The organism is Acidimangrovimonas pyrenivorans, assembly GCF_042643245.1.
GTDB lineage: Bacteria > Pseudomonadota > Alphaproteobacteria > Rhodobacterales > Rhodobacteraceae > Acidimangrovimonas > Acidimangrovimonas pyrenivorans.
Genome location: NZ_JBHRSK010000001.1, coordinates 53,847 through 163,269, shown reverse-complemented (window position 1 = coordinate 163,269; position 109,423 = coordinate 53,847). Strand labels below are relative to the sequence as shown.

Sequence of the window (109,423 nt, the reverse complement as noted above, 5' to 3'; positions counted from 1 at the left end):
GCGACTCGATGTGGGGCTCGGACATCAAGAAGATGGATGTCGGCCTGCCGCAGGGCATGTCCGGGGTGATCGACAATTTCACCTACAACCTCTTCGGCTACGGCTTCTACATCGACCGGCTCGACATCGTGGCGACGGTGATCGCGGCGCTGCTGGTGATCTCGCTGACGCTGTTCAGCCAGTATTCCAAGCAGGGCCGGGCGCTGCGGGCGGTGGCCGACGACCACCAGGCGGCGCTGTCGGTCGGCATCTCGCTGCGCTTCATCTGGGTGCTGGTCTGGTCGATCGCCGGCTTCGTCGCGCTGGTCGCGGGCATCATGTGGGGCGCCAAGTCGGGCGTCCAGTTCTCGCTGTCGCTGATCGCGCTCAAGGCACTGCCGGTGCTGATGCTGGGCGGCTTCACCTCGATCCCCGGCGCCATCGTCGGCGGGCTGATCATCGGTGTCGGCGAGAAGCTGTTCGAGTTCTGGGTCGGCCCGCTGGTCGGCGGCGCGACCGAGAACTGGTTCGCCTATGTGCTGGCTTTGGTCTTCCTCGTCTTCCGGCCCCAGGGGCTGTTCGGCGAGAAAATTATTGAACGGGTGTAAGACATGGGGTTTGATCGTATGCGTCGTCATGTCGCGGGGAAGGGAGGCCGCGTGACATTGGATGCAACGCAGGTCCGGCCCGGCTTCGGGCGCGGATCAGGATCAGGGAGGGATCCTGCCCATGAAGACTTGCTCGATCATGTTCACCATCGGCTGGCTGGCCGCGCTCACCTTCGGCTGGATCGCCGTCGCGGCGCCGGCGGACGAACCGCAGATGATGTTGGCGCTGGAAGTGCTGTTCGCAGCCATCGGTGCCGCCATCGGCATGTGGTCTTGGTTGAGGATACGCAGGGGCTGCTGAGCCGTAGGGCGACGATCAGCGCATCCCCTGAACAAGAGGGGATGCGCTGAATGTTCTATCGCGAGGCAGGCGACTTCAAGACGTCCTATGTGGACGATAGCCAGACCTTTCCGATCAAGTTCGACCGGATGCGGTACTACGCGGTTCTGGTGATCGCTTTCGGGATCGTTCCGTTCTTCATCAACGACTACTGGGCGAACGCGGTCTTCGTCCCGTTCCTGATCTACGCGATCGCGGCGATCGGGCTGAACATCCTGACCGGCTATTGTGGCCAGGTCAGCCTCGGCACCGGCGGTTTCATGGCTGTGGGCGCCTATGCCTGCTACAAGCTGATGACCGCCTTCCCCGATGTCAGCATCTTCATCCACGTCCTGCTCGCCGGCGGCGTGACGGCGCTGGTCGGCATGCTGTTCGGCCTGCCCAGCCTGCGGATCAAGGGCTTCTACCTCGCCGTGGCGACGCTGGCGGCGCAGTTCTTCCTGGTCTGGCTGTTCAACAAGGTGCCGTGGTTCTACAACTACTCGGCCTCGGGCCAGATCTCGGCGCCCGAGCGCACCATCTTCGGCGTTCCGGTTACCGGCGCGGCGACGACGCCGATGGCGAAATACCTGTTCTGCCTGGTGATCCTGTTCGGCCTGTCCTGGCTGGCGCGCAACCTGACGCGCGGCACGGTGGGGCGCAAATGGATGGCGATCCGCGACATGGACATCGCGGCCGAGATCATCGGGGTCAACCCGCTGACCACCAAGCTCTCCGCCTTTGCCGTCAGCTCGTTCTTCATCGGTGTCGCCGGGGCGCTGTTCTTCTCGGTCTATCTCGGCGCGGTCGAGGTCGGCGAGGCCTTCGGCATCCAGAAGAGCTTCCTGGTGCTGTTCATGGTCATCATCGGCGGCCTGGGCTCGATCTTCGGCTCCTTTGCCGGGGCGGCCTTCCTGGTGCTGCTGCCGGTGCTGGTGAAGAACACGCTGGTGGTCGGGCTGGGCTGGCCCACCGACCTGGCCGCCCATGTCGAGCTGATGATCGTCGGCGCGCTGATCATCGTCTTCCTGATCGCCGAGCCGCACGGCATGGCGCAGCTTTGGCGCACCGCCAAGGAGAAGCTGAGGCTCTGGCCCTTCCCGCACTAGGCGGGCCGCCCAATCACAAGACCGGATAACCGGCATCCCGTAACCAACGTTCTCTGGGAGGAGATCAAGACATGAAGAAGACTCTCGCAGCCATTGCCATCGCGGCGATCGCCGGAGCGAGCCCGGCGCTGGCCGACCTCGTGTTCCCGTCGACCAGCTACCGCACCGGCCCCTATGCCGCCAACGGCATTCCCTTCGCCGACGGCTATGCCGACTACTTCACCCTGCTCAACGAGCGCGACGGCGGCATCGGCGGCGTCAAGGTGGACGTGCCGGAATGCGAAACCGCCTATAACACCGAGAAGGGTGTCGAGTGCTACGAGTCGACCAAGGGTCTCGGCTCGCTGCTCTACCAGCCGCTCTCGACCGGCATCACCTACCAGCTGATCCCGAAGGTCACGCAGGACGGTATCCCGATGCTGACCTCGGGCCTGGGCCGCACCTCGGCCGCCAACGGCAAGGTGTTCAAGTGGGTCTTCAACTTCCCGGTCAACTACTGGGACGGCGCCTCGATCATGGTCAAGTATCTCCTGTCGGAGAACAACAACGACCTGAAGGGCAAGAAGATCGCGCTGCTCTACCACAACTCGGCCTACGGCAAGGAGCCGATCCGCACCCTGCAGGAACTGTCGAAGAAATACGGCTTCGAGCTGAGCCTGCTGCCGGTCGACCATCCCGGTCAGGAACAGAAGAGCCAGTGGCTGCAGATCCGCCGCGATCGTCCGGACTATGTCCTGATGTGGGGCTGGGGCGTGATGAACCCGGTCGCGATCCAGGAAGCCGCCAACGTCCGCTTCCCGATGGACCACTTCATCGGCATCTGGTGGTCGGGTTCGGAGAACGACGTGAAGCCCGCCGGCGCGGCCGCCAATGGCTACAAGGCGCTGACCTTCAGCGGCGTCGGCAGCGACTTCCCGATCTACAGCGACCTGAAGAAATACGTCTATGATGCCGGCAAGGCGGCGGGCGCGGGCGACCAGACCGGGACCATCCTCTACAACCGCGGTCTCTATGCCGCCTTCCTGGCTGCCGAGGCGGCGAAGAAGGCGCAGGAACTGTCGGGCCACAAGCAGATCACGCCGGCCGAGATGCGTGACGGGATGGAGAACCTGAACGTCACCGACGAGCTGATGGCGGCGGATGGGATGCCGAAATTCGGCCCCGACTTCAAGGTCAGCTGCGCCAACCACGGTGGCTCGGGCAAGGCCCAGGTCATGCAGTGGGACGCCAAGGCCGAGAAGTGGAACGTGATCACCGACTGGATCGAAAGCGACCACTCGGTCATCGACCCGCTGATCGCCGAGGATTCCGGCGCCTTCGCCAAGGAAAACAACATCACCCCGCGCGACTGCAACTGAGCGGGCTGAGCTGACACCGGGTGCGGCGGCGGGCGTCGCCGCACCCTCCCCCAAGCCCCGGGAAACCGGGCAGAGATTTCAACGAACGGGATCGCCAGATGCTGGACGCAGCCAAGACAGACGCCGCCGCCACGCAGGAGACGCTGCTGGAGGTCAACAATATCGAGGTGATCTACAACAGCGTGATCCTCGTGCTCAAAGGCGTCAGCCTGAAGGTGCCCAAGGGCGGCATTACCGCCCTTCTGGGCGGCAACGGCGCCGGCAAGACGACGACGCTGAAGGCGATCTCGAACCTGCTGCGCTCGGAGCGCGGCGAGGTCACCAAGGGCGCGATCACTTATCGCGGCGAGCGGGTGCAGGACATGGCCCCGGCCGACCTGGTGAAGAAGGGCGTGATCCAGGTGATGGAGGGGCGCCACTGTTTCGAGCACCTCACCGTCGAGGAGAACCTGCTGACCGGCGCCTATACCCGGACCGACGGCAAGGCCGCGATCGCCGCCGATCTCGAGATGGTCTACAACTACTTCCCGCGGCTGCGCGAACGGCGGAAAAGCCAGGCTGGCTATACCTCGGGCGGCGAGCAGCAGATGGTGGCGATCGGCCGCGCGCTGATGAGCCGGCCCGAGACGATCCTGCTCGACGAGCCCTCGATGGGCCTGGCGCCGCAGCTGGTCGAGCAGATCTTCGAGATCGTCAAGTCGGTCAACGAGCATGAGGGCGTGACCTTCCTGCTGGCCGAGCAGAACACCAATGTCGCGCTGCGCTTTGCCCATTACGGCTACATCCTCGAAAGCGGCCGGGTGGTGATGGACGGCCCGGCGGCCGAGCTGCGCGAGAACCCGGATGTGAAGGAATTCTACCTCGGCGTCTCGGACGAGGGCCGCAAGTCGTTCCGCGACGTGCGCTCCTACCGCCGCCGCAAACGCTGGCTGGCCTGAGCCCCGGCGCCATTGGTTCAACAGTGATTTCCCGCCGGCAATCCGCGCGGGGCAAGGAGGGGGGCGACCCCATTGCAGCGATGACAGAGTATTTCGACGATCTCGAAACCCGCAGCGCCGACCAGCGTGCCGCCGATCTGGCCCGCGCCCTGCCGGCGCAGATCGCCCGGGCCAAGACGGCGCCGGGACTGGCCGCGCTGCTGGGCGATGTCGACCCGGACGCCTTCACCACGGCCGAGGCGCTGGCCGCCCTGCCGGTGATCCGCAAGTCCGAGCTGAGCGCGGCGCAGAAGGGGGCGCCGCCGCTGGGCGGGCTGATCCCCGCCGGCGGCGGTTACGAGCATATCTTCCAGTCGCCCGGTCCGATTTACGAGATCGGCCGCACCAGCCATGACTGGTGGCGCATGGGCCGCTTCCTGCATGCCTGCGGCATCGGCAAGGGCGATATCGTCCAGAACTGCTTCGGTTATCACCTGACGCCGGCCGGCATGATCTTCGAGAACGGCGCCCGGGCGGTCGGCGCGGCGGTGCTGCCCGCCGGCACCGGCCAGACCGAACTGCAGGTGCGAGCCGCGGCCGATATCGGCTGCACCGCCTATGCCGGCACGCCCGACTACCTCAAGGTGATCCTCGACAAGGCCGAGGCGATGGGCGAGGCGCTCAAGTTCACCCGCGCGGCGGTCGGCGGCGGGGCGCTGTTCCCGTCGCTGCGCAAGGAATACGCCGAGCGCGGCATCGCCTGCCTGCAAAGCTATGCCACCGCCGACCTGGGCAACATCGCCTATGAGAGCCCGGCGATGGAAGGCATGATCGTCGACGAGGGCGTGATCGTCGAGATCGTCACCCCCGGCACCGGCACCCCGGTGATGCCGGGCCAGGTGGGCGAGGTGGTGGTCACCACGCTCAACCCCGATTACCCGCTGATCCGCTTCGCCACCGGCGATCTGTCCGCCGTTCTGCCGGGGCAGAGCCCCTGCGGTCGCACCAACATGCGGATCAAGGGCTGGATGGGCCGCGCCGACCAGACCGCCAAGATCAAGGGCATGTTCGTCCGGCCCGAGCAGGTCGCCGCGCTGGTCGCCCGGCATGACGAGGTCGCCCGCGCGCGGGTGATCGCCGACCGCGAGGGGGAAATGGACGTGATGACCGTCCAGATCGAGACCCGCGCCGCCAACCCGGCATTGTATGAGGGCTCGGTGCTGGATACGCTCAAGCTGCGGGGCAAGGTCGAGCTGGTGCCGCCGGGATCGCTGCCGAATGACGGCAAGGTCATCGAGGATCGGCGCAACTACGACTGAGGCAGGCCCCGGTTACCGGAGGGTCTGTTTGTGAAAGCCGTCGTTCTTGCCGCCTTTGCCCTGTCCATCCCCGCCGCCGCGCTTGCCGAGGGGCGGGCGCTGATCGTCGGCAACTCCACCTATGCCCGGACCATCGACGCCGCCGGCGCCGGCCGCGCGGTTCAGGCGGCCGAGACGCTGCGCCGGCTCGGTTTCTCCGTCGTCTCGTCGCGCGACCTCGACACCGCGGGGCTGCGCCAGGCGCTGTCGCGGCTCAGTGCCTCGGCCGAGGGGGCAGGGCGGCTGGCGATCCTGCTCGAGGGACATTTCGTCCATTCCGGCCGGGCCAGCTGGTTCCTCGGCACCGAGGCCACGGGCCCCGACCTTGCCACGGTCGGCGCCATGGGCGTGAACCTCGATACCGTGCTCGAGATCGCCGGCCAGGCGCCGGGCGGGGCGCTGGTGCTGCTGGGCGGCGATGACAGTCCGCTGGCGCTGGGTGCCGGGCTGGCCGGCGGGCTCGGCCCGCTCGACATCCCGCAGGGCGTCACCGTGATCAGCGGCCCGATCGGGCCAGTGGCGGATTTCGCTTCGGGCGATCTCGGCCAGCCGGGGCAGAGCCTCGCCGCCCTCGCCGCTGCCCATCCCGAGCTCTCCGCCGAGGGCTTCCTCGCCCCGATGGTGCCCTTCGTGCCGGCGCCGGGCACGGGCGAGGCAGTGGCCGCCGACACGGCGGCCGAGGCCGCGGCCTGGCAGGCGGCGCAGGCCTCCGACACGGCCGAGGCCGTCCAGGCCTTCCTGTCCGATTACCCCGCCGGCGCCCATGCCGAGGACGCCCGCAAGCTGCTGGCGCAGATGCTCTCGGACCCGCACCGGGCCGAGCGCAAGACCGAGGAGGGGCTGAACCTCAGCCGCGACCAGCGCGCCCAGATCCAGCGCGCGCTGTCGATCCTCGACCATGACCCGAACGGCATCGACGGCATCTTCGGCCCCGGCACCCGGGCGGCGATTCGCGACTGGCAACTGGCGCAGGGGACGACTGCCACGGGCTATCTCGACGCCGGCCAGATCGCCCGGCTGAACGCCCAGGCCACCCGTCGCGCCAAGCAGCTTCAGGCCGAGGCCGAGGCCCGCCGCGCCGCCGAGGAGCGCCAGGACAAGGCCTATTGGGCCCAGACCGGCGCCAAGGGCGACGAGGCCGGGCTGCGCAGCTATCTCGACCGTTATCCCGACGGCACCTATGCCGACGTCGCCCAGGCGCGGCTGGACAAGATCGAGGCCGGCAAGCACGCCGCCGCCGCGCGCCAGGACCGGGCCGCCTGGGACCGGGCCGCGTCAAAGGACACCGTCGCCGCCTATCGCACTTATCTGCGCGCCTTCCCCAAGGGCGCCTTCGCCGATGCCGCCCATGCCCGCATCCGCCGCCTGACGCAACAGCAGCAGAACGATGCGGCCGAGCGCAAGGCACAGGCGGCCGAGGCGGCGCTGGGCCTGACCCCCTTCTCCCGGCGGCTGGTGGAAAGCCGGCTGGCGGCGCTCAATCTCGATCCGGGCAAGGTCGACGGCGTGTTCAACCTCAAGACCCGCCGCGCCATCCGCCGCTTCCAGCGCGCCAACGACCTGCCGGTGACCGGCTACCTGACCCAGGTGGCGCTGGTGCGGCTGCTGGCCTCGGCGGGGAACTGAGGCCCGGCGAGGGGCCCGGCGAGGGGCGAAACGGAGAGGGCCGCCGCGATCTCTCGCGACGGCCCCTGAAGTCCGGCTCTGGCAGCTTCGGATCAGCCCTGGCGGGCCTTGAAGCGCTTCTGCGTCTTGTTGATCACGTAGACGCGGCCGTTACGGCGCACGATCTGGCAATCGCGATGACGCTGCTTGAGCGAGCGGAGCGAGTTCTTGACCTTCATCGGTCTTCTCCCATTCGCGGCGCGCGTGCGCCTGAAAACACAAATGCCCCCGAAGGGGCGGATGGTGGGCGCGACAGGGATCGAACCTGTGGCCACTACGATGTCAACGTAGTGCTCTACCGCTGAGCTACGCGCCCGTCACCGTCATCGACCCTGCCCGTTTCAAACAAAGGACGCGGGCAGGTCCGCGTCGGTTCGCAGGTCTATAAAAGGAGTCGGAGCGGTGTTCAAGGGGTTTTGGCATCTTCTGAAAAGCGTCTATATTTTTTCGGTGAAGGAGACCGGATGACCGCCGAAACCGTTGCCTATGATCTGTTCCTGCCCGAGATCCGCCGCTCCGGCGTGATCTTCGCCTCGCCCCATAGCGGGCGGGACTATCCGCAGGCATTTCTGCAGGCGACGGTGCTGGACCGGCACGCGATCCGCTCGTCCGAGGACGCCTTCGTCGACCGGCTCTATTCCGCCGCGCCGCGGCTGGGGGCGCCGCTGCTCTGCGCCCGGGTGCCGCGCGCCTATGTCGATCTCAACCGCGGCGCCGACGAGTTCGATCCGGCGCTGATCGCCAATGCCCGGCCCGGCGGCCACAACCCGCGGGTCTCGTCGGGGCTGGGGGTGATTCCCCGCGTCGTCTCGAATGCCCGGCCGATCTATCGCGGCAAGATCCCGGCGGCCGAGGCGGCGGCGCGGATCACCGACTACTGGGAGCCCTATCACGCCCGGCTGCGCGCCCTGCTGGACGAGAGCCGGGCCCGCTTCGGCGAGGCGATCCTGATCGACTGCCACTCGATGCCGCATGAGGCGATCGCCCATCACGGCGGCGGCCGGGGCAGCCCGCCCGACGTCGTGCTGGGCGATCGTTTCGGCGCCTCGGCCGGGGCGGCGGTGGTCGAGCGGATCGAGGCCGCCTTCGCCGCCGCCGGGCTGCGGGTGGCGCGCAACGCCCCCTTCGCCGGCGCCTATATCGCCCAGACCTACGGCTGGCCCTCGCGCCGCCAGCATGTCGTGCAGGTCGAGATCGACCGGGCGCTCTACATGGACGAGGCGACGATTCGCCCCAGCGCCGATTTCGCCGCCGTCCAGGCCCTGATCGAAGGGGTGATGGCCGAGATCGTCGCCGCCCATGCCACCGACCTGCCACTGGCGGCCGAGTAGCGCCGCCTGTCATATTGCGCGCCTGCGGCGCATGCCTGTTCATTTGCGCTGCGCGCGTCGGGGCGCTGCCCCGCCGCCCTTCGGGCGCCTCCCCGGGATATTTCCACTCAGGTGAAAGGGGGGCGCGCGCTTCTGCTTTCACCTGAGCCGAAATATCCCGGGGGTCTGGGGGCAGAGCCCCCAGCCTCGCCGGTGTCACTGCAGGTCGGCGAAGGCCTTCTGCAACCGTTCGACGGCTTCCACGACCACGCTGCGCGGGGTGGCAAGGTTGAAGCGCAGGAAGTTCTCGCCGCCGCTGCCGAAGGTGTCGCCGTGATTGACCGCGATCCGGGCCTGCTTCTCGACCCGGGCGGTGAATTCCTCGGCCGTCATGCCGGTGCCGGAGAAATCGACCCAGGCCAGGTAGGTGGCTTCGAGCGGCATCGAACTGAGGCCGGGGATCGCATCGACGGCGGCGTCGAAGATCTGGCGGTTGCCGTCGAGATAGGCGAGGAGCGCGTCGAGCCAGGCGGCGCCCTCGGGCGAATAGGCCGCCGTCGCCATCACCAGGCCGAAGGAGTTGGGCGACATGCCCAGACCGGCCATGCGGGCGGCGAAGCGGGCGCGCAGGGTCTCGTCGGGGATGATGACATTGCCCGAATGGCTGCCGGCGATGTTGAAGGTCTTGGTGGTCGCCGACATGTGCACCAGCCGGTCGAGGATGTCGGGCGCCGCCTTGGCCATCACGTGGTGGGTATGGCCGGGCATCACCAGGTCGTGGTGGATCTCGTCCGAGACCAGGATCAGGTCGTGGCGCTTGGCGAAATCGGCGACGCCGCGCAGCTCGGCCTCGGTCCAGACCCGGCCGCCGGGATTGTGCGGCGAGCACAGGATGACCATGCGCTCCTTGCCGGTCATCCGGGCGTCATAGGAGTCGAAATCCATCTCGTAGCGGCCGGCATTGTTGACCAGCGGGCATTCGACCACCTCGCGCCCGGCGGCTTTGATGACGCGGGCGAAGGCGTGATAGACCGGGGTGAACAGCACCACGCCGTCGCCGGGCCGGGTATAGGCGTCGACGCACATCGCGGTGCCGTTGACGAGGCCGTGGGTGGTGAAGATCCACTCGGGCCGCACCTCCCAGCCGTGGCGGTTCGACATCCACCAGCGGATCGATTCGAGATAGGCGCTGTCGTCGCCGAAATAGCCGTAGATGCCGAAATCGGTCATCTCCTTCAGGGCGCGGGTGACGCAGTCGGGGGCGCGGAAATCCATGTCGGCGACCCACATCGCGATGCCCTTGTCGGCCGGCACGCCGTAGACCGCCTCCATCTTGTCCCATTTCGCCGAATGGGTGCCGCGACGGTCGATGACCTCGTCGAAATTCATCGGATGCTGTCCCCTTTCACATGCGGGCCCCGCCCGACGGGGCGCCTGTTCCGGATTTGAGAAATAGCAGGGAATATCGGACCATTGAAGATGGTGATTTTGGGAAATTGTCCCAAATTTTCCTCGCAACTTAGAACGGTGATCCGGAAACCTGTTCACGTCTGGAACATACGTCCCGCGATTGCCGCGCCGCCGTGGTCCTGTCTTGCGGTCGGGCGTCGCGCTTGGCATAGCAGAGGCGGAACAAAAAGGGAATACGGCGATGGAATTCGTGACGGTCGGCCCGCGGGGCGCGCGCATGGGCTATGTCGAGTTTCCCGGGCCGGGGCCGGCGCGGCTGTTCCTGCACGGGCTTGGCGCCAGCGCGCCGGCCTATTTCGCGCCGATCGCGGCCGACCCGGTGCTGGGGCGGCGCCGGGCGGTTATGCTCGACTTCCTCGGCTTCGGCCTCAGCGACCGTCCGCACGACTTCGGCTACACGCTCGAAGACCATGCCGGGACCGTGGCGCGGGCGATCGAGGCGCTGGCGCTCGGGCCGGCGGAGATCGTCGCCCACAGCATGGGCGGCAGCGTCGCGCTGGTGCTGGCGGCGCGGCGGCCCGAGCTTGTCCGTCGTCTGGTGCTGGCCGAGCCGAACCTGTTGCCGACGCCGCGGCCGCATCTTGAGGGCCATGACGAGGACAGCTTCGCCCGCAGCGGCTTTGCCGACCGGCTGGCGGCGGCGGGCCCGGACTGGGCGGCGACGATGCGGCTGGCCGATCCGGTCGCGCTGTTCCGCAGCGAGGCGGCGCTCGGCGGCGGCAGCGACCCGATGATGCGCGACCTGCTGCTGTCGCTGGAGATGCCGTGCCACCTGATCGAGGGCGAATTGAGCGCCGAGGTCGGCGAAGATCCGGAGGTCGCGGCGGCGGGGATCGCCGTCACCACCCTTCCCGGGGCCGGGCATTGCATGATGCTGGACGACCCTGCCGCCTTCGCCCGGGCGCTGGCGCGGTTCCTGGACTAGGGGCTGCCATTGCGCGCCGCCCCGGCATCCCCTAAATGCAATGCCATGAGCATCAAACCGATCCTGATCCATCCCGATCCGCGCCTCAAGAAGGTGGCCGATCCCGTCTCCGCGATCACGCCGGAGCTGGGCAGGCTGGCCGAGGACATGCTCGAGACGATGTATGACGCCCCCGGCATCGGCCTGGCGGCGCCGCAGGTCGGTGTGCTCTCGCGCCTCTTGGTGATGGATTGCGTCAAGGACCCGGAGGCGGCGCCGCGGCCGATGGTGCTGTTCAACCCGCAAGTGACCTGGAGTTCCGAGGAGCGCAGCGTCTACGAGGAAGGCTGCCTGTCGATCCCCGAGCAATATGCCGAGGTCGAGCGCCCGGCGGTGGTGCGCGTCAAGTGGCTGGCGCTGGACGGGACCGAGCAGGAAGAGGAGTTCTCGGACCTCTGGGCGACCTGCGTCCAGCACGAGATCGACCACCTGAACGGCAAGCTGTTCATCGATTATCTCAAGCCGATGCGGCGCCAGATGATCACCCGCAAGATGCAGAAGCTGAAGCGCGAGAAGGCGCGGGTCTGATGGCGGACCGGCCGATCCTGCTGTGGCCCGATGCCCGCCTGCGCCAGCAGGCGGCGCCGGTCGAGGCCGTGACCGACGATCTGCGCGAGCTCGCCGACGAGATGCTGCGCATCATGTATGCCGCGCCGGGCCGGGGCCTTTCCGGGCCGCAGATCGGGGTGATGCGGCGGATCTTCGTCATGGATGCCGGCTGGAAAGAAGGCGCGCCGGAGCCGCGGGTGATGCTCAATCCCGAGATCGTGCATGCCAGCGCCGAAACCGCGATGCGGGCCGAGGGCTGCCTGTCGCTGCCCGGCCTGACCGCCGAGGTCGCGCGCCCGGCCGAGGTGACGCTGCGTTTCACCGGGCTCGACGGCGCGGTGCACGAGGAAACCTTCACCGGTTTCGCCGCCACCTGCGTCCAGCACGAGCGCGACCATCTCGATGGCATCCTCTGCATCGACCACCTGGCGCCCGAGGACCGCGAGGCGGTCGAGCCGGCCTTGCAGGCGCTCGAACGCGCATGACCGTCCGGCCCTTCGTTCCCTGGCCGGACAAGCGGCTGAAGACCCCCGCCACACCGGTCGAGGAAATCACCGACGAGATCCGCGACATCTGGGCCGACATGGTCGAGACCATGGATGCGATGCCGGGCTACGGCCTCGGTGCGCCGCAGATCGGGGTGATGCAGCGGCTCGCCGTCGTCGATTGCTCCGACAAGCGCGGCCAGGCGGTGCTGATGGCCAATCCGGAGGTGCTCCACGCCTCGGTGCAGCTGCGCGAGCACGAGGAGGCCAGCCCGAACCTGCCCGGCGTCTCGGCGGTGATCGCACGGCCGCGGGCGGTGACGGTGCGCTTCCTCAACGCCGAGGGCGAGACGGAGGAGCGCGATTTCGTCGGCCTCTGGGCGACCTCGGTCCAGCACCAGATCGACCACCTGAACGGCAGGATGTATTTCGACCATCTCAAGCCGGTGAAACGCAAGATGTTCTTGACGCGGGCGCAGAAGCTGCGCCGCCGCTAGGGGAGGCCGCGATGAAGATTGTCTTCATGGGAACGCCGGAGTTCTCGGTGCCGGTGCTGGAGGCGCTGGCCGCCGAGCACGAGGTGATCTGCGTCTATTGCCAGCCGCCCCGCCCCGCCGGCCGCGGCAAGAAGGAGCGGCCGAGCCCGGTTCAGGCCAGGGCCGAGGCGCTGGGCCTCCCGGTGCGCCACCCCAGAAGCCTGCGCAACGACGAGGCCCAGGCCGAGTTTGCGGCGCTGGGGGCCGATGTCGGCGTCGTCGTCGCCTACGGGCTGATCCTGCCGCAGCCGATCCTGGACGCGCCGGGGCACGGCTGCCTGAATATCCATGCCTCGCTGCTGCCGCGCTGGCGCGGCGCGGCGCCGATCCACCGGGCGATCATGGCCGGCGATGCCGAAACCGGGGTCTGCATCATGCAGATGGAGGCGGGCCTAGATACCGGGCCGGTGCTGCTGCGCCGGGCGACGCCGATCGGCGACGAGGAAACGACGGCCGACCTGCACGACAGGCTGTCACGGATCGGCGCCGAGGCGATCCTCGAGGCGCTGGCGCGGCTGGACGAGCTGGAGCCCGCACCGCAGCCCGAGGACGGCGTCACCTATGCCGAGAAGATCGACAAGGCCGAGGCGCGGGTCGATTTCGCCCGCCCGGCGGTCGAGGTCTGCCGCCTGATCCGCGGCCTGTCGCCTTTTCCCGGCGCCTGGGTCGAGATCGAGGGCGAGCGGCTCAAGCTGCTGCGCTGCCGGTTGGCCGAGGGATCGGGCGCGCCGGGGCAGGTTCTGGACGGGCTCACCGTCGCCTGCGGCGACGGCGCGGTCGAGATCACCCTGGCCCAACGCCAGGGCAAGCGGCCGATGACGGCCGGGGAGTTGCTGCGCGGCTGGCAACTGCCCGCGCGGATCGGCTGATCGGCCGGCCGCCCCGGCTTCACAGCGCCTGCGATTCCGGCGATAGTCGGGGCGATAGCGCGAGGGGAGAGACCATGCCGATCGTTCTGCTCATCATCATCGGCGCTGCCGCCGGCTTTCTGGCGACGCGGCTGATGGATCTCGATGCCGATGTCCCGACGACCATCGCCATCGGCATCTTCGGCGCCCTGATCGGCGGGCTGGTCCTGCGCTTCCTGCTGATGCTCACCGGTCTCTTCGCCGGCCTCGTCGGCGCCGTGCTGGGCGCGATGCTGCTGATCTGGCTCTGGCGCACCTATTTCGGGCGCTGAGCCGCCGCTGCCATTTCTTCTTTGCCGAAATACTCCCGCCGGAGGCGTCCCGCCCGTGCCGTCGGCGCCCCCCCGGCAGACGCCTAGTCCACCACCAGCCGCAGCGCCAGCCCGCCGAAGATCAGTGCCGCCAGCTTGTTCAACCCCGCCATTCTCCGTCCCAGCGCGTGGCGGACGATGCCGGCGGTCAGGCCGTAGCCCATCGTCACCAGCGTCCCGGTAAAGGCGAAGATGCCGCCCAGCAGCACGATTTGCTGCCAGACCGGCCCCAGCGCCGGGTCGGTGAACTGCGGCAGGAAGGCGAGGATGAACAGCACCGGCTTGGGGTTGAGGACGTTGGTCAGGAAGCCGCGCCGCAGCGCGCGCCAGCCGCTCTCGGCCCCGCGCCCCGGCCCCGGCGCGCCGGCGTGCCAGCTCTTCCAGGCCAGCGCCAGCAGGTAGCCGGCGCCGGCCCAGCGGATCGCGGTCAGGGCTGCGGGCCAGGCGGCCAGCGCGGCAGAGATGCCGAGGGCGGCGAGGCTGACATGCCAGACGGCGCCGAAGCCGACGCCGAGCCCGGCCAGCGCGCCGACCCGCGGTCCGCCGCGAATGCCGCTGGCGGTGGCGAAGAGCACGTCGGCCCCGGGCGTCAGGTTCAGCGCCAGCCCGGCGGCGACGAAGGTGGCGAGGCGGTCGAGGGGGAACTGCAGCAGCAGGTCGAGCATTCGTGTCTCCGATCCGTTGCCGCCATCTGGACGCCGGCGGCCACGATGGTCAAGATGCCGCAGTCAGGGAGGGGGCGATGGATTACGAAACGGTGGACGCCCGGGATTTCGGCCACGCGCTGACCGGGCTGACGGTGAACCTGCTGGTCCGCGACGTGCGGGCCGAGGCGGCGTTCCTGGCCGGTGTGCTGGGGCTGGCGGCGCATCGGCTGAGTGCCGATTTCGCGATCATGGAATATGGTGGCCAGGTCTTCCAGCTTCATGCCGACCGCACCTATGCCGCCCATCCGCTGCCCGGGCTGCTGCCCGAGGCCGGCCCGCGTGGCGCCGGGATCGAGCTGCGGCTGCACGAGACCGACCCGGACGCGGCGGCGGCGCGGGCTGCGGCCCATGACGGCGCGATGGTGTTGCAGGCCCCGGTCGACAAGCCGCCGCACGGGCTGCGCGAGGCGGTGATCCTGTCGCCCTCGGGCTATGCCTGGGTGCCGAGCCGGCGGATGGAGAACAGGCCCTGAGCCTCAGTCCTTCGGCGGCGGCAGCAGGTCGTCGCCGATCTCGTAGTAATCGCCCTTGTCCTCGGTGAAGATGTGCAGGACCAGCCGGCCGCCGGTCGGCCCCCGGATCGCCCCGGCCTCGACGGCGAAGGCGCCGTCGCCGGCGCGGTACCACAGGCTCGAGCCGCATTGGCGGCAGAAGCCGCGCCGGGCGAAGCCCGGGGTCTCGTATTCGGCCAGCGTCTCGCGCGATTCGTAGACCACGCTGGCCTCGTCGACATCGAAGGAGGCGGCGAAATGGCCCGAGCTGCGGCGGCATTGCGAGCAGTGGCAGGCGGTGACGGCCCCGGCCGGGCCGGGCAGGGTGAAGCGGACCGAGCCGCAGAGGCATTCGGCGGTCAGCCGGTCGGGCGCTTCCGGCCGCGCGGTCTCGTGGCCGGGGATGCGGTAGTAGTCGCCGGCCTCCTCGACGCAGAGATCCTTTTCCAGCCGGGTGCCCGTGGGGCCGTCGAAAGCGCCGGCGGCGACGGCGATCCGGTCTTCGCGGTCGTCCTGCCAGAACAGGCTCGAGCCGCAATGGCGGCAGAAGCCGCGCTTGACATGTTCGGAGGAGACCACCCAGTCCAGCCCCTCGTCCCGCGTCAGCCGGAAGGCGGTGTGCGGCACCGGGCTGGCGGCCCAGACATGGCCGCTCCAGCTGCGGCACCTGTCGCAATGACAGGCGGCGACCCGCGGCAGCGCCCCGGTCACTTCGAAGCGCACGGCGCCGCACAGGCAGCCGCCTTCATGGTGTTCGGAATCAGGTCCGGACATGGGCGCCTCCGCTGCTGCCGACCAGAATACCATAAAGGACGAAGGCCAGGGCCATCGCCCGGCGGAACCACAGGTTCAACACCGCCCCCAGCGCCGCCCGGCCCAGGAGCGCGCCAAGCGCGGTATAGCCGGAATAGGACAGCGCGGTGATGGTCAGCGCGGTGGGGTAGATGTAGATCATCTGGTGCCCCAGCGGCACGTCGGGCTGAACGAACTGGGTGAAGGCGGCGAGATAGCCGGCCAGGCTCTTGGCGTTGATCGTGGCGATCATCAGGGCGCGGGAATAGATCGTCCCGCCCGAGGCCCTGTCGGTGGTGACGATCTTGCCGGCATTCATCCAGCCGCGGATGCCGAGCCAGACCAGCACCGCCGCGCCGGCGAGCTTCAAGCCGTGCAAGAGATCGGGCGAGGCGGCGATCAAGGCGGCGACGCCGAGGGCGGAGAGGGTCAGGAACAGGCTCGCCTGGGTCAGGATCGCGGCGACACCCCAAAGTGACCGGCGAAAGCCATGGGCCATGCCGTTGCCCATGCAGTTCACCGCATTGGGGCCGGGGGTGGTGACGAAGACCACCCAGAACAGGGCGAAGACGCTCCAGCCGTGAAATGACATGCCGATTTCCCTTTCCTGTCAGATGGCGGGAAACCGGCGCCGGGGGCAAGAGCGGATCGCCATTCGGCGCTGGTTTCGGCCGTGGCCGACCTTCTGCGCGCCGCTGGACCGGACGAAGCCGGGGGGCACATTCCCGGCCCCCCGGACTCCCGTGGAGTATTTCAGCAAAGAAGAAGCGATCAGGGGCGTTCGATGGCGATCGCCGTGCCTTCGCCGCCGCCGATGCAGATCGCCGCGATGCCGCGCCTGAGGTCGTGCTTTTCCAGCGCGTTGAGCAGGGTGACGATGATCCGGGTGCCCGAGGCGCCGATCGGGTGGCCGAGGGCGCAGGCGCCGCCGTTGATGTTCATGATGTCGCGCGGCACGCCCATCTCCTTCATGAAGGCCATCGGCACGACGGCGAAGGCCTCGTTCACCTCCCACAGGTCGACATCGCCGACCGACCAGCCGAGACGCTCCATCAGCTTGCGCGCGGCCGGGATCGGCGCGGTCGGGAACAGGCCCGGCGCCTGGGCGTGGCTGGCATGGCCGAGGACGCGGGCGCGGATCGGCAGGCCGGCGGCCTCGGCGGCGCTGGCGCTGGCCATGACCAGGGCGGCGGCGCCGTCGGAGATCGACGAGGAATTGGCCGCCGTGACCGTGCCGTCCTTGCGGAAGGCGGGCTTGAGCGTCGGGATCTTGTCGGGCCGGGCAAGGCCGGGCTGTTCGTCTTCGCCCACCTCGACGCTGCCCTTGCGGGTGGTCACCGTCACCGGCGTGATCTCGTCGGCGAAGGCGCCGGATTTCTGGGCGTTGAGCGCGTTGGTCAGCGAGCCGAGCGCATAGGCGTCCTGGTCCTCGCGGGTGAACTGGAACGCCTCGGCGCAATCCTCGGCGAAGGTGCCCATCAGGCGGCCCTTGTCATAGGCGTCCTCGAGCCCGTCGAGGAACATGTGGTCGATGACCTGGCCGTGGCCGAGCCGGGCGCCGCCGCGCATCTTGGGCAGCAGGTAGGGGGCGTTGGTCATGCTCTCCATACCGCCGGCGACCATGATGCCGGTCTGGCCGAGGGCAAGCTGGTCATGGGCGATCATCGCCGTCTTCATGCCCGAGCCGCACATCTTGTTCAGCGTCGTCGCCGGCACCTCTTCGCCCAGCCCGGCCTTGAAGCCGGCCTGGCGTGCCGGCGCCTGGCCGATGCCGGCGGGCAGGACGCAGCCCATGACGACTTCCTCGATCCGCTCGGCTGCCACGCCCGCGCCGGCCATTGCCGCCGCGATCGCCGCCCCGCCAAGGGTCGGCGCGTCGGTGGCGGCGAACGCCCCCTGGAACCCGCCCATCGCCGTGCGCGCGGCGCCCGAGATCACCACTTCCGTCATCATGCCCTCCTGAAAAACTGATGGCTCTGCATACCGAATGGTAAGGTTCGCCGTCTAGTCTGCTCGTGCCGGGGGGCAATGGAGGATGGGATGGAGCTTAAGGTGGAACGGCGCGAAGAGGCGCTGGTGGTGCGAGTCGAGGCGCCGCGGATCACCGCAGCGGTGTCGGTGCAGTTCAAGGACAGGATGCGTGCGGTGCTGGCCAACCCGGCGTCCCGGGTGACCCTCGACATGTCGCGGGTCGGTTTCGTCGACAGCAGCGGCCTGAGCGCGGTGCTGTCGATCATGAAGATGCTGGGCCCGGGGCAGAGGCTGGATCTGGCCGGATTGCGGCCGGATGTCGAGGCGGTGTTCCGGCTGACCAAGCTCGACCGCGTGCTGGCGATCCATGGCGGTTCGCCGCCCGTCGGCGCAGAGGTTGCGCCGGCAGGCGGGGGCGGTCGGCGGCAAGCGGGATAGCCGGGTCCGGCAGGCGGCGCAGGCGGGATCGATTCGGCGTGCCGGCTGCGCCCGGGGCGGGGCCGACCCGCGGGGCGGGATCGGGCCGGGGCGCAGGGCCGGAAATGGGCAGGCGATCCGCCGGCGGACAGGTGGAGTCTGTCAAGAAACGGGCGCCATCGGCGACAGATGTCGCATCCTGTGCTGATTGTCCGCCCTTCGGAAAAAACGCCACAAAGAAGCCGCGCTTTGCCCACATCGGGGCCATCGGCGCTGGCGACACAGGCAGGGTAGCTGCATAGGCTTCCCTCGGCGTCGTGGTAACAGCCCCCACCCAGTTCGCGACGTCGAGGTTCCTATGCCGCTGCAAAGAGCCGCGCGGCCCGGCCGTGACGGCGCGGCATCCTCCTAGACTTTCCCTCGTGCTTCGAGACTGTGCGCCGCAGGCGGGCCGCCGGCTCTGCCCCCTGCTGCCGCTGCGGCACCTTGACGATCACCCGCCCCTTCCCTTCCCCCCGGCCGGGCCCTAGTGTCGCCGCCGAAGAGGGGAGAGATCTATGCGCGATTTTCAGACACCCGGCCGCTCGGCCGTTTTCGCTTCCAACGGCATGTGCGCCACCTCGCATCCGCTGGCGGCCAAGGTCGCCGTCGAGACGCTCGAGGCCGGCGGCAACGCGGTGGACGCGGCGATCGCGGGCGCGGTGCTGCTGGGCATCTGCGAGCCGCAGATGACCGGGATCGGCGGCGATTGCTTCGTGCTGCTCAAGCCGGCGGGCGAGGAGCGGATCGTGGCGCTGAACGGCTCGGGCCGGGCGCCGAAGGGGCTGAGCGCGGCCGAGATGCGCGGCCGCGGGCTGACCACGGTGCCGCTGAACACCGCCGACGCGGTGACGGTGCCCGGTGCCGTCGATGCCTTCTGCAAGCTGTCGGCCGACTGGGGCAAGCTGGGGCTGGCCCGCAGCCTCGCCCCCGCCATCCGCTATGCCGACGAGGGCGTGCCGGTGGCGCCGCGCACCGCCTTCGACTGGGCGGCTTCGGCCGACAACCTGCAGGAGGCGGCACGCGCGTTCTACCTGCTGGACGGCAAGGCGCCGCAGCCGGGGCAACTGTTCCGCGCTCCCGGCCAGGCCGAGGTGCTGCGCCGCATCGCCCGCGACGGCCGCGCCGGCTTCTACGAGGGCGAGGTGGCCGAGGACATGGTGGCCTCGCTCAACGCGCTGGGCGGGACCCATACGCTGGAGGATTTCGCCGCCACCGCCTGCGATTACGTCGAGCCGGTCCGCGGCGGCTACAAGGATGTCGAGCTGGTCGAGCATCCGCCGAACGGCCAGGGCGCGACCGCGATCCTGATGCTCAACATCCTGTCGCATTTCGACCTGCCGTCGCTCGACCCGTTCGGGGCGCAGCGCGCCCATCTCGAGGCCGAGGCGGCCAAGCTGGCCTACGACGCGCGCAACCGCTTCATCGCCGATCCGGCCCACACCACGCGCCTCGACCACATGCTGGCGCCGGAGACGGCCGAGAAGCTGGCCGGCCTGATCGACCCGAAACGGGCGATGGAGAGCCCGGCGAAACTGTCCGAGGCAGTGCATCGCGAGACGATCTACATCACCGTGGTCGATGCCGAGCGCAACGCGGTGTCGCTGATCTACTCGATCTTCCACAGCTTCGGCTCCTGCCTCGCCTCGTCGAAATTCGGCATCAACTTCCAGAACCGCGGCGCCGGCTTCGTGCTGACCGAGGGCCATGCCAACGAGGCGGCGGGCGGCAAGCGGCCGATGCACACGATCATCCCCGGCATGCTGCGCAAGGGCGGCAAGCTCTTGATGCCCTTCGGGGTGATGGGTGGCGCCTACCAGCCCAACGGCCATGCGCGGCTGATCACCAACATGGTCGATTACGGGCTGCATCCGCAGGCGGCGATCGACGCGCCGCGCAGCTTCTCGGGGGCCGAGGGCATGGAGGTCGAGCGCGGCTATTCCGACGCGGTGCGGGCCGAACTGGCGGCGATGGGCCACAAGGTCAGTATCCCGCGAGGCCCGATCGGCGGCGCCCAGGCGATCCTGATCGATCCCGAGACCGGGGTGCTGCAGGGCGGCTCGGACCCGCGCAAGGACGGCTGCGCGCTGGGGTATTGAGCCGGCCAGAAGGGCCGGGGGCGCCGCCGATCGCGCCCCCGGGATACTTCCGTGAAGATGAAGGCGGGGCTCAGCGGCCGCCGTTCTGCCGCCAATGGCCATGTGCCGTTGGTGGCGGCTTTCACGATTGGGGCGACAGGTCGGAGCGGCGCACCTGACGGCGTTCAGTTCAGCTGGAACTGAAGCTCGTAATGGCCGTTCTCGAAATTGCCGAACAAGTCGGCGAGGTCGGGATGGTCGACCGGTTCGCCGGTGTCGTCGGGCACCAGGTTCTGCTCCGAGACATAGGCGACGTAATAGCTCTGATCGTTCTCGGCCAGCAGGTGATAGAACGGCTGGTCCTTCGCCGGGCGGTTTTCCTCGGGAATCGCCTGGTACCAGTCCTCGGTATTGGCGAACATCGCGTCGACATCGAAGACGACACCACGAAACGGATGCTTGCGATGACGCAGCACCTGTCCAATGGAATATTTCGCCCGTGTCTTCAGCATTCTTGCAACCCCCACCTATAGTTACTACTGCTTCCGAGCCGCGGATGTCTATCGCCGCGGTCAATTTTACGAGAAACAGTCTGTGAACCTTGTTTTGACAGTGCTGCAGGTGGTGGCGCCGGTCTTCATCCTCGCGGCCGGCGGATTCACCTGGGTGAAGCTGGGCCACGAGTTCCGGGTCCAGTTCGTCACGCGGCTGGCGATGACCGTCGCCGTGCCCTGCCTGATCTTCACCGCGCTGATGAAGACCGAGGTCGATCCCAAGGCGCTGGCGACGATCTCGCTGGCGGCGCTGGCGGCCTATGGCGCGCTGATCGTGCTGTTCTGGGCGGGCACGTCCCTGGCCGGGCTCGACCGCCGCACCTGGCTGGCGCCGTTGATCTTCGGCAATACCGGCAACCTGGGCCTGCCGCTGGCGCTGTTCGCCTTCGGTCAGACCGGGCTGGGCTATGCCGTGGTGATCTTTGCCGTGATGGCGGTGCTGTCCTTCACCTTTGGGGTCTGGGTCGTCGCCGGTGGCGGCAAGCCCTGGCTGGTGCTGAAGGAACCGATCGTCGCCGCGACCCTGCTGGGCGGGCTGTTCCTGTGGCAGGGCTGGCAGACGCCCGTCTGGCTGACCCACACGCTCGAGCTGACCGGGCAGATGGCGATCCCGCTGATGCTGATCACGCTGGGCGTCGCGGTGGCGCGGCTCAGCCCCGGGCGGCTGGGGCGCTCGGGGCTCTTGGCGCTGGTCAAGCTGGGCGTCTGCATCGCCGCGGGCGTCGGCGCCGGGCTGCTGTTCCGTCTCGACCGCGTCGCTTTCGCGGTGCTGGTGCTGCAGGTCTCGACCCCGGTCGCCGTCACCTCCTACATGCTGGCCGAGAAATACGGCGCCGATGCCGAGGCGGTGGCGGGGCTGGTCGTGGTCTCGACCGTGCTGTCGGTCGCTGCCATCCCGCTGACGCTGGGCTTTCTGATGTAATTTCTACCCTAGCCCGGTTTCCAGCCGGAGCGAATTCCCCTATCCTGTCGCCAAACAAAACGAAAAAAGATGGCGAGAGGCAATGAGCAGGTTTCTCCGCGCGTTCTTTCTGTTGCTGCTGCTGGCCTCCTGTGGCGGTCGGCACTATGCGCCGCCCAGCGACCTGAACGATGCCTGCAGCATCGTGCAGGAGCGGCCGCGCTATCTGTTCGCCATGCGCGCGGCCGAGCGGCGTTGGGGCGTGCCGGTCCATGTCCAGATGGCGATCATCCACCAGGAATCGAAATTCGTCGGCAATGCCCGCACCCCCTATCGCTGGGCGCTGGGGGTGATCCCGATGGGCCGGGCCTCGTCGGCCTACGGCTATGCCCAGGTGCTGGACGGGACCTGGGACGACTACCGCCAGGAGGCGCGCCGCTATGGCGCCCGTCGCAACCGGATCAACGACGCCACCGATTTCATGGGCTGGTATATCGACAAGGCGAACCGCAAGCTGGGCATTCCCAAGTCCGACGCCCGGCGCCAGTACCTGGCCTATCACGAAGGCTTCAGCGGCTATGCCCGCGGCAGCTATCGCCGCAAGAGCTGGCTGCTGGCCGTCGCCAACCGGGTCGAGCGGCGCTCGGAAACCTATCACCGCCAGCTGGTGGCCTGCGGCCGCGAACGCCGATAGGCCGCCGGCTCAGCGGCCGCTGTCGACGCCGCGCTTGTTGGCTGCCAGGGTGATGCTGAACAGGCTGTCGGCAAAGCCGTCGCTGCGGCTCAGCTTGCCCAGGACCACCGTGGTTTGGCCGCCGCTCTCGTCGGTGATCACCCATTGCCGCAGCTCGACCGGATCGGCGGTGAAGACCAGCTGGATGGTGCCGTAATCGGGATGCTCGGGATCCTGCGCGATGACCACCGTCGACGGTCCCTCCTCGTGGCTGCCGATCACCATGTTGGCCCGGCCGAGATCGATATGCGGCGCCAGGATCAGGTTCAGCGGGGTCCGTGCCAGGGGATACTGCTCGGGCGGCTGGTTCGATTTCGCGTCGAACACCGCGACGGTCCCGGCATTGGCCAGAACCAGGTTGTCGTCCGGCGGATCGTATTCGAAGCGCATCCGCCCGGGGCGCTGGAGATAGAGCGTTCCGGTCGAGACCGAGCCGTCGGCATTGACCTGGGTGAAGGTCGTCTTGGCGGCGGTCAGCCCGTTGAGATAGCGCGACAACTCCGACAGCGGAATCGGCGCGGCCGCGGCGGTCAGGGCGGTCGTGGCCGCCAGCAGCGCGGCAACAAGCGGGGCGAGGAGGCGATGCGCAAGGGTCATGGAGTTGATTTAGTGGCTGCGCGCGCGGCGTTCCATCCCCTGCGGCGGGGCCCCGGTCGCGTCGGCGGGAAGCGGCCGGAAAATTGCTTCGGATTTCTGTCGATTTCGCTCTTGCAATGCCCGGCCGCGGGGGCTAAATCCCACTCCCACGCACCCGTAGCTCAGCTGGATAGAGCACCAGACTACGAATCTGGGGGTCGGGCGTTCGAATCGTCCCGGGTGCGCCATTTCCCTTTCGATCGCTGTCTCAGTGTCCGGTGCGCGGCTTGCGCGCGCCTGCTGCCTTCGATTGACCGTTCTCGGTCTTTTCCCGGTTTTTCCGCGCGTCCTCGGCAACGATCTGCTGCGCCCATGCGACCTGTTCTGGAGTGTAGTGGAGGGGATAGCGAAGGATGTCCTTCGCCTTGCGATACGCCGCGTCGCGACGCCATTTCTCGCGTAGCCTCGCGAGGATCATCATTCGTCCCACCCTGAAGACGGTCGAGCCTTCACTCCATCGTGAGTCCAGCTTCTCACGATTCCGTGTCCGTGCAACCTCCCATCCGGGGATGGCACGATTCTGGCGCCGCGGCCCCCTTGCCCCTGCCGCGTCGATGAGGCTTGCTACACCGGGGCACAGGAGGCGGCATGGCCGAGCGGTTCGATTTCGTGGTGGTGGGCGGCGGCATCGTCGGGCTGGCCACCGCGCGGCGGTTGCAGGCCGCCGTGCCCGGGGCCTCGGTCGCGCTGTTCGAGAAGGAGGACGCCGTCGCCCTGCACCAATCCGGGCGCAATTCCGGGGTCATCCATGCCGGGGTCTATTACGCTCCGGGCAGCCACAAGGCCCGGTTCTGCCGGGCCGGGGTGGCGGCGACGAAAGCCTATTGCGACGAACACGGGCTGGCCTACGAGATCTGCGGCAAGCTGATCGTGGCGACGGAGGCGAGCGAGGTGGCGCGGCTGGACGCCCTGCGCCAGCGCGCCGAGGCCAACGGTATTGCCATCGACAAGCTGACCGGCGCCGAGGCGCGGCGGCTGGAGCCGAATATCGCCGCCGAGGCGGCGCTGCTGTCGCCGAGCACCGGGATCACCGATTTCGCCGTCCTCGCCCGCGACATGGCGGCGCGGTTCATGGCCGCGGGCGGGGGGCTGCGGCTGGGCGCACGGGTGACGGGCGGGGCCGAAACGGCGGCCGGCGTCACCCTGACCACCGACGCGGGCGAGATCTCGGCCGGCAAGGCGGTGTTCTGCGCCGGGCTGATGGCCGACCGGATGGCGCGCGCCTTCGGGGCCCGGGTCGATTTCCGCATCGTGCCCTTCCGCGGCGAGTATTACCGCATCGCCAACCAGCCCGCCGATCTGGTCCGCCACCTGATCTACCCGGTGCCCGACCCGGCGCGGCCGTTCCTCGGCGTCCACCTGACCCGCAAGATGGATGGCGGTTTCACTGTCGGCCCCAACGCGGTGCTGGCTGGCGCGCGCGAGGGCTATGGCAAGCTCTCGCTCTCGCCCCGCGACCTGGCCGACAGCCTGGCCTATCCCGGCTTCTGGCGCCTGCTGGCCCGCAATGCCGGCCCGGCGCTGGGCGAGCTTTCCGCCTCGGCGCTCAAGCGGCTCTACCTGAAGAAGGTGCAACGCTACTGCGCCCGGGTGCGGCTGGCCGACCTCACCCCCTACCGCCCCGGCATCCGCGCCCAGGCGGTGGCGCGCGACGGCCGGCTGATCGACGATTTCCTCTTCGTCGATACTCGCCACACGCTCCATGTCTGCAACGCGCCCTCGCCGGCGGCCACCTCGGCGCTGCCGATCGCGGAGCATATCGTCGAGCGGCTGATCGGGGCCTGAGGCAGGCGAGGTCGGGGGCGCTGCCCCCGGACCCCCGGGATACTTGCGTGAAGATGAAAGCGGGACGCGCAGCCCGCGCGGTGTCAGGTCAGGGCCCGGACCATGCGGGTCGAACTGCGGAAGCCGAACAGCAGGGCGAGCGGGCCGATGCGGTCGGTGCCGGCCTCGGCATAGCCGTGGCGGCGGTAGAGGGCGCGGGCGCGCGGATTGCTGTCGACCACGTCGAGGCGGATCTCGTCATAGCCGCGGCTGCGGGCGAGGTCGGACAGGGCGTCGAGCAGGGCGCTGCCGATGCCCCGGCCGCGGCAATCGGCGCGCACGCAGATGCCGTCGATCAGGAAGCGGCGGTTGTCGACATCGCTGGTCAGCAGCCGCAGCGCGCCGGCGCGCCAGGCCGCGCCGGCGCGGCCGTAGACCGCGGCGAGGTCGCCGGCCGTGCCGCTGGCGAAGCCGCCGGCCCAGCTACGGAAGCCGGCCAGGCCCGCCAGCCGGCCGTCGGCCTCCCAGGCGGTCAGCACGTGATCGGCGCGGATCACCCGGTCGAGATAGCGCAGCGCGCGCTCCTCGGGCCCCAGCACGCGGCCGAGCTTGCCGCCGAAGGCCTGCCAGTAGAGCCGGGCGGCGGCGCCGCGTTGCGAGGGCGGCAAGCCGGGGTGGATCTCGATATCCGCCGGCGCCCTTGCCGGTCGTTGGCCCTGTTCTGCCGCGTGCCTGGTCATGGCTCCTCCAACCCACCGGGGCCGTTGCATCCCCTTGCCGGATTGCCTAAGCCCTCGGGGAGAGCCCGTCCAGTGGCCGCTCCCGCACGGTACGGTTCCGAAGTTCCGCCCGGCGCATCCCCGAGGTTCCCGATGTCCGAAAACACACGTTCGCACTACTGGCGCGGTTTCCGCAACGGCGCGCCCTTCGTCTTCGTCGTCGCTCCGTTCGGCATGCTGTTCGGCGTCGTGGCGACCGAGGCCGGGATGCGGCTGCTCGACGTCATGAGCTTTTCGGTGCTGGTGATCGCCGGGGCGGCGCAATTCGCCGCGCTGCAGCTGATGAAGGACAACGCGCCGGTGCTGATCGTGCTGGCCACGGCGCTGGCGGTGAACATGCGCATGGCGATGTATTCGGCCTCGATCACGCCGCATCTGGGGGCGCAGCCGCTGTGGAAACGGGCGATCATGGCCTATTTCCTGGTCGACCAGACCTATGCCGCGTCGATCATGGAATTCGAGCGCCGGCCCGAGATGACATTGGCGCAGAAGACGGCCTATTTCTTCGGCGTGATGAGCCCGGTCTGCCTGCCCTGGTACGGCGCGACATGGGTGGGCGCGGCGCTGGGCACCAAGATCCCGCCCGAATTCGCGCTCGATTTCGCGGTGCCGATCACCTTTCTCGCCATCATCACGCCGATGCTGCGCACCGCCGCCCATGTCGCGGCGGCCGTGGTTTCGATCGTGGTCGCGCTGGCCTTCGCCTTCCTGCCCTATAACCTGGGCCTGCTGATCGCCTCGGTGGCGGCGATGGTGACCGGGGCGCAGGTCGAGCAATGGGTGGCCCGGCGGGCGGCGCGGAGGGAATTCGCATGACGATGTCGGAAACCCATATCTGGCTGATCATCATCGGCATGGGCATCGGGACCTTCCTGATCCGCTTCTCCTTCCTCGGCATCATCGGCGACCGCAAGCTGCCCGAATGGGTGCTGCGCCACCTGCGCTACACCCCGGTGGCGGTGATGCCCGGTCTGGTGGCGCCGCTGGTGATCTGGCCGCAGGCGACCGGCGGTGACCCCGACCCGGCGCGAATGGCGGCGGCGGTGGCGACGGTGGCGATCGGCGTCGCCACCCGCAACGTGATGGCGGCGATCTTCGGCGGGGCCGGGGTGCTCTACCTGGTGATGTGGCTGGTGGGCTAGCAGCTCTCGCGCCGAAACCGGGCGCCTACAGCGCCTTCTGCGCCTTGACCGGCGCGTCGAGCTTGGTGGTGTTCAGGTCGGGATCGGTGTCGTAGTAGATCCGCGTCTTGACCCCGGGCAGTGCGGCGAAACCCTGCATCAGCTTGACCGGGAACCAGGTCTTGGGCAGGTGCTCGAAGCCCGGCAGCCGGGTCAGGATCGCCGAGACCGTGTCGGCGCACATCGCCTTGCGCACCGCGCCGTTGCGCTCGACCAGCAGGATCGCCTGGGCCGCGACCTCTTGCGGCACGACGACGGTCTGCTCGACCGTGTGCCAGGTGATCCGGGTGTGGTAGTCGAGGTAATTGTCCAGCACCGCCGGCGACATGCCGAAATGGACGTCGTTGCGCTCGGGCGCCAGGCTGCTGACCCAGGTGCCGGCGGGATCGAAGACCACCCGCTGCGCGCCGTTGATCAGCAGCGCCGAGTGGCCGCCGCTGCCGCTGCGGTTGTTGACCACCGTGATCAGCGTGATCGAGGCCGGGCCGGGGAAGGCATAGCGGGCGCGGGCGACGGCGTCGTCAGGCGCCCAGACAGGCTCGGCCGCGCAGGCGGCCAGGGCCAGAAGCAGAACGAGGCTTGCGACGAGGCGGCGCATCGGCCCTCCTGCCGGTTGTCGGGGCCGTCAAGCGGCTCAGCCGTTCACCAGCGCCAGGAAGATCAGGAAGACGATGATCAGGCCAGCGCCCCAGGTCACCATGCTGACGAAGCCGTGAAAGGTCTTCTCGTGGTCACGGATATCCATGCTGCCGTGCTTGTGTTCTTCGGCCATTCCTGCGCTCCCTTGTGTATCTCCCTGACTAGCCGAATACCCGATTCATCCTGCCCTGTCACGTATTTGCGAGCCTCGGCGCGAGGATCGACCAGGCGCTGGCCGTCACCTGCGGCGCCGTGTCGCAGCTATCGCCCGCGGTCGAGATCGGCGGCGAGGCGGAAGCCGATGCGCCGGGCGCTGCCGCTGGCCTCGGCCTTGGGCACGGCACGCAGGATCACCGAGAGCTGGCTGACATGCTGGACCAGCTGGGTCTTCGCGCCGCTGTCGTCGCGACCGTAGAAGGTGACGAGGTCGGGGGCGAAATAGCCCAGCCCCTCGATCCGCAGCACCCCGGCATGGCCGCCGGCGAAGCCCAGAGCCACTTCCTCGGCCGGATCGAGCTGGTCCTCGAAGTTGCGGATGTAGAGGATCAGCCGCTGATAGGCCCATTCGGCCGGGCTCTTGTCCTCTGGCGGGATACGGGCGATGGCCGCGGGCAAGGGCAGCTGTTCCGGCGTCGCCGGCGCGTCCGGATCGGCATGGACGGCGCGTCCACCCGAAGGGGGGCGGTTCAGCTCTCGCTCCGCTGCCACAGCCAGGCCCCCTGATGCGCCTCGCGCTCGCTGCGCCAGCGCCGGACCTTGCCCAGCCGGTGCAGGTGATTGAGATGGCCGATGGTCTCGACCAGCGCCAGCCCGTATTCGCCCGGCCCGATCGCGCGCTTGAACAGCGGCGGGAAGCAGTCGCCGCCGACCCGCGGCTCGGCCAGGTGGTCGAGCAGCCGGTCGAGCGCCCCGTGGTGGTTGTCGATCATCTGGCGCAGGCGCAGCGGCAAGCCGGTGAAGGGCAGCTTGTGGCCGGGCAGGACCAGCTGGTCGTCCTCGGCATGGGCGGACAGCCGGGTGCAGCTTTCGATCCAGTCGCCGACCGGGTCGGCCTCGGGCTCGGTGGCATAGACGCCGAGATTGGGCGAAATCGACGGCAGCAGCTGGTCGCCGCCGATCACCAGGTTGTCGTCGCGGCTCCAGAAGGTGGCGTGCTCGGGCGCGTGGCCGTTGCCGATGCGGATATCCCAGCTCCGGCCGCCCATCTCGATCACATCGCCCTCGGCGATCCGGGTGAAGCCCAGGGGCAGCGGCGCGACGATGTCGGCGAAGTTGAACGGCCGTTCGGCCGCGCGCTGGGCGTAGGTTTCCGGGTCCATGCCGGCATCGCGCCAGAAGGTCAGCGTCTCGGCGACCGGTTCCTCCTGCACGTCCAGCGTCAGCATGCGGGCGAACAGCCAGGCGGTGCGGGTCGTCACCAGCTCGGTGCCGTGGTCGGACTGGAGCCAGCCGGCCATGCCGATATGGTCGGGATGGTGATGGGTGACGACGACGCGACGGACCGGGTTGCCGGCCAGCGGCCCGGCCATCAGCGCCTGCCAGATCGCCCGGCCCTTGCGGCTGTCGAAGCCGGTATCGACAACCGTCCAGCTGTCGCCGTCATCCAGGGCGAAGACGTTGACGTGATCGAGCTTCATCGGCAGCGGCAGCCGCATCCACAGCACCCCCGGCGCGACCTCTGTCGCCGCGCCCTGTTCCGGGGCGATTTCCCAGGGATAGCGGATCTGGCCCGTGCCGCCGTCCATCATGCCGAAAGGTCCTCCGGGCTGAGGGCGTAGAGATCCGCCGCCCCTTCGCGGGCATGGGCCAGCAGCGCGGCATGTTCGGGCAGCAGCCGCTTGATGAAGAAGGCGGCCAGCCGGGTGCGCGGCCCGCCCTGCGTCCCTTCGGCGACGGCGGCACGCAGGTGGTAATGGGCGCCCAGCACCAGGGCGAAGGCACGCAGAAAGGGCACGGCGCCGGCGAAGCGGTCGTTGAGCCCTTGCGCCACCAGCGCCTCGGTGCCCTCGCGCATCGCCTCGGCGGCGTTCCAGACATCCTCGGCCAGCGCCGGCAGCGAGGCGCGCGCCGCCTCGGCCCCGGTCTGGATTTCCTCGATCTGGCGGCAGGCGGCCTCGCCGTTATCCATCATCTTGCGACCGACGAGGTCCATCGCCTGGATGCCGTTGGTGCCCTCGTAGATCGCCGTCACCCGGACGTCGCGCAGGTATTGCGCCGCGCCGGTCTCCTCGATGAAGCCCATGCCGCCATGGACCTGCATCCCCAGGCTGGCGACGTTGATCCCGGTATCGGTGCCATAGGCCTTGGCGATCGGCGTCAGCAGCGCGGCGCGGGCGGCCCAGTCGGCCTCTCCCGTCGCCCGGGCCATGTCGAGCGCCACGGCGAGGTTGAGCGCGATGGCGCGGGCGGCGAAGGTCTCGGCCTTCATCGTCGCCAGCATCCGGCGGACGTCGGCATGGTCGACGATGGTGCCGCTGCCCCCCTCGACCGGGGTATTGCCCTGCTTGCGGTCCAGCGCATAGGCCAGCGCGTGCTGATAGGCGCCCTCGGCCACGCCGATGCCCTGCACGCCGACGCCGAGACGGGCGTTGTTCATCATCGTGAACATCGCCTTCATGCCGCCATGCGGCGCACCCACCATCCAGCCGGTGGCGCCATCGTACTGCATCACCGCGGTCGGGCTGCCATGCAGGCCCATCTTGTGTTCGAGGCTGACGACGCCGAGGCTGTTGCGCCGGCCCGGATTGCCGTTTTCGTCGGGGATGAACTTGGGCACCAGGAACAGGCTGATGCCCTTGGTCCCCGGCGCCCCGTCGGGCAGCCGCGCCAGCACCAGGTGGCAGACGTTTTCGGAAAAGTCGTTATCGCCCCAGGAGATGAAAACCTTCTGCCCGGTGATGGCGTAGGTCCCGTTGCCGTTCGGCTCGGCCTTGCTCCGCAGCGCGCCGACGTCCGAGCCCGCCTGCGGCTCGGTCAGGTTCATCGTTCCGCACCATTCGCCCGAGACCAGCTTGGGCAGGTAGAGCGCCTTCAGCTCCTCGCTGGCATGATGCTCCAGCGCCTCGATCTGGCCCTGGGTCATCAGCGGATTGAGCTGCAGCGACAGGCAGGCCGCGCTCATCATGTCGTTGACGGCGGTGGCGACGGTCAGCGGCAGCCCCATGCCGCCATGCTCGGGATCGGCCGAGATCGCCACCCAGCCGCCCTCGGCGATCTGGCGGTAGGCCTCGGCGAAGCCCGGCGTCGTCCGCACCACGCCGTTTTCCAGCGTGGCCGGCTTGAGGTCGCCCTCGCGCTGCAACGGCGCCAGCACGTTCTCGCACAGCTTGCCGGCCTCGCCCAGGATCGCCTCGACCGTCTCGGGCGTCGCCTCGGCGAACAGCTCGGTCGCGGCGACGGCGTCGAAGCCGGCGACATGGTCGAGGATGAAACGGAAGTCGGCAAGCGGGGCGCGGTAGGGCATGGCTGTCTCCGGGGCGGGCGGCTTGGCAAAGGGCCGGCGCGCGCGTATGTGGGCGGGTAACGACGCCCAACCTACCCGACGGGCCGTATCCATCAAGTCCAACGCAGCGTCACGACCGTGCCCCAGCCCGCGATCTCCACCGAAACCCTGCCCGCCACGCCCGAGGGGCTGGCGCAGGCGGCGGCGGTGCTGTGTGCCGGCGGGCTGGTGGCCTTTCCGACCGAGACGGTCTACGGCCTCGGCGCCGACGCGTGCAACGACCGGGCGGTGGCGCGGATCTTCGAGGCCAAGGGGCGGCCGCGCTTCAACCCGTTGATCATTCACCTGGCCGACATCGCCGCCGCCCGCCGCTTCGCCGTCTTCGATGACCGCGCCGAGCGGCTGGCCGATGCCTTCTGGCCCGGGCCGCTGACCCTGGTGCTGCCGCTGAAACCGGAGGCCGGGCTGTCGCCCTTGGTGACGGCCGGGCTCGACACCGTGGCGATCCGGGTGCCGGAACACCCCGTCGCCCGCGCCCTACTGGCGGCCTTCGGCGGTCCGGTCGCCGCGCCCTCGGCCAACCCGTCCGGCAGGATCAGCCCGACCCGCGCCTCCCACGTCCTCGACGGGCTCTCGGGCCGGATCGAGGCGGTGGTCGATGGCGGCGACTGCCCGGTCGGCGTCGAATCCACCATCCTCGGCCTTCAGGGTGGCGCCCGGCTCTTGCGCCCCGGCGGGTTGCCGGCCGAGGCGATCGAGGCCTGCCTCGGCGCGCCGCTCGAGATGGGGCCGCCGCCCGAGGCCGTGGGCGAAAGCCCCATCGCCCCGGGCCAGCTCGCCTCGCATTATGCCCCCGGCGCGCCGGTGCGGCTCGAGGTCTCCGACCCGACCCCGGCCGAGTTCTGGATCGGCTTCGGTCCCGGCACCGAGGCGGCGCCGCTCAACCTCTCGCCCACCGGCGATCTGGTCGAGGCCGCCGCCAACCTGTTCCAGATGCTGCACGAGGCCGACGCAAGCGCCGCGCCGGGCCAGGCCATCGCCGTCGCCCCGATCCCCGATCACGGCCTCGGCCGCGCCATCAACGACCGCCTGCGCCGCGCCGCCGCCCCGCGCTCCTGAACCGCGGCCCTGATCCGCGCCCTCTTTCACCTGAGTGAAAATATCCCGGGGGAGTCGCCCCTGGGCGACGGGGGCAGCGCCCCCGGCGGCACGCAGTGCCAGAAGGCTTGCGGCGCAGCCGCGCAACCGGATCGCCGTCCCTGCGGCGCCCCGCCCCTTGCGCCAAGGCCCCTTCGCACCGCATAACCGCTGAAAGCCAAGGAGACCTGCCCATGATCGGCCGCCTGAACCACGTCGCCATCGCCGTCCCCGACCTCGAAGCCGCCGCCGAGCAATACCGCTCGACGCTGGGCGCCAGGGTCGGCGCGCCGCAGGACGAGCCCGATCACGGCGTCACCGTGGTCTTCATCGAGTTGCCGAACACCAAGATCGAGCTGCTCTACCCGCTGGGCGAGGACAGCCCGATCGCCGGCTTCCTGGCAAAGAACCCGGCCGGCGGCATCCACCATATCTGCTACGAGGTCGATGACATCCTCACCGCCCGCGACAAGCTGAAGGACAGCGGCGCCCGGGTACTGGGCTCGGGCGAGCCGAAGATCGGCGCCCATGGCAAGCCGGTGCTGTTCCTGCACCCCAAGGACTTCAACGGCTGCCTGATCGAGCTGGAACAGGTCTGAGCCATGAACGTCGTCGAAGCCATCGTCGTCTTCGCCGTCACCTGGTTCATGGTGTTCTTCATCGTGCTCCAGGTCCGCAACGAGACCCAGGGCGACAAGGGCGAGATCGTGCCCGGCACCCCGGCCTCGGCGCCGTCGGATTTCAACCTCAAGCGCAAGGTCAAGATCACCACGCTGATCGCGCTGGTGGTCTGGGCCGGCATCGCCTGGGTGGTGACCTCGGGCGTGATCACCATCCGCGACCTCGACATCTTCAACCGGATGGGGCCGCCCTCGTTCCGGACAGACGGTGGAACAGGTGGGTGAAGGTGGCGACGCCGAGGATCGGCACCACGAGGTTGACCAGCGGCAGCGATAGCGGCGCGGCCATCAGCACGCCGGCCAGCCAGATCTGCAGCGGGTAGCGCCGGCGCAGTTGCTTGGCGCCTTGGCGGCCGACCCGGCGCATGGCGACGAGCTGGAAATACTCGCGCCCGAGCAGAAAGCCGTTGATCGCCCAGAACAGCACCGGCACCAGCGGTCCGGCGAAGATATAGACCGCCAGCGCGACCACGTTGACCGCGATCAGCAGCACGAAGAAGCGCGCATTGTCGACCAGCGCCTCGGCCAGCGGCACCGCCGGCGCCGGCGGCAGGCTGGGGTAATAGCGGTCCTCGACCGCCTGGGCGACGTCTTCGAGGAAGAAGCCGGTGAAGGCCGAGGCGACGGGCACCATCAGGAAGACCGACAGCCCCAGCATCAGGAACAGAGAGGCCCAGGACAGCAGGGTCGACAGCCCGCCGACAGCGCCGATCCAGGGCAGGGTGATCGTGTCCGGGGTGAAGATGTCGATCACCGCGATGAAACCGGCATAGACCGCCGCCAGCAGCGCCAGCGTCAGGGCGAGGCCGATCCACAGCACTCGGCGGAAGCGCGGGTCGCCGATCTGGGCCAGGGCCCGGCTGAAATCGGTCAGGATCATCCGCCCGGCCGCCTCATGAGGCCCAGCTGACGATCTTGTCCATGTCCGGGCGCGGACGCTCCGGCGGCACCCTGGTCTCGGTGCCGATATGGACGAAGCCGGCGACGAATTCGTGATTGGCCAGGCCCAGCCCCTCTTCGACGAAGCCGCGGTCATGCGCCGCCCAGCTGGTCAGCCAGGCCGCGCCCCAGCCCGAGGCCAGCGCGGCGTTGAGCAGCCCGAGGCAGACCGCCCCGGCCGACAGCACCTGCTCGACCTGCGGGATCTTCTCGGACGCGACCGGCGCCGCGATCACCGCGACGGCGAGCGGCGAATCGGCGAACTGGCTGACCGCCTTGGCCGTCTTCTCGCCCTCGAGCCCGAGCTCGGCGCCGCGGCGTTCGGCCAGTTTCGCCAGCCGCTCCAGCGCCGGCCGTTCCAGCACGATGAAGCGCCAGGGCTCGAGCTTGCCGTGATCTGGGCTGCGGGCGGCGGCGGTCAGCAGCGGCAGCAGCGCCGCGGCATCGGGCGCCGGGGCGGTCAGCGTCTTGGCCGGGCGCGAGCGGCGGCTGAGCAGGAAGTCCATCGCGGCGGGATTGGGATCGGGCATGCAGTCCTCCAGGCTTTTGGCTCATATCAGCGCTTGCCCCGGCGATTGCAACCGCGGGCTGGGCGTGCGGCGCCGAAGCTTCTATACCGGGGCCAGCCACAGGAGACCCCTATGAGCAAGACCGACCTCAGCCATCTTTCCGACCCGGGCACAGAGATCGCGGTGCGCGTCACCCCGCGCGCCTCGCGCAACGCGGTGGTGGCCGAGGACGGGGCGATCAGGGTCTACGTCACCACGGTGCCCGAGGACGGCAAGGCGACGGCGGCGGTGGTCAAGCTGCTGTCCAAGGCGGTCGGCGTGCCGAAATCGCGCCTCGAGCTGATCCGCGGCGCCACCGCGCGCGACAAGGTGTTTCGCGTCCTCTGACCCGATTGCGCGGCTGCGCCGCACGCCTTCTGGCACTGCGTGCGGAAGGGGGGCGCTGCCCCCCGTCGCCCAAGGGCGACTCCCCCCGGGATATTTCCGCTCAGGGGAAGGCAGGCGGCGCAGCCTTGGAACGGTCGGGCGGGGCGGATAGAGAGCGAGGGGAAGGCTGCGCCGGGAGGGGAGATGACGCGACATCCGATGTTCGGGATATTCCTTGCACTGTTCGGCGCGCTGGCGATCACGCCGGACACGCTGCTGATGCGCCTGTCCGGGCTGGGCGGCGGCCAGATGGTGGCTTGGCGCGGGCTGCTGGCCGGGACCAGCCTGACCCTGGCCTGGGCGCTGTTCCGGCACCGCCACTGGCGCGGCGACCTGCGCGGGCTGGCCAGCGGGGGCGGCGCGCTGGTGGTGCTGTGCCAGTTCCTCAGCGCGGCGCTGTTCAGCCTCGGCATCGCGGCAGCGCCGGTGGCGGTGGTGCTGTTCGCGATCTCCTCGGTGCCGGTCTTCTCGGCGTTGCTGTCGCGGCTGGTGCTGGGCGAGGCGACCCACTGGTCGACCTGGGCGGCGATCGCGGCGGTGCTGACCGGCATCGGCATCGCGGTCTTCGGCAAGAGTGCCGGGCCGGTGGTCGGCACCCCGCTGCTCGGGGCGGCGGCCGGGCTGGGCGTGGCGATGAGCCTGGCGGTCAATTTCGTCACCATCCGGCGCAACCCGCAAATCCCGATCCCGCTGGCCGTCGGCTGCGGCGCCCTCGTCTCGGGTCTCGTCGGGCTGGGCCTGGTCGGGCCGGCGACCATGCTGGACGGACGGATCTGGGCCATCGTCCTGGCCGGCGGGGTCGTTTTGCCGGCCTCGTTCTTCTCGCTCTCGCTGGCCTCGCGCCATACCCAGGCGTCGACGGTCAGCCTGCTGATGCTGCTCGAGACCATCCTCGGCCCGGTCTGGGTCTGGGCCGGGACCGGCGAGGCGCTGACGCGGGGAATGGTGACCGGTGGGGCGCTGGTGATCGGCAGCCTCGCAGTCTACCTGTGGTATGCCGGCCGGCGCCAGGCGCTGGCCCGCCGCGCCGCGGTGGCGGCGGGGGCGCTGGGGCCGGTCGAGGGCGGCTAGCCGCGGTCCTTGCCGCTGCCACCGCCGCTGCCGCTGCCGCCGCCGAGGCTGAGCAGGAAGCCGGCGAGCATCGCCAGGCCGATCGTCAGGGTCGGGTTGCTGCGCAAGAGCGGCAGCGTGACCTGCAGCGCCTCGCGCATCAGCCGGGTCTCCTCGGCCTGGCGTTCGGCCTGGGCGCGCTGACGCGCGGCGCGCAGCATCAGCCAGGCGACCAGGCAGCCCAGCAGGCTGAGGCCGAGGCCGACGGCCAGCGCGCCGACCATCCCGATCCACAGGGCCAGGGCATGCACGCCCAGGGCGACGGCGAAGATCAGCGCCAGCAACGCGAAGATCGCGATCGCCAGGCCAAAACCGGCATTGGTCGCGGCCGCGCGCTTGAGGTTTTCGACCTGCGACCGGGCCGCGCGGCCGAGCAGGGACAGCAACGCGTTCATGTCAGCGGCGCAGCAGCAGGCCCAGCACCATGCCGGCCAGCGCGGCAAGGCCGAGCGTGCGCCAGGGATGGGCGCGGGTCTCGTCCATCACCCGCGATTCGAGCTCCTGCCAGTCGTCGCGAACCTCGCCGGCCACCTTGCGGGCTGTCGCCTCGCCCTGCGCTAGCCCCTCGGCAAGCCGCGCCTTGGCCTCGCTTTGGGCCGCTTCCAGCCCGTCGGCGCCGATCTTGCGGATCAGAGCGGCGACGCTTTCCAGCTCGCGCCGCAGCTCGGCCACCTCGGCGGCGAGATCGGGGGATTCGGTTTCGGTCTTGTCGGCTGTCGTGGATCGGGTCGCCATGGCAATGCTCCTTCTCGCAATGCCCCAAGGCTAGCCGGGCGGCGCGGGAATGCAATCGTCATGGTCGCCTTTCGCCATCGCGATCGCGCGACGGAACGGCGAGGGCGACCGCGCTACTTGGTTTCGCGGCGGCGGTAGATGCCTTCGGGCAGGTTGAGCGCGGCGGCAAGGTCGCGCACCTGGGACATCGACAGGGTAATCGTCAGCACCTCGTCGCGGCGGGCGTCGTATTGCGACAGGGTCACGCAATCCTCGAAGGCCTCCAGCGTCACATCCTCCTGCAGATGCGGCGTGCCTTCGTCGACCAGGGTGACGACCGTTGCGTCGAAATCGTGCTCGATGCTGAACATGGCACAAGGATAGCGCGCTGGCGGGGGAGTGGGAAGGGCCGGCACGCCGATTGCATCACCGGCCGGTTTCGGCGCAGCATGGCGTGAGGGACGGGAGAAGCCGATGATCTCCAAGTGGAAATGGCTGCTGGTGCAGATGGGCCGCAAGCTCTGGGTGCGGGCGGCCCTGTTCGCGTTGCTCGGGCTGGTGACGGTCGGGCTGGCCTGGCTGCTCCAGCACGAAATCCCGGCCGGTATCGGCGCCGGGCTGGGCGCGGACGCGGTCGACGCGATTCTCGGCATCCTTGCCTCCAGCATGCTGGCGGTCACGACCTTCTCGCTGTCGATCATGGTCTCGGCCCTGGCCGGCTCGGCCGAGAGCGCCACGCCGAGGGCGACGGCGCTGCTGCTGCAGGACGGGACGACGCAGAACGTGCTGGCGACCTTTCTCGGCGCCTTCCTGTTCAGCCTCGTCGGCATCATCGCGCTGAAGGCCGGGGTCTATACCGATGGCGGCCGGCTGGTGGTGTTCCTCGCCACGCTGGCGATGGTGGCGATCATCGTGCTGACCTTCCTGCGCTGGATCGCCCACCTCGCCGGCTTCGGGCGGATGACCGATGTCGCCGGGCGGGTCGAATCGGCGGCGGCCAAGGCGATGCAGACGCGGCTGGCGACGCCTTACCTGGGCGGCCACCCGCGGCGCGGCTCGCCGCCGCACGGAGCCTGGCCGGTGCTGGCCGACCAGGTTGGCTATGTCCGCCATCTCGACACCCATGCCTTGTCGGAACTCGCCGAGGAGGCCGGGCTGCGGCTCTATGTCGAGGTGCTGCCCGGCGCCTTCGTCCATCCCGCCGCGCCGCTGCTCTGGGCGCTGGGGCCAAGGGCCGAGGGGCTGGAGCGCAAACTGGCCGCCGCCTTCACCCTGGGCGAGACCCGCAGCTTCGACCAGGATCCGCGCTTCGGCCTGGCGGTGCTGGCCGAGATCGCCTCGCGCGCGCTGTCGCCGGCGGTCAACGATCCCGGCACGGCAATCGACATCCTCGGGCGCGGGCTGCGGGTGCTGGCGCCCTGGGGGGCGCGGCGGCGGGTCGATGTGCTGTATCCCCGGCTCTGGGTGCCCGAGGTCGTCGTCGGCGACCTGTTCGAGGATTTCTTCCGCCCGATCGCCCGCGATGGCGCGGCGCTGGTCGAGGTCCAGATCCGGCTGCAGAAGACGCTGCTGGCATTGGCGCGGATCGATCCGGAGGATTTCGCCCCCGCCGCCGCCCGCCAGTCGGTCGAGGCATTGGAACGGGCCGAGGCGGCGCTGGCGCTGGAGGCCGACCGTGCGGTGCTGCGCGTGCTGGCGGACAAGGTCGCCGCCGTGGCTTCGCGGCGCTGAGCCCGCGGCGGCCTTCCGCCGGTCCGTCACGGTCCGATCACCTTTGATCTGCGTCATGGCGGCAGGCCCCTGCTTTTGAGAGCCTTCCTGCATTGATGCAAAGCACCGATGGGGAGTTTTGGCATGTTTTCGATGAAGAAGATGGACCGCCACCTCGAACTGCTCGGCCACATGGCCGAGACCTTGGGGATCGACCTGAACGCGGCGATGCGGGCCGGGCGGCTGTCGCCCGAGACCTATCGCGCGGCGGCGCTGCGCTGCACCGGCTGCGACGCGCCCGAGGCCTGCGCCCATTGGCAACGGGATCACCGCGCCGGCGCCGACGTGGCGCCGGACTATTGCCGCAACGCCACCTTGCTGGCCGCATTGAAGGAGGCCGCGCCATGATGATTTCATTGGGAGGCGACGCCGCCCGCCACTACTGGCTGACCCAGGGCATGGCGCGCGCCGTCGACGTCAATATCAGCGAGGCGATCCAGGCCGGGGCGATCACGCACGAGGATCTGGGGATCATGGTGGTGCGCTGTCGGATGTGCAATCGGGCGACGCAATGCACCGGCTGGCTGGGCCAGCATGGCGCCGGGGCGCCGGAACTGCCCGGGTTTTGCGCCAACAAGACCGATCTGGAGGCCCTGCGCGGCAAGTGACGCCGCGCGGGACTGCCGCGTGGGACTGCCGCACGGGCGCCGGGCTTGATCCCGCGGAGCGGCCGTGCTGGGTAGGGCGCGAAGGAGCGCCCATGCTGCAAATCGAAAATGTCGTCAGCGACCGCGGGTCGAAATACGCCGTCTCGGGTGGGCCGGTGGCCGACCGGGACGCGGTGCGCGATTTCCTGCGCGACCTGACCCGGGCCAAGCGCTACGCCAAGGCCACCCACAACAGCTGGGCGGTGCTGTTCGAGGATGCTTCGGGCAATCGCGAGCCGCTCAAGTCCGACGACGGTGAGAGTGGCGCAGGAAACGTGATCCTGCGCCAGCTCGAGGCTGCCGGTTTGGTCAACCACGTCATCGTCGTCACCCGCTGGTATGGCGGGGTCAAACTGGGCGGCGACCGTTTCCGCCATGTGCAGACGGCGGTGCGCAGCTATCTCGACACGATCAACCCCTCGTGAGCCGCCGGAGCGGCGGGCGGCGAGGGCGAGGCATGGGCCTCGGTGCCGAATGGGCCCTTCGCGTCCTCCTGTCCGCTGAATTGCGCCTGAAGCATCGCGAAGAGAATGAACAGGATTATCAATGTAAAACGCATATCTTGCCACAAACTCGTTACAACTTGTGGGCGTGTGGTGAGCGGCGAATGGGGCGAGGAAATGGCGAGTCGTTGACGAGAATTCGGCAAACTGCCGAATGCCTTTCGCGTGAGGGGCTTGTGAAGTGCCGCATTACGCTACGTCACTGGCGGTTGCGCGGCGCCCGGCTGCTCACGGCCGTTCCAGAACGCCCCGCCAGGCCGCCCTGGCCCGGTCATGGGCCTCCGATTCGATCAGATCGCCATGCGACAGCACGATACGCTCGAACGGCCAGTCGAGGATGCGGCCCAGGCTGTCGGCGGCGGCGGCGCGGTCGCGCCAGCCCATGCGGTATTCCGGCGCCGGCCGGGGCCGGTTCCACATGCCGAAGACCCATTTGAACCAGAATTTCAGCATCGCGCTGGCATGGGGCGTGGCGTCGGTGAAGTTCTCGATCAGGTCGACCAGCAGCAGGGTCCGGCTGACCCGGTCATACATCGCCACCTCCCACATCCAGCGGCTGCCGCGCACCAGCACCTGCTCGACCTCGTCCGCCCAGGCCGGCGGCGGGGAGTCGCCCAAGAGCCCGTCATGGCGGATATCCGGGCGCTTGGTCTCGATCCCGGGGCAGAGCCAGGTCTTCGCCTCCGGGAACGCCGCCTGGGCCGAGGGCACGTGCAGGTAATGGTAATTGCCCGGCGCGACGATATGGGCGACGGGGCCGATGGCGGCGATCTCCTCGGCCAGCGTCGGCGGGATCTCGCAGGGCGAATGCAGCATGACCTCGCCGGAATTCAGCCGCAGCACGCTCATCCGCGCGTCGAAGCCGGTGCCGGCATAGCGGATCGGGTAGGGCTGCAGCCAGAGGCGATCGGGGATGTAGGGGGTGAGGGCCATGGCCCCAGCTAAGCGCCGGACAGCCGATGGGGCAAGCAAAGCCGTGCCCGTTCACCGGCCAGTGATCGCGGTCACGGCTTGGCCGGCAACCGGCCCCACAGGTCATACTCCCCGGCCTCGTCGACCTCGACGGTGACGATCTCGCCCGGAGCCAGCCCCTCGAAGCCCTCGTCGATGAACAGGTTGCCGTCGATCTCGGGCGCGTCGGCCTTGGTCCGGCAGGTCGCGCCCTCTTCGTCGACGGCATCGACGATCACCTCGAGCCGCTGGCCGACCTTGGCCGCCAGCTTGGCCTCGGAAATCGCCTGTGCCTTCTCCATGAACCGTTCCCAACGCTCCTGCTTGACCTCTTCCGGCACGTGGTCGGGCAGGTCGTTGGCGCGGGCGCCGGCGACGTTCTCGTATTGGAAGCAGCCGACACGGTCGAGCTGGGCCTCGTCGAGCCAGTCGAGCAGGGTCTGGAATTCGGCCTCGGTCTCGCCCGGATAGCCGACGATGAAAGTCGAGCGCAGGGTGATGTCCGGACAGTCCCGGCGCCAGGCGGCGATCTCGTCCAGGGTCTTCGCCGCCGCTGCCGGCCGCGCCATGCGCTTCAGCGTCTCGGGATGGGCGTGCTGGAACGGGATGTCGAGATAGGGCAGGATCAAGCCCCCCGAGTCAGAATTGGTGGCCATCAGCGGGATCAGATGGCGAACATGGGGGTAGGGGTAGACGTAGTGCAGCCGCACCCAGGCGCCGAGGCTGCCCAGGTCGCGGGCGAGGTCGGTGATATGGGCGCGATGGCCGCGGTCCTCGGCGTGCCTGATGTCGACGCCATAGGCCGAGGTGTCCTGGCTGATCACCAGCAGTTCCTTGACCCCGGCCTCGACCAGCTTCTCGGCCTCGCGCAGCACGGCATGGGCGGGACGGCTGACCAGCCGGCCGCGCATGTCTGGGATGATGCAGAACTTGCAGTGGTGGTTACAGCCTTCCGAGATCTTGAGATAGCTGTAGTGGCGCGGGGTCAGCGACACGCCCGCGGCCGGCAGCAGGTCGATGAACGGATCGGGGGCCGGCGGCACGGCGGCATGGACCGCGTCCAGCACCTGCTCGTATTGATGCGGCCCCGTCACCGCCAGCACCCTGGGATGGGCGCCGGTGATATAGTCGGGCTCGGCCCCGAGGCAGCCGGTGACGATCACCTTGCCGTTCTCGCGCAGCGCCTCGCCGATCGCTTCCAGGCTTTCCGCCTTGGCGCTGTCGAGGAAGCCGCAGGTGTTGACGATCACCGCCTCGGCACCGTGGTAGTCGGGGCTGATGGCGTAGCCCTCGGCCCGCAGCCGGGTCAGGATGCGCTCGCTGTCGACCAGCGCCTTGGGGCAGCCGAGGCTGACCATGCCGATGGTCGGCTGGCCGGGGCGCGGCGTCTCCTGGGTAAGACGAGCGTGGGCGAGGTCGGGGCGCAGGTCGGGCGGGTTCTGGGACATGGGCAGGCATATAGCGATGGAAACGCGCCGCAGAAAGGGGCGATGCGGCGATTAGTCGGCCTGCCGGACGCCCTTGCCGCCTGCGTTCGAGGCCGCGCGGGCACAGCGCCGGGGCGATGTCCTCGGGCTTGCGGGAAAGCACTTGCGCGGGGCGCGGCGCATTTGCCACGCTCAACCTGGAGATTACGAAGATTCCATTAGGAATTCAGAAATTCCTATGCAAGCATGATTCTTGCGGCGCAGGGGCTTTCAGGCGCATCAATATTCTGCGGCGGAGGTCCGGGAGGAGGGGCTGACGCGGATGCGGATGTTCGGGCCTCCGACGCAGGCGAAATGGGAGGAACGATGATGCAATTTGACAAGGCCCGTCTTGTGCTTCGGAGCGCGGCGGTTGCGTCGGCGCTGGGGCTTCTTGCGGTTCCGGCACAGGCGACGGAAGGGTATTTCGCGCTCGGCTTCGGCCCGGTGCAGCGCGGCCAGGGCGGCGCGGGCGTCGCCGCCGAGGGCAGCAACGCGATGGCCTCGACGATCAACCCCGCCGCAGTGGCCGGCATGGGGCGCGAGATGTCGCTGGGGCTGCAGCTGTTCATGCCCTATCGCGGCTACAATGCCAGTGGCACCGGGTTCGTCGCGCCGGGATCGCTGCGCAGCGGGCATAACGGTTTCGCGGTCCCGAACTTCGCCTACAACATGCCGCTGGCCAACGGCGCGGTGCTGAACTTCGCCGCCTACGGCAATGGCGGGATGAACACCTCCTATCCGCTGGTGCTGAACAGCTCTCCGGGCTGTGTCGCCGCGGCCCCGCCCGGCATGAATTACGGCGCCTTCTGCGGCGGGCAGGCCGGGGTCGACCTGAACCAGCTGTTCCTGTCCTTCACCTATGCCCAGAAGGTCGGCAACGTCTCCTTCGGTATCGCGCCGACCATCGCGGGCCAGGCGTTCAAGGCCTGGGGGCTGGGCGCCTTCACGGGCCTGTCGGCCAGTCCGAGCAACCTGACCAATAACGGCTATTCCTACTCGCTCGGCTACGGTCTGCGCGGCGGTATCCAGGTCGAGGTTTCGCCGGTGCTGAGCGTCGGCGTCGCGGCCCAGACCAAGATGAAGATGTCGAGCTTCGACAAGTATGCCGGCCTGTTCGCCGGCGGCGGCAGCTTCGACATCCCGGCCTCGGCCACCATCGGTCTGGCCTACAAGGCGACGCCGAGCGTGACCCTGATGGCCGATGTCCAGCGCATCTTCTATTCCGGCGTGCCGGCGGTCTCGAACCCGTTCCCCAATGGCGCCAACCCGCTGGGCGGGGCCAACGGGCCGGGCTTCGGCTGGGATGACGTCAACGTCTTCAAGCTGGGCGCGGTCTGGAAGGCGAGCGACAAGATGACCTGGCGCGTCGGCTATGCCCATTCGAGCAACCCGATCGGACCCGAGGACGTGACGCTGAACATCCTCGCCCCCGGCGTGGTGACCAACCACTTCTCGCTCGGCGGCACCTACCAGATGACCAAGCGCGACAGCGTCGATTTCTCGGTGGTCTACGTGCCGCCGGTGAGCGTCACCGGGCAGGAGATCACGCCGTCGGGCCCGACACCGGGCAGCAGCGTGACCATCGACATGCACCAGTTCAGCGCCTCGGTGGGCTGGACCCGCAAGTTCTGATCCTGTGAGAACCGGCAGGGGCGGGGGCAGGAGACTGCCGCCGCCCTTTGCTTTGGCCGCTACTCGGCGTCTTTCGCCGCCGCCTTCGCCTTCGTGGTCTTGGCCTTGGTGGTCTTTGCCGCCGTCTTTGCCTTGGTCGTCTTCGCCTTGGCGGGGGTCTTCTTGGCGGCTGCCTTGCGCTTGCCGCCCTTGGCCGCCTTCTCGTTGACCAGCGTCACCGCTTCTTCATAGGTCACGGCCTCGGGCTCGATGTCCTTCGGCAGGGTGGCGTTGACCTTCTCCCACTTCACGTAAGGCCCGTAGCGGCCCGGCATCACCTGGATCACCCCGCCATCGGGATGCTCGCCCAGCTCCTTGATCGGCTCGGCGGCGGCGCGGCCCCGGCCGCGGCTGGCCTTCTCGGCGATCAGCTCGACCGCCCGGTTCATGCCGATGGTGAAGACCTCGTCGACCTCGGGCAGGTTGGCATAGGTGCGGTTGTGCTTGACGTAAGGTCCATAGCGGCCGATGCCGGCCTCGACCGGCTCGCCGTCGTCGGGATGCGGCCCGATCGGGCGCGGCAGGCTGAGCAGCATCAGCGCCTTTTCCAGGTCCATGTCGGCAGGGGACCAGCCCTTGGGCAGGCTGGCGCGCGGCGGTTTGGGTTGCTCCTCGGTCGCCTCGCCGCGCTGGACGTAAGGGCCGAAGCGACCATTGCGCAGGCTGATCGGCTCGCCATTCTCGTCATGGCCAAGGACCTTGCCGTCCATCGCCAGCGCCGCGCCGTCCTCGCCGCCGGGGGCCGAGAGCGGACGGGTATAGCGACATTCGGGATAGTTGCCGCAGCCGATGAAGGCGCCGCCCGAGCGCGCCGTCTTCAGGTGCAGCCGGCCCTCGCCGCAAAGCGGGCAGATGCGCGGGTCGGAGCCGTCGGGGCGCGGCGGGTAGAGATGCGGCGCCAGGACCTCGTCGATCTTGTCCAGCACCTCGCCGATGCGCAGCTCCGAGGTTTCGGCGATCGCGGCCGAGAAATCGCGCCAGAACCGGGCCAGCACTTCCTTGTAGTCGCGCTCGCCGGCCGAGACGTCGTCGAGCTGTTCCTCCAGCCCGGCGGTGAAGTCGTATTCGACATAGCGGCGGAAGTAGTTCGACAGGAAGGCGGTGACCAGCCGGCCCTTGTCTTCGGGGATCAGCCGGCCCTTGTCCTTGCGGACATATTCGCGGTTCTGGATCGTGGTGACGATGCTGGCATAGGTCGAGGGCCGGCCGATGCCGAGCTCTTCCATCCGCTTGACCAGCGTCGCCTCGGTATAGCGCGGCGGCGGCTGGGTGAAATGCTGGGCGCCCAGCACCGCGCCCTTGCCGTCGAGGATCGCGCCCTTGGCCCGGCGCATCTGCCCCGGCGCGGCCTCCTCGATCACCGAATCGTCGGTGCTGGCCGCCTTGGCGAACTGGTCCTCGAGCGCGCCGGCGGCGAAGCCCGCAGCCTCGCCCTCCATGATCTGCGGCAGGCGGGCGCTGTCCTCGTCGCCGTCATCGTCGCGGCCTTCCTCGTAGACCTTGAGGAAGCCGTCGAACAGCACCACCTGGCCCGTCGCCCGCAGCCCGACCTGGCCGTCGGCGCTGCCGATCTCGACCGTGGTCCGTTCCAGCCGCGCCGCCGCCATCTGGCTGGCGATGGTGCGCTTCCAGATCAGGTCGTAGAGCTTGCGCTGGTCGGCATCGGCGATGCGCAGCTTGTCCGGCGCCGCCGACATGTCGGTCGGCCGGATGCATTCGTGCGCCTCCTGCGCGTTCTTGGCCTTGTTCTTGTACATCCGCGGGCTGTCGGGGACGTAGGCCGCGCCGAAGCGGTCCTTGATCGCGTCGCGCGCCGCCATCACCGCCTCGGGCGCCATGTCGATGCCGTCGGTCCGCATATAGGTGATGTGCCCGGCCTCGTAGAGCCGCTGCGCCGCGCTCATCGTCGCCCGGGCGCCCATTCCGAACTTGCGGCTGGCTTCCTGCTGCAGCGTCGAGGTCATGAACGGGGCGGAGGGGTTGCGCGCCGCCGGCTTGGCCTCGACCGACTGCACGGTCAGCGCGCGCGAGGTGACGGCGTGGACGGCCAGTTCCGCCGCCTCGGCGGTGGCGATGTCGTAGCGTTCCAGCTTCTTGCCGGCCAGAACGGTCAGCCGGGCCTCGTAGTCCTGGCCGCGCGGCGTGGTCAGGCGGGCGGCGACGCTCCAGTATTCGCGGGGCTGGAACGCCTCGATCTCCATCTCGCGCTCGACGATCAGGCGCAGGCAGACCGATTGCACCCGGCCGGCGGATTTCGCCCCGGGCAGCTTGCGCCACAGCACCGGCGACAGGTTGAAGCCGACGAGGTAGTCGAGCGCGCGCCGCGCCAGGTAGGCCTCGACCAGCGCGTCGTCGACCTGGCGCGGGTGCTTCATCGCCTCCTGGATCGCCGCCTTGGTGATCGCGTTGAAGGTCACCCGGCTGACATTCTTGCCCTTGAGCTTCTTCTCCAGCGCCTGTTCCAGGTGCCACGAGATCGCCTCGCCCTCGCGGTCGGGGTCGGTGGCGAGGATCAGCGTGTCGTCGTCCTTCAGCGCCTCGGTGATCGCGCGGATGTGTTTCTTGCTGTCGCTCGCCACCTCCCATTTCATCGCGAAATCGTGCTCGGGATCGACCGAGCCGTCCTTCGGCGGCAGATCGCGGACGTGGCCGTAAGAGGCGAGAACCGTGTAGTCGGAGCCCAGATACTTGTTGATTGTCTTGGCTTTGGCTGGGGACTCGACGACGACGACTGCCATGAAAACCTCTTTGCGATGACCCGGCGGCGGGCGGCGCAAGATGGGGACGAAGGGCTGGGAATGTCAATGGAGGCTATGCCGCAGGGCAGGCAGAGGGGCGTTGCCGCGGCTCGAATCGTCCGGAATCGCGGCGTGCGGCCGCCCATCCGCCGCGCCCGGGACATGGCGCGGAGGGGCGCGGACGGGCGCGGACGAGCAGCCTCATTCGGGGCGCGACAGCAAGCCGCCGGGCTGACGCTGCAGCTTGCCCTCCAGTTCGAGGGTGAGGATCTCGGGCGTCAGCCGGGCGGCGGGCAGCTCCAGGTCGCGGATCAACTGGTCCTCGGCCACCGGGCTGGGGCCGAGCCGGTCGAGGATCGCCCGGTGCAGCCTGGCAACCTCGCGCAGGGCGGGATTCGGGGCGCGGCGCGGCTTTGCCTGCGGCCCGTTCGCTTGCGGGGCGTTCGCTTGCGGCCTGGGGGCAGGGGGGGCGTCGGCGGCCATGTCGGGCGCGCCCGGACCGGCTTCCTGTTCCGCCTCAAGCGTTTCTGCCGCCGGCCGCGGCTCGGGCAGCAGCGGGGCGGGGGCCAGTGCCTCGATCACGTCCTCGGCGCCGCGCACCAGGGTGGCGCCGTCGCGGATCAGCATGTTGCAGCCGCCGGCGCGGGCGTCGAAGGGATGGCCCGGCACCGCCAGCACCTCGCGCCCCTGGTCGAGCGCGCTGCGGGCGGTGATCAGGCTGCCCGAGCGCGCCGCCGCCTCGACCACGACCACCGCCCGGGCCAGGCCCGAGACCAGCCGGTTGCGCATCGGGAAATGCCGCGCCTGCGGCGCCGCGCCGATCGGTTGCTCCGAGAGCCGGCAGCCGCGTTCCGCGATCTCGCCGGCCAGTTTCGCGTGTTCCTGCGGGTAGACCACGTCGACCCCGCCGCCCTGCACCGCGACCGTGCCGGTCTCCAGCGCGGCGGCATGGGCGGCGGCGTCGATGCCGCGGGCCAGGCCCGAGACGACGACGAAACCCGCCTCTCCCAGTGCGGCGGCGAGGCGCCGCGCCATCCGCGTGCCCAGGCTCGAGGCGTTGCGGGCGCCGACCAGCGCCACCATCGGCCGGGCCAGCAGCGCCGGATCGCCCAGCACCCAGAGCACCGGCGGCGCGTCGGTCAGCTGGGCCAATGTGCCCGGGTAGCCCGGGGCGCCGTAGCACAGCATCCGCGCCCCGGCCCGCCGTGCCGCCGCCATCTCGGCCGTGGCAACCGCGACCGGGCAGGGGGCGTAATCGGGCACCCCGGCGGCGCGCGCAACCTGTGGAAGCGCCGCCAGCGCGGCCTGGGCCGTGCCGTGTTCGGCCAGCAGGCGGTGGAAAGTGCTGATCCCGACCCGGCGGGAGCGAATGAGGCGCAGCCAGGACAGCCTGTCGTCTTCCGTGGTGGGTGGGGTGAAGGGTGTGGGGGAAGAAAACAAATCCTCGGCCATCCTGGATCACCTCATTCGCGACTCACAGGTTGCGCGCGCGAAGTTAATGCGAGGTGAACGCGTCAAGGTTGAGCGAAGGGGCCGCGCTCCCGCCCGCAGCTGTCTTCCCGCAAGAGGGCCGGAAGGGGGTCGCGCTCAACCGCTGCGACGCATGCCGCCGAGGCTGGCCGAGAGGGTGAAGGCGACCGCGGCGGCGACGACGATCGAGGGGCCGGCGGGGGTGTCGAAGGTCAGCGAGGCCCAGAGCCCGGCCAGCGCGGCGGCGGCGGCGATGGCGGTCGCCAGCGCCGCCATCGCCTCGGGCGTGCGGGCGAAGCCGCGGGCGGCGGCGGCGGGCACGATCAGCATCGCCGCGATCAGCAGCGCCCCGACCACCTTGATCGCCACCGCCACCACCAGCGCCAGCGCCAGTGTCAGCACCAGCCGCTCGCGCGCGGGGTCGACGCCGGAGGCCTGGGCGAGGTCTTCGCTCAGCGTCGCGGTCAGCAGGCCCGACCAGCGCCAGGCGAGCCCGGCCAGCACCAGCGCCGCGCCGCCCCAGATGAAGGACAGGTCGCGCCAGCTGACGGCGAGGATGTCGCCGAACAGGTAGGCCTGCAGGTCGACGCGGACGCCGGGCACGAAGCTGATCGCGACCAGGCCGAAGGCGAGCGCGGAATGGGCCAGCACGCCCAGGGTCGTGTCCATCGCCCAGCCGCGGCCGGCGAGGGTTGAGACGGTCAGCGCCATCAGCAGCGCGACGCCAAGCGTGCCGGCGAAGATCGAGACCGAGAAGCCGAGCGCCAGGGCGACGCCGAGGATGGCGGCATGGGCGGTGGCGTCGCCGAAGAACGCCATCCGGCGCCAGACGACGAAGCAGCCCAGCGGTCCGGCGGCCAGCGCCAGGCCGAGCCCGGCGAGGGCGGCGCGGATCAGGAACGGATCAGGCATCGCTGTGCTCGTGCGTCTGGGGGTGAGCGTGGTCGTTTTCGTGGGCATGATCGGGCCCGTGATCGTGCCCGTGATCGTGATCGTGCCCATGATTATGGTCGTGATCGTGCTGGTAGAGCGCCAGCGCCCCGCCGGTGCCGTAGCCGAACAGCGCCCGGTATTCCGGCGCGTTCGAGACGACATGCGGCGTGCCGGCGCAGCAGACATGGTGATTGAGGCAGATGACGCGGTCCGAGGCGCTCATCACCACGTGCAGGTCGTGGCTGACCATCAGGATGGCGCATCCATATTCCCGCCGCACCTCCTCGATCAGCTTGTAGAAGGCGGCCTCGCCGGGCTGGTCCAGCCCCTGCGTCGGCTCGTCCAGCACCAGCAGTTCCGGCCGCGCCAGCAGGGCGCGGGCCAGCAGCACGCGCTGGAACTGGCCCCCCGACAGGCCGATGAGCTGCCGCCCTTCCATCCCGGCCATGCCGACCCGGGCCAGCGCCGCGGCGGCGTCGGCCGCGCCGGGGCGATGCGGCAGGGCGAGGAAGCGGCGCACGGTCATCGGCATGTCCGGGCCGACATGCAGTTTCTGCGGCACATAGCCCAGCCGCAGCCCGCGCTTGCGCGTCACCTTGCCGGCGCTGGGCTTCTGGATGCCCAGCAGGCTGCGCAGCAGGGTTGACTTGCCCGAGCCGTTGGGGCCGACGATGGTGACGATCTCGCCGGGTTCGACCGACAGGTCGACGCCGTCCAGCACCGGGCTGCCGCCGAAGCGGACCGTCAGGTTCTCCGCCGCGATCAGGCTCATTGCTTGGCCTGGCACTGGGGGCAGAGGCCGAGCGCCTCGAGCGTGGCGCGTTCGATGGTGAAGCCGAGGCCGTCGCCGGCGGCGACCAGCGCGGTATGGACGTCGTCGCCCGGCGCCTCGGCGACGTTGTCGCAATTGCGGCAGATCAGGAAGACCGGGGTGTGGAACTCTCCCGGGTGGACGCAGGCGGTGAAGGCGTTGAGCCGGCGGATGCGGTGGACGAAGCCCTGATCGACAAGGAAGTCGAGCGCCCGGTAGGCCACCGGCGGCTGCTTGCCGTATCCTTCCGCGCCCAGCCGCTCGAGCACATCATAGGCCCCAATCGCCCGATGCGCCTCGAGCAGGATTTCCAGTGTGCGGCGCCGCACCGGCGTCAGCCGCACGCCGCGATCGGCGCTCAAGGCCTCGACGCGGTCGAGCACGTCGGCGGTGCAGACATCGTGGTCGTGGCGGCTGAAGGCCGTGCCGGCCCGGTCGGGGGTGTCGGAGGAGCTAGGCATTTTGACCGCTGTTATGCTATTACATCTCTTGACTTGTTATTATATAACATACGATATGCCATCCCGTTACACAATCCCCGGAGGTTCCCGATGCGCAGATCCGCCCTTGTCGCCGCCATTCTCGTCGCCGTTGCCGGCATGGCCCGGGCCGAGGTGCCCCGCGTCGTCACCGATATCCCGCCGGTCCAGTCGCTGGTGGCCCAGGTGATGGGCGACCTGGGCACGCCCGAGGTGCTGCTCGGGCGCGGCGCCAGCCCGCACGAGTTCCAGCTGCGCCCGTCGCAGGCGGCGGGGCTGACCCGGGCCGACCTGATCTTCTGGATCGGGCCCGAGCTGACGCCGTGGCTCGACCGGGCGCTGAAAGGCGTCGGCGGGGCCGAGAACGCGGTGGCGCTGCTGCATGCGCCCGGGACCTTCACCCTGGACTTCGCCGCCGGCGCGGACGACGACCACGACCAGGATCGCGACGCGGCGGCGGCCGGGGATCACGACCATGACCACGAAGAGGGGCATCACCACGAGGGGCTGAACCCCCATGCCTGGCTCGACCCGGCCAATGCCGAGCACTGGCTTGACGTGATCGCCGACGATCTCGCCGCCCGCGACCCCGAGCATGCGGCGACCTATCGCGCCAACGCGGCCGAGGCCAAGGCCGGGATCGCGGCCGCCGATGCCCGCAACCAGGCGCTGCTGGCGCCGGTCGCCACCGTGCCGCTGGTGGTCGCGCATGACGCCTTCGGCTATTTCGCCAAGCATTACGGCATCAACATCGTCGGCGCCGTCGCGCTGGGCGACGCGGCGCGGCCCGGGGCGGCGCGGCTGGCCGAGATCCGGGCCAGGTTGAAATCCTACGGCCATGCCTGCGTTTTCCCCGATGCCGACCAGGACCCCAAGCTGGTCGCGGCGGTGGCCGAAGGCACCGGTGCCCGGCTGGGGCGCCCGCTCGATCCCGCGGGCACGCTGCTCGACCGCGGCCCGGGCCTCTATGTCACGCTGATCGACGGTCTGGCGCAGACGATCGCCGATTGCGCGACAGAGTGACCGGCATGACGGCCCGCGCGGGTTGACCGCACCGGCCCGGCGTGGAAAGCCTGAAGGCGGGCAGCTGCAAGGAGGGCGCGATGGCGGCCGATATCCGGTCCTTCGGAACCCTGTCGGATGGGCGCGCGGTGCAGGCCGTGCGCCTGCAACGCGGAGAACTGACGGCGGTCGTGCTGACCCGCGGCGCGGTGCTGCAGGATCTGCGGCTGGCCGGCACGCCCTACAGCCTGACGCTGGGCTCGGACGTGGTGGCGGCCTATGAAGGGCCGCTGGCCTATTTCGGCGCCATTGTCGGGCCGGTGGCCAACCGGATCGGCGGCGCGACGGCGGTGATCGCCGGGCGCCGCTACGACTTTCCCGCCAACGAGGGCGCGGTGCTGCTGCATGGCGGGGCGCACGGCACCCAGGCGCAGCTGTGGGAGATCGTCGAGGCCGAAGAGCATCGGCTGGTGCTGCGGCTGGCGCTGGAGGACGGTGCCCAGGGGTTCCCCGGCAATCGCGAGATCACCGCCGAATATGCCCTCACCGCCGGTTTCGAGCTGACCCTGACCCTGAGTGCCACCAGCGACGCGCCGACCCTGATGGGCCTGGCCAATCACAGCTACTGGAACCTCGACGGCAGCGCCGATTACGCCGGTCACCGGCTGCGGGTGGCGGCCGATCGCTACCTGCCGGTCACCGACGAGGGCCTGCCGACCGGCGAGGCGCGGCCGGTCACCGGCGCCTTCGACCTGCGGGGCGGGCGCAGCCTTGATCTCAGCGAGGGCTTCGACCATTGCTTCTGCCTCGCCCGGTCGCCGCGCGCGCTGACCCCGGTGGCCGAACTGATCGGGGCCAAGGGCGTTCGGATGGTGATGGAGACGACGGAGCCCGGGCTGCAGGTCTATGATGGCCGCGGGGTGAACTCCGGCGCCTATCCCGGCCATGCCGGCCAGCCCTACGGCCCCTTCGCCGGCCTCGCGCTCGAGGCCCAGCGTTGGCCCGACGCGCCCAACCACCCCGGCTTTCCCAGCGTGACGCTGGCGCCGGGCGGGCGCTACGAACAGGTCACGCGCTGGCAGTTCGAGCGGGTGGAGGCGGGGTAGAGGCAGGCCTTTCCTCCGGCGGCGATGCGGGGCGGTGAAGACCGCTACTTGAAAATTTCGTTTCCCCTGACATTGCGATATTTGCTGCGCACCTCCGCCCGGTGCGCGCTGGAACCGCGCAGGGCGAGCGCCTGCCCGTCCCGGCGGGCTGGCGCTTTGGCCATCTGCGTGCTTCGCTCACAATTCAGAGGGGCTTGGCTACCATGAAGCATCAGCTTCGATGGTTGCGGGCGCCACTCCACGGGCAGGCACATGCCCTGCTCATGTCGGACAAGGTGGGAAGGGCGCGACAGGGGCTGAAGCGGGCCGGTTCCGTCTGCAGGCGGAACGACGTTTTCTTGGCACTGCCGCTTCGTCGCCTCCCCGTCGTCAGAGATCGAACCTTTGCCCAGCCGTGCCGCGATATTTCGCCGTCACCTCGGGATCGCACTCGCCCTCGTCATAGACCCCCAGCAGGATGCCGCGCCGGTCCGAGCCGCCGCGCCCGGCGAGGATCTCGGCGTCCGAGCGTGTCGTGCGCTGCGACATCCGCCGCCCCCAGCGGGCCAGCCGCTCCTGCATCATCGCGATCACCTCGCCATGCTCGGCACTGTCGCCGAGGTCGTGCAGCTCCTGCGGGTCGCTTTCCATGTCGAACAGCATCGGCCGGAAACCGCCCTCGGCATGGATGAACTTCCACCGCTTGTCGGCCACCATGAACAGCCGCGCGTCGCGCGGGGCGACGCCCAGCTTCGCCGCCATCGGCGAGGTGGCGTAATCGTATTCGCTGACCGCGAAATCGCGCCAGTCCTCGGGCACCTCGCCGTGCAGGAAGGGCAGCAGCGAGCGGCCCTCGACGATATGGTCGGGCACCGCGCCGCCGGCGGCGTCGATGAAGCTGGCGGCAAGGTCGATCTGCTCGACCAGCGCGTCGCAGGTGCCGCCGCGGGTGGCGTCGGCCTCGGGGCGCGGGTCGTAGACGATCAGCGGCACCTTGACCGAGGGCTCGTGGAACAGGTCCTTCTCGCCCAGCCAGTGGTCGCCCAGGTAATCGCCGTGATCCGAGGTCAGCACGATCATCGTGTCGCCCATCCGCCCGGTTTCCTCGAGCCGGCCGATGAGCCGCCCCATCTGGTCGTCGCATTGCTTGATCAGGCCCATATAGGCCGGGATCACCTTCTCGCGCACCTCGTCGCGCGAGAATGCCCGGCCGATCGCGTTGGCCTGGAAGGCGCCGAAGATGGGGTGCGGGTTCTGGCGCTCGCGCGCGTCGCGGACGGCGGGCGGCACATGTTCCGGCCCGTACATCGCGTGATAGGGGGCGGGGACGATATAGGGCCAGTGCGGCTTGATGTAGCTCAGGTGGCACAGCCACGGCGCCTGCGCCTGCTCGATGAAATCCATCGCGCGCGCGGTCAGCCATGGCGTCTCGCTGTCCTCCTCGCGGATATTGGCCGGCCGGTCGGCATGGCGCATGAACCAGCCGCTGGCGATCTGCCCGTCCTCGTCGACGCCGGCATTGGCATGGCTGGCCCAGGGGTTTTCGCCGTCATAGCCCTGCGCCTTGAGGTATTCGTTATAGGGCGAGCGCCGGCTGTCGTAGAACCCGTCCGGCCCCTCGGCCCAGAGCCCGTCGTCGCGGGTGAAGATGTCGAAGCCGCATTCGGCGACCCGCGCCCCGATCACGCTGTCCGGTGCCAGGCCGAGCCGCGCCATCCCCTCGGCATCGGCGCGCATATGGGTCTTGCCGACCAGCCAGCTGTCCATGCCGATCCTGCGCAGATGGTCGCCCAGCGTCAGCTCGCCGACCTTGAGCGGATAGCCGTTATAGGCGGCGCCGTGGGAATGGACGTAGCGGCCGGTATAGGTGCTCATCCGGCTCGCGCCGCAGACCGGCGACTGGCAATAGGCGCGGGTGAAGCGCACGCCCCGGGCCGCCAGCGCGTCGATATGCGGCGTCTGCAGATGCGGGTGGCCGGCGCAGGACAGGTAGTCCCAGCGCAGCTGGTCGAACATGATGAACAGGATCCGGCGGATCGGCTGGGGCATGGCGGTCTCCTCGCGGCCGAGCAGAGCAGAGCGCGGAGGGGCTGGCAAGCGCGGTCTTTTTGGCACCGGAACGCTATCGAGCGGCTCTCACCGGGCCGGCAGACGGCCCCCGGCGACGTTGACAGTTCTCTGCCGATGGCGCATCCCGGATACTGGGTCTAGGGGCGCAGCAAGGACGGTGCCATGAAAATCGCGATGATCGGGACGGGCTATGTCGGGCTCGTTTCCGGGGTGTGTTTCTCGGATTTCGGCCATGAGGTCGTCTGTGTCGACAAGGACCCGAAGAAGATCGAGATGCTCGAGGCCGGCGGGGTGCCGATCTACGAGCCCGGACTGGACGCGCTGCTGGCGAAGAATGTCGAGGCCGGGCGGTTGAGCTTCTCCGGCGATCTGGCGGCGGCGGTCGCCGGCGCCGACGCGGTGTTCATCGCCGTCGGCACGCCGACCCGGCGCGGCGATGGCCATGCCGACCTCACCTACGTCATGGCGGCGGCGGAAGAGATCGCCCATGCCCTGACCGGCTATGCCGTGGTGGTGACGAAATCGACGGTGCCGGTCGGCACCAACCGCCAGGTCGAAGAGGTGATCCGCGCCGCCAATCCCGAGGCCGCGTTCGACGTCGTCTCGAACCCGGAATTCCTGCGCGAGGGCGCGGCGATCGACGATTTCATGCGCCCCGACCGGGTCGTCGTCGGCGTCGAATCCGAGCGCGCGCGCGCAGTGATGGGCGACATCTACCGGCCGCTCTTCCTGCGCGAGTTCCCGATCGTCTTCACCGACCTGGAATCGGCCGAGATGGTCAAATACGCCGCCAACGCCTTCCTCGCGACCAAGATCACCTTCATCAACGAGATCGCCGCGCTGTGCGAACGCGTCGGCGCCGACATCAAGGCGGTCAGCAAGGGCATGGGGCTGGACGGCCGGATCGGCAACAAGTTCCTCCATGCCGGGCCGGGCTTTGGCGGATCGTGCTTTCCCAAGGACACCCGCGCGCTGGCCCGGATCGGCCAGGACCACTCGGTGCCGATGGAGATCGTCGAGACGGTGATCGCGGTCAACGAGCAGGTCAAGCGGCGGATGATCGAACGCATCACCGATCTCTGCGGCGGCTCGGTCAACGGCAAGGTGATCGCGGTGCTGGGCGTGACCTTCAAGCCCAATACCGACGACATGCGCGAGGCGCCGTCTCTGACCATCGTGCCGGCGCTGGTGGGCGGCGGGGCGAAGGTGCGCGTTGTCGATCCGCAGGGCCGCAAGGAGGGCGAGGCGCTGCTGCCCGGGGTGACCTGGATCGAGGATGCCTATACCGCCGCCGAGGGCGCCGACGCGCTCGTCACCCTGACCGAGTGGAACGAGTTCCGGGCGCTCGACCTCAAGCGGCTGGCCGAGACCATGGCCACGCCGCGGATGGCCGACCTGCGCAACCTCTACCATCGCTCGGATGTCGAGAAGGCCGGCTTCCACGCCCATATCGGCGTCGGGCGCTGAGGCGCCCGACCGGACGCCTCCGGCGGGAGTATTTGAGCAAAGAAGAAATCAGAAGCGCGTCGGCAGGCAGGCCGTGGCCTCTTGGTTGGCGCGGCCGTCGAGGGCGGCGGCGATCAGCCGCGCGGTGACCGGGGCGAGGGTCAGGCCGATATGGCCGTGGCCGAAGGCGAGCAGCACCTCGGCGCCGCCGCTGGAGGGGCCGATGACGGGCAGGCTGTCGGGCATCGAGGGGCGGAAGCCCATCCAGCTCCGGCTCGGTGGCGGCAGCTCGGGGAAGATGCTGCGGGCGCCCTCGTCTAGCCGGGCGATGCGATGCGGCGAGGGCGGCGCGGTCAGGCCGCCCAGTTCCACCGTGCCGGCGACGCGCAGCCGGCCCGCCATCGGGCAGAAGTAGAAGCCGCGCGAGGTCGGGCTGGTGGGGCGGCCGAGCGGCAGCTCCGCCATGTCGTATTCGACGTGGTAGCCGCGTTCGGTATCCAGCGGCACCCGGTCGCCGGCCTGCCGGGCCAGGGCGCGGGAATGGGCGCCGGCGGCGATGACGACGCGGTCGGCGCACAGATCGAGGCCGGGGCCGGTGAGCCGGACGCCGGCGGCGGTGCGGGCGAGGCCTTCGGCCCGGGCGGTGAGGAAGCGGGCGCCGGCGGCTTCCACGGCGGCGGCCAGCCGGGCCATCATCGCGCCGGGATCGGCGACGAAGACGGTCCCGGGGAAGAAGGCGCCGCCCTGCACCGGCGGCAGGGCGGGTTCCAGCCGGGCGACCTCTTCGGGCCCGATCAGCTCGACCGTGACGCCGAGGGCGCGGCGGCTGGCCATGTCGGTCTTGGCGGCCGCGACCGCGGCGCGGCTGTCGTAGAGGTAGAGCGCGCCGTTCCGGCGCAGCAGGTCATCGCCGCCGATCTCGCGCGCCAGTTCGATCCAGCACGGGCCGGCATCGGCGGTGAGCTCCCCGAGGGCCCGGGCGTTGCGCCGGGCGGCGCCGGGCAGCGACTGGCGGGCGAAGCGCAGCAGCCAGGGCGCCAGCGTCGGCAACGCGGCGCGGCGGATCGCCAGCGGCGAGTCGCGGTCGAAGAGCAGCGACGGCAGGTTCTTCAGCACCGAGGGCGTGCCGACCGGCTGCACCGCGTAATCGGCGATGGTGCCGGCATTGCCGTAGGAGGCGCCGGCGCCCGGCGGCTCCGGGTCGATCAGCGTCACCTCGCGCCCCGCCTGCGCCAGCCGCAAGGCGATGGTCAGGCCGATGACGCCGGCGCCGACGATGGCGATCTCTCTGGTTTCCGTGCCGTTCATCTGCATCCCCGTTGCCATCGAAAGGTGGGGCCCGTCACATGCAGGCGTCGAACAGGGCGCGGGTGTTCTCGCGCGTCATCTCGACCGGGTTGCCGCCGCAGGACGGGTCTTCCAGCGCCATCTCGGTCAGTTCGCCCAGACGCTCGGGCTCGACCCCCAGCGCGGTCAGGTTGGCCGGGATGGCAAGCTCCTCGCGCATCTTCAGGACATGGGCATAGACGCCGTCGAAACCGCCCTCGAGCCCCAGATAGCCGGCGGCGCGGGTCAGCCGGTCCTCGATGGCCGGGCGGTTGAACTGCAGCACCATCGGCATCACCACCGCGTTGGTGGTGCCATGGTGTGTGCCGTAGACCGCGCCGACAGGGTGGGAGAGCGAGTGGATCGCGCCGAGCCCCTTCTGGAACGCCACCGCGCCCATCGCCGCCGCGCTCATCATGTGGGCGCGGGCGGTCAGGTCGTCGGGCACGGCATAGGCGCGGGGCAGGTTCTCGATCACCAGCCGCATCCCTTCCAGCGCGATGCCCTGGCTCATCGGGTGATAATGGGGCGAGCAATAGGCCTCGAGGCAATGGGCGAAGGCGTCCATGCCGGTGCCGGCGGTGATGAACTTCGGCATCCCCACGGTCAGTTCCGGGTCGCAGATCGTCACCGCCGGCAGCAGCTTGGGATGGAAGATGATCTTCTTCTTGTGCGTCAGCGAGTTGGTCAGCACCCCGGCACGTCCGACTTCCGAGCCGGTGCCGGCGGTGGTCGGCACGGCGACGATCGGGGCGATCTTGGAGCCGTCCGCCCGCGTCCACCAGTCGCCGATGTCTTCGAGGTCCCAGACCGAAAGACCCTCGGGCTGGTCGGCCATCAGCGCGATCATCTTGCCCAGATCGAGCGCCGAACCGCCGCCGAAGCAGATCACCCCGTCATGGCCGCCGGCCCTGTAGGCGGCGATGCCGGCCGCCATGTTGGCCTCGTTCGGGTTCGGGTCGACCTCGGAGAACACCGCCCGGCCCAGCCCGGCGGCGTCGAGGATGTCGAGCGCCTGCGCCGTGATCGGCAGGGCGGCCAGCGCCTTGTCGGTGACCAGCAGCGGCTCGGCGATGCCGGCGGCGGTACAATGCTCGGCCAGTTCCGCGATCCGGCCGGCGCCGAACTTCACCGCGGTCGGGTAGGACCAGTTCCCGTTGAGCGTCATCGTCATCTTCGGTCTCCGACTTTCGTGTCTTGTGGCGCGGTCATTCCGCCGCGCCTTCCGGGTAGCTTGCGATCTCGATCAGGTTGCAGTCGGGATCGGTGAAATAGACCGAGGTGATCGGCCCCCGCGCGCCCGAGCGCGTCACCGGACCTTCCACCACGGCGACGCCGGCCTGTTCAAGGCGCGCGATCACCCGGCCGGCGGGCCAGTCGGTCAACAGGCACAGGTCGCCCGAGCCGATGCCGGCATGGTTGCGCGTCTCTTGGCCGAGGCTTTGCAGGTTGATCTTCTGGTCGCCGAAACGCAGCGCCCGGCGGCCGGCGCCGAAGGTCACCGGCTCCAGCCCCAGCACCCGGGCATAGAACGCCGCCGCCGCGTCGGGGTCGCGCACGGTCAGGACGACATGGTCGATGCCGCTGATCATGCTCAGGCCCGTTCCAGTCCGCGCCGCAGCTCCCAGTCGGTGACGACGCGGTTCTGCTCCTCGATCTCCCACAGCGCGGCGCGGGTGTAATGCTCGACGACATTGTCGCCGAAGGCCGCGCGCAGCATCTGCGAGCCGTTCATCAGCCGTGCCGCCTCGCCCAGCGTGCCCGGCACCGCCTGCACGCCCTCGGCCTGGTAGACGTCGCCGGTGGTCAGCGGTTCCAGTTCCATCTCGCCCTCGATCCCGGCCAGCCCGGCCGCCAGCACCGTCGCCATCTCGAGATCGGTGGCCAGCAGGTAGTTGCAGCAATGGGTTTCCGCCCAGGCGCTGTCGACGAAATGGGCGGCGTGGAAGCGTTTGCCCATCAGCCGGCCCTGCATGTCGACGATACAGGCAAGAATCGTGTCGATCTCGTCCGCCGCGACGGCCTCTTCCAGCGCCTCGAAACTCAGATTGCCCGCCATGCTGTCCGTCCCCGTTGCCTGTCCTTGCCGGCCCGGGCGCGATCCGGTCAAACCGTTCCCGCCCGTTGTGGCACATCCGCGGGGGCGGGGGTAGCACCCGCGCGCGCCGCGCCCGCAGCGGATCGAAAGAGGCCGCGCGGCGCGGGCGAGACGGTCACGGTTTGGGCGGTCGCGGGGTCAGTAGCCCCGCGCCCGGTCGACCTCGTAGAGGAAAGGCTCGCCGGCCTCGCCGCGGCGCACGTTCTCGGCGATCACACGCGACGCGCTCGGCGCCCGGGTCTCCGAGGCGATATGCGGCGTCACCGTCACCTTGGGATGGGCCCAGAACGGGTGCGCGGCCGGCAGCGGCTCGGTGCGAAAGACGTCGAGCGTGGCATGGCCGATATGCCCCGCATCCAGCGCCGCCAGCAGGGCGTCGTCGTCGATCAGCGGTCCGCGGCCGGGATTGACGATCACCGCGCCCTCGGGCAGCGCCGCCAGCCGCTCGGCATTCATCAGGTTCTCGGTCCCGGCGGTCAGCGGCAGCAGCAGCACGACGATCTGCGCCCCCGCCAGTGCCTCGGTCAGCCCGTCCTCGCCCGACAGGCAGCGGATGCCCTCGACCTCCTTCGCGGTCCGGCTCCAGCCGGTGACGGGGAAGTTCAGCGCCGCCAGCGCCCGGCCGCAGGCCCGGCCCAGCTCGCCCAGCCCGAGGACCGTCACCGGCCGCTCGCGCGCGATCGGCGGCACCGCGCCGTTGCGCCAGACGCCGTCCTGGTTCAGCACGTGCAGGTCTGTGTTCAGGTGGTGGCGCAGCACGTGGCCGGTCACCCATTCCACCATGCCCTCGGTCAGCGCCGGGTCGACCATCCGGCACAGCGGCTGGGTCAGGGTCTGGTTGCCGACGATCTGCTCGACCCCGGCCCAGAGGTTCAGCACCCCCTTGCAGCCGGCGAACGGGGTGAAATCCGAGATGTCGCCGTTCGGCGCGAAGACGATGTAATCCACCGCCGCCGGATCGGGCGCCGCGTTCGACAGCGCCACGTCGAGCCCCGCCTCGGCGAAGGCCGCCTTCAACGGCGCCTCGTATTGCGGCCAGCGTGCTGCCCCGGCGGCGAAATAGACATTGATCGGCATCGCTCATCCCCTGCTGTTTCAAAGCGCCTAGCACGGGCCAGTCAGCACTCCAAGCCTGCCTTCCTCTCAGCGAAAATATCCTCGGGGGGCGCAGGGGGGCAGACAGCCCCCCGCCTCTGCCCCCGCCACTGCCCGGCGTTTCAGCGCGGCCGGTGGATATGGGCGCTCTGCACCAGCCCGAAGCCGGCCAGCAGCACCAGCATCGCCGAACCGCCATAGGAGACCAGCGGCAGCGGCACGCCGACCACCGGGGCGAGGCCCATCACCATCGACATGTTGACGGCGAAATAGAAGAAGAAGGTTGCCGCGACGCCGAGGATCAGCAGGGCCGAGAACCGGTCCTTGGTCTGCATCGCCGAGGAGATGCAGAAGACGATGATCAGCACATAGAGCATCAGCAGAGAGAAGGCGCCGACGAAGCCGAATTCCTCGCCCAGCGTGGTGAAGATGAAGTCGGTATGCTTCTCGGGCAGGAAGTTCAGCCGGCTCTGGGTGCCCTGCAGGAAGCCGCGCCCGGTCCAGCCGCCCGATCCCAGCGCGATCTTGGCCTGGCTGATGTGATAGCCGGCGCCGAGCGGGTCCGAGCCGGGGTCGAGGAAGGTGTCGATCCGCTTGAACTGGTAGTCTTTCAGCAATTGCCACGAGGTGCCGCGCGACATCATCACCGCCGTCACCAGCCCGGCGCCCAGCGCCGCGACGACGCCGAAATACCACAGGCTGACCCCGGCGCAGAACATCACCACCGCGCCGCCCAGCAGCAGCAGGATCGCGGTGCCGAGGTCGGGCTGCTTGATGACCAGGAAGGTCGGCACCAGGATCAGCAGCACCGGCACCAGCACCCAGAACGGGCGCGACACCTTCTTCGGGTCGAGCCAGTCGTAATAGGCCGCCAGCAGCATGACGAGGGCGATCTTCATCAGCTCCGAGGGCTGCAGCCGCATGAAGCCGAGGTCGATCCAGCGTTGCGCGCCCATGCCGACGGTGCCGAACATCTCGACCACGACCAGCAGCAGCAGCGAGACCCCGTAGGCCAGCCCGGCCATGTTGCGCCAGAACCAGATCGGCACGAAGGCGATGAAGAACATCACCCCCAGCCCGAGGACGAAACGCTTGATCTGGGCCCCGGCCCAGGGGTCGAGGGAACCGCCGGCGACCGAGTAGAGCATCAGGAAGCCGACCGAGGAGACCGCGGTCAGGAGCAGCACCAGCGCCCAGTTGACATGCAGCACCTTGCGCAGGCCCGAAGGCACGTGCTTGACGGTATATTCGAGATAGCTCATCGCCGGTCTCCTTCCCTCACGCCCGCGACCGCGCCGGCGCTTGCGGGGCCAGCTGGCGCAGTTGCAGCGCCTTCTGCTCTTCCTCGATCTTCTTGCGCTGGTGGGCGGGGTAGGCGGTCAGCGGCGGCAGCTTGCCGTAAAGCGCCTGGAGCATGATGTCGCGCGCGATCACCGCCGCGTTATGCGACGAGCTGCCGTGCTCGATCACCACCGAGACCGAGTAGCGCGGCGCGTCGAAGGGCGCGTAGCAGACGAACAGCGCATGGTCGCGCCGGTTCCAGGGCAGGTCTTCGTTGCGGATCACGCCGCGGGCGCGTTCGGCCGCGGTGATGTTGCGGACCTGGCTGGTGCCGGTCTTGCCCGCCATGCGCAGGTTGTCGAGGTCGATACGGGCGCTGCGGGCGGTGCCGTGGCGGCCGTTGACGACGCCGAACATGCCCTGCCGCACGCCGCTCAGGGCGCCGGCGGCGAGGTCGAGCGCCGGGACTGCGCCGGCGGTCTGGTCGATGCCGTCGATCGACTGGATCAGCCGCGGTTCGACCGCCCGGCCAGTGGCGACACGGGCTGCCATCACCGCCAGCTGCAGCGGCGAGGACAGCACGTAGCCCTGGCCGATGGCCGCGTTCAGCGTGTCGCCGATCAGCCAGTCGGAATGGCGCCGCTGCTGCTTCCATTTCTTGGTCGGGTTCAGCCCCGAGGCGATGCCCGACAGCGGCAGGTCGTGGCGGATGCCGAGGCCGAGGGAATCCGCCATCGCGCTGATCGCCTCGATCCCGACCCGCTGGGCGACCTCGTAGTAATAGACGTCGCAGGACTCGGCCAGGCTGCGCTGCAGGTCGACCTTGCCGTGGCCGCCATGCTTCCAGCAGTGGAAGCGCCGGCCGCCCAGTTCGACATAGCCGGGGCAGTAGATCGTCTCCTGCGGGTCGAGCTTGCCGGCATGCAGCGCCGCCAGCGCCGAGACGATCTTGAAGGTCGAGCCCGGCGGATAGGTGCCCGTGACCGCCTTGTCCAGGAGCGGCCGGTGATCGTTCTGCATCAGCGCGTTGTAGTCCTTCGACGAGATGCCGCGGACGAACTTGTTCGGATCGAACGAGGGCGCCGAGCCGATCGCCACCAGCGCCCCGGTCTGGACGTCCATCACCACCGCCGAGGCGCTTTCGCCGGCCAGCCGCGCCTGGACGTAGTTCTGCAGCGCCGCGTCGATGGTCAGCTGGACGTTCGAGCCCGGCGTGCTCTCGGTCCGGTCGAGCTCGCGCATCACCCGGCCGACGGCGTTGACCTCGATCCGCTTGGTGCCGGCCTTGCCGCGCAGGATTGTCTCCTCCTTGGCCTCGACCCCGACCTTGCCGATCTGGAACTTGGGGATCTGGAGCAGCGGGTCGGGATCCTCCTGCCGCTGCAGGTCGCGCTCGCTGACCGGGCCGACATAGCCGACGACATGGGCGAAATCCTTGTCGAGCGGGTAATGCCGCGACAGCCCGACCGCCGGCGAGACGCCGGGCAGGGCCGGGGCGTTGACCGCGACCCGGGCCAGGTCGTCCCAGCTCAGCCGGTCGGCGACGGTGATCGGCACGAAGGGGCTGCGGCGCTTGATCTCCTTCAGCGTGCGGTCGATGTCGTCCTGGCTCAGCGGGATCAGCTCGGACAGCTTGTTCAGCACCGCCGGCACGTCGCCGGCGTCCTCGCGCACGATGACAACGCTGTAATTCTGCTCGTTGCCGGCCAGCAGGATGCCGTTGCGGTCGAAGATCAGGCCGCGCGCCGGCGGGATCAGGCGGATGTTGATCCGGTTCTCGTCGGCCAGCATGCGGTACTGCTTGGCCTCCTCGACCTGCATGTAGCGCATGCGCAGCCCCAGCGCGGCGACCACCGCCGCCTGAGCCCCGCCCAGCATCAGGGCGCGGCGCGAGATCCTGCGCTGGCTTTCGCCGTTCTCGCGGCCCGGGCGTCTCATATCCGCCTCCCCAGCGCATCGACCTCGCCCGGCGCCGTCTTGCGCAGTCCGAAGACCAGCGCGGTGACCGCGACGACCAGCGGATAGGTGACGATCGAGCCGAGGACGCGGATCAGGGCAAAGCCGAAATCGGGCTGCGGCAGGACGACCAGCACGAAGGCGAGGCGATAGGCGATGAAGGCGGCGAACATCACCACCGAGACCATCAGCCATTCGGTCAGGATGTTGACCTCGCGCATCAGCGCCACCCGGCCGCGCAGGAATTCCGAGGCGACCAGCACGATCACCGCCCACAGCCCCGGCGGCCGCATCAGCAGCAGGTCCTCGAGCAGGATCACCGCCGCGATCAGCAGGGCGGGGACGTAATCGGGCCGGCGCAGCACCCAGGCGAAGGTGACGCCCAGCAGCAGGTCGGGGCCGGGCCAGCTGACCGGCGCGGTGTCGAGTGGCAGCAGGCGGACGAACATCAGGAAGCCGGCGATGGCGACATAGAGGGCGCGGTAGGCCCAGCGGGTGCGGGTGAGCGGCTCAGCCATCGGTCGCCCCCGCCGTCCCCGTCGTCGCGGGGGGCGACGGCAGCGGCGCGTCGGGGGGCGTCACCAGGCTGCCGGGATCGGTGATCCGCTCGGTCGGGTGGCTGCGCAGCACGCGCAGGAAGTCGAGCCGCTCGTAATCCGCCGCCAGCCGCACCCGCAGCCGGTGATCGGCGCCCTGCACCACTTGGCCGACCAGCAGGCCCGAGGGGAAAACGCCGCCGTCGCCCGAAGACACCACCCGGTCGCCGGCCCGCACCATGTCGGTATTCTCGACGAAGTCGAGCGGCGGCACGGCGGTATTGTCGCCGGCGACGATGCCGCGCTGGCCCGAGGGCTGGATCGTCACCGGGATCCGGCTGGTCGAATCGGTCAGCAGGATCACCCGGCTGGTCGTGCGGCCGACGCCCGAGATCCGGCCCACCAGCCCGAGCCCGTCCATCACCGCCCAGCCGTCGACGATGCCGTCGCGGGCGCCGACATTGAGCAGCACCGACTGGCGGAAGGGCGAGCCGCTGTCGGCCAGGACCACGCCGGTCACCTTGGTCAGCTTGGGGTCGAGCCGGACCTGGTTGAGGTCGAGCAGCTTGGCGTTCTTCTGCTCAAGCTGCAGCGCCGCCTCCTTCCAGGCCTTCATCTGCTGCAATTCGCGGCGAAGCTCCTGGTTCTGCTCGTAGATCCGGGAGTAGGATTCGAAGCTGTCGGCCATGTCGGCCAGCTTGGTCACCGGGATCAGGGCCCAGTCGAAATTCGGCACCACCCGGTCGATCAGCGCGGCGCGGAAGCGTTCGACGCGCGGGCTGTCGATGCGCCACAGGGCGAAAATCGCCACCAGGACGAAGATCGTCATCCCGATCAGGATGTTCCTGATCGGACGTACGAAGTCCTCCTGTCCGTTACGGTCCTTCGCCACGACTGCCCCATCCTTAGGCGCCGCTACCTGCGGCCGGCGCCCGTGTTAGCTGTCGTAATCTATCACATGGCGCAGTTGCTTTTCATATTCCAGCGCCTTGCCGGTGCCCAATGCGACACAATTGAGCGACTCGTCCGCGACCGAGATCGACAGGCCGGTCTGCTCGCGCAGCGCCAGGTCCAGCTCGCCCAGCAGGGCGCCGCCGCCGGTCAGCATCACGCCGCGATCGACGATGTCGGCGGCCAGGTCGGGCGGGGTGGCCTCGAGCGCGATCATCACCGCCTCGCAGATCTGCTGCACCGGTTCGGCCAGCGCCTCGGCCACCTGGGCCTGGTTGATCTCGGTCTCCTTCGGCACGCCGTTGAGCAGGTCGCGGCCGCGGATCTGCAGCGCCGCGCCGCGGCCGTCATCGGGCATCCGCGCAGTGCCGATCTGGGTCTTGATCCGCTCGGCGGTGGCTTCGCCGATCAGCAGGTTCTGCTGCCGCCGCAGGTAGGAGATGATCGCCTCGTCCATGCGGTCGCCGCCGACCCGGACCGAGCGGGCATAGACGATGTCGCCCAGCGACAGCACCGCGACCTCGGTCGTGCCGCCGCCGATATCGACCACCATCGAGCCGGTGGGGTCGGTGATCGGCATGCCGGCGCCGATGGCGGCGGCGATCGGTTCGGCGATCAGACCGGCGCGGCGGGCGCCGGCCGACAGCACCGACTGGCGGATCGCCCGCTTCTCGACCGGGGTGGCGCCATGGGGCACGCAGACGATGACCTTCGGCTTCGAGAAGGTCGTGCGCTTGTGCACCTTGCGCATGAAATGCTTGATCATTTCCTCGGCGACGTCGAAATCGGCGATGACGCCGTCGCGCATCGGCCGGATCGCCTGGATCGAGCCCGGGGTCCGGCCCAGCATCAGCTTGGCATCCTCGCCCACCGCCAGGACCTGCTTCTTGCCGTCCTTGACGTGATAGGCGACCACCGAGGGCTCGTTCAGGATGATGCCGCGACCCTTGACGTAGACGAGCGTGTTCGCCGTGCCGAGGTCGATCGCCATGTCCGACGAGAAGATGCCCGAAATGCCAACCATGCTGGGGTGATCCTTGTTGCGCCTTGCCCTTGGTTTCCTGCCCTTCCGGCAGAAGTGCAGGCGGGTCCTTATAGGCAACGGCGCCTTGGATGAAAAGGGGGCTGCGGCGGCGCAATGGGCGCAAAACCGCACGTTCGCGGGGGCGTGGCGCCCGATCCGGACACAACTGCGTCAACCCGTCCCGATCACGATCCGGCGCGTCTTGATATGGATCATAAAAATCGAATTCAAATCTGGTAACGTTTCCGTGAGTGCAATTTGAGCCGCGGGAGATTTTACAATGCTAGTATTCGATATTCTTACCGGTACGGTAAAGGACGACATCCTCGTCGGAGACATCTCGAACGACAGTATCTCGGGAGATGGTGGCGACGATATCATCATTGGCAGTGAAGGGTTCGACAACCTGCTGGGCGAGGCGGGCGATGACCTGATTGCGGGCGATGCCGACGCCGACACCATCGAGGGCGGCGACGGCGACGACATCATCTCCGGCGGGACCGGCAGCGACGTGATCTTCGGTGACAACCTGGGCGCCGGCGGCGGCTCGAGCACGCCGGTGACGACCTCGAACACGACCACGATCCCGGCCACCAGCCAGGACTTCTCGGTCAGCCTGACGGCGCCCGACAGTTCCGCCGATACCGCCTACACGATCAGCGGCTTCGTCTCGACGGCCGCCGTGACCAATCAGAACGTGAACGTTTCGGTCGTGGTCGACACCTCGGGCAGCACCAGCAGCACCTACTCGGGCACCCCGGTGGGTGACCTGAACGGCGACGGCTATTCCGACACGGTTCTGGATGGCGAGATCGCGGGCGTTCTGGCGCTGGTCGATTCGATGATCAACGACGCCAAGCTGCCCGATGCGAACGTGCAGCTTGCACGCTTCGACAGCACGGCGTCGACCGTGTTCAGCGGTCGCGTCGACCAGGACGCCAACAATGACGGCGTTCTCGACATCGTGGCCGCCGCCAAGGCGCTCAGCTATGGCGGCTCGACCTACTACGACTACGGGCTCCAGGAATCGATCAGTTTCTTCGGTGGCGCGCCGGCGGGCCAGAACTATGTCTGGTTCATGTCCGACGGGGTGCCGTCGAGCTACTCCTACGATGACGAGGTGCAGACGCTGATCGATCCCACCGGTATCGACGCCAAGATCACCGCGATCGGTGTCGGCTCCGGTGCGTCCGAGAACCCGCTCGACCTGCTCGATGACGGCATCGACAACGATTCGGCCGAGATCGTCACCGACCCGGGCGCGCTGAGCGCCTCGATTCTCGGCAGCGGCATCGACGCGGCCGACGTCGACCGGGTGGAAATCTGGCTTGACGGTTCGCTGATCCAGACCATCGCCTCGACGGCCCTGGTGCAGACCCCGCTCGGGCTGCGCTACGAGGTCGACCTGACCGGGCTCGATCCCGACGCCGAGGAGCGCATCGTCGTGCGCGCCTATGCCAGCGATACCGCCTCGACCATGGTCAGCACGGCCCAGACCGTCGAGGTTCTGGCGGCCGATGGCGATGACGTGATCTTCGGCAACGAAGGCTCGGACATGATCTTCGGTCAGGGCGGAAGCGACTTCATCAACGGCGGCGGTGCCAGCGACCTGATCTACGGCGGGTCCGGCAACGACACGATCATCGGCGCCGACGGCCATGACACGATCAATGGCGGCGCCAATGCCGACCGGATCTACGGCGGCACCGGTGACGACCAGCTGGTCGGCGATCTCGGATATGACACGATCTGGGGCGGCCTGGGCGATGACACCATCTACGGTGGCGATCACGGCGACTGGCTGCGCGGCGGCGACGGTGCCGACGCGCTGTTCGGCGGCGGCGGTATCGACTGGGCGGACTATCGCGGGGCCGCGACCGGGGTGACGGTGGCCATGCTGGCGCCGAACATCAATACCGGCGAGGCCACGGGCGACACGCTCGTCAAGGTCGAGAACATCCGCGGGACCGACTTCGACGACGACCTGCGCGGCGACAGCGTCAGGAACGTGCTGATGGGGCTTGCCGGCAACGACAAGCTGGTCGGCAACGACGGCAATGACCTGCTGCAGGGCAACGCGGGCGCCGACGCGCTGTATGGCGGCAAGCACGCGGACCGGCTGGAAGGCGGTCTGGGCGCTGACCATCTCTACGGCAACCTTGGGGCCGACGTGCTTGTCGGCGGCGCCGGCAACGACGTGATGGACGGCGGCCTCGGCATCGACACCTTCGTGTTCTTCGCCGGCACCGGCAACGGCGCCGACACCATCGAGAACTTCGTTGCCGTGGATGACACGATCCGCATCTTCCTCGGGACGCTCGATCCCAGCTCGGTCTCGGTCACCAATGACGGCACCGACACCACGATCACCTACGGCGCCGGCGGGGCGAACACGATCCTGCTCGACAACGTGGCGCTGCTGGCCGGCGACATCACCTTCGATCTGGTCTGACCACGGTCGGACCGGACCCGAGAGGGGCGAAACGGAGCGGGCCCCGGGAGCGATCCCGGGGCCCGTTTCCTTGTCCCGGTCGGACCGGGAACCGGGGCGCGTGGGGTCAGACCGCCTCGGCCGCCGGCTTGGTCTTCTGCCGGCGCTGGATCAGCCGGTTGAGCGCGTTGATATAGGCCTTGGCGCTGGCCACCACGGTGTCGGTATCGGCCGACTGGCCGGTGGCGATCTTGCCGTCCTCTTCCAGCCGCACCGAAACCGTCGCCTGGGCGTCGGTGCCCTCGGTCACGGCATGGACCTGGTAGAGCGCCAGCCGGGCGTCGGGATGCGGGTAGAGCGACTTGACCGCGTTGAAGGTGGCGTCGATCGGGCCGTCGCCGGTGGCATGGACGTCATGGTCGACGCCGTCGATGCCCAGCACCATGTCGGCCGTCTGCGGCCCGTCGGTGCCGCAGACCACCTGCAGCGACTTGAGTTGCAGGTGATCGTTCTCGGCGCTGGTGGTCTGGGCCTGCATCAGCGCGATCAGGTCGTCGTCATAGACCTCTTTCTTGCGGTCGGCGAGCGCCTTGAACCGGACGAAGACATCGGCCAGCTGGTTGTCGGCCAGCTCGTAGCCCAACTCGCCCAGCTTGGCGCGCAGCGCCGCCCGGCCCGAATGCTTGCCCATCACCAGGTTGGTGGCGCTCAGGCCGACATCCTCGGGCCGCATGATCTCGAAGGTTTCCGAGTTCTTCAGCATCCCGTCCTGGTGGATGCCGCTTTCGTGGGCGAAGGCGTTCTTGCCGACGATCGCCTTGTTGAACTGGACCGCGAAGCCCGAGACGGCAGCGACGCGGCGCGAGATGTTCATGATCTTGGTGGTGTCGATATGGGTGTCGTAGGGCATGATGTCGTGGCGCACCTTGAGCGCCATCACCACCTCTTCCAGCGCGGTGTTGCCGGCGCGTTCGCCCAGCCCGTTGATCGTGCACTCGATCTGCCGCGCCCCGGCCTCGACCGCGGCCAGGGAGTTGGCCGTCGCCATCCCCAGGTCGTTGTGGCAATGGGTCGAGAAGACGATCTGATCGGCCCCCGGCACTCGTTCCAGCAGCATCCGGATCAGGTCGGCGCTTTCGCGCGGGGCGGTATAGCCGACGGTGTCGGGGATGTTGATCGTGGTGGCGCCGGCCTTGATCGCGATCTCGACCACCCGGCACAGGTAGTCGTGTTCCGTCCGCGTCGCGTCCATCGGCGACCATTGCACGTTGTCGCACAGGTTGCGGGCATGGGTGACCGTCTCGTGGATGCGCTCGGCCATCTGGTCCATGTCGAGATTGGGAATGGCGCGGTGCAGCGGCGAGGTGCCGATGAAGGTGTGGATGCGCGGGAACCTGGCGTGTTTCACCGCCTCCCAGCAGCGGTCGATATCCTTGAAATTCGCCCGGCTCAGGCCGCAGATCACCGCGTTCTGGGCCTGCTTGGCGATGTCGCGGACGGCCTCGAAATCGCCCTCGGACGCGATCGGGAAGCCGGCCTCGATGATATCGACACCCATTTCGTCGAGCAGCTGGGCGATCTCGAGCTTCTCGTCATGGGTCATGGTGGCGCCGGGGCTCTGTTCGCCGTCGCGCAGGGTGGTGTCGAAAATCAGGACGCGGTCCTGGTCGGTCGTGCTGGTCATGGTACTGATCTCTCTCTTGGTCCTTAGCTGAAGTGCAGGGCGCTGGTCACCTCCGAGCGGTCGCGCCCTAGGGCACGCTCAGAGGCTGCTAAGGAGAAGAAGACCACGGGGGGCGAGGGCGCTGGCAGCACCCGGAATAATGAGGATATGGCGACCCCGTGTCATGGACCCGGACTATACGGACGAATCGCGAAAAGGGAAGGGCGAATTTTGGTGATTCTTTTGCTGTCGAGGCGTGGGGCCGACATCAATCATCCACACCCGACCTTCGTGCTTTCCTGCAAGTTCTCTCGCCCGGTACGCGCGGGAACCGCGCAGGGCGAGCGCCTGCCCGTCCGGGCGGGCTGGCGCTTTGGGAACCTGCGCGCAACGCACGTATTGCAGATGTATCTGGCCACCATAAAGCGCGGAGCCCGGCGGTCGGAAGCGCCACCCCACGGGCAGGCGCCCACCCTGCTTCCTTCGTGCCTTGGAATAGGGCGTTCAACCGGCCTTTTCCGCCGCCTTGGCGGCATCCCACAGGGCGTCCATCTCGGCCAGGTCGCTGTCCTCGGGCCGCTTGCCCTGCTCGGCCAGCGCCGCCTCGATCGAGCGGAAGCGGCGGATGAACTTGGCGTTGGCGGCGCGCAGGGCGGCCTCGGGATCGACCTGCAGGTGGCGGGCGAGGTTGGCGATGACGAAGAGCAGGTCGCCGAATTCCTCGAAGGTCTCGGCCTCGGTCATCGTCTCGCGCGCCTCGACCAGCTCGTGCGCCTCCTCGACGATCTTGTCGAGCACCTGCGCCGTCGACGGCCAGTCGAAGCCGACCCGCGCCGCCCGCTTCTGCAGCTTCACCGCGCGCAACAGCGCCGGCAGCCCGGCGGCGACGCCGTCGAGCACGCCCTTCTCGGCGCGCCCGGCGCGCTCGGCGGCCTTGATCTTCTCCCAGTCGACGGTCTGCTGTTCGGCGCTCTTGTCGCGGCTCTCGTCGCCGAAGACATGCGGGTGACGGGCGACCATCTTGTCGGCGATCGCCTTGACGACGCTGTCGAAGGTGAACAGCCCCGCCTCCTCGCCCATCTGGCCGTGATAGACCGATTGCAGCAGCAGGTCGCCCAGCTCGCCCTCCAGCTCGTCCCAGGCCTCGCGCTCGATGGCGTCGGCGACCTCGTAGGCCTCCTCGATCGTGTAGGGGGCGATCGAGGCGAAATCCTGCTCGATATCCCACGGGCAACCGGTTTCCGGGTCGCGCAGCCGGCGCATGATCTCGCGCAGCCGCGCCATGCCGCCGTTCGGATCGTGGACCAGCCGGTCGCTGGCGCTTTGCTCTCGATGGTCGTCAGGCATTGCGGCTCCTCGGGTTTTCGGCTTGTCTTCGCTTAACCGAAGCCGCGCTCAGGAGTCCATCATGCCCGTCCTCAACAGTATCGCCGACAGTGCCGACGAGATGGCGGGCTGGCGGCAGCATATCCATCAGAACCCCGAGATCGGGCTCGATTGCCACCAGACCGCCGCCTTCGTCGCCGAGCGGCTGCGCGCTTTCGGTGTCGACGAGATCCACGAGGGCATCGGCAAGACCGGCATCGTCGCCCTGATCCGCGGCCGCGGCGAGGGGTCGGTGATCGGGCTGCGCGCCGACATGGACGCGCTGCCGATGCCCGAGACGACCGGCAAGGACTACGCCTCGCAGGTCGAGGGCCGGATGCATGCCTGCGGCCATGACGGCCATACGACGATGCTGCTGGGGGCGGCGAAATACCTCGCCGAAACCCGCAACTTTGCCGGCACCGTGGCGCTGATCTTCCAGCCGGCCGAGGAAACCGGCGAGGGCGCCCATGCGATGGTGAACGAGGGCATCATGGACCGCTTCGACGTCAGCCAGGTCTATGCCCTGCACACCTCGCCTATGCACGACCTGGGCACTTTCTGCACCCGGCCCGGCCCCTACATGGCGGCGGTCGGCGATTTCGACATCCGCATCAAGGGCCGCGGCGGCCACGGCGCCTATCCGCAGCGGTCGCAGGACCCGGTGGCGGCGGCGCTGGTGATGGGCAACGCGCTGCAGACCATCGTGGCGCGCAACGCCGATGCCAATGACGAGGTCGTGCTGTCGATCACCGAGATCCATGCCGGTTCGGCCTTCAACGTGATCCCGGCCGAGGCCCGGCTGGGCGGCACGATCCGCTGCTTCTCGACCGAGGCGCGCGACATGGTGCGGCGCCGGATCCGCGAGATCTGCGAGGGTGTCGCCGCCGGCATGGGGGTGACGGTCGAGGTCCGCAGCTCGATCGACCTCGACCCGACGATCAACCACGGGCTCGAGACCGCGCTCGCCTCCGAGGTGGCGCAGGAGGTCTCGGGCGAGGGCGGCCTGTTGATCGAGGAGCACCCGCATATGGGCGGCGAGGATTTCGGCGCCATGCTGGCGGCGCGGCCGGGCTGCTTCCTGTTCCTCGGCCAGGGCAAGGGGCCGATGGTCCACGAGACGAATTTCGACTTCAACGACGCCGTCGCCCCGGTCGGCGCCAGCTTCTTTGCCCGGCTGATCGAGAAGGCCCTGCCGCTGGGCTGAGCCGGCTGCTTGGCCCAGGGCCGGCGCGAGGAAGGGGCGAGGCGGTTTGTCGGAAGCGGGCCGTCTTGTCGCCGGGCGCGGAACCTGCCACCAATGCTCAGCTTGTTTTCAAGGAGGCCGCGCCGTGCCCGTGATCAACCGTATCGCCGACTATGCCGAGGAGATGAAGGGCTGGCGCCGCCATCTGCACCAGCATCCCGAACTGTCCTTCGATTGCCACGAGACCGCCGCCTATGTCACCGCCCGGCTGCGCGAGTTCGGCGTCGACGAGATCCACGAGGGCATCGCGAAGACCGGGGTCGTGGCGATCATCGCGGGGCAGGGCGAGGGCCCGACCATCGGGCTGCGCGCCGACATGGACGCGCTGCCGATGGACGAGATCACCGGCGCCGACTACGCCTCGAAAGTGCCCGGCAAGATGCATGCCTGCGGCCATGACGGCCACACCACGATGCTGCTCGGTGCGGCGAAATACCTCGCCGAGACGCGCCGCTTCGCCGGCCGCGTCGCGCTGCTGTTCCAGCCCGCCGAGGAGGATGGCGGCGGCGGCCAGGCGATGGTGCAGGAGGGCGTGATGGAACGGTTCGATATCGCCCAGGTCTACGGCATCCACAACGCGCCCAACCTGGCCTTCGGCAATTTCGTCACCACGCCGGGGCCGCTGATGGCCTCGGTCGACACCGTCTATGTCCACCTGACCGGCAAGGGCGGTCACGCGGCGACGCCGCACGAGACGACCGACCCGATCGTCGCCGCCGTGGCGATGATCCAGGCGCTGCAGACCGTCGTCACCCGCAACGCCAACCCGATGAACGAGCTGGTGATCTCGGTCACCCAGATCCATGGCGGCTCGGCCAGCAACATCATCCCCGCGGGGGCGTGGTTCTGTGCCACCGTGCGCAGCTTCGATCCCGATCTGCGGGCACTGGTGAAAAAGAGGTTCTACGAGATCGTCGAGGGCCACGCGGCCGCGTTCGGGGTCGAGGCGAAGATCGGCTACGACTGGGGCTACCCGGCAACGGTGAACCATCCGGCCGAGACCGAGTTCGCCGTCTCGGTGGCGCAGGAGGTGGCCGGGGCGGCCAATGTCGAGGGCCATGGCGGGCGCGAGATGGGGGCCGAGGACTTCTCCTACATGCTCGAGGCACGGCCGGGGGCCTACCTGTTCCTCGGCACCGGGCCCGGCGCCGGGCTGCATCACCCGGCCTATGATTTCAACGACGCCGTGGCGCCGATCGGGGCGAGCTTCTTCGCCCGGCTGGTCGAAACCGCCCAGCCGCTGGGCTGAGCCGGCGGGCTCGCGCCGGTCCTGGCCACGCGCTGCGCGGCGGCTGCGCCCTTGTCCCGGCCATGGCGTGGGGCGGACATGGTGACCATCTGCCGAGAAGCGCCTGAGGAGCAGGGGCTCCCCAGGGCGCCTTTCCCAGGGGATTGCGAGTCGACCGCGCCTCGAGGACGCAGTCCGCGCCGCGGGGGCGGTCGAGCGCCTGCGCCCGATCCTCGACCCGCGGCCGACTCGCGCAGGTCAGCGCGGCAGGGTGCCGTCGCGCAGGTCGGCGGCAAGGTAGGCCAGCGCCAGTCCGGTGCGGCGGAAGGCGGGCAGCGGGAAGCGGCGCGGCGGCGTCGACAGCAGCGCCGGGATGCCGGCCTCGGCCCCGGCCATCAGCCGCGCTGCCAGCCGGCCGCCATAGGAGCCGGGCGCCACCCCGCTGCCATGCCATCCCAGCGCGGCATAGAGCCCGGGCGCCTGCGGCACCTGTCCGACATAGGGCGCCAGGCTGCCGGTGAGGCAGACGAAGCCCGCCCATTCGCTTTCGGTCGCGACCCCTTTCCAGGCCGGGAACATCGCCTCGAAATGCTGCCGCCCGCGCCTGCGGGTCTCCGCCATCGCCTTCGGCGCGGCCGAACTGCCGGCGCGCATGCCGAACAGGAAGCGGCCGTCGGGCAGGTGACGGAAGTAATGCAGCAGGCTGCGGGTGTCGGCGGCCATCACCTTGCTGGTGAACCCCTGGGCCTGGCGCTCGTCCTCGGTCAGCGGCCGTGTGACCAGGATCGACGACAGCACCGGCAGGCTGCGCCCGGCCAGCCAGCGCGGCAGGTCCTCGGACGAATAGCCGTTGGTGGCGACCAGCACTTTCTTCGCGGTCACCTCGCCCTCGGGCGTGGTCAGCTGCCAGCCGTCGCCCTTCGGCGCCAGATGCAGCACCGGGCTGTTGCCGTAGATGCGCACGCCGGCCTCCATGGCCACCCGCGCCAGTCCCTCGACATAGGCCATCGGGTGCAGCGGGAAGCCCACCGGCACCTGCAGCGCGCCATGGAAACCGGGACCGGAGAGGCCCTCGCCGGCCAGCTCGCCCGGGCCGATCAGCCGGGCGCCCGGCTCGCTGGCCGCCTCGGCCCGCAGCCCGGCGAAGGCGGCGGCGGAATGGGCGAGATAGGTCTCGCCCTCCGGGCCCTGGCGGGCATCGATGCCGTGGCCGTCGATGAACGCGCCGACGCTTTCGATCGCGGCGTGCTGATAGGCGCGGAAGGCGCGGGCGCCCTCGGGCCCGACCCGGCGTTCGATGCCCTTGTCGCTCAGCTTCGAACCGCCGAGGCAGCAGAAGCCGCCATTGCGCCCCGAGGCGCCCCAGCCGGGCTGCACCGCCTCGAGAACGGCCACGTCCATGCCGAACCTCGTCACCAGCTCGTGCGCCGCCGACAGTCCGGCATAGCCGGCGCCGATCACCGCCACATCGGCCGTCGCGCTGCCGCTCAGCGCGGGCGACGGAGCGGGTACCGGTTGGCTGCGGCGCCAGTGGCTGTCGGGCCAGGCCGTGTCATAGGCCGGGGCTTCGTAAAGGCGTTTCATCGGGTCTCCTGATCGTGACCGGGAGGGCTGGCCTTCCCCATGCCATCAGCTAAGGTGGGCCGCGCCGCGAGGTCAATGCAGCACGCGGCCCGGGCCGGGGCAGGACGAGGTGAGAGCGGAAAAATGGCACTGGAAGACGCGAAAACGCAGGTCGATACGGCGTTTACCCGGCAGGAGCGGCGCGGGCTGGCCTATGAGAACGCCTTCGGCGGCGCCACCAGCTTCCTGCGCCGGCGCTACAGCAAGGACCTGGCCGGGGTCGACCTCGCCGTCACCGGCGTGCCGTTCGACCAGGCGGTGACCCACCGCACCGGCACCCGCTTCGGCCCGCGCGCGATCCGCGAGGCCTCGGCGCTGCAGCCCTTCGATCCGCCCTGGGGCTGGGACGGGTTCAGCCCGCTCGACGATTTCGACATCGTCGATTACGGCGACGTCGCCTTCGATTACGCCAAGGTCGCCGATTTCCCCGACACCCTCACCGCCCATATCCGCACCATCCTTCAGGCCGGTGCGGGGACGGTGACGCTGGGCGGCGACCATTACATCAGCTTCCCGATCCTCAAGGCCTATGCCGAGAAATACGGCCCGCTTTCGCTGATCCAGTTCGACGCCCATTGCGACACCTGGAAGGACGACGACTTCAGCCGCATCGACCATGGCACGATGTTCTACAAGGCGGTGAAATCGGGCATCGTCGATCCCGCGCGCTCGGTCCAGATCGGCATCCGCACCCATAACGACGATTTCATGGGCGTCCATGTCATCGACGCCCGCGAGGTGCACGAGAAGGGCACCGCCGCCGCCGTCGCCAAGGCGCGCGAGATCGTCGGCGACCACCCGACCTACGTCACCTTCGACATCGACGCGCTCGACCCCGCCTTCGCGCCCGGCACCGGCACCCCGGTCTGGGGCGGGCTGGCCAGCTGGCAGGTGGCGGCGATGCTGCGCGACCTGGCCGGCATCAACATGGTCGGCGGCGATATCGTCGAGGTCTCGCCGGCCTACGATACCACCGGCGCCACCGCCATCGCCGGCGCCCATGTCGCGATGGAGCTGATCTGCCTCTACTGCTGGCCGCGGCGCAAGGGCTAGGCCGATGCTGCGCCCCGTCCTGATCCTTGTCGGGCTCGCCCTGCTGCTGGCGGCGCTCTGGGTCCGGTTCTCGCCCAACCCGCCGGCGCGCTGGCAGGTCAACCCGCTGGAAGCCGGCCGCCCGGGGATGGCGAACGGCTATCTGATCCGCCCCGACGGCGGCGATGCGGCCGCGCCGATCTACCCAGTCGCTCCGGTCGATCTCGCCAGGCAAATCGACCGGATCGCCCGCGGCTGGCCGCGCACGCGCCTGCTGACGGGCTCGGTCGCTTCGGGCCGGATGACCTATGTCAGCCGCAGCCTGATCTGGGGCTTTCCCGACTTCACCACCATCCGCGTCCTGCCGGTCCCCGGCGGCGCCACCTTCGCCGCCTTCGCCCGCGCCCGCTTCGGCCGCTCCGACCTCGGCGTCAACAAGGCGCGGCTGACCGCCTGGCTGCAAGAGCTCGCCAAGTNCCCCCCCCCGGCTTTGTCGCCGGCTGGGGGCTCTGCCCCCAGACCCCCGGGATATTTGCCTTGAGAGGAAGGGCAGGGCGCGGCTCCTCTTGACCGGGGCGCGGTTACAGGCCAAATCGCCCGGATGGTGCCTTTGGACAAGCTTGCCCAGATCACGCAGCGTTTCGAGTTTCTCGAGGCGAAGCTTTCGGCCGGCGCCGAGCCCGGCGAGATCGCTTCGCTGAGCCGGGAATATTCCGAACTCAAGCCGGTCGTGACCGAGATCGCCGCCTATCGCCAGGCGCTGGCCGACCTCGGCGAGGCCGAGGCGATGCTGGCCGATCCCGAGATGCGCGCGCTGGCCGAGGAGGAACTGCCCACGCTCAAGGCGCGGATCCCCGAGATGGAACAGGCGCTGCGCCTCGCCCTGCTGCCCAAGGACGCTGCCGACGCCCGGCCGGCGATCCTCGAGATCCGCCCCGGCACCGGCGGCGAGGAGGCGGCGCTCTTCGCCGGCGACCTTTTGCGCATGTATCAGCGCTATGCCGAGAGCCAGGGCTGGAAATTCAAGATCCTCGAAGAGAGCCAGACCGAGCTGGGCGGGATCAAGGAGGTCACCGCGCTGATCGAGGGCGAGGGCGTCTTTGCCCGGATGAAATACGAATCCGGCGTCCACCGGGTCCAGCGCGTGCCCGAGACCGAGGCCGGCGGGCGCATCCACACCTCGGCCGCGACTGTCGCGGTGCTGCCCGAGGCCGAGGAGGTCGATATCGACATTCCCGCCTCCGACATCCGCATCGACACGATGCGGGCCAGCGGCGCCGGCGGTCAGCACGTCAACACCACCGACTCGGCGGTGCGCATCACCCATATCCCGACCGGCATCGTCGTCACTTCTTCCGAGAAATCCCAGCACCAGAACCGCGCCATCGCGATGCAGGTGCTGCGCGCCCGGCTCTACGATGCCGAGCGCAGCCGGGCCGATTCCGAGCGCGCCGCCAGCCGCAAGGCGCAGGTCGGCTCGGGCGACCGCTCCGAACGGATCCGGACCTACAATTTCCCGCAGGGCCGGATGACCGACCACCGCATCAACCTGACGCTCTACCGGCTCGACCAGATCATGGCCGGTGACCTGGGCGAGGTGATCGACGCGCTGATCGCCGACGACCAGGCCCGAAAGCTGGCCGAGATGGAGGCATGACGGGCCCGGAGAAGGGCGCGATGACGGCGAACGACGCGCTGCGCGCCGCCCTGCCGCGCCTCGCCGCTGCCGGCATCGACGATCCGGCGCGTGACGCCCGTCGCCTGCTTGCCCATGCGCTCGGCCTCGCTCCCGACCGGCTGACGCTGCATCTGCCCGAGCCGCTGGCGCCCGCGGCGGCCGCCCGCTTCGAAGCCGCGCTCGCCGCCCGCTGCCGCCGCCAGCCGGTCAGCCGGATCACCGGCAGCCGTGCCTTCTGGGGCCGTGACTTCCGCGTCACCCCGGACGTGCTCGACCCGCGGCCCGAGACCGAGAGCCTGATCGCCGCCGCAATGGAGGCGCCCTTCGCCCGTGTCCTCGATCTCGGCACCGGCTCGGGCGCGATCCTCGTCACCCTGCTGGCCGAACGGCCGCGGGCCAGCGGCCTCGGCACCGATGTCTCCGACGCCGCCCTTGCCGTCGCCCGGGCCAATGCCCGGGCGCTCGGCGTCGGAGACCGGGCCGAATTCCGCCGTTCGGACTGGTTTTCCGCCGTCGACGAGGCCTTCGACCTGATCGTCTCCAACCCGCCCTATATCGCGGCCGAGGAGATGGCCGGCCTGTCGCCGGAGGTCCGCGACTGGGAGCCGCATCTCGCCCTCACCCCGGGCGGCGACGGGCTGGATGCCTATCGCGCCATTGCCGCCGGCGCGCCGGGGCATCTGACCCCGGGCGGGCGGCTGCTGGTCGAGATCGGCCCGCGCCAGGGGGCCGCCGTTGCCGCGTTTTTTGTCGCGGCCGGGCTTGAAAAGGTCCGGATTTGCCCCGATCTTGATGGCAGGGACCGGGTGGTGGCGGCCGAAAGTCCGCGTGATGAGCGCGGTTTGCGTCACAGCTGATGCAAAATGCCGCCAAATTGTGCTGCGGCGCAAGATTCCCCCTTGCCCTGTCGCGCCCGACATGTTTACTCGGGGATGTGCTGCGGGCGGACGGTTTCGCCCTCCCCCGCGCTTGCAAGCCCAAAATGCCGAATCCAACTCGGGCGTGACGCACTATGCGCCGCAGGTTCGGACAAAGCCCTTCAAGGCTGGAAACAAAGAAAACATGAGATCAAGCAAATCACGTTCGCGCTCGAAGTCGAACCGTACGCGTTCGATGGGCAATATCGTCAACCGGGTCTTCGATTCCTCGGGCCCCGAAGGCAAGGTGCGCGGAACGCCGCAACAGATTATCGAGAAATACCACGTCCTCGCGCGGGACGCCCAGCTCGCCAATGACCGCGTGGCCGAGCAGAACTTCCTTCAGCATGCCGAGCACTACACCCGGATGCTGGGCGAGGCGCAGCGCGAAATGGCGCGCGAGCAGGAAAGCCGCCGCGAGCAGCAGGAAGCCCAACACAACAACCGCGATGGCGGCGGCCGCGACAGCAACCGCGACACCGCCAATCGCGATGCTGGCGGGCGTGACAATTCCGGCCGCGACACCGGCCGCGACCGTCGCGAACGCGAGGAAGCCGTTTCGCAGAGCGGTGCAACCGACGTGATCGACCTTGTCGGCGACGACAATGGCAGCGGCCTGGTCGAGACCCCCGAGCAAGCGGGCAAGTCCGGGCGTAGCCGTCGCCCGATGTTCCGCACCGGCGCCCCCGAGGAGGGCAGCGACCAGCCGGCGCCCGAAGCGAAGGCCGAAGCGACGCCCGAGGCGGCCGAAGCAACGGCCGAGGCCCAGCCTGAGGCCGAGGCCCCGGCGAAGAAGCCGCGCAAGCCGCGCGCGCCGCGCAAGCCGCGCAAGGCTGCTTCCGAGTCCGCCTCGGACGACGCCACGCCTTCCGATCCGCAGACCTCGGCGGCCGAGTAGGGCCGCCGCTAGCGGGCCAGTTCCCGGGCCAGGGCGCAGAACCCCTTGAGGGGGATCTCCTCGGCCCGGGCGGTCGGCTTCAGCCCCGCCGCGAGCAGGCGATCCTCGATATCCGGTGCCAAGCCGCGCAGGCTGGCGCGCAGCATCTTGCGCCGCTGGTTGAAGGCGGCGGCGGTGACGCGGGCCAGGATCTTCTCGTCCGCCGGGTAAAGCGGCGCGTCGCGCCGGGTGATATGCACCACCGCCGAAGACACTTTCGGCGGCGGCGTGAAGGCCTCGGGCGGCAGGGTCATGACGATCTTCGCCTCGGCCCGCCACTGCACCATCAGCGCCAGCCGGCCATAGGCCTTCGAGCCCGGCCTGGCCACGATCCGCTCGGCCACCTCGCGCTGGAACATCAGCGTCAGGCTCTCCCAGAACGGCGGCCATTGCGCCGGCGTCATCCAGCGGATCAGCAACTCGGTGCCGACATTGTAGGGCAGGTTGGCGACGACCCGAACCGGCGGCGTCAGATGGGCCAGCACGTCGACTTCCAGCGCATCGCCGTTGATGACCTCGAGCCGACCGGGATAGGCCGCGCCGATCTCGGCCAGCGCCGGCAGGCAACGCGCATCCTTCTCGACCGCCAGCACCCGCCGCGCGCCTTCGGCCAACAGCCCGCGGGTCAGCCCGCCCGGTCCGGGCCCGACCTCGAGCACGTCGCAGGCGCTCAGATCGCCCGCCTGGCGCGCGATCTTGGCGGTCAGGTTGAGATCGAGCAGGAAGTTCTGCCCGAGCTGCTTCTTCGCGCTCAGCCCATGCGCCGCGATCACCTCGCGCAGGGGCGGCAAGCCGTCAATCGCGCTCACGCTTGGTCCTTTCCGTTGCTTGCGGGTGGAAGGGCCGGGGGGCCGTCTGCCCCCCGGACCCCCCGAGAGTATTTTCGCAAAGAAGAGACTCAGCCTGTCTTCTTCTTTGTCCAAATACTCCACGGGGGTCCGGGGGTGTGAAACCCCCGGCGCCTAGCCTCTCATCCGCGCCATCTCGTCGGCCATCTTCAGCGCCGCGATCAGGCTGGCCGGGTCGGCCACGCCGGTGCCGGCGATGTCATAGGCGGTGCCGTGGTCGGGCGAGGTGCGGATGAAGGGCAGGCCCAGCGTCACGTTCACCCCGCCGGCGAAGTCGATCGTCTTGATCGGGATCAGCGCCTGGTCGTGATACATGCAGATCGCCGCGTCATAGCCCTCCCGGGCCTGGGCGTGGAACATGGTGTCGGCCGGCAGCGGCCCGGCGATGGCCAGCCCCTCGGCGCGCAGTTCGTCGAGCACGGGGGTGATCAGCTCGATCTCCTCGCGGCCCATTGCCCCGCCCTCGCCGGCATGGGGGTTGAGCCCGGCGATGGCCAGCCGCGGCGCGGCGAGGCCGAAATCGTCGATCAGCGCCTGGTGGGTGATGCGGATCGTATCGCGCAGCAGCCTGGCGTCCAGCGCCTGCGGCACCTCGCGCAGGGCGATATGGATCGTCACCGGCACCACCCGCAGCTCGGAACAGGCCAGCATCATCACCACCCGCTCGACCCCGGCCAGCGCGGCCAGGTACTCGGTATGGCCGGGATAGGCGAAGCCGGCGCCGTCCTTGAGCGCCTTCTTGTGGATCGGCGCGGTGCAGACGGCGCGGGCCTTGCCGGCCTGGACCAGCCGTACCGCGGTCGCGATCGCCTCGATGACGCCGGCGGCATTGGCCGGGTCTGGATCGCCGGGCCGGGCCGGGGCGGCGAAGGAAAGCGGCAGAACCGGCAGGGCGGAGGCGGCGACATGGGCGGCCTCGGCCGGATCGCCGATCTCGCGATGCGCGGTGCCGCGCGGCAGGTGGCGCGGATCGCCGATCCAGACGAAGGGCAGCCGCGCGCGCAGCGCGTCCCAGGCCTTCACGGCGATCTCGGGGCCGATGCCGGAAGGGTCGCCGCAGCTCAGCGCGAGGGGCAGGGGGCTGGACATCGGCGGAACCTACGGGCGCCGGATGATCGCGTCGGCCTGCAACTCGGCGAGATAGTTGTCGGCGATGGCGTTCAGGCGCTGATTGAGCAGTTGCTGGTGCAGTTCGGCATCGGTCGGCGGCTTGTCCTGGGCCTCGGTGCGGTGGCACAGCATCAGGAAGACAAGGTCGTTGCCGCGGGCCAGGGTGGTGCTTTCGCCGGCATCGAGCTTGGCCAGCTCGAGCCCGATCCGCGCCGGCACCCGGGCCATCGTCTGGGTGGTGATCGTGAGCCGGTCCTCGGGCTGGCCGTTGGCGACGCCGTAGAGGTCGTTGCAGGTATCGACCCGGGCGCGGATCTTCGCGGCCGTGGCCTGCGCCGCGGCACTGTCGCCGCCGGGGAGCAGGTACTGGGCGTATTCGACCGAGACCTTCGCCGGGGCGAAGCTGTTGCTCTGCTGCAGGCTGCGCAGCTCGAACAGGCCGATGGCATTCTGCAGCCGGACCGGCGCACTGACCTGGCCGGGGGCCAGTTGCAGGATCATCTGCTGCAGCTGCGGCGGCAGGTTGGCGAGCGGTATCCAGTCAAGCTGCCCGCCCTTGGGCGCCGAGCCCGAGACCGAGTATTTCCGCGCCGCTGCGGCGAAGGCGGTGTCGCCGCGCAGGCTGCGCGACAGCTGGACCGCCAGTTGCTCGCTCTGGGCGGCGTATTGCGGCGTCGTCGCCGGCAGGATCAGCTCGGACAGCAGCACGCGGGTCGGGCCGCGTTGCGCGCTCAGCGCCCGGGCACGGTCGAGATCGGCCTGGGTGATCTGGATATTGGGGCCGAACTTGGCCTGGACGAAGGTCCGCCAGGCGACGCCGGCGGTGACGAAGTCGCGGAAGGTCTGCCGGTCGATCCCGGCCTTGGCCAGCTCGGCGACGAACTGGTCGGTGGTCAGCTTGGCGCGGCCGGCGAATTCGGTCATGCCGTCGGCGATCTGCTTGTCCGTCGGCTTGATGCCCACCGCCGTCGCGGCCTGCATCTGCAGCCGGTCCTGGATCAGCTGCTTCTCGGCCAGTTGCTGCAGGTCGCCCGGCGCCTGCAGCGCGGCCAGGAACTTCGCCCGCTGATCGATCTCGTAATTGGTGATCGCCCGGTCGTTGACGATGACCCGCGGCGCGAACAGCCCCTCGGCCGCCGGAGCGGTGGCCGGCAGGGCAAGGCTCATCGCGCAAACAAGGGCGGTTGTCAGCTTCCTCAGTCGCATGGCTCGGTCCGTTCTGCTCTTTCTCGTCGCTCAGCCGCTGCAACTGCGGCGGTAGGCTCCCGTTCCCCTGGCCCGGCCGCTGATGCCGATCAGGTCCACCGACAGGCCGAAATCGGTCGTCGCCGACACACTAGTCGAGGAAGTGAAGCGACGCGAGAGGGAAAGGTCAACGCTCAGGCATTCGTTGCGCCAGTTGAGGTTGAGCCCGGCGCTGGTCGCCCGCTCGGCCTCGAAGTCGTAGCGCCAGGCGACGCTGCCGGTCCAGTTGCCGCGGAAGTTCCAATCGGCGTCCAGGGCCCATTCCGCGGTCTTGGTGAGGCGGTTCTCGGTCGGGTCGGGAACCAGCCAGACATAGCTGGTGCCGAAATTGAGCCGGTCGCCGGCCCAGCCCAGCCGGACCTCGTTCTTGGTGACCGAGAAATTGTTGTCGAACAGGGCCCGGCCGATCAGCGACAGCCCGTTCGGCGTCTTGAGCTGCACCGCGGTCAGCCAGTTCGACTTGGCGCCGCCGAGGCCCGAGCCGGTGCTGAACTGGGCCTTGTCGACGGCGCGGAAGACGCGGCCGGCGACGACGCCCAGGTTCCAGCCGTCGGCGGATTGCCGGGTCCAGCGCAGCCCGACATTGGCCCGCGGCCCCTGTTCGATCGCGTCGTAGCCGGCGAAGCGGTTGAGCGCCCACAGGTTGCCCTCGTCGAACTCGACCAGGGTGGAATCCTCGTTCGGCGCGGCCGAAACGGATTTCGGTGCCAGGATCAGCTGGATGACGGGTTCGATCACCTGGCTGGCGCCGTTGCGGCCGGCCTTGACCCAGGGCCAGCGCAATTCCAGCGCCGCCGCCGGGGCGATCCGGCCGATGCTGTCGGCCCAGTTCGGATCCTGCGCGATGGCGTAGATGTCGCCGCGCGCCTGGGCGATGGCCGAGACCACGATGCCCGGCCGCGTCACCCAGTTGCGGCGCCAGTCCAGCTTGACGCTGGCGCGGGTCATGTCGCGCGCCTTGCCGGTATTGGTCGGGTCGGAGGTGGCGCGGCGCGCCAGGCCGAAGCCCTGGAAGCTCAGCTGCGCCTGGCCGCCGATCAGGGCCGGCCGGAAGCGGCGGATCTGGGTATAGACGGCCACGGGGCCCGGCAGGGTCGCGTTGTCCTCGCCCGCGCGCAGCGAGCGGAAGGCGAGCAGGCGGGTGCTGATATACTGGTCGCGCCGGGTGCGGCTCAGCTCGATGTCGCTTTGCAGCCGGTCCTTCGACGGCAGGCCGTAATCGAGCAGGTAGGCGGCGTCGCTCACCGTTTCGAGGTTGAAGCTGAGCGTGTAGCCGTCGCGCAGGGCGAAGCTGCCGTCGGCGAACAGGTAGCCGCGGGTTTCGCCGGGCAGGATGTCGTCGCGGCCGAGCGCGCCGGTGGCGGTGATACGGCCGTTGACGAAGGCCTGGCGGTAGCGCAGCCCGAGCGTGGTGGTGCGGCTGTTCGACAGGTAGGGGGTCAGGGTCAGGTCGCGATGGTCGCCGATGGCGATGAAATAGGGCAGCCGGACGCCGGCGCCCAGCAGGCTGGTGTTGCGGAATTTCGGCGTCAGGAAGCCGGTGGCGCGCTTCAGCGTCGGGTCGGGCATCCGCAGCCGCGGCAGGTAGAAGACCGGCACCCCGCCCAGCCGCAGCGTGGCGTTGGAGAAATAGATCTGCCGCTCCTGCTGGTCGTAGACCACCCGGGCGGCGCGGATTTCCCACAGCGGCCGGGGATGGCCGGCGCAGACCTCGCAGGACGAGACCACGGTCCGGCTGAGCTCGGAATAGCGGCCGTCGACCCGGGTGATCTGGCGGGCGGCCAGTTGCAGCTGCTGGTCCAGCACCATCCGGGCGCTGCGCAGCAGGCCGTTGCGCAGGTCGCGCGACAGCTCGGCACTGTCGGCCCGCAGCACGGTGCCGTTCGCATCGGTGATCCGGATCGGGCCGTCGATGGTCAGCCGGTCGCCGGTGCGGTCGTAGACCACGCGCGACGCGGTCATTCGCGTGCCCTGGTAGAGCACCTCGACATGGCCATCGGCGATCAGGTTGCGGTCGGTCCCCACCTTCACCGAGTCGGCGACCAGGGTCGCCGGGGGGGCGGCGGCGTCGGCGCTCTGCGCGGCGGCGGGGCTTGCCCCCAGGCTGCCCCCGAGCGGGGTCAGCGCCGCCAGCCCCAGGCCGAGGGCGGAGGCAAGGCGCGCCGCGCGGAAGCCGCGGGGCCGGAGAGGGGCAGCAGTGGTCATCACCCCTCTTCTAAATGCAGAAGGAAGCCGAGCGCCAGAAGGACTGCGGCGACCGGCGGGCTCCAGGCCGCCAGCGCGATCGGAATCTGGCCGCTTTCTCCCAGCGCCTGGGCGACGTTGCGCAGGAAGTAGATCGCGAAGCCGGCCAAGAGCGCCAGCAGCACCATCAGCCCGGTGCGGCCGAACCGGGCGTGGCGCATGGTGAAGCCGGCGCCGATCAGCACCATCGCCGCCAGCAACAGCGGCAGCGCCAGCTCGGTCTGGAACCAGACCCGGTGGCGGCGGGCCGAGAAGCCGGCCTTCTCGAGTCGGTCGATGAAGGCCGGCAGTTCCCAGATCGGCACCACGCCGGGGGTGCCGAAGCTGTCGCGGATCTGCTCGCGCGTCAGGTCCGAGGGCAGGGAGAGGCTTTTCGTGACCCGCGCGCTGCGCTCGGGATTCGGGGTGCCGTCGAAGGTCCAGACCTTGGCGTCGCTCAGCTTCCAGGCCCCCGGCGTCAGCACCGCCTTCGCCGCCTCGATCCGCATCGCCGGCGTGCCGTCGGGGGTGAAGGACAGGAAGCTGACATTGTAGAGCTCGGTGGCGTCGGGATTGGCGCGGGTGGCGCGGATCACCGTCTGGCCGCCATCGCCGCCCTGGCGCAGCCACAGCCCCTCGCGACTGATCGACAGCACGCTCTGGTCGCCGCGGGTATAGTGGCTGCGCAGGGTGTCGTATTCCTTCGAGGTGGCGGCGACGATCGGGTTCATCACCGCCACCGCCAGCGCCCCGATCACCAGCGCGGTGACCACCGGCGCCAGCAGGCAGCGCAGGGCCGAGCGTCCGGCGGCGCGGATCACCACCAGTTCGGAGGTCCGGGCAAGGCCGAGAAACAGCATGATCGTCGACAGGATCACGATCAGCGGCAGGATGCGGTAGAGGCTGTCGGGCATGTTCAGCGCCGCCAGCCCGGCCAGCTGGGCAAAGCTGATCCGGGCGTCGCCGAAGCGCCGGATCTGCTCGACCATGTCGAGCAGCATCAGGATCGCGGCGAAGCCGAGGAAGACCAGCGCGAAGGCGGTCAGGAACTTGCGCGCGATATAGAAGCTGAGGGTCATGCCGGCGCCTCCGGTCCCGTTTCTGGTCCCGCGCCGGGCCCCGAGCCCGGCCCCCTGCCCGGTCCGGTCGCCCCGCGCCGGCGCCGCCGCGGCCGTTGTGACCACCACATCATGACGGTGGCGGCAACAAGGCCGTAGAGCACGGGCAGATAGGCCAGCGGCCACAGGCTCGCGTCGCTGCGTCCGATATCGGCGGACAGGTTTTCCAGCAGCTGCATCAGGATCAGCAGCATGATCGCCAGCATGATCTGGCGGGTCACGCCGAAGCGGCTGAAGCTGCCGGTCAGCAGGGCGGAGAAGCCCAGCAGCGCCGCCGCCAGCGCCGTCAGCGGCCCCGAGAAGCGGGTGTTGCCCTCGTAGATCAGCGCCGCCCGGCTGGCGCCGGTCGCGGTCAGGGTCGCGTCCGTCGGATGCAGCAGCTGCCAGGTGCCCAGCTCGGCCATGTCGCGGTGGCTGCTGATCCGGGCGCCGAGCAAGGCGCCGATGTCATAGGTGAAATCCTGGAAACTGGTGATCGACAGCCGCCGGTCGGACAGCGACAGCACCTGTGCCATGCCGTCGAACATCACCAGCTTGGGGCCGCCGTCGGCTTTCACCAGCAGCGCCCGCTGGGCGGTATAGGTGGTGCGGCTGTCCTTGGCCCGCGCATCCGACAGGAAGACGTCGCGCAGCTCGCCCTGCGGGGTGATATGGCGGATGAACAGGGTGATGCCGTCGCCCGGATGCAGGAACTGGCCCTCGCTCAGCAGCCGTGCGCCGACATTCTCGTTCATCTCGACCTGGCGCTGGGCCATCATCGTCCGGCTGGCCGGCACCAGAACATGGGTCAGCACCGACATCAGGAAGGCCACGATCAGCCCGAAGGCCAGCACCCCGCGCGCCAGCCGGAAGGCCGAGAAGCCGGTCGCCTGGACCACCACCAGCTCGCTTTCGGAGCTCAGCCGGTTGGTGACGTAGACCGCCGCGGCGAAGGCCGAGACCGGCAGCACCAGGCGGATCACGTTGGGCAGGGTGAGGGCGGTGAACTCGAGGAAGACCAGCGCCGACTGGCCGTCGCCGATCAGGCGGTCGAACAGCAGCACGGCGCGGTTGACCCAGTAGACCAGCACCAGCACCAGCGAGAAGAAGCCGAACAGGACCATGAGCTGCGACAGCATGTATCTGTCGAATCTGGACACGGACACCGACCCCCGGCTGGATAGAACGGACGGGACCGTAGCGGAATTCGCCGGCCGGGAAAACTGCTATCTGGTCAAGCCCGGGGCCAGCCGCTAGGGTCCGCCGAACAGCCCGTAAACCAGTGAAGGGAACGCGCCATGACCGCACCGGCCGCCATCCAGTTTCGCGAAACCGATCTCGACGCGCTTGCCGCCTTCGCCGGCCGCATCGCCGTGCTCGTGCCCGAGGCGGGAACGCTGAGCCAGCCGGTGCGGCGGCTCAACCGGCTGATGCGCGGCGCGCTGGCCCGCTGCGTCGAAAGCCCGGCCTTCGCCAAGCTGAAGCCCGGCGAGTCCTGCGATCTCGCCTATCCCGCGGGCCTGGCGACCGAGGCGGTGCGGGTGGTCAAGCTCGACCGCAAGGTCGGGCGCGCCGAGGCCCGCGCCGCCGGCGCGACCATCGGCAGGGGCCGGCCCGAGGGCGGCATCCTGGTGCTTGCCGCCAATCACCCGCAGGCGGCCGAGATCTCCTTCGGCCTCGCCCTGCGCGACTACGATTTCACTGATCACAAGACCGCCGAGGCCAGGCCGCGCGGCCCGGTCACGATGATGGTCACCGATCCCGAGGTGGTGGCGGCCCGGGCGGCGCCGCTGGCGGCGCTGGCCGAGGGCGTCTTCTTCACCCGCGACCTGGTCAACGAACCCTCGAACGTGCTGACCACCGACGATTTCGCCGCCCGCCTCGCCGCGATGCAGGAACTCGGGCTCGAGGTCGAGATCCTCGAGGAGGACGATCTCGCCAAGCTTGGCATGGGCGCGCTGCTCGGCGTCGGCCAGGGCTCGGAAAGCCCGTCGAAAGTGGTGGTGATGCAGTGGAACGGCGGCGAAAAGGACGCCGCGCCGCTGGCGCTGGTCGGCAAGGGCGTGGTCTTCGACACCGGCGGCATCTCGATCAAGCCGGCCGGCGGCATGGAAGACATGACCATGGACATGGGCGGCGCCGGCACCGTCGCCGGCGTGATGCGCGCGCTGGCGCTGCGCAAGGCCAAGGCCAACGTGGTCGGCCTCGTCGGCCTGGTCGAGAACATGCCCTCGGGCAAGGCCCAGCGGCCGGGCGACGTGGTGCGCTCGATGAAGGGCGACACCATCGAGGTCATCAATACCGATGCCGAGGGTCGGCTCGTCCTCGCCGACGTGCTGTGGTACGCGCAGGAGCGGTTCCAGCCGGCCGGCATCGTCGATCTTGCCACGCTGACCGGCGCCATCATCATCGCGCTGGGCCATGACAATACCGGCGTGTTCTCGAACGACGACGGCTTCTGCGACGCCTTCCTCAAGGCGGCGAAGGCCGAGGGCGAGGGCGCCTGGCGGATGCCGCTCGACGACAGCTACGACAAGCTGCTCAAGTCGCGCATCGCCGATATCAAGAATACCGGTGGCCGGCCGGCCGGCTCGATCACCGCGGCGAAGTTCTTACAGCGTTTCGTCAAGCCCGAGGTGCCGTGGATCCATCTCGACATCGCCGGCACCGCGCTGCTGAAATCCGACAGCGCGCTGGCGCCCAAGGGCGCGACCGGCTGGGGGGTGATGGCGCTCGACCGGCTGGTGCGCGACCGCTACGAGGGCTGAGGAGACGGGGGAGGCCGCTGCGATGGGCGCCGCGATGTTCTACCACCTGACCCGCTCGACCGTGGAGCAGACGCTGCCGATGCTGATCGACCGCTCGCTTCAGGCCGGCTGGCGGGTGGCGATCCGCGGCACCTCGGAACAGCGGCTGCGCTGGCTCGACGACAAGCTCTGGCTCGGCCCGGAAGAGGGCTTCCTGCCCCACGGCCTGGCCGGCGGTCCGCATGACGCCGACCAGCCGGTGCTGCTGACCTCCGCCCCCGACTGCCCCAACAACGCGGCCTGCCTGATGGCGATCGACGCCGCCGAGGTGACGGCCGAGGAAACCGCCGCGCTCGAACGGGTCTGCATCCTGTTCGACGGCAACGACCCCGACTCGCTGAACGCCGCCCGGGCCCAGTGGAAATCGCTCACCGTCGCCGGCGCTTCGGCGCAATACTGGTCCGAGGAGAGCGGTCGCTGGGAGAAGAAGGCCGAACGCTGATCGCGCGCCCTTTCCGGCTTTCACCTGAGTGGAAATATCCTCGGGGGTGAATTGGCCTTCAGGCCAAGAGGGGGCAGACGGCCCCCTTGGTCTCTCCGCCGCTCACGGCGTCAGGATCATCCGGTCGCCGGCAATCTCGATCTTCGAGAATCGCTGCAGCACGGTCATCCCCAGCAGCGAGGTATCCAGCTGCCCGGCATTGACCGAGGCGTCGACGCCGCGCAGCGTCACCTTGCCGAGCCGCACATCGCGCAGCCGGACATGGGCGGTTTCGACCTTGCCGTTCGCCGTCTGGGCGGTGCCGGTATAGATCAGGTTGGCGGTGTCGATGCCGATCTTGCGGGCGTCGGCCTTGGTCAGGACCAGATTGCTGGCGCCGGTATCGACGACGAAATGCACCGGCGTACCCGAGACCGTCAGGGTGACGTAGAAATGGCCGTCGGGCGCGCGCGGCAGGATCACCTGGCCGGTCTGGGCGACGATCTCCTGCCGCGGCAGGACCTGGCGCGAGATGTCCGACCACAGCCCGTAACCGGCAAGGACGCCGACGAAGATCAGGGCCCAGACCGCCGCGCTCTGGGCCAGCCGGCCCAGCTGGTGGCGGTTCTGCAGGATCAGCGCCCCGCCCACCGCCGCCGCGATCAGGCCGAGATAGGTGATGCGGACCAGTATGTCAGTGTCCATGCCGCCGTCCTTTCCCCCTCAATGTGGGGGCTGCGGCGGCGCTTGTCACCCCCACGAGGGCGGGCCTCATGCCGCAGCCGGGAACAGGCCCGAGGTCATCAGCCCGTCGATCACGAACTGCACCGACAGCGCCGCCAGCAGCATGCCCAGCAGCCGCGTCACCACATTGGTGCCGGTCTTGCCCAGGGCCCGTTCCAGCGGGCCGGCGAAGAGCATCAGCGTGAAGACGCAGCCGACGACCGCCGCCATCACCAGGTGGACGGCGACGACGCCTTCCCAGCCATGGCCCGAGCGGCCGACCAGCAGGATCATCGTCGCCATCGCGCCCGGCCCGGCGATCAGCGGCGTCGCCAGCGGGAATACCGACGGGTCGTGGTGGTCCAGTTCCTCCTCGGCGCTGACCTGGCCCTCGCGGCGCTGGGTGCGGCGTTCGAACAGCATGTCGAAGGCGGTGAAGAACAGCAGCAGCCCGCCGGAGATGCGGAAGGCCGACATCGAGATGCCGACGAAGCGCAGCACCGCCTCGCCGGCGACGCCGAACAGGGTCAGCAAGCCGATCGCCACCAGGCAGGCGCGCAGCCCGATCACCCGGCGCTGGGCCGTGCTCATGCCGCGGGTCAGGGCGACGAAGAGCGGCGCCAGCCCGATCGGATCGATGATCACGAACAGGGTGACGAAAGAGGTGATCAGGGTCGCGCTGTCCATCTCAGGCCTGCGCCGCCTCGAGCTTTTCCTGCGCCTTGAGCCACAGCGCCTCGGCCCGGTCGAGCCCGTCCATCACCTCGGCGTATTTCTTCTGCCAGGTCTCGACCTCGCCGCCGCGCCCGGGCTCGTAGAGCTCGGGGTCGGCCAGCTTCTTGGCCAGCTTGCCGCGCATCTCCTCGATCTTGGCGATCCGCTCCTCGCATTTGCGCACCTCGGAGCGCAGCGCGGCGATCTCGTCGCGGGTCGCCTTGCGCTTCTCGGGCTTGGGCTTGGCCGCCTTCGGCTGGTCGTCGTTCGACAGCAGCATCTTGCGATAGGCCTGCAGGTCTTCCTCGTAGGGCCTGACCGCGCCGTTCGAGACCAGCCACAGCCGGTCGGCGACGAGGCTGAGCAGGTGCATGTCGTGGGAGACGAGGACGACGGCGCCGGAATAGCCGGTCAGCGCCTCGACCAGCGCCTCGCGGCTTTCGATGTCGAGGTGGTTGGTCGGTTCGTCGAGGATCAGCAGATGCGGCGCGTCGATCGTGGCCAGCAGCAGCGACAGCCGCGCCTTCTGGCCGCCCGACAGCCGCCCGACCACGGTCTCGGCCTGATCGGCACCAAGGCCGAAACCGGCCAGCCGGGCGCGCAATTTCGGCTGGCCCTCGTTCGGGCGCAGCCGCATGATGTGCTGCAGCGGCGTCTCGTCGATATGCAGCTCGTCGACCTGGTGCTGGGCGAAATAGCCGATGCGCAGCTTGGACGAGCGGGTGATGTGGCCCTCGCAGGCATCGAGCTTGCCGGCCAGCAGCTTAGACAGGGTCGATTTGCCCTCGCCGTTACGGCCGAGCAGGGCGATACGGTCGTCCTGGTCGATGCGCAGCGACAGCTTGCGCAGCACCGGCGGGCCGCCATAGCCGACCGAGGCGCCTTCGAGGTTGATGATCGGCGGCGACAGTTCCTCGGGCGCCGGGAAGGTGAAGACGTGTTTCGCCGCTTCCTCGGGGGCGGTGATCGGCGTCATCTTCTCGAGCATCTTGACCCGGCTCTGGGCCTGGCGCGCCTTGGTCGCCTTGGCCTTGAAGCGGTCGACGAAGCTTTGCAGATGGGCGCGCCGCGCCTCCTGCTTCTTGGCCTCGGCCGCCTGCAGCGCCCGTTGCTCGGCCCGGGCCCTGGCAAACTGGTCGTAGGTGCCCGGCCACAGGGTCAGCTTGCGGTTGTCGAGATGCAGGATCGCGCCGACCGACCGGTTCAGCAATTCGCGGTCGTGGCTGATGATCAGCACGGTATGGGGGTATTTCTGGAGGTAGTTCTCCAGCCACAGCGCGCCTTCGAGGTCGAGGTAGTTGGTCGGTTCGTCGAGCAGCAGCAGGTCGGGCTGGGCGAACAGCACGCCCGCCAGCGCCACCCGCATCCGCCAGCCACCGGAGAAGTCCGAGCACGGTCGCAGCTGCTCCTCGGCGGTGAAGCCGAGGCCCTTGAGGATCGCGCTGGCCCGGCCCTCGGCCGACCAGGCGTCGATATCGGCCAGCCGGTGCTGGATCTCGGCGATGCGATGCGGATCGGTGGCGGTCTCGGCTTCCGCCATCAGCGCCGCGCGCTCGGTATCCGCCGCCAGCACGGTGTCGAGCAGCGATGTGGACGAGGACGGCACCTCCTGGGCCACGCCGCCGATCTTGGCGCGGGACGGCAGCGAGATCTCGCCCCCTTCCAGCGCCAGCTCGCCACGGATCAGGCGGAACAGGGTGGTCTTGCCGGCGCCGTTGCGGCCGACGAGGCCGACCTTGTGGCCGGCGGGGATGCGCGCCGAGGCGCCCTCGAACAGGGGGCGGCCTTCGACGGAATAGGAGATGTCGGCAATCGTCAGCATGGCACGGGGCTTGCCCGAATCCGCGCCCGGCGTCAATTGCCGCGCCAAGGCGGCTTTTCAAGCCCGTTGCCCCGTGGTAGCAGGGCGCCGGAAATGGGGGCAGGCAGGGGCCTGCCTCGCTTGTAACACGAGGCAGACATGGCCACTGAACGTACCCTTTCGATCATCAAGCCCGACGCGACCAACCGCAACCTGACCGGCAAGATCAACGCCAAGTTCGAGGAAGCCGGCCTGCGCATCGTCGCGCAGAAGCGCATCAAGCTGTCCATGGAACAGGCCGGCCAGTTCTACGAGGTCCACAAGGAACGCCCGTTCTACGGCGAGCTGTGCGAATTCATGGCCTCGGCCCCGGTCGTGGTGCAGGTCCTGGAAGGCGAGAACGCCGTCGCCAAGAACCGCGAAGTGATGGGCGCCACCAACCCGGCCGAAGCCGCCGACGGCACCATCCGCAAGGAATTCGCCCTGTCGATCGGCGAGAACTCGGTCCACGGCTCGGACGCACCGGAAACCGCCGCCCAGGAAATCGCCTTCTTCTTCTCGGGCCTCGAAATCGTCGGCTGAGCCCGACCTGCGAGAGATCGCGGCGCCTAGCGCCGCTCGATCACGCCAAGCGCATCAAGGGCCGCCTCGATCTCGGAGCGGCCCTTTTTCTGTGCCCGGGCCTTGAGCGTGTCGAACCTTTCGCGCAGCGCCTCTTTCTCGGCGCCGCGGCAATCGTTCCACGGCCGGCCCTGCAGCGCCATGACCAGGGCGTAATAGGCGATGAAATGGGGCCGCGTGCCGGCGTCCAGCAGGCGCAGATAGGCGGCATCGGGGCCGAGCGCGCGCAGCTCCTCGGCGCTGGCGATGCCGGCGCGGGCGAAGGCGGCCTCGCTGGCCGGGCCGAGATTGCGGATGGTCGAGATCGGAGTCGGCATGGCGGGCCCTTTCGGTCGCCAGCCTAGCCGCCGCTCCCGCCGCGGCCCAGATCAAATCGCGGCCCAGATCAAATCGCGCTCAAATCGCGCTCAGATCGAGGCCCAGTCGGAAAACACCGTGCGCGGCGTCTTCTTGTCCTGCGCCCTGGTCTGCGCCCCGCCTTGCCCTTCGGGCGGCCCGCGGCGCGGCGTCGCCGGGACGTCGTCGCTGTCGGGATGCGTGGAGGTGTCCGGGGGCCTTCCCCCGGGGCTCTGAGGATATTGGCTGGCCATTGCGCCCTCCGGCCGTTCGCGGTCGCCCGCTGTTTGCGGTCATCTCCCCAGGTCGCGCCAGCCTGCGCGTCAAATGTGACGGAAATGTGTCATGCGGCGCCGTTCGCCGCGCGGCGGTTGCAGGGCACGGCGGCCGCGGGAGCGGCGGTCGGGAATTCCAGCAGCTGACGCAGGCCGGTATTGTCGTCGATCATGTCGAAGAGCGTGTAGCGGTCGAGCGAGCCGTAGAAGGCCTCGAGCGCGTCGACCAGCGCCAGTCGCAGCCGGCAGACGGTGGTGAGCGGGCAGGTATTGGCCTCGGGCTCGAAGCATTCGGTGAAGGGCACGCCGGCCTCGAAGGCGCGGAACACCTGGCCGATGCGGACCTCTTCGGGCGCGCGCGCCAGCTGCAGGCCGCCATGCCGGCCCCGGGTCGTGTTGACGTAGCCCAGCTGGCTGAGCGTGTTGATCACCTGCGCCAGATGGTTCTCCGACGCGTTGCAGGCTTCGGCGATCTCGTGCTTGCGGACCGTTCGGCCCGCATTGATCGCGCAGACCATCAGCGTGCGCAGGGCCAGGTTGGTGCGGGTGGTGAGTCTCATGTCGGTTCCGGTCGGTTCAAAGATGCGCCAGACTTGCATGAAATCCGTCACGCGGAATTGATCGAGATCAGTTCGCCGCATGGATTGTGGGCGGCATCGCCGTCCCGGGCTGCGCAGTGACGCGGGAACAGGCGACATGCGCCCCGGCGCGGCAGTTCGCGATTGTCGGGCCGGGGATGTCGGTTCCGGGGTTGACCCGGCCGCGCCCCTGCCTAACCATTCAGCCACGACGCTTGCACGGGAACGCGCATATCCGGGCCGAGAGCTTCTCGCGCCCACAAGATGTGTTGTCTTCCCGCGACAGGCAGCGGAGCCCGGATCTCGGCGCCAAGCCGTGAGACAAGGGCGAAAGACAGGTCGCGCGGGAGAACAACCGGGCCGAACGAAACAACCGGGGAAGGTGCGACCGACCCATGCCAACAGAGGGGATCAAGACATGAACGCAGTTACCCGATTGTTAACCGGCGCGGCGATGGGCGTCGCGCTCAGCCTGTCGTCGGGGGCCGTGCTGGCCAAGACGCCCGACAACATGCTGGTCGTCGCCCAGCGGATCGACGACCTGATCACGATGGACCCGGCGCAGTCCTACGAATTCACCGGCGGCGACATCAGCCGCAACATCTATTCCAAGCTGGTCACCTTCGATCCGGCCGACCTGTCGGCGGGCTACAAGCCCTCGATCGCGACCAAGTGGGACGTGTCGGAGGACGGCAAGACCGTCACCTTCACCATCCGCAAGGGCGTGAAGTTCCATTCGGGTAACCCGCTGCGGCCCGAGGACGTGGCCTTCTCGCTGCAGCGCGCGGTGCTCTTGAACAAGACGCCGTCCTTCATCCTGACCCAGTTCGGCTTCTCGAAGGACAACGTCAAGGACACGATCAAGGTCGTCGGCGACGACCAGGTTTCGATCACCACCGACAAGCGCTACGCCACCTCGTTCCTGCTCAACTGCCTGACCGCCACCATCGCCGGCATCGTCGACGAGAAGACGGTGATGGCGCATGAAAAAGACGGCGACATGGGCAACGAGTGGCTGAAGACCAACGATGCCGGCTCGGGCCCCTACGTGCTGACCAGCTGGAAGCCCAATGACAGCTACACCCTGACCGCCTTCAACGACTACTGGGGCGGAGCGCCGGCGATGAAGCGGATCATCGTCCGCCACGTGCAGGAAAGCGCGACCCAGCGGCTGATGCTCGAAAAGGGCGACATCGACGTCGCGCGCAACCTCAATCCCGAGGACGTGCAGGCGATCGAGAAGGAAGACGGGCTGAAGGTCGACAACGAGCTGCGCGGCCGGCTGATGTATATCTCGTTCAACCAGAAGGACCCGGAGCTGTCCAAGCCCAAGGTCGTCGAGGCGTTGAAATACCTCGTCGACTACAAGGGCATGGTGAACAGCTTCCTCAAGGGGCAGTGGCAGGTCCACCAGTCCTTCCTGCCGCTGACCTATCTCGGCCAGATCAAGGACAACCCCTATTCGTTCAACGTCGACAAGGCGAAGGAGCTGCTGAAGGAGGCCGGGGTCAAGGACCTGACGATCACCGCCGGCGTGCGCGACGCGCAGGAGCGGCTCGAGATCGCCCAGTCGCTGCAGAACACCTTCGCCCAGGCCGGGGTGACGCTGAAGATCGAGGTCGGCACCGGCAAGCAGGTGCTGGGCAAGTACCGCGCCCGCCAGCTGCAGATGTATGTCGGCGCCTGGGGTCCGGACTATCCCGACCCGCAGACCAATGCCGGCACCTTCGCCTGGAACCCGAACAACGCCGACGACGCCAAGCTGACCGGCAGCCTGGCCTGGCGCAACGCCTGGGACCCGGGCAAGTTCAACCAGATGGTCGATGCCGCCGTGGTCGAGCCCGACCGGGCCAAGCGGGCCAAGATGTATGAGGACATGCAGCGCGAGTGGCAGAAGACGGCGCCCTTCGGCGTCCTGTTCCAGAAGGTCGAGCAGACCGGCCTGGCCGCTGACGTCCAGCACCTGAACGTCGGCGGCGCCATCACCGCGATCTCTTACTGGGCGATCACCAAGGAATGACATCCGTTCCCAACCAGAACGGGCAGAGCCGGCGCGGGCCGGCTCTGCCCAAGTGGCTGAAGGGCACCATCTTCGGCCTCGGCTCGATCCTGGCGACGATGCTGGGGCTGCTCTTCGTCACCTTCATCATCGGCCGGGTGATGCCGCTCGACCCCGTCCTCGCCGTCGTCGGCGAGCGCGCGACCCAGTCGACCTATAACGAGGTCTATCACCAGCTCGGGCTCGACAAGCCGCTGCTGGTCCAGTTCCTCTACTACCTGCGCGACGTGATCCACGGCGATTTCGGCACCTCGCTGCTGACCTCGCACCCGGTGATCCAGGACATCGCCCGGGTCTTCCCGGCGACGATCGAGCTGGCGACGCTGGGCACGATCATCGGCGTCGTCGTCGGCGTGCCGCTGGGGGTGATCGCGGCGGCCAGGCGCGGCAGCTGGATCGACCAGATCGCACGCGTCGTGGCCCTGGTCGGCTACTCGATGCCGATCTTCTGGCTCGGCCTCGTCGGGCTCTTGGTCTTCTACGGCATCCTCGGCTGGGTCGGCGGACCGGGGCGCGTCAGCGTCTTCTACGACGGCATGGTGCCGCCGGTGACCGGCATGATCCTGGTCGATGCGGCGCTGGCCGGCGACTGGGACGTGTTCCGCGACGCGCTCAGCCACATCATCCTGCCGGCCTCGCTGCTGGGCTACTACTCCCTTGCCTATATCAGCCGGATGACGCGCTCGTTCATGCTCGAGCAGCTCAGCGCCGAATATGTCACCACGGCGCGGGTCAAGGGCATGTCGGAACGGGCGGTGATCTGGCGCCATGCCTTCGGCAATATCGGCGTCCAGCTGATCACCGTTGTCGCGCTGAGCTACGCCAACCTGCTCGAAGGCTCGGTGCTGACCGAGATCATCTTCTCCTGGCCCGGCATCGGCCAGTACATCACCAACGCGCTGCTGTCGGCCGACATGAGCGCGGTGCTGGGCGGCACCATCGTCGTCGGGCTGGTCTTCGTCGTGCTCAACGTCTTCTCCGATCTTCTCTACCGCTTCTTCGACCCGAGGGCCAAATGACGGCGACTCCCGACACCACGACCTGGCGCGGCTGGCTGCTCTCCGACACGCCGACCTCGCGCCGCCATGCCCGGCTCTCCTCGCTCTACAAGGGCTGGCTCTCGTTCCGCTCGAACACCCTGGCGATGGTCGGGCTGGGCATCCTGGTGGCGCTGCTGCTGATGGCGCTGTTCGCGCCGCTGATCGCGCCGCACGACCCGCTGGCGCAGAACCTGCTCGACCGGCTCAAGCCGCTGGGCACGCCGGGGCATATCTTCGGCACCGACAGCCTGGGCCGCGATATCCTCTCGCGGCTGATCTACGGCTCGCGCATCACGCTCTACATCGTCACCCTGGTGGCGCTGATCGCGCCGATCGCCGGGCTGCTGGCGGGCACCGTCGCCGGCTATGCCGGCGGCTGGGCCGATATCGTGCTGATGCGGATCACCGACATCTTCCTCGCCTTCCCGCGCCTCGTGCTGGCGCTGGCCTTCGTCGCCGCGCTGGGGGCGGGGATCGAGAACGCGGTGCTGGCGATCTCGCTGACCGCCTGGCCGCCCTATGCACGGATTGCCCGGGCCGAGACGCTGACGATCCGCAATTCCGACTATATCAGCGCGGTGCGGCTGCAGGGGGCGGGGCCGATGCGGATCATCACCCGCCATATCTGGCCGCTCTGCATCTCGTCGCTGATCGTGCGGGTGACGCTCGACATGGCCGGCATCATCCTCGCCGCCGCCGGCCTCGGCTTCCTCGGCCTCGGCGCCCAGCCGCCGAGCCCGGAATGGGGCGCGATGATCTCGGAAGGGCGCCGCTTCATCCTCGATCACTGGTGGGTGGCGACGATGCCGGGGCTGGCGATCTTCACCGTGTCGCTGGGCTTCAACCTGCTCGGCGACGGGCTGCGCGACGTGCTTGACCCGAAGGCCGAAAAATGACCGATCTGCTCGACGTCCAGAACCTCTGGGTCCGCTTCCCGACCCGCAACGGCATCTTCGACGCCGTGCGCGGCGTCTCGTTCCGGCTCGGCCGCGAACGGCTCGGCATCGTCGGCGAAAGCGGCTCGGGCAAGTCGATGACCGGCCGCGCCATCCTGCGGCTGATCCGGCCGCCCGGGCAGCTGACCGCCGATCACATCCGGCTCGACGGCGAAGACCTGATGACGAAGTCGGAGAAGGGGATGCGCGCCGTCCGCGGCAGCCGCATCTCGATGGTCATGCAGGACCCCAAGTTCTCGCTCAACCCGGTGATGCGGGTCGGCGACCAGATCATGGAGGCGCTGCGCCTGCATGCCAGGGTGTCGCGGACCGAGGCGCGCAAGCGGGCGCTGGAGATGCTCGAGGCGGTCTCGATCCGCGATCCCGAGCGGGTCTTCCGCGCCTTCCCGCACGAGATGTCGGGCGGCATGGGCCAGCGGATCATGATCGCGATGATGCTGATCCCGAACCCGGAGCTGCTGATCGCGGACGAGCCGACCTCGGCGCTGGACGTCTCGGTCCAGGGACAGGTGCTGCGGATCATGGACAAGCTGGTGCAGGACCGCGGCATGGGGCTGATCTTCATCAGCCACGACCTGAACCTCGTCGCCCAGTTCTGCGACCGGGTCCTGATCATGTATGCCGGCCGCGTGGTCGAGACCTGCGACGCCGACAAGCTGCACCAAGCCACCCATCCCTATACCAGAGGTCTGCTGAACTCGATGCCCAGGATCGACGCCCCGCAATCCCGTCTTGACGTCCTCAGCCGCGACCCGGCCTGGTCCGAGGCGCCCAGCGTCGGCCCCGATGACCGGGGCCTGCCCGAGTTGCCGCAACCCGGCCCCGCCGGGCTGGGCAACCTGGGCGCAGACATCGCGGAGGGAAAATGAGCGCCCCGGCCCTCAGCTTCTCCGGTCTCGACGTCTGGTTCGGCAGCGGCCGCGACCATGTCGCCGCGGTCAAGGGGGCAAGCTTCGACGTCGCCAAGGGCGAGAGCTTCGGCCTTGTCGGCGAGAGCGGCTCGGGCAAGTCGACCATCATGCGGGCGCTGACCGGGCTGGTCGAGACCTGGTCGGGCGGCATGATGGTGGACGGTCACAAGCTGACCCCCGGCAAGAGCCGCGACAAGACCTTCTACAAGAAGGTCCAGATGGTGTTCCAGGACCCCTATGCCTCGCTCCACCCGCGCCATTCGGTCGACATGGTGCTGAGCGAGACGCTCAGGCTGCACGGCTTCGACGACATCGAGGCGCGGATCGGGAAGCTGCTCGACGATGTCGGCCTCGGCCCGGCCTTCCGTTTCCGCTACCCGCACCAGCTCTCGGGCGGCCAGCGCCAGCGCGTGGCGATCGCAAGGGCGCTGGCGCCCGAGCCCGAGATCCTGCTGCTGGACGAGCCGACCTCGGCGCTGGACGTCTCGGTCCAGGCCGAGATCCTGAACCTGCTCGGCGACCTGCGGGACGAGCACGACCTGACCTTCCTGATGGTCAGCCACAACCTTGCCGTCGTCGCCCATATGTGTTCGCGTATCGCGGTGATGAAGGATGGCGAGATCGTCGAGGTGATGTCGGTCGAGGACATGCGGGCCAACGCCTCGCACCATTCCTATACGCAAAGCCTGCTGCGGGCCTCGCAGGGCTATTTCCGCGACACGGACGCGATGCAGGAGGCATGAGATGACGGCACTTCCGGTTTTCGACGGCCATAACGACTTCCTGCTGCGGCTGCTGCGCAACCCCGGCGAGCGGGAGAAGATCTGGCTCGAGGGCGAGGGGGCGGGGCATCTCGACCTGCCGCGGATGCGGAAGGGCGGTTTCGCCGGCGGTTTCTTCGCCATCTACATCTCCTCGCCGATGCCGCATGACGCGCCGGATTTCGAGGCGCTGATGGACAACCCGCCCTTCGAGCTGCCGCTGCCCGAGCTGATCGGCCACGAGCAGGCCCAGCCGGTGGCGCTGGCCATGGCCGGCCACCTGTTCTGGATGGAGCGCGCGGCCAAGGGCCAGTTCCGGATCTGCCGCAGCGCGACCGAGTTGCGCGCCTGCCTGGCCGCCGGCACCGTCTCGGGCATCATGCACATGGAGGGCGCCGAGCCGATCGCCGCCGATCTCGACGCGCTCTACCTCTACCACGCGATGGGCCTGCGCTCGCTCGGCCCGGTCTGGAGCCGGCCGACGGTGTTCGGTCACGGCGTGCCTTTCGCCTATCCCTCCGGCCCCGATACCGGGCCGGGGCTGACCGAGGCGGGCAAGGACCTGATCCGGGCCTGCAACGAGCTGAGGATCATGGTCGATCTCAGCCATCTCAACGAGAAGGGCTTCGACGACGTCGCCAAGCTGTCGGACGCGCCGCTGGTCGCGACCCATTCCAACGCCCATGCCGTGACGCCCTCGGCCCGCAACCTGACCGACCGCCAGCTGGCGGCGATCCGCGAGACCGGCGGCATGGTCGGGCTGAACTTCGCCACCTCCTTCCTGCGCCCCGACGGCCGCAAGGCGCCCGAGATGGGCTGGGAGCCGGTGCTGCGCCATCTCGACCACCTGCTCGCCAATCTGGGCGAGGACCATGTCGGGCTGGGCTCGGATTTCGACGGCGCCACGGTGCCCGAGGGCATCGGCGACGTTACCGGCCTGCCGGCGCTGCAGCAGGCGATGCGCGACCATGGCTACGGCGAAGAACTGATGCGCAAGCTCTGCCACGAGAACTGGTTCGCGGTGCTGGAGCGGACCTGGGGCGCGTGACCGAGGCTGTCGATAGCGTTCAGGCGCTGGCGGCGCGGCTCCTCGCCCTGTCCGCGCAGCCGCGGGCGCTGGTCGCGCTGGTCGGCGCGCCGGGCTCGGGCAAGTCGCATGTCGCCGAGGAGCTGGCGGCGCGGGTGAATGCCGAGCGGCCCGGCCGGGCCGCCGTGCTGCCGATGGACGGCTTCCACTACGACGACGGGCTGCTTCGAGAGTTGGGGCGGCTGGCGATGAAGGGCGCGCCGGACACGTTCGATGTCGGCGGGCTGGCCGCCACGCTGCGCCGGCTGCGCGGCGACGAGGATGCGGTGGCGGTGCCGGTCTTCGACCGGGCGCTGGAAATCTCGCGCGGCGCGGCCCGGCTGATCCCGCGCCGCACCGGCCTCGTTATCGTCGAGGGCAATTACCTGCTGCTGCGCGAAGGCGCCTGGGCCGGGCTGGCGCCGCTCTTCGACCTGACGGTGCGGCTGGACGTGCCCGAACCGGTGCTGCGCGCGCGCCTGAGCGCGCGCTGGCAGGGCTTCGGCCTCGATGCCGCCGGCGTCCGGCGCAAGCTCGAGGAGGTCGATCTGCCCAACGGCCGCAAGGTCGCTGAGGCCAGCGCCGCCCCGGATCTGGTGTTGCGGAACGGCTAGCGTTCTCTCCTCTGTTCTGGGGGGGCGGCGATTCGTCAGGCTTGGCAACGGCGGCGGCGGCGGTTAAGCGAAATACATGAGGAGTGAGGGCCAACCAACATCGCCGCCGGCGGAGGCCGCCATCGCCATTGTGCCCGAAGGAATGAAGCCGGGCCGCACGCTGGCTGCCCGGCCGGTCTCCGATCTGGTCTGGCCTCTGGGCTGCCCGCAACGGCTGATCGGCGCCCGGGTCGGCGACATGGCGCCCGGCGACCACCTGATCGTCCGCCCCTCGGGGCGGCTCTGGCTGCCCGGCGCCCTGGCCGGGATCGCGGCGCGGAAATCGCTGCTGATCACCGAGCCCGAGGCGCGCCACGGTCGCCACATGCGCCGCGCCCGCCGTGCCCATCGCCGCTTCCACCGGGTGCTGAGCAGCAATGCCGCGCTGCTCGACGCGATCCCCAACGGCCTGTTCTTTCCCGCCGGCTCGACCCGCCTGGCCGACGGGGCCGCGCTCGACCTGACCAAGACGCGGATGCTGTCGCTGATCGCACCGCCCCAGCGCGAGCTGGAGGGCCACGCTCTGCGCCACCGCTGCGCCGAATGGCTCGGCAATATCGGCAGCGATGCCGACGTGATGGGGCACGGCTACCGGCCGCTGGCGCGCAAGGCCGACGGGCTGGCCTGCTACCGTTTCTCGCTGGTGATCGAGCCCGTGCGCGAGCCGGGCTATTTCTCCGAACAGCTGGTGGACGCCCTGCTGTGCAAGACGGTGCCGATCTACTGGGGCGCGCCGGACATCGCCGACCATTTCGACCCGGCCGGCCTCCTGGTCTGCGACAGCTTCGACGACATCAAGGTGGCGGTGGCGCGGTTGATCCCGGGAGACTACGTCGAACGGGCCGAGGCGATCGAGCGCAACCGGGCACTGGCGGCGGATTATGCCGATGTCGAGGGCCGTGTCGCCCGGGCGATCGCCGAAACGCTGTGACCCGTCCTCGCAGGGCGGGGGCGCAGCTGCCCGCAGCGCGCTTCCTCCCGCCCGTCCACCGCCGCGCACGGGGCCGTGGCTTGAGCTGTCACAACGGCCTGATAGAGTGCCGGCGAAGGTGTGATCTGGAGGGTTCCATGCGCTGGCTTCTGCGGCTTCTCGGGCTGATCGTCGTTCTGGCCCTGCTGGCGGGCGGGGCGCTGATGCTGCTGCCTTCCGACCGGATCGCCAGGCTGGCCGCGGGCCAGTTCGAGGCCGCCACGGGCCGCGCCATGGAGATCACCGGATCGGTGCGGCCGACGCTGTGGCCGCGGCTGGGCGTGCGCACCGGCCCGGTGCAGATCGCCAATGCCGCCTGGTCGAAGCAGGGTCCGATGTTGCAGGCCAAGGGGCTTGAGATCGGTGTCGATCTCGGCGCGCTGATCGGCGGCGATATCCGCATCTCGAAGGTCGAGGTGCTGGCGCCGAAGATCGTGCTGGAGCGGCGCAAGGACGGCACCGGCAACTGGGAATTCTCGCCCCCGGCCACCGCCAAGGCACCGGCGGCCGACACCGCCCCGGCCGGCAAGTCGGGCGGGGTCCGGGCCTTCAGCCTCGACAAGGGGATCATCTCGGACGGTTCGGTGCTGTGGATCGACCATGCCACCGGCCAGCGCATCGCGCTCGACAAGATCGACGCGACCCTGGCGATCCCGGCCTTCACCGGCCCGGCCGACCTGCAGCTGACCGCGCTGGCCAACAAGCGCAAGATGACCATCGCCGGCAAGCTGGACGCCTTTGCCGATTTCCTCGCCGGCAAGGTGGTCGGCAGCGACCTGACCGCCACCATCGGCGGTTCGACGATCCGCTTCGCCGGCAAGCTGGGCACCGCGCCGGTGGCGGCGCAGGGCGATCTCGACATGACGCTGGTCGATCCCGCCGCGCTGGTGGCGATCCTCGGCGCCGCCGCCCCCGACCTGCCGCGCGGGCTGGGCCATGACAAGATCGTCGCCAAGGGCCAGGTGACGCTGGCGCCCGATGGCGGCCTGCACCTGCGCAACGGCGCGGTGACGCTGGATGGCAACAGCATGAACGTCGCCGCCGACGTCACCTTCCCGGCCGCGCGGCCGAAGATCAACGCCCGCATCGGCGCCGGCGCGCTCGACCTCTCGGCTCTGACGGCCTCCGGCGGCGGCGGCACCGGCTCCGGCACTGGCGGCGGAGCGGCGTCTTCGGGCTGGTCGAAGGCGCCAATCGACGCCAGCGGGCTCAAGGCCGCGGATGCCGAGGTCGACCTCACCGCCAGCAGCATCGATCTCGGCCTCGCCAGGCTGGGCAAGACCCACGCGGTGGTGACGGTCGAGAACGGCCGCGCGGTGGTGCAACTGAAACAGCTCAGCGCCTATGGCGGCGGCGTCACCGGCGAGGTCGTGGCCAATGCCCGCTCGGGCTTCTCGACCGCCGCCGACCTCACCGTCTCGGGCGTCTCGATGCAGCCGCTGCTGACCGATCTGGCCGGCTACAAGCGGCTGATCGGGACCGGCGACATGCGGCTGAAACTGCTGGCCTCGGGCAACAGCCTGTGGGCGCTGACCCATTCGCTGTCGGGCAGCGGCAGCGTGAAATTCGGCAAGGGCGAGCTGGTCGGGCTCGATCTCGTCGGCATGCTGCGGACGCTGAACGTCAACTATGTCGGCGCCGGCAAGAAGACGATCTTCGACAGCATCGGCGGCAGCTTCACGATCAAGCAGGGCGTGCTGTCGAACAACGATCTCGCCTTCGCGGCACCGCTGCTGACCGCCAAGGGCGCCGGGACGGTGAATATCGGTGGCCAGTCGCTCGACTACACGGTGACGCCGACGGCCCTGACCAAGGCCGACGGCACCGGCGGCCTGACAGTGCCGGTGAAGATCTCCGGCCCCTGGGCCAGCCCGCGCTTCGGCATCGACGCCAAGGCGATCGCCGACGAGAAGCTGAAGGTCGAGAAGAAGAAACTCGAGCAGAAGGCCAAGGACGAGTTGGCCAAGAAGCTGAAAGTGACCCCGGAGGGCGGCCAGAGCACGGAGGACGCGGTCAAGAAGAAGCTGGAGGACGAGGCCAAGAAGGGGCTGCTGAACCTGCTGAAATAGGCCCGGCCGGAGAACCGGCGGCGGCCACGCGCCTCCGGCGGGAGTATTTTGGCAAAGAAGAAGCCAAAGGCAGCGCTTCCCCTTCACCTTTGCGCAAATACTCCGGGGGAGTCACCGCAGGTGACGGGGGCAGCGCCCCCAAGCCGCGCGCGGCGCGCTGGAAGAGCGGCGCGCCGCTGGATCGTCTGCCTAGCGCCGGCGGTCGCGGCGGGCCGACATCGGCTGGAAGGCGACGCCGACATGGGCCTCGCAATAGGGCTTGCCCTGCTGCGCCGGCAGGCCACAGAACCAGAATTCCTCGGTCGCCGGATCGCCGATCGGCCATTTACAGGTCCGCTCGGTCAGTTCCATCAGCGTCAGCTTGCGCGCCTTCTTCTCGACCTCGCCGACCTTGGCCAGCGCTTCGGGGCTGATCTCGTTGGCCGAGGGCTGCGGCGGCAGCGGCTGGCCGGCGGGGACCACCTGCTTGCGCGCCGGGCTGGGCGCCGGCGACGGCGCCGCGGCGGCCGGGGCGGCGGGGCGCGGTTCGGGCGCCGGTTCGGGGCGCGGGCGCGGTGCCTCGGCCTTGGCGGCGGGGGCCGGCTTGGCCGTCTGCTCGGGCTTCTCCGGCGCGGCTTCCTCGGTCTTGCCCGATCCGGCGGTGCGGTTCGACAGGCCGAGGCGGTGCACCTTGCCGATCACCGCGTTGCGGGTCACGCCGCCCAGCTCCTTGGCGATCTGGCTGGCGCTCTGGCCTTCGGCCCACATCTTCTTCAGCGTCTCGACGCGCTCGTCGGTCCAGGACATGACTGCCTCCGGTCTGGATTTGGCCGACAGCTTGCGGGCGCGCCGTTCGGCGCCGTGGGCCAGCTGCCTTGGAGAAGTTCCGTTCGCCCCTATTCTAGTCGGGACGGGGTGAGATACAAGCGGCGCCCGGCGATTGCAAGGCGTCCGCGGCATTGCATGCCGGGCGCGGCCGTGAGATTGCAGCGCGCGGCGAAAGGAGACGGACATGATCGGCACGACGGAAATGGGAGTGCGGCGTTTCGGCCGGGTCAACTGGCTGGGCATGGCGACGCTGGCGCGGCGCGAGGTGATGCGGTTCCTGACGGTGTGGTCGCAGACCCTGCTGGCGCCGCTGATCACCGCCGGGCTGTTCCTCGCCGTCTTCGCCCTGGCGATCGGCCCGACCCGCGGCGAGGTGATGGGCCAGCCCTTCGTCAAGTTCCTCGCCCCCGGCATCCTGATGATGACGGTGATCCAGAACGCCTTCGCCAACACCTCGTCGTCGATCGTCATCGCCAAGGTGCAGGGCAATATCGTCGACACGCTGATGCCGCCCCTGTCGCCGCTCGAGATGGTGCTGGGCTATGTCGCCGGGGCGATCGGCCGGGGCCTGTTCGTCGGCATCGCGATCTGGACCGCCAGCGCGCTGAGCCTGGGGGTCGGCCTCGCCCATCCGCTCTGGGCGCTGATGGTGCTGGTGCTGGGCGCGACGCTGCTGGGCGGGCTGGGCATGGTGGCGGCGGTCTTCGCCGACAAGTTCGACCAGATGGCGGCGATCACCAATTTCATCATCACCCCGCTCGCCTTCCTCTCTGGCACCTTCTACTCGGTCGAGACCCTGCCCAAGGTGATGCGCGATCTGACCCACTGGAACCCGGTCTTCTACCTCATCGATGGCATGCGCTACGGCATCCTCGGCGTGTCGGACGCACCGCCGCTGCAGGGGCTGGTGATCTGCCTCGGCGTCACCCTGGCGGTGCTGTCGCTGTGCTGGCTGTGGTTTAAGCGCGGCTACCGGATGAAGCCCTGAGCGGGGGGGCGGATCGGGGCGGAAAGCGTTGCGCCGCGGCGGCGGCATTGCCGCGCTGACCTGCCCGGCGGTCCCATTCGCGCTGGACTTTCAACCCCGGAGCGGCTATCCGCCTTCCCATGATCGACCGGAACGCCCTTTTCTCGCTTCCCCGACGCCGACGCACCCGCGCCTGACGTCCCGATCACGCGTGCGCGCCGCGCACATCCCCTCACATCATCACCGTCGTTGACTTGGCCCCAAGCCTTTGGCACCCCTAGGGCCTTCTAGCACAGGATAGATCCATGGTCCCTTCCGTCCTTCCGACCTATAACCGCGCGCCCCTCTCCTTCGAGAAGGGCGAGGGCAGCTGGCTGATCGAGGCGGACGGAAGCCGATATCTCGACCTCGGCGCCGGGATTGCGGTCAACGCGCTGGGCCATGCCAATCCCGAACTGGTCGCCACCCTGACCGAACAGGCCGGCAAGCTGTGGCACACCTCGAACCTCTACCAGATCCCGAACCAGCAGAAGCTGGCCGACCTGCTGGTCGAGCACAGCTTCGCCGACACCGTCTTCTTCACCAATTCCGGCACCGAGGCGGCGGAGCTGGCGATCAAGATGGCGCGGAAATACTGGTACGAGAAGGGCCAGCCCGAGCGCATCGGCATCCTCACCTTCGAGGGCAGCTTCCACGGCCGCTCGACCGGTGCCATCGCGGCCGCCGGTGGCGACAAGATGACCAAGGGGTTCGGCCCGCTGATGCCCGGCTTCACCCAGCTGCCCTTCGGCGATCTCGACGCGCTCAAGGCGGCGATCGGCCCGGAGACGGCGGCGATCCTGCTCGAACCCGTCGTCGGCGAGGGCGGCATCAAGGTCTGGCCCGACGCCGCACTCAAGGCGATCCGCGCGCTCTGCGACGAGACCGGGACGCTGCTGATCCTCGACGAGGTGCAATGCGGTGTCGGCCGGACCGGCAAGCTCTTCGCCCATGAATGGGCCGGCATCACGCCCGACATCATGATGGTCGCCAAGGGCATCGGCGGCGGCTTCCCGCTCGGCGCGGTCTTGGCCACCGAGGACGCCGCCAGCGGCATGACCGCCGGCACCCACGGCTCGACATATGGCGGCAACCCGCTGGGCTGCGCCGTCGGCGCGAAGGTGATGGAGATCGTCGCCGATCCCGCCTTCCTCGACGAGGTCAACCGCAAGGCCGGCCTGTTCCGGCAGAAGCTGGAAGGCCTGATCGCCGCGCATCCGGAGGTGTTCGAGGAGGTCCGCGGCCTCGGCCTGATGCTCGGCATCAAATGCAAGGTGCCGAACGTGGACCTGGTCAAGGCCGGCTATGCCGAGCACGTCCTCACCGTCCCCGCGGCCGAGAACGTGATCCGCCTGCTGCCGGCGCTGACCATTTCCGACGACGAGATCGCCGAAGCCGTCACCCGCCTCGACCGCGCCGCCACGGCCATCGAGGCCGCCTGATCTTCCTCTCAGCAGAAATATCCTCGGGGGTCCGGGGGCAGACAGCCCCCGGCGCCCTCCACCAAGAAAGCCGTTCCGTATGAAGCACTTCCTCGACATCCACACCACCGACGCCGCCGACCTGCGGGCCATGATCGACAATGCCAGGGCGATGAAGCAGGCCCGCGACGGCCTGCCCAAGGGCACGCCGGACGCCGAGCAGCCGCTGGCCAACCGCATGGTCGCGCTGATCTTCGAGAAACCCTCGACCCGGACCCGGATCTCCTTCGACGTCGGCGTGCGCCAGATGGGCGGCCAGACCATGGTTCTGTCGGGCGCCGACATGCAGCTCGGCCATGGCGAGACCATCGCCGACACCGCCCGGGTTCTCAGCCGCTATGTCGACCTGATCATGATCCGGACCTTCGAGGAGCAGACCCTGCTCGAGATGGCCGAATATGCCGACGTGCCGGTGATCAACGGTCTGACCAACCGCACCCATCCCTGCCAGATCATGGCCGACGTGCTGACCTACGAGGAGCACCGCGGCCCGATCGCCGGCAAGAAGGTGGTCTGGTCGGGCGACGGCAACAACGTCTTTGCCTCCTTTGCCCATGCCGCCGGCCAGTTCGGCTTCGACCTGACCTTCACCGGGCCCGAGCCGCTCGATCCCGAGAAGGCCTGCCTCGACTTCGCCGCCGCCCAGGGCCACCCGGTGACGATCGAGCGCAACCCGGAGAAGGCGGTCGAGGGCGCCGACCTCGTCGTCACCGATACCTGGGTGTCGATGCACGATCCGCAATCGGCGCGCGAGCGGCGGCACAACCAGCTGCGCGGCTACCAGGTCAACGAGCAACTGATGAGCCACGCCAAGCCCGACGCGCTGTTCATGCATTGCCTGCCGGCCCATCGCGACGACGAGGCGACCAGCGCGGTGATGGACGGGCCGCATTCGGTGATCTTCGACGAGGCCGAGAACCGGCTGCAC

111 protein-coding genes and 2 tRNA genes (2 of these 113 only partly in view) are annotated in these 109,423 nt (G+C 69.2%); 59 read left to right on the top strand and 54 right to left on the bottom strand.

Going from position 1 to position 109,423, the window contains the following annotated elements:
• From ACFOES_RS00860 to ACFOES_RS00830, 7 genes are all read left to right on the top strand, one after another.
• A protein-coding gene (locus tag ACFOES_RS00860; RefSeq protein ID WP_377831002.1) for a branched-chain amino acid ABC transporter permease crosses the window boundary here: on the top strand, positions 1-587 show its 3' portion. 400 nt of this gene lie to the left of the window's left edge; only the last 587 of its 987 coding nucleotides appear in the window; the start codon falls outside the window, past its left edge; it ends in the stop codon at positions 585-587.
• Between the two features lie 139 nt (positions 588-726).
• A complete protein-coding gene (locus ACFOES_RS00855; RefSeq protein WP_377830936.1) occupies positions 727-888 on the top strand; it encodes a hypothetical protein in 162 nt (53 codons plus the stop codon).
• A 50-nt stretch (positions 889-938) separates the two neighbouring features.
• Positions 939-2,015, top strand: a complete 1,077-nt coding sequence (locus ACFOES_RS00850; protein WP_377830932.1) for a branched-chain amino acid ABC transporter permease — start codon at positions 939-941, stop codon at positions 2,013-2,015.
• Positions 2,016-2,086: 71 nt separating this feature from the next.
• Complete coding sequence (locus ACFOES_RS00845) at positions 2,087-3,373, top strand: ABC transporter substrate-binding protein (protein ID WP_377830927.1); 1,287 nt, start codon at positions 2,087-2,089, stop codon at positions 3,371-3,373.
• A 98-nt stretch (positions 3,374-3,471) separates the two neighbouring features.
• Positions 3,472-4,311, top strand: a complete 840-nt coding sequence (locus ACFOES_RS00840; RefSeq protein ID WP_377830923.1) for an ABC transporter ATP-binding protein — start codon at positions 3,472-3,474, stop codon at positions 4,309-4,311.
• Positions 4,312-4,391: 80 nt separating this feature from the next.
• Complete coding sequence (locus tag ACFOES_RS00835; protein WP_377830919.1) at positions 4,392-5,609, top strand: phenylacetate--CoA ligase family protein; 1,218 nt, start codon at positions 4,392-4,394, stop codon at positions 5,607-5,609.
• Between the two features lie 30 nt (positions 5,610-5,639).
• The gene (locus ACFOES_RS00830; RefSeq protein ID WP_377830917.1) at positions 5,640-7,274 is read left to right on the top strand and encodes a peptidoglycan-binding protein; all 1,635 of its coding nucleotides are present in this window, start codon (positions 5,640-5,642) and stop codon (positions 7,272-7,274) included.
• Between the two features lie 92 nt (positions 7,275-7,366).
• Here the strand turns inward: ACFOES_RS00830 and ykgO are convergent, their stop codons facing one another.
• Both ykgO and ACFOES_RS00820 read right to left on the bottom strand, forming a co-directional pair.
• Positions 7,367-7,492, bottom strand: coding sequence for a type B 50S ribosomal protein L36 (ykgO, locus tag ACFOES_RS00825; protein WP_377830914.1), 126 nt, complete (start codon positions 7,490-7,492; stop codon positions 7,367-7,369).
• A gap of 62 nt (positions 7,493-7,554) precedes the next feature.
• Positions 7,555-7,629 (bottom strand) — tRNA-Val (locus tag ACFOES_RS00820).
• 148 nt (positions 7,630-7,777) lie between these two features.
• On the opposite strand from ACFOES_RS00820, the gene ACFOES_RS00815 reads away from it, so the two are divergent.
• Complete coding sequence (locus tag ACFOES_RS00815; protein WP_377830911.1) at positions 7,778-8,644, top strand: N-formylglutamate amidohydrolase; 867 nt, start codon at positions 7,778-7,780, stop codon at positions 8,642-8,644.
• A gap of 195 nt (positions 8,645-8,839) precedes the next feature.
• On the opposite strand, the gene ACFOES_RS00810 is transcribed toward ACFOES_RS00815, so the two are convergent.
• Positions 8,840-10,012, bottom strand: coding sequence for a MalY/PatB family protein (locus tag ACFOES_RS00810; protein WP_377830906.1), 1,173 nt, complete (start codon positions 10,010-10,012; stop codon positions 8,840-8,842).
• Between the two features lie 262 nt (positions 10,013-10,274).
• Here ACFOES_RS00810 and ACFOES_RS00805 point away from each other — a divergent pair, with 262 nt between their 5' ends.
• From ACFOES_RS00805 to ACFOES_RS00780, 6 genes are all read left to right on the top strand, one after another.
• Positions 10,275-11,018: an alpha/beta fold hydrolase gene (locus tag ACFOES_RS00805; protein ID WP_377830904.1), complete on the top strand. Its 744-nt coding sequence runs from the start codon at positions 10,275-10,277 to the stop codon at positions 11,016-11,018.
• Positions 11,019-11,063: 45 nt separating this feature from the next.
• Positions 11,064-11,585 carry a peptide deformylase gene (def, locus tag ACFOES_RS00800; protein ID WP_377830901.1) on the top strand — a complete coding sequence of 174 codons (522 nt, stop codon included), beginning with the start codon at positions 11,064-11,066 and terminating at the stop codon, positions 11,583-11,585.
• Positions 11,585-12,091 carry a peptide deformylase gene (gene def / locus ACFOES_RS00795; protein WP_377830898.1) on the top strand — a complete coding sequence of 169 codons (507 nt, stop codon included), beginning with the start codon at positions 11,585-11,587 and terminating at the stop codon, positions 12,089-12,091. The genes def (ACFOES_RS00800) and def (ACFOES_RS00795) overlap by 1 nt, the downstream gene beginning before the upstream one ends.
• A complete protein-coding gene (def, locus tag ACFOES_RS00790; RefSeq protein WP_377830894.1) occupies positions 12,088-12,588 on the top strand; it encodes a peptide deformylase in 501 nt (166 codons plus the stop codon). The genes def (ACFOES_RS00795) and def (ACFOES_RS00790) overlap by 4 nt, the downstream gene beginning before the upstream one ends.
• Before the next feature lie 11 nt (positions 12,589-12,599).
• The gene (gene fmt / locus ACFOES_RS00785; RefSeq protein WP_377830891.1) at positions 12,600-13,496 is read left to right on the top strand and encodes a methionyl-tRNA formyltransferase; all 897 of its coding nucleotides are present in this window, start codon (positions 12,600-12,602) and stop codon (positions 13,494-13,496) included.
• A 74-nt stretch (positions 13,497-13,570) separates the two neighbouring features.
• Complete coding sequence (locus ACFOES_RS00780; protein WP_377830888.1) at positions 13,571-13,807, top strand: GlsB/YeaQ/YmgE family stress response membrane protein; 237 nt, start codon at positions 13,571-13,573, stop codon at positions 13,805-13,807.
• A gap of 83 nt (positions 13,808-13,890) precedes the next feature.
• On the opposite strand, the gene ACFOES_RS00775 is transcribed toward ACFOES_RS00780, so the two are convergent.
• Positions 13,891-14,511 (bottom strand): LysE family translocator, encoded by a 621-nt coding sequence (locus ACFOES_RS00775; RefSeq protein ID WP_377830884.1) that lies wholly within the window; start codon positions 14,509-14,511, stop codon positions 13,891-13,893.
• Between the two features lie 77 nt (positions 14,512-14,588).
• Here ACFOES_RS00775 and ACFOES_RS00770 point away from each other — a divergent pair, with 77 nt between their 5' ends.
• On the top strand, positions 14,589-15,026 hold the full coding sequence (locus ACFOES_RS00770; protein WP_377830882.1) for a glyoxalase: 438 nt from the start codon (positions 14,589-14,591) through the stop codon (positions 15,024-15,026).
• A 3-nt stretch (positions 15,027-15,029) separates the two neighbouring features.
• Here ACFOES_RS00770 and ACFOES_RS00765 read toward each other — a convergent pair whose 3' ends face one another.
• The 3 genes from ACFOES_RS00765 to ACFOES_RS00755 form a co-directional block, all read right to left on the bottom strand.
• Entirely contained in the window at positions 15,030-15,818 is a 789-nt protein-coding gene (locus tag ACFOES_RS00765; protein WP_377830878.1) for a GFA family protein, read from the bottom strand.
• A complete protein-coding gene (locus tag ACFOES_RS00760; protein ID WP_377830874.1) occupies positions 15,805-16,428 on the bottom strand; it encodes a LysE family translocator in 624 nt (207 codons plus the stop codon). Before ACFOES_RS00760 ends, ACFOES_RS00765 begins: the two co-directional genes overlap by 14 nt.
• A 179-nt stretch (positions 16,429-16,607) precedes the next feature.
• Entirely contained in the window at positions 16,608-17,786 is a 1,179-nt protein-coding gene (locus tag ACFOES_RS00755) for an acetyl-CoA C-acyltransferase (RefSeq protein ID WP_377830868.1), read from the bottom strand.
• A gap of 90 nt (positions 17,787-17,876) precedes the next feature.
• Between ACFOES_RS00755 and ACFOES_RS00750 the strand changes: the two genes are divergently transcribed.
• Together ACFOES_RS00750 and ACFOES_RS00745 are read left to right on the top strand one after the other, a co-directional pair.
• The gene (locus tag ACFOES_RS00750; protein WP_377830864.1) at positions 17,877-18,245 is read left to right on the top strand and encodes an STAS domain-containing protein; all 369 of its coding nucleotides are present in this window, start codon (positions 17,877-17,879) and stop codon (positions 18,243-18,245) included.
• A 536-nt stretch (positions 18,246-18,781) separates the two neighbouring features.
• Positions 18,782-20,362: a gamma-glutamyltransferase family protein gene (locus ACFOES_RS00745; RefSeq protein WP_377830861.1), complete on the top strand. Its 1,581-nt coding sequence runs from the start codon at positions 18,782-18,784 to the stop codon at positions 20,360-20,362.
• A 164-nt stretch (positions 20,363-20,526) separates the two neighbouring features.
• Here the strand turns inward: ACFOES_RS00745 and hspQ are convergent, their stop codons facing one another.
• Entirely contained in the window at positions 20,527-20,853 is a 327-nt protein-coding gene (gene hspQ / locus ACFOES_RS00740) for a heat shock protein HspQ (RefSeq protein WP_377830857.1), read from the bottom strand.
• A gap of 82 nt (positions 20,854-20,935) precedes the next feature.
• Here hspQ and ACFOES_RS00735 point away from each other — a divergent pair, with 82 nt between their 5' ends.
• On the top strand, positions 20,936-21,817 hold the full coding sequence (locus ACFOES_RS00735) for an AEC family transporter (protein WP_377830853.1): 882 nt from the start codon (positions 20,936-20,938) through the stop codon (positions 21,815-21,817).
• Positions 21,818-21,899: 82 nt separating this feature from the next.
• On the top strand, positions 21,900-22,490 hold the full coding sequence (locus ACFOES_RS00730; protein WP_377830848.1) for a transglycosylase SLT domain-containing protein: 591 nt from the start codon (positions 21,900-21,902) through the stop codon (positions 22,488-22,490).
• A 9-nt stretch (positions 22,491-22,499) separates the two neighbouring features.
• On the opposite strand, the gene ACFOES_RS00725 is transcribed toward ACFOES_RS00730, so the two are convergent.
• On the bottom strand, positions 22,500-23,126 hold the full coding sequence (locus tag ACFOES_RS00725; RefSeq protein WP_377830845.1) for a LolA family protein: 627 nt from the start codon (positions 23,124-23,126) through the stop codon (positions 22,500-22,502).
• 150 nt (positions 23,127-23,276) lie between these two features.
• Between ACFOES_RS00725 and ACFOES_RS00720 the strand changes: the two genes are divergently transcribed.
• Positions 23,277-23,353, top strand: a tRNA-Arg gene (locus tag ACFOES_RS00720).
• A gap of 20 nt (positions 23,354-23,373) precedes the next feature.
• On the opposite strand, the gene ACFOES_RS00715 is transcribed toward ACFOES_RS00720, so the two are convergent.
• A complete protein-coding gene (locus tag ACFOES_RS00715; protein ID WP_377830842.1) occupies positions 23,374-23,586 on the bottom strand; it encodes a hypothetical protein in 213 nt (70 codons plus the stop codon).
• A gap of 167 nt (positions 23,587-23,753) precedes the next feature.
• Between ACFOES_RS00715 and lhgO the strand changes: the two genes are divergently transcribed.
• The gene (gene lhgO, locus ACFOES_RS00710) at positions 23,754-24,950 is read left to right on the top strand and encodes an L-2-hydroxyglutarate oxidase (protein ID WP_377830840.1); all 1,197 of its coding nucleotides are present in this window, start codon (positions 23,754-23,756) and stop codon (positions 24,948-24,950) included.
• Between the two features lie 83 nt (positions 24,951-25,033).
• On the opposite strand, the gene ACFOES_RS00705 is transcribed toward lhgO, so the two are convergent.
• The gene (locus ACFOES_RS00705) at positions 25,034-25,669 is read right to left on the bottom strand and encodes a GNAT family N-acetyltransferase (protein WP_377830837.1); all 636 of its coding nucleotides are present in this window, start codon (positions 25,667-25,669) and stop codon (positions 25,034-25,036) included.
• Positions 25,670-25,801: 132 nt separating this feature from the next.
• Here ACFOES_RS00705 and ACFOES_RS00700 point away from each other — a divergent pair, with 132 nt between their 5' ends.
• On the top strand, positions 25,802-26,524 hold the full coding sequence (locus ACFOES_RS00700; RefSeq protein ID WP_377830832.1) for an AzlC family ABC transporter permease: 723 nt from the start codon (positions 25,802-25,804) through the stop codon (positions 26,522-26,524).
• Positions 26,521-26,850: an AzlD domain-containing protein gene (locus tag ACFOES_RS00695; protein WP_377830830.1), complete on the top strand. Its 330-nt coding sequence runs from the start codon at positions 26,521-26,523 to the stop codon at positions 26,848-26,850. The genes ACFOES_RS00700 and ACFOES_RS00695 overlap by 4 nt, the downstream gene beginning before the upstream one ends.
• 25 nt (positions 26,851-26,875) lie before the next feature.
• Here the strand turns inward: ACFOES_RS00695 and ACFOES_RS00690 are convergent, their stop codons facing one another.
• The 5 genes from ACFOES_RS00690 to ACFOES_RS00670 form a co-directional block, all read right to left on the bottom strand.
• A complete protein-coding gene (locus ACFOES_RS00690; RefSeq protein ID WP_377830826.1) occupies positions 26,876-27,487 on the bottom strand; it encodes a hypothetical protein in 612 nt (203 codons plus the stop codon).
• A 36-nt stretch (positions 27,488-27,523) separates the two neighbouring features.
• Positions 27,524-27,661 (bottom strand): aa3-type cytochrome c oxidase subunit IV, encoded by a 138-nt coding sequence (locus ACFOES_RS00685; protein WP_377830822.1) that lies wholly within the window; start codon positions 27,659-27,661, stop codon positions 27,524-27,526.
• Between the two features lie 128 nt (positions 27,662-27,789).
• Positions 27,790-28,242, bottom strand: coding sequence for a DUF6173 family protein (locus tag ACFOES_RS00680; protein ID WP_377831000.1), 453 nt, complete (start codon positions 28,240-28,242; stop codon positions 27,790-27,792).
• Positions 28,215-29,276 carry an MBL fold metallo-hydrolase gene (locus ACFOES_RS00675; RefSeq protein WP_377830818.1) on the bottom strand — a complete coding sequence of 354 codons (1,062 nt, stop codon included), beginning with the start codon at positions 29,274-29,276 and terminating at the stop codon, positions 28,215-28,217. The genes ACFOES_RS00680 and ACFOES_RS00675 overlap by 28 nt, the downstream gene beginning before the upstream one ends.
• On the bottom strand, positions 29,273-30,991 hold the full coding sequence (locus ACFOES_RS00670) for an acyl-CoA dehydrogenase (RefSeq protein ID WP_377830817.1): 1,719 nt from the start codon (positions 30,989-30,991) through the stop codon (positions 29,273-29,275). The genes ACFOES_RS00675 and ACFOES_RS00670 overlap by 4 nt, the downstream gene beginning before the upstream one ends.
• A gap of 117 nt (positions 30,992-31,108) precedes the next feature.
• On the opposite strand from ACFOES_RS00670, the gene ACFOES_RS00665 reads away from it, so the two are divergent.
• From ACFOES_RS00665 to ACFOES_RS00655, 3 genes are all read left to right on the top strand, one after another.
• The gene (locus ACFOES_RS00665) at positions 31,109-32,089 is read left to right on the top strand and encodes an L-threonylcarbamoyladenylate synthase (RefSeq protein WP_377830816.1); all 981 of its coding nucleotides are present in this window, start codon (positions 31,109-31,111) and stop codon (positions 32,087-32,089) included.
• 212 nt (positions 32,090-32,301) lie between these two features.
• A complete protein-coding gene (gene mce, locus ACFOES_RS00660; protein ID WP_377830815.1) occupies positions 32,302-32,706 on the top strand; it encodes a methylmalonyl-CoA epimerase in 405 nt (134 codons plus the stop codon).
• Between the two features lie 3 nt (positions 32,707-32,709).
• Positions 32,710-33,012 (top strand): DUF1467 family protein, encoded by a 303-nt coding sequence (locus tag ACFOES_RS00655; RefSeq protein WP_377830814.1) that lies wholly within the window; start codon positions 32,710-32,712, stop codon positions 33,010-33,012.
• On the opposite strand, the gene ACFOES_RS00650 is transcribed toward ACFOES_RS00655, so the two are convergent.
• Both ACFOES_RS00650 and ACFOES_RS00645 read right to left on the bottom strand, forming a co-directional pair.
• Entirely contained in the window at positions 32,960-33,664 is a 705-nt protein-coding gene (locus tag ACFOES_RS00650) for an EI24 domain-containing protein (RefSeq protein ID WP_377830998.1), read from the bottom strand. The genes ACFOES_RS00655 and ACFOES_RS00650 overlap by 53 nt on opposite strands.
• Positions 33,665-33,680: 16 nt before the next feature.
• Positions 33,681-34,256: a nitroreductase family protein gene (locus ACFOES_RS00645; RefSeq protein WP_377830813.1), complete on the bottom strand. Its 576-nt coding sequence runs from the start codon at positions 34,254-34,256 to the stop codon at positions 33,681-33,683.
• Between the two features lie 111 nt (positions 34,257-34,367).
• Here ACFOES_RS00645 and ACFOES_RS00640 point away from each other — a divergent pair, with 111 nt between their 5' ends.
• Together ACFOES_RS00640 and ACFOES_RS00635 are read left to right on the top strand one after the other, a co-directional pair.
• The gene (locus tag ACFOES_RS00640; protein ID WP_377830812.1) at positions 34,368-34,622 is read left to right on the top strand and encodes a DUF167 domain-containing protein; all 255 of its coding nucleotides are present in this window, start codon (positions 34,368-34,370) and stop codon (positions 34,620-34,622) included.
• A 183-nt stretch (positions 34,623-34,805) separates the two neighbouring features.
• Positions 34,806-35,732 carry a DMT family transporter gene (locus tag ACFOES_RS00635; protein WP_377830811.1) on the top strand — a complete coding sequence of 309 codons (927 nt, stop codon included), beginning with the start codon at positions 34,806-34,808 and terminating at the stop codon, positions 35,730-35,732.
• On the opposite strand, the gene ACFOES_RS00630 is transcribed toward ACFOES_RS00635, so the two are convergent.
• From ACFOES_RS00630 to ACFOES_RS00620, 3 genes are all read right to left on the bottom strand, one after another.
• Entirely contained in the window at positions 35,729-36,166 is a 438-nt protein-coding gene (locus tag ACFOES_RS00630; RefSeq protein WP_377830810.1) for a hypothetical protein, read from the bottom strand. The two genes, ACFOES_RS00635 and ACFOES_RS00630, sit on opposite strands and share 4 nt — an antisense overlap.
• Position 36,167: 1 nt before the next feature.
• Positions 36,168-36,506 carry a DUF883 family protein gene (locus tag ACFOES_RS00625; RefSeq protein ID WP_377830809.1) on the bottom strand — a complete coding sequence of 113 codons (339 nt, stop codon included), beginning with the start codon at positions 36,504-36,506 and terminating at the stop codon, positions 36,168-36,170.
• Positions 36,507-36,619: 113 nt separating this feature from the next.
• Positions 36,620-36,856, bottom strand: coding sequence for a hypothetical protein (locus ACFOES_RS00620; RefSeq protein ID WP_377830808.1), 237 nt, complete (start codon positions 36,854-36,856; stop codon positions 36,620-36,622).
• A 103-nt stretch (positions 36,857-36,959) separates the two neighbouring features.
• Here ACFOES_RS00620 and ACFOES_RS00615 point away from each other — a divergent pair, with 103 nt between their 5' ends.
• From ACFOES_RS00615 to ACFOES_RS00600, 4 genes are all read left to right on the top strand, one after another.
• Positions 36,960-38,216, top strand: a complete 1,257-nt coding sequence (locus ACFOES_RS00615) for a DUF2254 domain-containing protein (protein ID WP_377830807.1) — start codon at positions 36,960-36,962, stop codon at positions 38,214-38,216.
• Positions 38,217-38,339: 123 nt separating this feature from the next.
• Positions 38,340-38,603, top strand: a complete 264-nt coding sequence (locus ACFOES_RS00610) for a DUF6455 family protein (protein WP_377830806.1) — start codon at positions 38,340-38,342, stop codon at positions 38,601-38,603.
• Complete coding sequence (locus ACFOES_RS00605) at positions 38,600-38,863, top strand: DUF6455 family protein (RefSeq protein ID WP_377830805.1); 264 nt, start codon at positions 38,600-38,602, stop codon at positions 38,861-38,863. Before ACFOES_RS00610 ends, ACFOES_RS00605 begins: the two co-directional genes overlap by 4 nt.
• 92 nt (positions 38,864-38,955) lie before the next feature.
• Positions 38,956-39,327, top strand: coding sequence for a YigZ family protein (locus ACFOES_RS00600; protein WP_377830804.1), 372 nt, complete (start codon positions 38,956-38,958; stop codon positions 39,325-39,327).
• A gap of 306 nt (positions 39,328-39,633) precedes the next feature.
• Here the strand turns inward: ACFOES_RS00600 and ACFOES_RS00595 are convergent, their stop codons facing one another.
• Complete coding sequence (locus tag ACFOES_RS00595; protein ID WP_377830803.1) at positions 39,634-40,338, bottom strand: DUF4336 domain-containing protein; 705 nt, start codon at positions 40,336-40,338, stop codon at positions 39,634-39,636.
• Positions 40,339-40,409: 71 nt separating this feature from the next.
• Positions 40,410-41,804 carry a 30S ribosomal protein S12 methylthiotransferase RimO gene (gene rimO / locus ACFOES_RS00590; RefSeq protein ID WP_377830802.1) on the bottom strand — a complete coding sequence of 465 codons (1,395 nt, stop codon included), beginning with the start codon at positions 41,802-41,804 and terminating at the stop codon, positions 40,410-40,412.
• Between the two features lie 348 nt (positions 41,805-42,152).
• Here rimO and ACFOES_RS00585 point away from each other — a divergent pair, with 348 nt between their 5' ends.
• Positions 42,153-43,457: an OmpP1/FadL family transporter gene (locus ACFOES_RS00585; protein WP_377830801.1), complete on the top strand. Its 1,305-nt coding sequence runs from the start codon at positions 42,153-42,155 to the stop codon at positions 43,455-43,457.
• A 59-nt stretch (positions 43,458-43,516) separates the two neighbouring features.
• Here ACFOES_RS00585 and topA read toward each other — a convergent pair whose 3' ends face one another.
• The 5 genes from topA to ACFOES_RS00560 form a co-directional block, all read right to left on the bottom strand.
• Positions 43,517-46,234 (bottom strand): type I DNA topoisomerase, encoded by a 2,718-nt coding sequence (topA, locus tag ACFOES_RS00580; RefSeq protein ID WP_377830800.1) that lies wholly within the window; start codon positions 46,232-46,234, stop codon positions 43,517-43,519.
• A 201-nt stretch (positions 46,235-46,435) separates the two neighbouring features.
• Positions 46,436-47,686, bottom strand: coding sequence for a DNA-processing protein DprA (dprA, locus tag ACFOES_RS00575; protein WP_377830799.1), 1,251 nt, complete (start codon positions 47,684-47,686; stop codon positions 46,436-46,438).
• A 135-nt stretch (positions 47,687-47,821) separates the two neighbouring features.
• A complete protein-coding gene (locus ACFOES_RS00570; RefSeq protein WP_377830798.1) occupies positions 47,822-48,616 on the bottom strand; it encodes a metal ABC transporter permease in 795 nt (264 codons plus the stop codon).
• The gene (locus ACFOES_RS00565) at positions 48,609-49,409 is read right to left on the bottom strand and encodes a metal ABC transporter ATP-binding protein (RefSeq protein WP_377830797.1); all 801 of its coding nucleotides are present in this window, start codon (positions 49,407-49,409) and stop codon (positions 48,609-48,611) included. Before ACFOES_RS00565 ends, ACFOES_RS00570 begins: the two co-directional genes overlap by 8 nt.
• Complete coding sequence (locus ACFOES_RS00560) at positions 49,406-49,909, bottom strand: Fur family transcriptional regulator (protein ID WP_377830796.1); 504 nt, start codon at positions 49,907-49,909, stop codon at positions 49,406-49,408. The genes ACFOES_RS00565 and ACFOES_RS00560 overlap by 4 nt, the downstream gene beginning before the upstream one ends.
• Positions 49,910-49,999: 90 nt before the next feature.
• On the opposite strand from ACFOES_RS00560, the gene ACFOES_RS00555 reads away from it, so the two are divergent.
• On the top strand, positions 50,000-50,950 hold the full coding sequence (locus ACFOES_RS00555; protein WP_377830795.1) for a zinc ABC transporter substrate-binding protein: 951 nt from the start codon (positions 50,000-50,002) through the stop codon (positions 50,948-50,950).
• 80 nt (positions 50,951-51,030) lie between these two features.
• Positions 51,031-52,035 carry an aldose epimerase family protein gene (locus tag ACFOES_RS00550; RefSeq protein WP_377830794.1) on the top strand — a complete coding sequence of 335 codons (1,005 nt, stop codon included), beginning with the start codon at positions 51,031-51,033 and terminating at the stop codon, positions 52,033-52,035.
• Between the two features lie 369 nt (positions 52,036-52,404).
• On the opposite strand, the gene ACFOES_RS00545 is transcribed toward ACFOES_RS00550, so the two are convergent.
• The gene (locus ACFOES_RS00545; protein ID WP_377830793.1) at positions 52,405-54,063 is read right to left on the bottom strand and encodes a sulfatase-like hydrolase/transferase; all 1,659 of its coding nucleotides are present in this window, start codon (positions 54,061-54,063) and stop codon (positions 52,405-52,407) included.
• Positions 54,064-54,246: 183 nt separating this feature from the next.
• Between ACFOES_RS00545 and ACFOES_RS00540 the strand changes: the two genes are divergently transcribed.
• Positions 54,247-55,551 (top strand): UDP-glucose dehydrogenase family protein, encoded by a 1,305-nt coding sequence (locus ACFOES_RS00540; RefSeq protein ID WP_377830792.1) that lies wholly within the window; start codon positions 54,247-54,249, stop codon positions 55,549-55,551.
• A gap of 48 nt (positions 55,552-55,599) precedes the next feature.
• On the opposite strand, the gene ACFOES_RS00535 is transcribed toward ACFOES_RS00540, so the two are convergent.
• The 10 genes from ACFOES_RS00535 to ACFOES_RS00490 form a co-directional block, all read right to left on the bottom strand.
• Entirely contained in the window at positions 55,600-56,838 is a 1,239-nt protein-coding gene (locus tag ACFOES_RS00535) for an NAD(P)/FAD-dependent oxidoreductase (protein ID WP_377830791.1), read from the bottom strand.
• Positions 56,839-56,872: 34 nt separating this feature from the next.
• Positions 56,873-58,024 carry an iron-containing alcohol dehydrogenase gene (locus ACFOES_RS00530; RefSeq protein ID WP_377830996.1) on the bottom strand — a complete coding sequence of 384 codons (1,152 nt, stop codon included), beginning with the start codon at positions 58,022-58,024 and terminating at the stop codon, positions 56,873-56,875.
• Between the two features lie 40 nt (positions 58,025-58,064).
• Complete coding sequence (locus tag ACFOES_RS00525) at positions 58,065-58,448, bottom strand: VOC family protein (protein WP_377830790.1); 384 nt, start codon at positions 58,446-58,448, stop codon at positions 58,065-58,067.
• Between the two features lie 2 nt (positions 58,449-58,450).
• Positions 58,451-58,915 (bottom strand): hypothetical protein, encoded by a 465-nt coding sequence (locus ACFOES_RS00520; protein WP_377830789.1) that lies wholly within the window; start codon positions 58,913-58,915, stop codon positions 58,451-58,453.
• A gap of 177 nt (positions 58,916-59,092) precedes the next feature.
• The gene (locus ACFOES_RS00515) at positions 59,093-60,031 is read right to left on the bottom strand and encodes a 2-hydroxyacid dehydrogenase (protein ID WP_377830788.1); all 939 of its coding nucleotides are present in this window, start codon (positions 60,029-60,031) and stop codon (positions 59,093-59,095) included.
• A 140-nt stretch (positions 60,032-60,171) separates the two neighbouring features.
• Positions 60,172-61,311, bottom strand: coding sequence for a rod shape-determining protein RodA (gene rodA / locus ACFOES_RS00510; protein ID WP_377830787.1), 1,140 nt, complete (start codon positions 61,309-61,311; stop codon positions 60,172-60,174).
• A 16-nt stretch (positions 61,312-61,327) separates the two neighbouring features.
• Complete coding sequence (gene mrdA / locus ACFOES_RS00505) at positions 61,328-63,268, bottom strand: penicillin-binding protein 2 (RefSeq protein ID WP_377830786.1); 1,941 nt, start codon at positions 63,266-63,268, stop codon at positions 61,328-61,330.
• Positions 63,265-63,804, bottom strand: a complete 540-nt coding sequence (locus ACFOES_RS00500; RefSeq protein WP_377830785.1) for a rod shape-determining protein MreD — start codon at positions 63,802-63,804, stop codon at positions 63,265-63,267. The genes mrdA and ACFOES_RS00500 overlap by 4 nt, the downstream gene beginning before the upstream one ends.
• The gene (gene mreC / locus ACFOES_RS00495; RefSeq protein ID WP_377830784.1) at positions 63,797-64,714 is read right to left on the bottom strand and encodes a rod shape-determining protein MreC; all 918 of its coding nucleotides are present in this window, start codon (positions 64,712-64,714) and stop codon (positions 63,797-63,799) included. Before mreC ends, ACFOES_RS00500 begins: the two co-directional genes overlap by 8 nt.
• Before the next feature lie 45 nt (positions 64,715-64,759).
• Complete coding sequence (locus ACFOES_RS00490; RefSeq protein WP_377830783.1) at positions 64,760-65,797, bottom strand: rod shape-determining protein; 1,038 nt, start codon at positions 65,795-65,797, stop codon at positions 64,760-64,762.
• Between the two features lie 280 nt (positions 65,798-66,077).
• Between ACFOES_RS00490 and ACFOES_RS00485 the strand changes: the two genes are divergently transcribed.
• A complete protein-coding gene (locus ACFOES_RS00485) occupies positions 66,078-68,249 on the top strand; it encodes a hypothetical protein (RefSeq protein WP_377830782.1) in 2,172 nt (723 codons plus the stop codon).
• A 106-nt stretch (positions 68,250-68,355) separates the two neighbouring features.
• Here ACFOES_RS00485 and ACFOES_RS00480 read toward each other — a convergent pair whose 3' ends face one another.
• Positions 68,356-69,912 carry a 2-isopropylmalate synthase gene (locus tag ACFOES_RS00480; RefSeq protein WP_377830781.1) on the bottom strand — a complete coding sequence of 519 codons (1,557 nt, stop codon included), beginning with the start codon at positions 69,910-69,912 and terminating at the stop codon, positions 68,356-68,358.
• Between the two features lie 483 nt (positions 69,913-70,395).
• Positions 70,396-71,238 (bottom strand): nucleoside triphosphate pyrophosphohydrolase, encoded by an 843-nt coding sequence (gene mazG, locus ACFOES_RS00475; protein ID WP_377830780.1) that lies wholly within the window; start codon positions 71,236-71,238, stop codon positions 70,396-70,398.
• A 61-nt stretch (positions 71,239-71,299) separates the two neighbouring features.
• Here mazG and ACFOES_RS00470 point away from each other — a divergent pair, with 61 nt between their 5' ends.
• Positions 71,300-72,463 carry a M20 aminoacylase family protein gene (locus tag ACFOES_RS00470; RefSeq protein ID WP_377830779.1) on the top strand — a complete coding sequence of 388 codons (1,164 nt, stop codon included), beginning with the start codon at positions 71,300-71,302 and terminating at the stop codon, positions 72,461-72,463.
• Positions 72,464-72,587: 124 nt separating this feature from the next.
• Positions 72,588-73,751, top strand: a complete 1,164-nt coding sequence (locus tag ACFOES_RS00465) for a M20 aminoacylase family protein (protein WP_377830778.1) — start codon at positions 72,588-72,590, stop codon at positions 73,749-73,751.
• A gap of 237 nt (positions 73,752-73,988) precedes the next feature.
• On the opposite strand, the gene ACFOES_RS00460 is transcribed toward ACFOES_RS00465, so the two are convergent.
• On the bottom strand, positions 73,989-75,314 hold the full coding sequence (locus ACFOES_RS00460) for an NAD(P)/FAD-dependent oxidoreductase (protein ID WP_377830777.1): 1,326 nt from the start codon (positions 75,312-75,314) through the stop codon (positions 73,989-73,991).
• Positions 75,315-75,437: 123 nt separating this feature from the next.
• On the opposite strand from ACFOES_RS00460, the gene speB reads away from it, so the two are divergent.
• From speB to ACFOES_RS00435, 5 genes are all read left to right on the top strand, one after another.
• Positions 75,438-76,406, top strand: coding sequence for an agmatinase (gene speB, locus ACFOES_RS00455; RefSeq protein WP_377830776.1), 969 nt, complete (start codon positions 75,438-75,440; stop codon positions 76,404-76,406).
• Between the two features lie 4 nt (positions 76,407-76,410).
• The gene (locus ACFOES_RS00450) at positions 76,411-76,926 is read left to right on the top strand and encodes a DUF1499 domain-containing protein (RefSeq protein ID WP_377830775.1); all 516 of its coding nucleotides are present in this window, start codon (positions 76,411-76,413) and stop codon (positions 76,924-76,926) included.
• Between the two features lie 60 nt (positions 76,927-76,986).
• Positions 76,987-78,042 carry a peptide chain release factor 1 gene (prfA, locus tag ACFOES_RS00445; RefSeq protein ID WP_377830774.1) on the top strand — a complete coding sequence of 352 codons (1,056 nt, stop codon included), beginning with the start codon at positions 76,987-76,989 and terminating at the stop codon, positions 78,040-78,042.
• Positions 78,043-78,062: 20 nt separating this feature from the next.
• Positions 78,063-78,920 (top strand): peptide chain release factor N(5)-glutamine methyltransferase, encoded by an 858-nt coding sequence (gene prmC / locus ACFOES_RS00440; protein WP_377830773.1) that lies wholly within the window; start codon positions 78,063-78,065, stop codon positions 78,918-78,920.
• A 205-nt stretch (positions 78,921-79,125) separates the two neighbouring features.
• Positions 79,126-79,878, top strand: coding sequence for a DUF4167 domain-containing protein (locus ACFOES_RS00435; protein WP_377830993.1), 753 nt, complete (start codon positions 79,126-79,128; stop codon positions 79,876-79,878).
• An 8-nt stretch (positions 79,879-79,886) separates the two neighbouring features.
• Here the strand turns inward: ACFOES_RS00435 and rsmA are convergent, their stop codons facing one another.
• The 6 genes from rsmA to lptF all read right to left on the bottom strand — a co-directional run bounded on the left by rsmA (position 79,887) and on the right by lptF (position 87,600).
• Positions 79,887-80,726 (bottom strand): 16S rRNA (adenine(1518)-N(6)/adenine(1519)-N(6))-dimethyltransferase RsmA, encoded by an 840-nt coding sequence (gene rsmA, locus ACFOES_RS00430; RefSeq protein ID WP_377830772.1) that lies wholly within the window; start codon positions 80,724-80,726, stop codon positions 79,887-79,889.
• Between the two features lie 153 nt (positions 80,727-80,879).
• On the bottom strand, positions 80,880-81,854 hold the full coding sequence (gene pdxA, locus ACFOES_RS00425) for a 4-hydroxythreonine-4-phosphate dehydrogenase PdxA (RefSeq protein ID WP_377830771.1): 975 nt from the start codon (positions 81,852-81,854) through the stop codon (positions 80,880-80,882).
• 9 nt (positions 81,855-81,863) lie between these two features.
• The gene (locus ACFOES_RS00420) at positions 81,864-83,042 is read right to left on the bottom strand and encodes a peptidylprolyl isomerase (RefSeq protein ID WP_377830770.1); all 1,179 of its coding nucleotides are present in this window, start codon (positions 83,040-83,042) and stop codon (positions 81,864-81,866) included.
• Between the two features lie 69 nt (positions 83,043-83,111).
• Positions 83,112-85,325 (bottom strand): LPS-assembly protein LptD, encoded by a 2,214-nt coding sequence (locus ACFOES_RS00415; RefSeq protein WP_377830769.1) that lies wholly within the window; start codon positions 85,323-85,325, stop codon positions 83,112-83,114.
• Complete coding sequence (gene lptG / locus ACFOES_RS00410; RefSeq protein WP_377830768.1) at positions 85,325-86,422, bottom strand: LPS export ABC transporter permease LptG; 1,098 nt, start codon at positions 86,420-86,422, stop codon at positions 85,325-85,327. The genes ACFOES_RS00415 and lptG overlap by 1 nt, the downstream gene beginning before the upstream one ends.
• Complete coding sequence (lptF, locus tag ACFOES_RS00405; protein ID WP_377830767.1) at positions 86,419-87,600, bottom strand: LPS export ABC transporter permease LptF; 1,182 nt, start codon at positions 87,598-87,600, stop codon at positions 86,419-86,421. Before lptF ends, lptG begins: the two co-directional genes overlap by 4 nt.
• Positions 87,601-87,738: 138 nt before the next feature.
• On the opposite strand from lptF, the gene ACFOES_RS00400 reads away from it, so the two are divergent.
• A complete protein-coding gene (locus tag ACFOES_RS00400; RefSeq protein ID WP_377830766.1) occupies positions 87,739-89,208 on the top strand; it encodes a leucyl aminopeptidase in 1,470 nt (489 codons plus the stop codon).
• 22 nt (positions 89,209-89,230) lie between these two features.
• Positions 89,231-89,689, top strand: a complete 459-nt coding sequence (locus ACFOES_RS00395) for a DNA polymerase III subunit chi (RefSeq protein ID WP_377830765.1) — start codon at positions 89,231-89,233, stop codon at positions 89,687-89,689.
• A gap of 102 nt (positions 89,690-89,791) precedes the next feature.
• Here ACFOES_RS00395 and ACFOES_RS00390 read toward each other — a convergent pair whose 3' ends face one another.
• The 3 genes from ACFOES_RS00390 to ACFOES_RS00380 all read right to left on the bottom strand — a co-directional run bounded on the left by ACFOES_RS00390 (position 89,792) and on the right by ACFOES_RS00380 (position 92,927).
• Positions 89,792-90,373, bottom strand: a complete 582-nt coding sequence (locus ACFOES_RS00390; RefSeq protein ID WP_377830764.1) for a retropepsin-like aspartic protease family protein — start codon at positions 90,371-90,373, stop codon at positions 89,792-89,794.
• A gap of 66 nt (positions 90,374-90,439) precedes the next feature.
• Positions 90,440-91,078, bottom strand: a complete 639-nt coding sequence (locus ACFOES_RS00385) for a MarC family protein (protein ID WP_377830763.1) — start codon at positions 91,076-91,078, stop codon at positions 90,440-90,442.
• A 1-nt stretch (position 91,079) separates the two neighbouring features.
• A complete protein-coding gene (locus ACFOES_RS00380; RefSeq protein WP_377830762.1) occupies positions 91,080-92,927 on the bottom strand; it encodes an ABC-F family ATP-binding cassette domain-containing protein in 1,848 nt (615 codons plus the stop codon).
• A 138-nt stretch (positions 92,928-93,065) separates the two neighbouring features.
• On the opposite strand from ACFOES_RS00380, the gene ndk reads away from it, so the two are divergent.
• A complete protein-coding gene (ndk, locus tag ACFOES_RS00375) occupies positions 93,066-93,488 on the top strand; it encodes a nucleoside-diphosphate kinase (RefSeq protein ID WP_377830760.1) in 423 nt (140 codons plus the stop codon).
• A 26-nt stretch (positions 93,489-93,514) separates the two neighbouring features.
• Here the strand turns inward: ndk and ACFOES_RS00370 are convergent, their stop codons facing one another.
• The gene (locus tag ACFOES_RS00370; protein WP_377830758.1) at positions 93,515-93,844 is read right to left on the bottom strand and encodes a TfoX/Sxy family protein; all 330 of its coding nucleotides are present in this window, start codon (positions 93,842-93,844) and stop codon (positions 93,515-93,517) included.
• Between the two features lie 362 nt (positions 93,845-94,206).
• The gene (locus ACFOES_RS00365) at positions 94,207-94,698 is read right to left on the bottom strand and encodes an RrF2 family transcriptional regulator (RefSeq protein WP_377830754.1); all 492 of its coding nucleotides are present in this window, start codon (positions 94,696-94,698) and stop codon (positions 94,207-94,209) included.
• 436 nt (positions 94,699-95,134) lie between these two features.
• On the opposite strand from ACFOES_RS00365, the gene ACFOES_RS00360 reads away from it, so the two are divergent.
• From ACFOES_RS00360 to ACFOES_RS00320, 9 genes are all read left to right on the top strand, one after another.
• Entirely contained in the window at positions 95,135-96,736 is a 1,602-nt protein-coding gene (locus tag ACFOES_RS00360; RefSeq protein WP_377830749.1) for an ABC transporter substrate-binding protein, read from the top strand.
• The gene (locus ACFOES_RS00355; RefSeq protein WP_377830745.1) at positions 96,733-97,794 is read left to right on the top strand and encodes an ABC transporter permease; all 1,062 of its coding nucleotides are present in this window, start codon (positions 96,733-96,735) and stop codon (positions 97,792-97,794) included. Before ACFOES_RS00360 ends, ACFOES_RS00355 begins: the two co-directional genes overlap by 4 nt.
• The gene (locus tag ACFOES_RS00350) at positions 97,791-98,711 is read left to right on the top strand and encodes an ABC transporter permease (RefSeq protein WP_377830741.1); all 921 of its coding nucleotides are present in this window, start codon (positions 97,791-97,793) and stop codon (positions 98,709-98,711) included. Before ACFOES_RS00355 ends, ACFOES_RS00350 begins: the two co-directional genes overlap by 4 nt.
• Complete coding sequence (locus tag ACFOES_RS00345) at positions 98,708-99,640, top strand: ABC transporter ATP-binding protein (protein ID WP_377830737.1); 933 nt, start codon at positions 98,708-98,710, stop codon at positions 99,638-99,640. The genes ACFOES_RS00350 and ACFOES_RS00345 overlap by 4 nt, the downstream gene beginning before the upstream one ends.
• A complete protein-coding gene (locus ACFOES_RS00340; protein WP_377830733.1) occupies positions 99,637-100,425 on the top strand; it encodes an ABC transporter ATP-binding protein in 789 nt (262 codons plus the stop codon). Before ACFOES_RS00345 ends, ACFOES_RS00340 begins: the two co-directional genes overlap by 4 nt.
• 1 nt (position 100,426) lies before the next feature.
• Positions 100,427-101,491 carry a dipeptidase gene (locus ACFOES_RS00335; protein WP_377830729.1) on the top strand — a complete coding sequence of 355 codons (1,065 nt, stop codon included), beginning with the start codon at positions 100,427-100,429 and terminating at the stop codon, positions 101,489-101,491.
• Positions 101,488-102,123 (top strand): nucleoside/nucleotide kinase family protein, encoded by a 636-nt coding sequence (locus ACFOES_RS00330; RefSeq protein ID WP_377830727.1) that lies wholly within the window; start codon positions 101,488-101,490, stop codon positions 102,121-102,123. Before ACFOES_RS00335 ends, ACFOES_RS00330 begins: the two co-directional genes overlap by 4 nt.
• Positions 102,124-102,265: 142 nt before the next feature.
• Positions 102,266-103,093: a hypothetical protein gene (locus tag ACFOES_RS00325; protein WP_377830725.1), complete on the top strand. Its 828-nt coding sequence runs from the start codon at positions 102,266-102,268 to the stop codon at positions 103,091-103,093.
• Positions 103,094-103,230: 137 nt separating this feature from the next.
• A complete protein-coding gene (locus ACFOES_RS00320; protein WP_377830723.1) occupies positions 103,231-105,201 on the top strand; it encodes an AsmA family protein in 1,971 nt (656 codons plus the stop codon).
• Positions 105,202-105,390: 189 nt separating this feature from the next.
• Here the strand turns inward: ACFOES_RS00320 and ACFOES_RS00315 are convergent, their stop codons facing one another.
• Positions 105,391-105,987: a GcrA family cell cycle regulator gene (locus ACFOES_RS00315; protein ID WP_377830721.1), complete on the bottom strand. Its 597-nt coding sequence runs from the start codon at positions 105,985-105,987 to the stop codon at positions 105,391-105,393.
• Between the two features lie 205 nt (positions 105,988-106,192).
• Here ACFOES_RS00315 and ACFOES_RS00310 point away from each other — a divergent pair, with 205 nt between their 5' ends.
• From ACFOES_RS00310 to argF, 3 genes are all read left to right on the top strand, one after another.
• On the top strand, positions 106,193-106,996 hold the full coding sequence (locus tag ACFOES_RS00310) for an ABC transporter permease (protein ID WP_377830719.1): 804 nt from the start codon (positions 106,193-106,195) through the stop codon (positions 106,994-106,996).
• Positions 106,997-107,280: 284 nt separating this feature from the next.
• Positions 107,281-108,456 carry an aspartate aminotransferase family protein gene (locus ACFOES_RS00305; protein WP_377830717.1) on the top strand — a complete coding sequence of 392 codons (1,176 nt, stop codon included), beginning with the start codon at positions 107,281-107,283 and terminating at the stop codon, positions 108,454-108,456.
• A gap of 79 nt (positions 108,457-108,535) precedes the next feature.
• Positions 108,536-109,423 carry the 5' portion of an ornithine carbamoyltransferase gene (gene argF, locus ACFOES_RS00300; RefSeq protein WP_377830713.1) on the top strand. It continues 39 nt past the right edge of the window, so 888 of the gene's 927 nt are visible here — the first part of the coding sequence; it begins with the start codon at positions 108,536-108,538; its stop codon lies beyond the right edge, outside the window.

Excerpts from the sequence above, each read along its gene's own strand:
- ACFOES_RS00845 (WP_377830927.1), top strand. The coding sequence starts at position 2,087 with ATGAAGAAGACTCTCGCAGCCATTGCCATCGCGGCGATCGCCGGAGCG.
- lptG (WP_377830768.1), bottom strand. The coding sequence starts at position 86,422 with ATGACCCTCAGCTTCTATATCGCGCGCAAGTTCCTGACCGCCTTCGCG.
- ACFOES_RS00805 (WP_377830904.1), top strand. The coding sequence starts at position 10,275 with ATGGAATTCGTGACGGTCGGCCCGCGGGGCGCGCGCATGGGCTATGTC.
- pdxA (WP_377830771.1), bottom strand. The coding sequence starts at position 81,854 with ATGTCCAGCCCCCTGCCCCTCGCGCTGAGCTGCGGCGACCCTTCCGGC.
- ndk (WP_377830760.1), top strand. The coding sequence starts at position 93,066 with ATGGCCACTGAACGTACCCTTTCGATCATCAAGCCCGACGCGACCAAC.
- ACFOES_RS00395 (WP_377830765.1), top strand. The coding sequence starts at position 89,231 with ATGGGCGCCGCGATGTTCTACCACCTGACCCGCTCGACCGTGGAGCAG.
- ACFOES_RS00385 (WP_377830763.1), bottom strand. The coding sequence starts at position 91,078 with ATGGACAGCGCGACCCTGATCACCTCTTTCGTCACCCTGTTCGTGATC.
- ACFOES_RS00850 (WP_377830932.1), top strand. The coding sequence starts at position 939 with ATGTTCTATCGCGAGGCAGGCGACTTCAAGACGTCCTATGTGGACGAT.
- ACFOES_RS00695 (WP_377830830.1), top strand. The coding sequence starts at position 26,521 with ATGACGATGTCGGAAACCCATATCTGGCTGATCATCATCGGCATGGGC.
- rimO (WP_377830802.1), bottom strand. The coding sequence starts at position 41,804 with ATGTCCCAGAACCCGCCCGACCTGCGCCCCGACCTCGCCCACGCTCGT.
- ACFOES_RS00600 (WP_377830804.1), top strand. The coding sequence starts at position 38,956 with ATGCTGCAAATCGAAAATGTCGTCAGCGACCGCGGGTCGAAATACGCC.
- ACFOES_RS00525 (WP_377830790.1), bottom strand. The coding sequence starts at position 58,448 with ATGATCAGCGGCATCGACCATGTCGTCCTGACCGTGCGCGACCCCGAC.
- ACFOES_RS00520 (WP_377830789.1), bottom strand. The coding sequence starts at position 58,915 with ATGGCGGGCAATCTGAGTTTCGAGGCGCTGGAAGAGGCCGTCGCGGCG.
- ACFOES_RS00555 (WP_377830795.1), top strand. The coding sequence starts at position 50,000 with ATGCGCAGATCCGCCCTTGTCGCCGCCATTCTCGTCGCCGTTGCCGGC.
- ACFOES_RS00810 (WP_377830906.1), bottom strand. The coding sequence starts at position 10,012 with ATGAATTTCGACGAGGTCATCGACCGTCGCGGCACCCATTCGGCGAAA.
- lhgO (WP_377830840.1), top strand. The coding sequence starts at position 23,754 with ATGGCCGAGCGGTTCGATTTCGTGGTGGTGGGCGGCGGCATCGTCGGG.
- ACFOES_RS00780 (WP_377830888.1), top strand. The coding sequence starts at position 13,571 with ATGCCGATCGTTCTGCTCATCATCATCGGCGCTGCCGCCGGCTTTCTG.
- ACFOES_RS00670 (WP_377830817.1), bottom strand. The coding sequence starts at position 30,991 with ATGCCCTACCGCGCCCCGCTTGCCGACTTCCGTTTCATCCTCGACCAT.
- ACFOES_RS00595 (WP_377830803.1), bottom strand. The coding sequence starts at position 40,338 with ATGGCCCTCACCCCCTACATCCCCGATCGCCTCTGGCTGCAGCCCTAC.
- topA (WP_377830800.1), bottom strand. The coding sequence starts at position 46,234 with ATGGCAGTCGTCGTCGTCGAGTCCCCAGCCAAAGCCAAGACAATCAAC.
- ACFOES_RS00755 (WP_377830868.1), bottom strand. The coding sequence starts at position 17,786 with ATGACGGAAGTGGTGATCTCGGGCGCCGCGCGCACGGCGATGGGCGGG.
- ACFOES_RS00350 (WP_377830741.1), top strand. The coding sequence starts at position 97,791 with ATGACGGCGACTCCCGACACCACGACCTGGCGCGGCTGGCTGCTCTCC.
- speB (WP_377830776.1), top strand. The coding sequence starts at position 75,438 with ATGGCACTGGAAGACGCGAAAACGCAGGTCGATACGGCGTTTACCCGG.
- hspQ (WP_377830857.1), bottom strand. The coding sequence starts at position 20,853 with ATGCTGAAGACACGGGCGAAATATTCCATTGGACAGGTGCTGCGTCAT.
- ACFOES_RS00540 (WP_377830792.1), top strand. The coding sequence starts at position 54,247 with ATGAAAATCGCGATGATCGGGACGGGCTATGTCGGGCTCGTTTCCGGG.
- ACFOES_RS00585 (WP_377830801.1), top strand. The coding sequence starts at position 42,153 with ATGCAATTTGACAAGGCCCGTCTTGTGCTTCGGAGCGCGGCGGTTGCG.
- ACFOES_RS00615 (WP_377830807.1), top strand. The coding sequence starts at position 36,960 with ATGATCTCCAAGTGGAAATGGCTGCTGGTGCAGATGGGCCGCAAGCTC.
- ACFOES_RS00855 (WP_377830936.1), top strand. The coding sequence starts at position 727 with ATGTTCACCATCGGCTGGCTGGCCGCGCTCACCTTCGGCTGGATCGCC.
- dprA (WP_377830799.1), bottom strand. The coding sequence starts at position 47,686 with ATGGCCGAGGATTTGTTTTCTTCCCCCACACCCTTCACCCCACCCACC.
- ACFOES_RS00545 (WP_377830793.1), bottom strand. The coding sequence starts at position 54,063 with ATGCCCCAGCCGATCCGCCGGATCCTGTTCATCATGTTCGACCAGCTG.
- ACFOES_RS00730 (WP_377830848.1), top strand. The coding sequence starts at position 21,900 with ATGAGCAGGTTTCTCCGCGCGTTCTTTCTGTTGCTGCTGCTGGCCTCC.
- ACFOES_RS00765 (WP_377830878.1), bottom strand. The coding sequence starts at position 15,818 with ATGTCCGGACCTGATTCCGAACACCATGAAGGCGGCTGCCTGTGCGGC.
- ACFOES_RS00605 (WP_377830805.1), top strand. The coding sequence starts at position 38,600 with ATGATGATTTCATTGGGAGGCGACGCCGCCCGCCACTACTGGCTGACC.
- rodA (WP_377830787.1), bottom strand. The coding sequence starts at position 61,311 with ATGAGCTATCTCGAATATACCGTCAAGCACGTGCCTTCGGGCCTGCGC.
- ACFOES_RS00470 (WP_377830779.1), top strand. The coding sequence starts at position 71,300 with ATGCCCGTCCTCAACAGTATCGCCGACAGTGCCGACGAGATGGCGGGC.
- ACFOES_RS00565 (WP_377830797.1), bottom strand. The coding sequence starts at position 49,409 with ATGAGCCTGATCGCGGCGGAGAACCTGACGGTCCGCTTCGGCGGCAGC.
- ACFOES_RS00760 (WP_377830874.1), bottom strand. The coding sequence starts at position 16,428 with ATGTCATTTCACGGCTGGAGCGTCTTCGCCCTGTTCTGGGTGGTCTTC.
- ACFOES_RS00490 (WP_377830783.1), bottom strand. The coding sequence starts at position 65,797 with ATGGTTGGCATTTCGGGCATCTTCTCGTCGGACATGGCGATCGACCTC.
- ACFOES_RS00485 (WP_377830782.1), top strand. The coding sequence starts at position 66,078 with ATGCTAGTATTCGATATTCTTACCGGTACGGTAAAGGACGACATCCTC.
- ACFOES_RS00645 (WP_377830813.1), bottom strand. The coding sequence starts at position 34,256 with ATGCCCGATCCCAATCCCGCCGCGATGGACTTCCTGCTCAGCCGCCGC.
- ACFOES_RS00835 (WP_377830919.1), top strand. The coding sequence starts at position 4,392 with ATGACAGAGTATTTCGACGATCTCGAAACCCGCAGCGCCGACCAGCGT.
- ACFOES_RS00310 (WP_377830719.1), top strand. The coding sequence starts at position 106,193 with ATGATCGGCACGACGGAAATGGGAGTGCGGCGTTTCGGCCGGGTCAAC.
- ACFOES_RS00325 (WP_377830725.1), top strand. The coding sequence starts at position 102,266 with ATGAAGCCGGGCCGCACGCTGGCTGCCCGGCCGGTCTCCGATCTGGTC.
- ACFOES_RS00360 (WP_377830749.1), top strand. The coding sequence starts at position 95,135 with ATGAACGCAGTTACCCGATTGTTAACCGGCGCGGCGATGGGCGTCGCG.
- ACFOES_RS00745 (WP_377830861.1), top strand. The coding sequence starts at position 18,782 with ATGCGCGATTTTCAGACACCCGGCCGCTCGGCCGTTTTCGCTTCCAAC.
- ACFOES_RS00685 (WP_377830822.1), bottom strand. The coding sequence starts at position 27,661 with ATGGCCGAAGAACACAAGCACGGCAGCATGGATATCCGTGACCACGAG.
- mce (WP_377830815.1), top strand. The coding sequence starts at position 32,302 with ATGATCGGCCGCCTGAACCACGTCGCCATCGCCGTCCCCGACCTCGAA.
- fmt (WP_377830891.1), top strand. The coding sequence starts at position 12,600 with ATGAAGATTGTCTTCATGGGAACGCCGGAGTTCTCGGTGCCGGTGCTG.
- ACFOES_RS00700 (WP_377830832.1), top strand. The coding sequence starts at position 25,802 with ATGTCCGAAAACACACGTTCGCACTACTGGCGCGGTTTCCGCAACGGC.
- def (WP_377830901.1), top strand. The coding sequence starts at position 11,064 with ATGAGCATCAAACCGATCCTGATCCATCCCGATCCGCGCCTCAAGAAG.
- ACFOES_RS00500 (WP_377830785.1), bottom strand. The coding sequence starts at position 63,804 with ATGGCTGAGCCGCTCACCCGCACCCGCTGGGCCTACCGCGCCCTCTAT.
- ACFOES_RS00355 (WP_377830745.1), top strand. The coding sequence starts at position 96,733 with ATGACATCCGTTCCCAACCAGAACGGGCAGAGCCGGCGCGGGCCGGCT.
- ACFOES_RS00640 (WP_377830812.1), top strand. The coding sequence starts at position 34,368 with ATGAGCAAGACCGACCTCAGCCATCTTTCCGACCCGGGCACAGAGATC.
- ACFOES_RS00415 (WP_377830769.1), bottom strand. The coding sequence starts at position 85,325 with ATGACCACTGCTGCCCCTCTCCGGCCCCGCGGCTTCCGCGCGGCGCGC.
- ACFOES_RS00625 (WP_377830809.1), bottom strand. The coding sequence starts at position 36,506 with ATGGCGACCCGATCCACGACAGCCGACAAGACCGAAACCGAATCCCCC.
- ACFOES_RS00530 (WP_377830996.1), bottom strand. The coding sequence starts at position 58,024 with ATGACGCTCAACGGGAACTGGTCCTACCCGACCGCGGTGAAGTTCGGC.
- ACFOES_RS00320 (WP_377830723.1), top strand. The coding sequence starts at position 103,231 with ATGCGCTGGCTTCTGCGGCTTCTCGGGCTGATCGTCGTTCTGGCCCTG.
- ACFOES_RS00770 (WP_377830882.1), top strand. The coding sequence starts at position 14,589 with ATGGATTACGAAACGGTGGACGCCCGGGATTTCGGCCACGCGCTGACC.
- ACFOES_RS00305 (WP_377830717.1), top strand. The coding sequence starts at position 107,281 with ATGGTCCCTTCCGTCCTTCCGACCTATAACCGCGCGCCCCTCTCCTTC.
- ACFOES_RS00630 (WP_377830810.1), bottom strand. The coding sequence starts at position 36,166 with ATGAACGCGTTGCTGTCCCTGCTCGGCCGCGCGGCCCGGTCGCAGGTC.
- ACFOES_RS00460 (WP_377830777.1), bottom strand. The coding sequence starts at position 75,314 with ATGAAACGCCTTTACGAAGCCCCGGCCTATGACACGGCCTGGCCCGAC.
- ACFOES_RS00535 (WP_377830791.1), bottom strand. The coding sequence starts at position 56,838 with ATGAACGGCACGGAAACCAGAGAGATCGCCATCGTCGGCGCCGGCGTC.
- ACFOES_RS00620 (WP_377830808.1), bottom strand. The coding sequence starts at position 36,856 with ATGTTCAGCATCGAGCACGATTTCGACGCAACGGTCGTCACCCTGGTC.
- ACFOES_RS00420 (WP_377830770.1), bottom strand. The coding sequence starts at position 83,042 with ATGAGCCTTGCCCTGCCGGCCACCGCTCCGGCGGCCGAGGGGCTGTTC.
- ACFOES_RS00775 (WP_377830884.1), bottom strand. The coding sequence starts at position 14,511 with ATGCTCGACCTGCTGCTGCAGTTCCCCCTCGACCGCCTCGCCACCTTC.
- ACFOES_RS00340 (WP_377830733.1), top strand. The coding sequence starts at position 99,637 with ATGAGCGCCCCGGCCCTCAGCTTCTCCGGTCTCGACGTCTGGTTCGGC.
- ACFOES_RS00725 (WP_377830845.1), bottom strand. The coding sequence starts at position 23,126 with ATGACCCTTGCGCATCGCCTCCTCGCCCCGCTTGTTGCCGCGCTGCTG.
- ACFOES_RS00655 (WP_377830814.1), top strand. The coding sequence starts at position 32,710 with ATGAACGTCGTCGAAGCCATCGTCGTCTTCGCCGTCACCTGGTTCATG.
- ACFOES_RS00435 (WP_377830993.1), top strand. The coding sequence starts at position 79,126 with ATGAGATCAAGCAAATCACGTTCGCGCTCGAAGTCGAACCGTACGCGT.
- ACFOES_RS00390 (WP_377830764.1), bottom strand. The coding sequence starts at position 90,373 with ATGGACACTGACATACTGGTCCGCATCACCTATCTCGGCCTGATCGCG.
- ACFOES_RS00515 (WP_377830788.1), bottom strand. The coding sequence starts at position 60,031 with ATGCCGATCAATGTCTATTTCGCCGCCGGGGCAGCACGCTGGCCGCAA.
- prfA (WP_377830774.1), top strand. The coding sequence starts at position 76,987 with ATGGTGCCTTTGGACAAGCTTGCCCAGATCACGCAGCGTTTCGAGTTT.
- ACFOES_RS00345 (WP_377830737.1), top strand. The coding sequence starts at position 98,708 with ATGACCGATCTGCTCGACGTCCAGAACCTCTGGGTCCGCTTCCCGACC.
- prmC (WP_377830773.1), top strand. The coding sequence starts at position 78,063 with ATGACGGCGAACGACGCGCTGCGCGCCGCCCTGCCGCGCCTCGCCGCT.
- ACFOES_RS00705 (WP_377830837.1), bottom strand. The coding sequence starts at position 25,669 with ATGACCAGGCACGCGGCAGAACAGGGCCAACGACCGGCAAGGGCGCCG.
- ykgO (WP_377830914.1), bottom strand. The coding sequence starts at position 7,492 with ATGAAGGTCAAGAACTCGCTCCGCTCGCTCAAGCAGCGTCATCGCGAT.
- ACFOES_RS00815 (WP_377830911.1), top strand. The coding sequence starts at position 7,778 with ATGACCGCCGAAACCGTTGCCTATGATCTGTTCCTGCCCGAGATCCGC.
- ACFOES_RS00610 (WP_377830806.1), top strand. The coding sequence starts at position 38,340 with ATGTTTTCGATGAAGAAGATGGACCGCCACCTCGAACTGCTCGGCCAC.
- mazG (WP_377830780.1), bottom strand. The coding sequence starts at position 71,238 with ATGCCTGACGACCATCGAGAGCAAAGCGCCAGCGACCGGCTGGTCCAC.
- ACFOES_RS00675 (WP_377830818.1), bottom strand. The coding sequence starts at position 29,276 with ATGATGGACGGCGGCACGGGCCAGATCCGCTATCCCTGGGAAATCGCC.
- ACFOES_RS00370 (WP_377830758.1), bottom strand. The coding sequence starts at position 93,844 with ATGCCGACTCCGATCTCGACCATCCGCAATCTCGGCCCGGCCAGCGAG.
- ACFOES_RS00315 (WP_377830721.1), bottom strand. The coding sequence starts at position 105,987 with ATGTCCTGGACCGACGAGCGCGTCGAGACGCTGAAGAAGATGTGGGCC.
- ACFOES_RS00690 (WP_377830826.1), bottom strand. The coding sequence starts at position 27,487 with ATGCGCCGCCTCGTCGCAAGCCTCGTTCTGCTTCTGGCCCTGGCCGCC.
- mrdA (WP_377830786.1), bottom strand. The coding sequence starts at position 63,268 with ATGAGACGCCCGGGCCGCGAGAACGGCGAAAGCCAGCGCAGGATCTCG.
- ACFOES_RS00335 (WP_377830729.1), top strand. The coding sequence starts at position 100,427 with ATGACGGCACTTCCGGTTTTCGACGGCCATAACGACTTCCTGCTGCGG.
- ACFOES_RS00840 (WP_377830923.1), top strand. The coding sequence starts at position 3,472 with ATGCTGGACGCAGCCAAGACAGACGCCGCCGCCACGCAGGAGACGCTG.
- ACFOES_RS00365 (WP_377830754.1), bottom strand. The coding sequence starts at position 94,698 with ATGAGACTCACCACCCGCACCAACCTGGCCCTGCGCACGCTGATGGTC.
- def (WP_377830894.1), top strand. The coding sequence starts at position 12,088 with ATGACCGTCCGGCCCTTCGTTCCCTGGCCGGACAAGCGGCTGAAGACC.
- ACFOES_RS00380 (WP_377830762.1), bottom strand. The coding sequence starts at position 92,927 with ATGCTGACGATTGCCGACATCTCCTATTCCGTCGAAGGCCGCCCCCTG.
- def (WP_377830898.1), top strand. The coding sequence starts at position 11,585 with ATGGCGGACCGGCCGATCCTGCTGTGGCCCGATGCCCGCCTGCGCCAG.
- ACFOES_RS00550 (WP_377830794.1), top strand. The coding sequence starts at position 51,031 with ATGGCGGCCGATATCCGGTCCTTCGGAACCCTGTCGGATGGGCGCGCG.
- ACFOES_RS00400 (WP_377830766.1), top strand. The coding sequence starts at position 87,739 with ATGACCGCACCGGCCGCCATCCAGTTTCGCGAAACCGATCTCGACGCG.
- ACFOES_RS00570 (WP_377830798.1), bottom strand. The coding sequence starts at position 48,616 with ATGCCTGATCCGTTCCTGATCCGCGCCGCCCTCGCCGGGCTCGGCCTG.
- ACFOES_RS00635 (WP_377830811.1), top strand. The coding sequence starts at position 34,806 with ATGACGCGACATCCGATGTTCGGGATATTCCTTGCACTGTTCGGCGCG.
- ACFOES_RS00560 (WP_377830796.1), bottom strand. The coding sequence starts at position 49,909 with ATGCCTAGCTCCTCCGACACCCCCGACCGGGCCGGCACGGCCTTCAGC.
- ACFOES_RS00750 (WP_377830864.1), top strand. The coding sequence starts at position 17,877 with ATGGAGCTTAAGGTGGAACGGCGCGAAGAGGCGCTGGTGGTGCGAGTC.
- ACFOES_RS00480 (WP_377830781.1), bottom strand. The coding sequence starts at position 69,912 with ATGACCAGCACGACCGACCAGGACCGCGTCCTGATTTTCGACACCACC.
- ACFOES_RS00715 (WP_377830842.1), bottom strand. The coding sequence starts at position 23,586 with ATGATGATCCTCGCGAGGCTACGCGAGAAATGGCGTCGCGACGCGGCG.